The 115,343-nt window shown below is 59.0% G+C and carries 90 protein-coding genes and 14 pseudogenes (1 of these 104 running past the window's edge); 69 read left to right on the forward strand and 35 right to left on the reverse strand.

The window, feature by feature from the left end:
- The 5 genes and pseudogenes from EI171_RS09835 to panB all read left to right on the forward strand — a co-directional run.
- Positions 1–501 (forward strand): annotated as a pseudogene (locus tag EI171_RS09835) (8-amino-7-oxononanoate synthase) (it extends 596 nt beyond the left edge of the window).
- Positions 483–1,115: a dethiobiotin synthase gene (gene bioD / locus EI171_RS09840; RefSeq protein WP_161533228.1), complete on the forward strand. Its 633-nt coding sequence runs from the start codon at positions 483–485 to the stop codon at positions 1,113–1,115. Before EI171_RS09835 ends, bioD begins: the two are co-directional and overlap by 19 nt.
- A complete protein-coding gene (locus EI171_RS09845; RefSeq protein WP_161533229.1) occupies positions 1,115–2,377 on the forward strand; it encodes an adenosylmethionine--8-amino-7-oxononanoate transaminase in 1,263 nt (420 codons plus the stop codon). The genes bioD and EI171_RS09845 overlap by 1 nt, the downstream gene beginning before the upstream one ends.
- A 249-nt stretch (positions 2,378–2,626) precedes the next feature.
- Entirely contained in the window at positions 2,627–3,058 is a 432-nt protein-coding gene (locus EI171_RS09850) for an aspartate 1-decarboxylase (protein WP_161533230.1), read from the forward strand.
- Positions 3,055–3,906: a 3-methyl-2-oxobutanoate hydroxymethyltransferase gene (gene panB / locus EI171_RS09855; protein WP_161533231.1), complete on the forward strand. Its 852-nt coding sequence runs from the start codon at positions 3,055–3,057 to the stop codon at positions 3,904–3,906. Before EI171_RS09850 ends, panB begins: the two co-directional genes overlap by 4 nt.
- Positions 3,907–3,922: 16 nt before the next feature.
- Here panB and EI171_RS09860 read toward each other — a convergent pair whose 3' ends face one another.
- Positions 3,923–5,044 carry an IS630 family transposase gene (locus EI171_RS09860; RefSeq protein ID WP_161532241.1) on the reverse strand — a complete coding sequence of 374 codons (1,122 nt, stop codon included), beginning with the start codon at positions 5,042–5,044 and terminating at the stop codon, positions 3,923–3,925.
- A gap of 38 nt (positions 5,045–5,082) precedes the next feature.
- Between EI171_RS09860 and EI171_RS09865 the strand changes: the two genes are divergently transcribed.
- The 4 genes from EI171_RS09865 (at position 5,083) to EI171_RS09880 (ending at position 12,551) form a co-directional block, all read left to right on the forward strand.
- Entirely contained in the window at positions 5,083–5,364 is a 282-nt protein-coding gene (locus tag EI171_RS09865; protein ID WP_126262178.1) for a LexA family transcriptional regulator, read from the forward strand.
- A gap of 45 nt (positions 5,365–5,409) precedes the next feature.
- Positions 5,410–6,261: a pantoate--beta-alanine ligase gene (gene panC / locus EI171_RS09870; protein WP_161533232.1), complete on the forward strand. Its 852-nt coding sequence runs from the start codon at positions 5,410–5,412 to the stop codon at positions 6,259–6,261.
- Between the two features lie 710 nt (positions 6,262–6,971).
- On the forward strand, positions 6,972–10,076 hold the full coding sequence (locus EI171_RS09875; RefSeq protein ID WP_161533233.1) for an efflux RND transporter permease subunit: 3,105 nt from the start codon (positions 6,972–6,974) through the stop codon (positions 10,074–10,076).
- 1,335 nt (positions 10,077–11,411) lie between these two features.
- Entirely contained in the window at positions 11,412–12,551 is a 1,140-nt protein-coding gene (locus tag EI171_RS09880; RefSeq protein ID WP_202633186.1) for an MFS transporter, read from the forward strand.
- Positions 12,552–12,817: 266 nt separating this feature from the next.
- Here the strand turns inward: EI171_RS09880 and EI171_RS09885 are convergent, their stop codons facing one another.
- Positions 12,818–13,837 carry a GDP-L-fucose synthase gene (locus EI171_RS09885; RefSeq protein ID WP_271553295.1) on the reverse strand — a complete coding sequence of 340 codons (1,020 nt, stop codon included), beginning with the start codon at positions 13,835–13,837 and terminating at the stop codon, positions 12,818–12,820.
- Entirely contained in the window at positions 13,818–14,903 is a 1,086-nt protein-coding gene (gmd, locus tag EI171_RS09890) for a GDP-mannose 4,6-dehydratase (RefSeq protein ID WP_161533235.1), read from the reverse strand. Before gmd ends, EI171_RS09885 begins: the two co-directional genes overlap by 20 nt.
- Positions 14,904–16,414: 1,511 nt before the next feature.
- On the opposite strand from gmd, the gene glmS reads away from it, so the two are divergent.
- From glmS to EI171_RS09905, 3 genes and pseudogenes are all read left to right on the forward strand, one after another.
- The gene (gene glmS / locus EI171_RS09895) at positions 16,415–18,241 is read left to right on the forward strand and encodes a glutamine--fructose-6-phosphate transaminase (isomerizing) (RefSeq protein ID WP_161536955.1); all 1,827 of its coding nucleotides are present in this window, start codon (positions 16,415–16,417) and stop codon (positions 18,239–18,241) included.
- Between the two features lie 148 nt (positions 18,242–18,389).
- Positions 18,390–18,655: pseudogene (locus EI171_RS09900) on the forward strand (transposase); the annotation flags it as partial.
- A gap of 517 nt (positions 18,656–19,172) precedes the next feature.
- A complete protein-coding gene (locus EI171_RS09905; protein ID WP_246740618.1) occupies positions 19,173–19,733 on the forward strand; it encodes a reverse transcriptase domain-containing protein in 561 nt (186 codons plus the stop codon).
- Positions 19,734–20,300: 567 nt separating this feature from the next.
- Here EI171_RS09905 and EI171_RS45455 read toward each other — a convergent pair.
- Both EI171_RS45455 and EI171_RS09915 read right to left on the reverse strand, forming a co-directional pair.
- Positions 20,301–21,515 (reverse strand): annotated as a pseudogene (locus EI171_RS45455) (recombinase family protein); the annotation flags it as partial.
- Positions 21,508–21,762 carry a ribbon-helix-helix protein, CopG family gene (locus tag EI171_RS09915; RefSeq protein WP_223153759.1) on the reverse strand — a complete coding sequence of 85 codons (255 nt, stop codon included), beginning with the start codon at positions 21,760–21,762 and terminating at the stop codon, positions 21,508–21,510. The pseudogene EI171_RS45455 and the gene EI171_RS09915, both read right to left, overlap by 8 nt.
- On the opposite strand from EI171_RS09915, the gene EI171_RS45460 reads away from it, so the two are divergent.
- The 5 genes and pseudogenes from EI171_RS45460 to EI171_RS09935 all read left to right on the forward strand — a co-directional run.
- Complete coding sequence (locus EI171_RS45460; protein ID WP_246740481.1) at positions 21,648–22,196, forward strand: reverse transcriptase domain-containing protein; 549 nt, start codon at positions 21,648–21,650, stop codon at positions 22,194–22,196. The genes EI171_RS09915 and EI171_RS45460 overlap by 115 nt on opposite strands.
- A 100-nt stretch (positions 22,197–22,296) precedes the next feature.
- Complete coding sequence (locus tag EI171_RS45465; protein WP_246740619.1) at positions 22,297–22,599, forward strand: group II intron maturase-specific domain-containing protein; 303 nt, start codon at positions 22,297–22,299, stop codon at positions 22,597–22,599.
- 67 nt (positions 22,600–22,666) lie between these two features.
- Positions 22,667–23,541: pseudogene (locus tag EI171_RS09925) on the forward strand (IS5/IS1182 family transposase); the annotation flags it as partial.
- 1,206 nt (positions 23,542–24,747) lie between these two features.
- Complete coding sequence (locus tag EI171_RS09930) at positions 24,748–26,712, forward strand: glycoside hydrolase family 127 protein (protein ID WP_161533236.1); 1,965 nt, start codon at positions 24,748–24,750, stop codon at positions 26,710–26,712.
- Positions 26,713–27,001: 289 nt separating this feature from the next.
- Positions 27,002–27,399 (forward strand): annotated as a pseudogene (locus EI171_RS09935) (IS5/IS1182 family transposase); the annotation flags it as partial.
- Between the two features lie 114 nt (positions 27,400–27,513).
- On the opposite strand, the gene EI171_RS09940 reads toward EI171_RS09935, so the two are convergent.
- The 8 genes and pseudogenes from EI171_RS09940 to EI171_RS09975 form a co-directional block, all read right to left on the reverse strand.
- Positions 27,514–27,900, reverse strand: coding sequence for a response regulator transcription factor (locus tag EI171_RS09940; protein ID WP_161533237.1), 387 nt, complete (start codon positions 27,898–27,900; stop codon positions 27,514–27,516).
- Positions 27,901–27,998: 98 nt separating this feature from the next.
- The gene (locus EI171_RS09945; RefSeq protein ID WP_097669510.1) at positions 27,999–28,670 is read right to left on the reverse strand and encodes a response regulator transcription factor; all 672 of its coding nucleotides are present in this window, start codon (positions 28,668–28,670) and stop codon (positions 27,999–28,001) included.
- Positions 28,667–31,339: a PAS domain S-box protein gene (locus EI171_RS09950; RefSeq protein WP_161533238.1), complete on the reverse strand. Its 2,673-nt coding sequence runs from the start codon at positions 31,337–31,339 to the stop codon at positions 28,667–28,669. Before EI171_RS09950 ends, EI171_RS09945 begins: the two co-directional genes overlap by 4 nt.
- 504 nt (positions 31,340–31,843) lie before the next feature.
- Positions 31,844–32,188, reverse strand: coding sequence for a hypothetical protein (locus tag EI171_RS09955; RefSeq protein ID WP_161533216.1), 345 nt, complete (start codon positions 32,186–32,188; stop codon positions 31,844–31,846).
- Complete coding sequence (locus EI171_RS09960) at positions 32,188–33,279, reverse strand: IS5 family transposase (RefSeq protein ID WP_161533217.1); 1,092 nt, start codon at positions 33,277–33,279, stop codon at positions 32,188–32,190. The genes EI171_RS09955 and EI171_RS09960 overlap by 1 nt, the downstream gene beginning before the upstream one ends.
- Before the next feature lie 551 nt (positions 33,280–33,830).
- Positions 33,831–35,153, reverse strand: coding sequence for a C4-dicarboxylate transporter DctA (gene dctA, locus EI171_RS09965; protein ID WP_097669300.1), 1,323 nt, complete (start codon positions 35,151–35,153; stop codon positions 33,831–33,833).
- A 1,518-nt stretch (positions 35,154–36,671) separates the two neighbouring features.
- Positions 36,672–38,489, reverse strand: coding sequence for an NEL-type E3 ubiquitin ligase domain-containing protein (locus EI171_RS09970; protein ID WP_161533239.1), 1,818 nt, complete (start codon positions 38,487–38,489; stop codon positions 36,672–36,674).
- Positions 38,490–38,811: 322 nt separating this feature from the next.
- A pseudogene (locus tag EI171_RS09975) lies at positions 38,812–39,635 on the reverse strand (IS1380 family transposase); the annotation flags it as partial.
- Between the two features lie 351 nt (positions 39,636–39,986).
- Between EI171_RS09975 and ald the strand changes: the two are divergent.
- From ald to EI171_RS10055, 16 genes and pseudogenes are all read left to right on the forward strand, one after another.
- Positions 39,987–41,099 carry an alanine dehydrogenase gene (gene ald / locus EI171_RS09980; protein WP_097669298.1) on the forward strand — a complete coding sequence of 371 codons (1,113 nt, stop codon included), beginning with the start codon at positions 39,987–39,989 and terminating at the stop codon, positions 41,097–41,099.
- A 741-nt stretch (positions 41,100–41,840) separates the two neighbouring features.
- Positions 41,841–42,035, forward strand: coding sequence for a 4Fe-4S binding protein (locus EI171_RS09985; protein ID WP_035730311.1), 195 nt, complete (start codon positions 41,841–41,843; stop codon positions 42,033–42,035).
- Positions 42,036–42,218: 183 nt separating this feature from the next.
- On the forward strand, positions 42,219–43,715 hold the full coding sequence (sufB, locus tag EI171_RS09990; protein ID WP_161533240.1) for a Fe-S cluster assembly protein SufB: 1,497 nt from the start codon (positions 42,219–42,221) through the stop codon (positions 43,713–43,715).
- A gap of 67 nt (positions 43,716–43,782) precedes the next feature.
- Positions 43,783–44,535 (forward strand): Fe-S cluster assembly ATPase SufC, encoded by a 753-nt coding sequence (sufC, locus tag EI171_RS09995; protein WP_161533241.1) that lies wholly within the window; start codon positions 43,783–43,785, stop codon positions 44,533–44,535.
- A 22-nt stretch (positions 44,536–44,557) separates the two neighbouring features.
- Entirely contained in the window at positions 44,558–45,880 is a 1,323-nt protein-coding gene (gene sufD / locus EI171_RS10000) for a Fe-S cluster assembly protein SufD (RefSeq protein ID WP_097669295.1), read from the forward strand.
- Positions 45,877–47,046: pseudogene (locus tag EI171_RS10005) on the forward strand (cysteine desulfurase); the annotation flags it as partial. The gene sufD and the pseudogene EI171_RS10005, both read left to right, overlap by 4 nt.
- Positions 47,047–47,479: 433 nt before the next feature.
- Complete coding sequence (gene nifD / locus EI171_RS10010) at positions 47,480–48,982, forward strand: nitrogenase molybdenum-iron protein alpha chain (RefSeq protein WP_097669312.1); 1,503 nt, start codon at positions 47,480–47,482, stop codon at positions 48,980–48,982.
- A gap of 66 nt (positions 48,983–49,048) precedes the next feature.
- Positions 49,049–50,605 carry a nitrogenase molybdenum-iron protein subunit beta gene (gene nifK / locus EI171_RS10015; RefSeq protein WP_097669294.1) on the forward strand — a complete coding sequence of 519 codons (1,557 nt, stop codon included), beginning with the start codon at positions 49,049–49,051 and terminating at the stop codon, positions 50,603–50,605.
- Between the two features lie 93 nt (positions 50,606–50,698).
- Positions 50,699–52,345 carry a nitrogenase iron-molybdenum cofactor biosynthesis protein NifE gene (gene nifE / locus EI171_RS10020; RefSeq protein ID WP_161533242.1) on the forward strand — a complete coding sequence of 549 codons (1,647 nt, stop codon included), beginning with the start codon at positions 50,699–50,701 and terminating at the stop codon, positions 52,343–52,345.
- Positions 52,346–52,354: 9 nt separating this feature from the next.
- Positions 52,355–53,764, forward strand: a complete 1,410-nt coding sequence (gene nifN / locus EI171_RS10025) for a nitrogenase iron-molybdenum cofactor biosynthesis protein NifN (RefSeq protein WP_097669292.1) — start codon at positions 52,355–52,357, stop codon at positions 53,762–53,764.
- Entirely contained in the window at positions 53,761–54,156 is a 396-nt protein-coding gene (nifX, locus tag EI171_RS10030; RefSeq protein WP_097669291.1) for a nitrogen fixation protein NifX, read from the forward strand. Before nifN ends, nifX begins: the two co-directional genes overlap by 4 nt.
- 6 nt (positions 54,157–54,162) lie before the next feature.
- Positions 54,163–54,627, forward strand: a complete 465-nt coding sequence (locus EI171_RS10035; protein WP_097669290.1) for a NifX-associated nitrogen fixation protein — start codon at positions 54,163–54,165, stop codon at positions 54,625–54,627.
- 8 nt (positions 54,628–54,635) lie between these two features.
- The gene (locus EI171_RS10040; protein WP_097669289.1) at positions 54,636–54,836 is read left to right on the forward strand and encodes a CCE_0567 family metalloprotein; all 201 of its coding nucleotides are present in this window, start codon (positions 54,636–54,638) and stop codon (positions 54,834–54,836) included.
- Positions 54,837–54,851: 15 nt separating this feature from the next.
- Positions 54,852–55,151 (forward strand): ferredoxin III, nif-specific, encoded by a 300-nt coding sequence (gene fdxB, locus EI171_RS10045; RefSeq protein ID WP_161533243.1) that lies wholly within the window; start codon positions 54,852–54,854, stop codon positions 55,149–55,151.
- 431 nt (positions 55,152–55,582) lie between these two features.
- Positions 55,583–56,119 carry a hypothetical protein gene (locus EI171_RS10050; RefSeq protein ID WP_161533244.1) on the forward strand — a complete coding sequence of 179 codons (537 nt, stop codon included), beginning with the start codon at positions 55,583–55,585 and terminating at the stop codon, positions 56,117–56,119.
- A gap of 410 nt (positions 56,120–56,529) precedes the next feature.
- Positions 56,530–56,925, forward strand: coding sequence for a Rieske 2Fe-2S domain-containing protein (locus tag EI171_RS10055; protein ID WP_097669287.1), 396 nt, complete (start codon positions 56,530–56,532; stop codon positions 56,923–56,925).
- A 9-nt stretch (positions 56,926–56,934) separates the two neighbouring features.
- Here EI171_RS10055 and EI171_RS10060 read toward each other — a convergent pair whose 3' ends face one another.
- The gene (locus EI171_RS10060; protein WP_161533245.1) at positions 56,935–57,525 is read right to left on the reverse strand and encodes a hypothetical protein; all 591 of its coding nucleotides are present in this window, start codon (positions 57,523–57,525) and stop codon (positions 56,935–56,937) included.
- Between the two features lie 273 nt (positions 57,526–57,798).
- On the opposite strand from EI171_RS10060, the gene EI171_RS10065 reads away from it, so the two are divergent.
- From EI171_RS10065 to EI171_RS10130, 14 genes and pseudogenes are all read left to right on the forward strand, one after another.
- Positions 57,799–58,119 carry an iron-sulfur cluster assembly accessory protein gene (locus EI171_RS10065; protein WP_097669285.1) on the forward strand — a complete coding sequence of 107 codons (321 nt, stop codon included), beginning with the start codon at positions 57,799–57,801 and terminating at the stop codon, positions 58,117–58,119.
- A 40-nt stretch (positions 58,120–58,159) separates the two neighbouring features.
- The gene (locus EI171_RS10070) at positions 58,160–58,426 is read left to right on the forward strand and encodes a NifU family protein (protein ID WP_097669284.1); all 267 of its coding nucleotides are present in this window, start codon (positions 58,160–58,162) and stop codon (positions 58,424–58,426) included.
- The gene (nifS, locus tag EI171_RS10075; RefSeq protein WP_097669283.1) at positions 58,423–59,604 is read left to right on the forward strand and encodes a cysteine desulfurase NifS; all 1,182 of its coding nucleotides are present in this window, start codon (positions 58,423–58,425) and stop codon (positions 59,602–59,604) included. Before EI171_RS10070 ends, nifS begins: the two co-directional genes overlap by 4 nt.
- Positions 59,601–59,825, forward strand: coding sequence for a putative nitrogen fixation protein NifT (nifT, locus tag EI171_RS10080; RefSeq protein WP_097669282.1), 225 nt, complete (start codon positions 59,601–59,603; stop codon positions 59,823–59,825). Before nifS ends, nifT begins: the two co-directional genes overlap by 4 nt.
- Complete coding sequence (locus tag EI171_RS10085) at positions 59,822–60,685, forward strand: SIR2 family protein (RefSeq protein WP_161533246.1); 864 nt, start codon at positions 59,822–59,824, stop codon at positions 60,683–60,685. The genes nifT and EI171_RS10085 overlap by 4 nt, the downstream gene beginning before the upstream one ends.
- Positions 60,686–61,011: 326 nt before the next feature.
- The gene (gene nifB, locus EI171_RS10090) at positions 61,012–62,571 is read left to right on the forward strand and encodes a nitrogenase cofactor biosynthesis protein NifB (protein WP_161533247.1); all 1,560 of its coding nucleotides are present in this window, start codon (positions 61,012–61,014) and stop codon (positions 62,569–62,571) included.
- A gap of 10 nt (positions 62,572–62,581) precedes the next feature.
- A pseudogene (locus tag EI171_RS10095) lies at positions 62,582–62,805 on the forward strand (4Fe-4S binding protein).
- 357 nt (positions 62,806–63,162) lie between these two features.
- On the forward strand, positions 63,163–63,477 hold the full coding sequence (locus tag EI171_RS10100) for a nitrogen fixation protein NifZ (protein ID WP_097669310.1): 315 nt from the start codon (positions 63,163–63,165) through the stop codon (positions 63,475–63,477).
- On the forward strand, positions 63,474–63,713 hold the full coding sequence (locus tag EI171_RS10105) for a nitrogen fixation protein NifZ (protein ID WP_161533248.1): 240 nt from the start codon (positions 63,474–63,476) through the stop codon (positions 63,711–63,713). The genes EI171_RS10100 and EI171_RS10105 overlap by 4 nt, the downstream gene beginning before the upstream one ends.
- Positions 63,714–63,728: 15 nt before the next feature.
- On the forward strand, positions 63,729–64,088 hold the full coding sequence (locus EI171_RS10110) for a DUF3024 domain-containing protein (RefSeq protein WP_097669278.1): 360 nt from the start codon (positions 63,729–63,731) through the stop codon (positions 64,086–64,088).
- Positions 64,089–64,122: 34 nt separating this feature from the next.
- Positions 64,123–64,392, forward strand: a complete 270-nt coding sequence (locus EI171_RS10115) for a hypothetical protein (RefSeq protein ID WP_097669277.1) — start codon at positions 64,123–64,125, stop codon at positions 64,390–64,392.
- A 41-nt stretch (positions 64,393–64,433) separates the two neighbouring features.
- Positions 64,434–65,588, forward strand: coding sequence for a DegT/DnrJ/EryC1/StrS aminotransferase family protein (locus EI171_RS10120; protein ID WP_161536956.1), 1,155 nt, complete (start codon positions 64,434–64,436; stop codon positions 65,586–65,588).
- 585 nt (positions 65,589–66,173) lie between these two features.
- A complete protein-coding gene (locus EI171_RS10125) occupies positions 66,174–66,647 on the forward strand; it encodes a Rieske 2Fe-2S domain-containing protein (RefSeq protein ID WP_202633123.1) in 474 nt (157 codons plus the stop codon).
- 1,391 nt (positions 66,648–68,038) lie between these two features.
- The gene (locus EI171_RS10130) at positions 68,039–68,386 is read left to right on the forward strand and encodes a ferredoxin (RefSeq protein ID WP_161533249.1); all 348 of its coding nucleotides are present in this window, start codon (positions 68,039–68,041) and stop codon (positions 68,384–68,386) included.
- A 431-nt stretch (positions 68,387–68,817) separates the two neighbouring features.
- Here the strand turns inward: EI171_RS10130 and EI171_RS10135 are convergent, their stop codons facing one another.
- From EI171_RS10135 to EI171_RS44635, 3 genes and pseudogenes are all read right to left on the reverse strand, one after another.
- Positions 68,818–69,561 (reverse strand): OmpW family protein, encoded by a 744-nt coding sequence (locus EI171_RS10135; protein WP_161533250.1) that lies wholly within the window; start codon positions 69,559–69,561, stop codon positions 68,818–68,820.
- A gap of 467 nt (positions 69,562–70,028) precedes the next feature.
- Positions 70,029–70,389: pseudogene (locus EI171_RS10140) on the reverse strand (arsenate reductase family protein).
- A 10-nt stretch (positions 70,390–70,399) separates the two neighbouring features.
- The gene (locus EI171_RS44635; RefSeq protein ID WP_202633241.1) at positions 70,400–70,609 is read right to left on the reverse strand and encodes a hypothetical protein; all 210 of its coding nucleotides are present in this window, start codon (positions 70,607–70,609) and stop codon (positions 70,400–70,402) included.
- A gap of 398 nt (positions 70,610–71,007) precedes the next feature.
- Between EI171_RS44635 and nifH the strand changes: the two genes are divergently transcribed.
- The 7 genes and pseudogenes from nifH to EI171_RS10175 all read left to right on the forward strand — a co-directional run bounded on the left by nifH (position 71,008) and on the right by EI171_RS10175 (position 78,885).
- Complete coding sequence (gene nifH, locus EI171_RS10145) at positions 71,008–71,892, forward strand: nitrogenase iron protein (RefSeq protein WP_097669307.1); 885 nt, start codon at positions 71,008–71,010, stop codon at positions 71,890–71,892.
- Positions 71,893–72,040: 148 nt separating this feature from the next.
- Positions 72,041–72,832, forward strand: a complete 792-nt coding sequence (locus tag EI171_RS10150; protein WP_161533251.1) for a nitrogen fixation protein NifQ — start codon at positions 72,041–72,043, stop codon at positions 72,830–72,832.
- 280 nt (positions 72,833–73,112) lie between these two features.
- Positions 73,113–74,319 (forward strand): annotated as a pseudogene (gene nifV / locus EI171_RS10155) (homocitrate synthase).
- Positions 74,320–74,794: 475 nt separating this feature from the next.
- Positions 74,795–75,136: a nitrogenase stabilizing/protective protein NifW gene (gene nifW / locus EI171_RS10160; RefSeq protein ID WP_097669272.1), complete on the forward strand. Its 342-nt coding sequence runs from the start codon at positions 74,795–74,797 to the stop codon at positions 75,134–75,136.
- A 985-nt stretch (positions 75,137–76,121) separates the two neighbouring features.
- Complete coding sequence (locus EI171_RS10165) at positions 76,122–77,231, forward strand: electron transfer flavoprotein subunit alpha/FixB family protein (protein ID WP_097669271.1); 1,110 nt, start codon at positions 76,122–76,124, stop codon at positions 77,229–77,231.
- 11 nt (positions 77,232–77,242) lie between these two features.
- The gene (locus EI171_RS10170; RefSeq protein WP_161536958.1) at positions 77,243–78,550 is read left to right on the forward strand and encodes an FAD-dependent oxidoreductase; all 1,308 of its coding nucleotides are present in this window, start codon (positions 77,243–77,245) and stop codon (positions 78,548–78,550) included.
- Positions 78,551–78,588: 38 nt separating this feature from the next.
- Positions 78,589–78,885, forward strand: coding sequence for a ferredoxin family protein (locus EI171_RS10175; RefSeq protein WP_161533252.1), 297 nt, complete (start codon positions 78,589–78,591; stop codon positions 78,883–78,885).
- A gap of 220 nt (positions 78,886–79,105) precedes the next feature.
- Here EI171_RS10175 and EI171_RS10180 read toward each other — a convergent pair whose 3' ends face one another.
- Positions 79,106–79,654: a carboxymuconolactone decarboxylase family protein gene (locus EI171_RS10180; protein ID WP_161533253.1), complete on the reverse strand. Its 549-nt coding sequence runs from the start codon at positions 79,652–79,654 to the stop codon at positions 79,106–79,108.
- 6 nt (positions 79,655–79,660) lie between these two features.
- Positions 79,661–80,215 carry a peroxiredoxin gene (locus EI171_RS10185; protein ID WP_097669268.1) on the reverse strand — a complete coding sequence of 185 codons (555 nt, stop codon included), beginning with the start codon at positions 80,213–80,215 and terminating at the stop codon, positions 79,661–79,663.
- A 936-nt stretch (positions 80,216–81,151) separates the two neighbouring features.
- Between EI171_RS10185 and EI171_RS10190 the strand changes: the two genes are divergently transcribed.
- A complete protein-coding gene (locus EI171_RS10190) occupies positions 81,152–81,925 on the forward strand; it encodes an IS5 family transposase (protein ID WP_161533254.1) in 774 nt (257 codons plus the stop codon).
- Positions 81,926–82,216: 291 nt separating this feature from the next.
- On the opposite strand, the pseudogene EI171_RS10195 reads toward EI171_RS10190, so the two are convergent.
- From EI171_RS10195 to EI171_RS10210, 4 genes and pseudogenes are all read right to left on the reverse strand, one after another.
- Positions 82,217–82,981, reverse strand: a pseudogene (locus EI171_RS10195) (transposase); the annotation flags it as partial.
- Between the two features lie 69 nt (positions 82,982–83,050).
- Complete coding sequence (gene istB, locus EI171_RS10200) at positions 83,051–83,818, reverse strand: IS21-like element IS1631 family helper ATPase IstB (protein WP_038952109.1); 768 nt, start codon at positions 83,816–83,818, stop codon at positions 83,051–83,053.
- Between the two features lie 4 nt (positions 83,819–83,822).
- Positions 83,823–85,580 (reverse strand): IS21 family transposase, encoded by a 1,758-nt coding sequence (gene istA, locus EI171_RS10205; protein WP_161532270.1) that lies wholly within the window; start codon positions 85,578–85,580, stop codon positions 83,823–83,825.
- Between the two features lie 105 nt (positions 85,581–85,685).
- A pseudogene (locus tag EI171_RS10210) lies at positions 85,686–86,279 on the reverse strand (transposase); the annotation flags it as partial.
- An 11-nt stretch (positions 86,280–86,290) separates the two neighbouring features.
- Between EI171_RS10210 and EI171_RS45255 the strand changes: the two are divergent.
- Positions 86,291–86,749, forward strand: coding sequence for a hypothetical protein (locus EI171_RS45255; RefSeq protein ID WP_210253969.1), 459 nt, complete (start codon positions 86,291–86,293; stop codon positions 86,747–86,749).
- Here EI171_RS45255 and EI171_RS10215 read toward each other — a convergent pair.
- From EI171_RS10215 to EI171_RS10240, 6 genes are all read right to left on the reverse strand, one after another.
- On the reverse strand, positions 86,646–87,224 hold the full coding sequence (locus EI171_RS10215) for a DUF2478 domain-containing protein (protein WP_371740531.1): 579 nt from the start codon (positions 87,222–87,224) through the stop codon (positions 86,646–86,648). The genes EI171_RS45255 and EI171_RS10215 overlap by 104 nt on opposite strands.
- 123 nt (positions 87,225–87,347) lie before the next feature.
- Positions 87,348–88,472: a molybdenum ABC transporter ATP-binding protein gene (gene modC, locus EI171_RS10220; RefSeq protein ID WP_161533255.1), complete on the reverse strand. Its 1,125-nt coding sequence runs from the start codon at positions 88,470–88,472 to the stop codon at positions 87,348–87,350.
- A gap of 985 nt (positions 88,473–89,457) precedes the next feature.
- Entirely contained in the window at positions 89,458–90,528 is a 1,071-nt protein-coding gene (locus tag EI171_RS10225) for a cytochrome-c peroxidase (RefSeq protein ID WP_246740482.1), read from the reverse strand.
- A gap of 680 nt (positions 90,529–91,208) precedes the next feature.
- Positions 91,209–91,835 (reverse strand): hypothetical protein, encoded by a 627-nt coding sequence (locus EI171_RS10230; protein WP_161533256.1) that lies wholly within the window; start codon positions 91,833–91,835, stop codon positions 91,209–91,211.
- A 457-nt stretch (positions 91,836–92,292) separates the two neighbouring features.
- Positions 92,293–92,679: a hypothetical protein gene (locus tag EI171_RS10235; RefSeq protein WP_246740483.1), complete on the reverse strand. Its 387-nt coding sequence runs from the start codon at positions 92,677–92,679 to the stop codon at positions 92,293–92,295.
- Positions 92,680–93,434: 755 nt separating this feature from the next.
- Complete coding sequence (locus EI171_RS10240) at positions 93,435–93,611, reverse strand: hypothetical protein (RefSeq protein WP_161533257.1); 177 nt, start codon at positions 93,609–93,611, stop codon at positions 93,435–93,437.
- 213 nt (positions 93,612–93,824) lie between these two features.
- Between EI171_RS10240 and EI171_RS10245 the strand changes: the two genes are divergently transcribed.
- The gene (locus EI171_RS10245) at positions 93,825–94,115 is read left to right on the forward strand and encodes a hypothetical protein (RefSeq protein ID WP_161533258.1); all 291 of its coding nucleotides are present in this window, start codon (positions 93,825–93,827) and stop codon (positions 94,113–94,115) included.
- A 526-nt stretch (positions 94,116–94,641) separates the two neighbouring features.
- Here EI171_RS10245 and EI171_RS10250 read toward each other — a convergent pair.
- Positions 94,642–94,791, reverse strand: a pseudogene (locus EI171_RS10250) (hypothetical protein); the annotation flags it as partial.
- 114 nt (positions 94,792–94,905) lie between these two features.
- Here EI171_RS10250 and EI171_RS10255 point away from each other — a divergent pair.
- Both EI171_RS10255 and EI171_RS44640 read left to right on the forward strand, forming a co-directional pair.
- Positions 94,906–96,495 (forward strand): S10 family peptidase, encoded by a 1,590-nt coding sequence (locus EI171_RS10255; RefSeq protein WP_371740498.1) that lies wholly within the window; start codon positions 94,906–94,908, stop codon positions 96,493–96,495.
- Positions 96,496–97,284: 789 nt separating this feature from the next.
- Positions 97,285–97,446 carry a hypothetical protein gene (locus EI171_RS44640; RefSeq protein ID WP_202633242.1) on the forward strand — a complete coding sequence of 54 codons (162 nt, stop codon included), beginning with the start codon at positions 97,285–97,287 and terminating at the stop codon, positions 97,444–97,446.
- Here the strand turns inward: EI171_RS44640 and EI171_RS10260 are convergent.
- The 3 genes and pseudogenes from EI171_RS10260 to gspD form a co-directional block, all read right to left on the reverse strand.
- Positions 97,413–98,745 (reverse strand): annotated as a pseudogene (locus EI171_RS10260) (MFS transporter). The gene EI171_RS44640 and the pseudogene EI171_RS10260 overlap by 34 nt on opposite strands.
- Positions 98,746–99,462: 717 nt before the next feature.
- Positions 99,463–100,113, reverse strand: coding sequence for a tetratricopeptide repeat protein (locus tag EI171_RS10265; protein ID WP_161533259.1), 651 nt, complete (start codon positions 100,111–100,113; stop codon positions 99,463–99,465).
- Positions 100,085–102,208 (reverse strand): type II secretion system secretin GspD, encoded by a 2,124-nt coding sequence (gspD, locus tag EI171_RS10270; protein WP_371740499.1) that lies wholly within the window; start codon positions 102,206–102,208, stop codon positions 100,085–100,087. Before gspD ends, EI171_RS10265 begins: the two co-directional genes overlap by 29 nt.
- A gap of 1,499 nt (positions 102,209–103,707) precedes the next feature.
- On the opposite strand from gspD, the gene EI171_RS10275 reads away from it, so the two are divergent.
- The 10 genes from EI171_RS10275 to EI171_RS10320 are packed head-to-tail and all read left to right on the forward strand — an operon-like array spanning position 103,708 to position 111,884.
- Positions 103,708–105,360 (forward strand): GspE/PulE family protein, encoded by a 1,653-nt coding sequence (locus EI171_RS10275; protein ID WP_161533261.1) that lies wholly within the window; start codon positions 103,708–103,710, stop codon positions 105,358–105,360.
- 9 nt (positions 105,361–105,369) lie between these two features.
- Positions 105,370–106,581, forward strand: a complete 1,212-nt coding sequence (locus EI171_RS10280) for a type II secretion system F family protein (protein WP_161533262.1) — start codon at positions 105,370–105,372, stop codon at positions 106,579–106,581.
- A 21-nt stretch (positions 106,582–106,602) separates the two neighbouring features.
- Positions 106,603–107,115, forward strand: a complete 513-nt coding sequence (gene gspG, locus EI171_RS10285; RefSeq protein ID WP_161533263.1) for a type II secretion system major pseudopilin GspG — start codon at positions 106,603–106,605, stop codon at positions 107,113–107,115.
- A complete protein-coding gene (locus EI171_RS10290) occupies positions 107,108–107,569 on the forward strand; it encodes a prepilin-type N-terminal cleavage/methylation domain-containing protein (protein ID WP_161533264.1) in 462 nt (153 codons plus the stop codon). The genes gspG and EI171_RS10290 overlap by 8 nt, the downstream gene beginning before the upstream one ends.
- Positions 107,562–107,951 carry a type II secretion system protein J gene (locus EI171_RS10295; RefSeq protein WP_161533265.1) on the forward strand — a complete coding sequence of 130 codons (390 nt, stop codon included), beginning with the start codon at positions 107,562–107,564 and terminating at the stop codon, positions 107,949–107,951. Before EI171_RS10290 ends, EI171_RS10295 begins: the two co-directional genes overlap by 8 nt.
- Positions 107,951–108,679: a type II secretion system protein J gene (locus EI171_RS10300; RefSeq protein ID WP_161533266.1), complete on the forward strand. Its 729-nt coding sequence runs from the start codon at positions 107,951–107,953 to the stop codon at positions 108,677–108,679. Before EI171_RS10295 ends, EI171_RS10300 begins: the two co-directional genes overlap by 1 nt.
- The gene (locus EI171_RS10305) at positions 108,679–109,617 is read left to right on the forward strand and encodes a general secretion pathway protein GspK (RefSeq protein ID WP_161533267.1); all 939 of its coding nucleotides are present in this window, start codon (positions 108,679–108,681) and stop codon (positions 109,615–109,617) included. Before EI171_RS10300 ends, EI171_RS10305 begins: the two co-directional genes overlap by 1 nt.
- 2 nt (positions 109,618–109,619) lie before the next feature.
- Positions 109,620–110,681 (forward strand): PilN domain-containing protein, encoded by a 1,062-nt coding sequence (locus EI171_RS10310; RefSeq protein WP_246740484.1) that lies wholly within the window; start codon positions 109,620–109,622, stop codon positions 110,679–110,681.
- Entirely contained in the window at positions 110,678–111,241 is a 564-nt protein-coding gene (gene gspM / locus EI171_RS10315) for a type II secretion system protein GspM (RefSeq protein WP_161533269.1), read from the forward strand. Before EI171_RS10310 ends, gspM begins: the two co-directional genes overlap by 4 nt.
- Positions 111,242–111,254: 13 nt before the next feature.
- Positions 111,255–111,884: a general secretion pathway protein GspN gene (locus EI171_RS10320; protein ID WP_161533270.1), complete on the forward strand. Its 630-nt coding sequence runs from the start codon at positions 111,255–111,257 to the stop codon at positions 111,882–111,884.
- A 362-nt stretch (positions 111,885–112,246) separates the two neighbouring features.
- Here the strand turns inward: EI171_RS10320 and EI171_RS10325 are convergent, their stop codons facing one another.
- The gene (locus EI171_RS10325; protein ID WP_161532335.1) at positions 112,247–113,590 is read right to left on the reverse strand and encodes an IS1380-like element ISBdi2 family transposase; all 1,344 of its coding nucleotides are present in this window, start codon (positions 113,588–113,590) and stop codon (positions 112,247–112,249) included.
- A gap of 345 nt (positions 113,591–113,935) precedes the next feature.
- Positions 113,936–114,421 (reverse strand): prepilin peptidase, encoded by a 486-nt coding sequence (locus tag EI171_RS10330; RefSeq protein WP_161533271.1) that lies wholly within the window; start codon positions 114,419–114,421, stop codon positions 113,936–113,938.
- Between the last annotated feature and the right edge of the window lie 922 nt (positions 114,422–115,343).

Genomic DNA, 115,343 nt, shown 5'->3' on the forward strand with positions numbered 1-115,343 from the left:
CGAAGCTCATGCCACTGGCGTGTATAGTGAGCAGGGAAAGGGGCTGACCGCCCCCTACGAAGGGCGCGAGAACCTGGTGGTCGTTCATACGTGCGGCAAGGCGTTGGGCGCCGCCGGTGCCCTCGTCACCGCGAGCCGGGTGCTGCGCGACTTCATGGTCAACCGTTGCCGTCCATTCATTTTTGCAACCGCCGCGTCCCCTTTGCTGGCTGTTGCCGTGCAGGAGGCGCTATCAATCTTGAAGGAGGAGCCGGAACGGCAACAACGCCTGGCCAGCTTGGTCGCCTTCACGGCGACAACGCGCGCGCCATGAAACTGGCATCGATGCTGCAGGCTCGCGGATTCGACGTTCGGGGAATCCGACCACCGACTGTGCCGGCGGGCACAGATCGGCTGCGAATCTCCCTGACGCTGAATGTCCGAGAGGATGATGTGCGTGCGTTGCTCGATGCTTTGATGGAAGAAACCGGAAGCAAGGCAAGATGGCTCGGCGATTCGTAGTCACCGGCACCGACACTGAGGTCGGCAAGACGATCTTTTCCGCAGGAGTCGTCGATTTTCTTGATGCCTATTATTGGAAACCTGTCCAGGCTGGTCTTCGAGGGGAGATCGATTCCCAGGTCGTTAAACGACTGGCTGAACTTCCAGACGATCGGATTGTGCCAGAGCGGTATCGTCTTGAGACGCCAGCGTCACCACATCTCGCAGCAGAACTCGATCGCCTTCATATCGACGCCACCTCACTCGATGTACCGGACACCGGGGATCGCCCGCTCGTGATCGAGGGGGCGGGCGGGCTGATGGTACCGCTCAATCGCAACGAACTCTACATCGACGTCTTTGCACGATGGCGGCTGCCAGTCATTCTCTGCGCGCGCACTGCCCTCGGTACCATCAATCATTCGCTGCTTTCGCTCGAGGCCTTGCACAATCGCAACATTGAAATTCGCGGTATCGCGTTCATCGGCGAAGAGAACGTCGACACCGAGAGCACCATTTGCAGGATCGGACAAGTGCGGAAGCTGGGCCGGCTGCCGTGCCTTGTTCCACTCACGGCCGACGCGCTTCGCGCGGCCTGTAAGGTCTCGTTCCATGGTGGTGATTTCGATTCATAATGTGCAAAGCAAAGTCGCGGATCTGGCATCCGTTTACCCAACATGCGCTGCAAGGCGAGATGATAAAGGTTTTGCGCGGCCAGGGCGCATATCTTTACACCGCGGATGACCGTCGCATCATCGACGCGATCGCGTCTTGGTGGGTAGTAACCCATGGCCATTGCCATCCTTACATCGTGAGCGCCATTCAAAAGCAGGCGGAAAAGCTCAACCAGATCATCTTCGCGGGCCACACTCATGAACCCGCCGAAGAGGTGGCATCCCTGCTTCTGAAGCTTGCGCCCCGTGGCCTCGACTACGTTTTCTTCTCCGACAGCGGCTCGACCAGCGTGGAGGTCGCGCTGAAATTGGCGCTCGGCTATTGGCGCAACATAGGCGGGTCGCGCTCGCGTATCGTCGTGATGCAGCATTCCTATCATGGCGACACGGTGGGGACGATGTCGGTCGGCGCGCGTGGTGTGTTCAATGCGGCCTACGAACCTCTGCTTTTCGAGGTTACCTCAGTGCCGTTCCCGGCGCTGGGTCATGAACAGGCGACGCTCGACGCGCTCGAGGTCGCGTGTCGCAACGAAAACCCGGCTGCCTTCATCGTCGAGCCCCTGATCCTGGGGGCTGGCGGGATGCTTATGTATCCTGCTTGGGTCCTAAATGAAATGAAACGGATCTGTGAGGCCTCAGGCGTCCTGTTCATTGCCGACGAGGTCATGACTGGCTGGGGGCGCACTGGAACATTATTCGCTTGCGAGCAGGCTGGTGTCACGCCCGACATTGCCTGCTATTCCAAGGGCCTCACGGGTGGCTCTCTTCCGCTTGCGGTGACGCTCTGCCGCGCGGAGATTTTCGACGCACACTATTCGAAAGACCGAACCCGCACCTTCTTCCATTCCAGTTCTTACACGGCAAATCCGGTGGCGTGCGCCGCTGCCAAGGCGAACCTGGATCTCTGGTGCAACCATGAGACCTACGAGCGTGTGGCCTCAGTCGCTGCAATGCAGAAACAGAAAATCGAACCATTTCGCGCGGACGCGCGCTTCGGGAACGTCCGTCAAACTGGTACTATCACAGCACTCGAGCTGAAGGTGTGCGACGAGGGGTACCTCGCCAATATCGGGCCGAGACTGCAGGCGTTTTTTAGAGATCGAGATCTGCTGCTGCGCCCGCTTGGCAATACGATCTATGTTATGCCGCCGTATTGTGTCACGTCGGCGGACCTCGAGGAAATCTACGCTGGAGTTAACGATGCAGCCGATGAGCTGGTCTAGAAGCAGGCCGGATCGGTCGCCGATCGCCACAGCCGGTCCGCGAATCTGCCGAAGTCATTGGCCACGCCCGCATGACCCAACACACCGGCCGAGAAAGTCTTCGTCTGGTGATCGCGCAACCAAAAGGAATTTCCATCCGTTCGCGGGCCATTTTCGAGGCGTCGATTTCTTTTTATCTTCGCCGGTTGACAATTTTCTTCCAAGCTCCCTAGGAAGCACCAGGTGCGCAAAGGCTCAACGATATTTCAAATGAGAAAAGTGCTCTCTGCTAAGCTGCACGGCATCCATGTCACAGAGACCAATCTTTATTATCCCGGTTCCGTCGCCCTCGATCCAGGTCGCTGTCACGAGGCGGGCATTCTACCGACGGAGTTCGTGGAGACCTGGAACAAGAAATCCGGGGCACGAATCTCGACTTACGTCATTCTCGGCGTACGCGGCTCACGTTGCTGTGTCCTCAACGGCGCTGCGGCGCGGATCTGCCAAGTCGGCGACCAACTCATTGCTTGCAGTTCGTCCTTCTTGGACGAGCAGAAAATTGTTGAGTTAAGGCCGAAGAGTCGCCCTTTCGATCGCAGCAACCAGACTGAACACCTGACATACTCGGTCAGTTCGGAAGCAGCAGGCGACTTCGCGCCGCATAATCGAACTGAAGTCGTCGACGCGATGGGGGTCCAATGAGCCACGTTTTAGAGCAGCCGGTTGAGCGCATCACGATTCCCATGCTGCAGAAGTGGAAAGAGGAGAGCCGGCGTGTCGTCATGACCACTGCCTACGACGCGGTTCTGGCGCGTATCGCGGATCCTTCCGTCGATATAATTCTCGTCGGTGATAGTGTCGGTAACGTTTGCCTTGGATTTGAAAACACGCTACCGGTGAGCGTGGCGATGATGAACCATCATCTGGAAGCCGTTGCACGCAGCAAGCCTCGAGCTTTACTCGTCGCCGATATGCCGTTTCTTAGCTTCCACCTCAGCGTCGAGGAAACCATACGCAATGCCGGCGGATTCCTGCAGCGAGGCGCAGCCGCGGTGAAACTCGAGGGCGGCGGCAAGCGTATCGAGATGGTACGTGCCCTTGTCGATTGCGAGATTCCGGTGATGGGTCATCTGGGCCTTATGCCCCAGAGCGTCAATGTCATGGGCGGCTTCAAGGTGCAGGGCCGGAAAGCGGATGAAGCGCTGCGGTTGCTCGATGATGCTCACCGTCTGCAGGAGGCCGGCTGTTTCGCTTTGGTGTTGGAAGGCATTCCGGCCGAGCTTGCTGCTCGAGCAACCGACTCCTTGACAATACCGACGATCGGAATCGGCGCCGGCCCGGACTGTTCGGGGCAGGTGCTCGTGTTTCACGACGTGCTGGGCCTGACCGAAGGTCAACGCCCCAAATTCGTTCGCGCCTATGCGGAAGGCTTCCAGCAGTTGCATGATGCGCTTTCGCGCTGGGCCGCGGATGTCCGCAGTGGTGCATTCCCGGGACCGCAAGAGTCCTATCGACTTCCTGAAGGCGTCGGCGAGGCAATTACCAACTAGTGGTTCATCACAGTGATTATGACTCTTTGGCGGTGGCTGGATAGGCGCGGCCGAGTTTGGTGCGGGCTTTTTCTGTTGTGAACATCCATTTGATGCGGGCTCGGGTTTTATTCCGCCTCTTTTGCCATGCTGCGATCTCGTTTCGGAGCCTTTTGGGATCGTCGATGCGGCGGCCGAGACACTGACGCTGTAGCACGCTGATCTCGCACTCGACCATATTGAGCCAACTGGCGTGCTTCGGGGTGAAGTGGAATTCGAGGCGGCGCAGGATGCGCCGGGCCTCGGCGGGCGCGAAGGCCTCATACAGCGCCCCAGGCTTGTGGATCGACAAATTGTCCTGCACGACACGGATGCAGGCGGCGTCGGGATAATGGACGTCGACGAGATCACGCATGCAGTGGGCGTAGTCCACGGCGGCGCGGCGGTCGGTGACCTTGACGTTGCGCCAGCCCCGATGTGGATCGAAGGTGACGAAGAGATTGGCGGTGCCGTTGCGGCGATACTCGTAATCGTAGCGCTCGCGCTGTCCCGGTTGGGCCGGGACCGGCTGGCGCACCTCGCCGATCAGCTGGATGGGGGTCTCGTCGAAGCAGACCAGCGGCCGGGCGGGATTCTGCGTCTCGGCGTAGAGGTCGAGCACGTCCTCCATGCGGGCAACGTATTCGCCGTCGACATGGGGAATGCACCACATGTCCCTGCGCCACGGCTTGAGGTCGTTCTCGGCCAGCCGGCGACGCACGGTCTCGCCCGACAGGCTGTTGTGATCGGTGAGCTTGACCATCGTGTCGGCCAGCAGCGTCAGCGTCCAGCGTTTGCAGCCAGCGGGCGGCTTGGCGCATGCGGTCGCCACCAGCAGGGCTTCCTCCTTGCCGGTCAGCTTGCGCTCAGCGCCCGGACGCGGCTCCTCGCTCAGGGCCCGCTCCATATTGCCTTCCACGAAGCGGCGCCTGGTCCGGCCGACGGTGGAGAGGCTGACACTCACGGTCCGGGCAATCTCCTCGTCGCGGCAGCCTCCATCGGCCGCCAGCAAAATCTGCGCCCGCTTAAGCTTGCGGGCGGCGTGCTTGCCGCCGCCGAGCATCGCCGTCAGTTCGTCGCGCTCGGCTTGGCTCAATTCGACCCGATAACGTACATTCATGCTTTGCCTCCTTGTCGGAGGCCGGGACGAATCCAACGATGAGTCAAAAATCAGGCGCGCGCTTCACCGAGAAGCAGGGTTATTACCTGGCCTTCATCCATACCTACGCCCATATGTTCGGACGTCCCCCCGCCGAAGCCGACATCCAGCGCCACTTCCGCGTCAGCCCGCCTTCGGTCCATCAGATGATCGTCACCCTCGAACGAAACGGCTTCATCCGACGTCAACCCGGCGTCCCCAGAAGCATCGAAATCCTCGTGCCACCGGAAAGCTTGCCGATCCTCGAATGGCTCGGTATCAAAACGTCAAAATCACTGTGATGAACCACTAGGCGCCGTCCAACCCAAACCGATGTAAAGGTCGACATGCAAACAATCGCGACGGTCGCTGAGCTTCGCCGCACTCTCGCAAAAGCCCGCAGTGCCGATCAACGGGTCGGATTCGTGCCGACAATGGGCTATCTCCACGATGGCCACTTGGCGCTGATCGCGGCGAGCCAGGGGCAATGCGACGTCACGGTCGTCAGCATCTTCGTCAACCCCACTCAGTTCGGACCAAACGAGGATCTCAGCACCTATCCGCGCGACTTCTTGCGCGATGAGGGACTGTGCCGCGATGCCGGGGTTGCGATCCTCTTTGCGCCGGATGCACAGGAAGTCTATCCGAGCCATTTCGAGACTTTCATTGAACCGGGCGACCTAGCGAAACCTCTGTGCGGAGCATTCAGGCCTGGACATTTTCGCGGTGTCGCGACTGTCGTATGCAAGTTGTTCAACATGGTGCAGCCCGACGTCGTGTTTTTTGGCCAGAAGGAGTTTCAGCAATGTGCAGTCGTGCGTCGCATGGCGGTTGATCTCAATCTCCCCATCGAGATCGTCACCGTACCAACCGTTCGCGAACAGGATGGGCTCGCGATGAGCAGTCGCAACCGGTATCTCAGCAAGGAAGAACGTCAGCGGGCCCTTACGATCAATCGTGGGCTATCCGCCGCGCTCGATGAATTTCGCTCTGGAGAGCGCAACGTAGAAAGGCTGATTGCTATCGCCAAGGGGCATTTAGAGGCAGTTGACCGACTGCAGTATCTTGAACTTGTCGACGGTGACACGCTCAACACCGCCGATAGTCCACTGCGACGCCCCGCGGCGCTTTGTGCGGCAGCCTACGTCGGCTCGACCCGGCTGATCGACAACGTAATACTGGCGTCGCCAACTCCGTAGCGCAATGCGTAGTCAAACCGTACGCAGCATATTGAGCTGGAAGAAGTGCTCAAGGCAACTTTTTACAGACGTGTCGACCTGGTAGCAAAGGGCGAACCCCGAGCCGACGTTGTTCAGAGAGTTAGCGATGCAATAGGGGGTGCTTGCGGAATATTGTGGGACCGAGAACTTTGCATTTGGCAACATCACAAGTTTCTCGCGGCTGCGACCAGAGACCGTTTCGACAAACCTTGGTATAGTGTTTTGCAGCCCATGCTATATTACCGACTTACCTTTGTAGAGTTGAGGACCCGTCAGGTCGTTTGTACTTTCGATGTCGAACCTGGATCATTCGATCGACGAGTCGGTGCGAAGCCTAAACTGATACCTTGCTAGAAGTCGTTGCGTTCCAATCAGGTGTGAGGACGAACATCTTGAACCGGACCTTTGGCCGATTGCACGCAAAAAAGACAGGGGCTTTATCTTAAGAAGGTACCCACTATTCGAGATCGCGATCAGCGATCAGAACAGCTCAGCCAACGTTTATGCAAGCGACGAAGATGGAGAAGCGGAGGATTGGGCACGCTATGCTCAGGAACGTGTGAGCCCTTAGAGTGGCCGATAACGCTCCCCTCATACTACGGGCTTTAGCGCAGTCGCCGCATTGATGATCGCTGCCGTAGCGCAAGTTGCTGGCGTAGTTGCATCCCCCTCTTGAAATGCGAGTCGCGATGGCATTTACCGAGCTTTTCATCAAACGTCCGGTATTGTCTATCGTCGTCAGTGTCCTGATCCTTCTGATTGGCTTGCGCGCGGCCACCGTACTGCCGATCCGGCAATTTCCCAAGCTATCTAATACGGTCGTCAATATCACGACTTCCTATCCTGGCGCCTCCGCCGACATGATCCAGGGGTTCATCACCACTCCCCTGGAGCAGGCAGTCGCTTCCGCCGAGGGCGTCGACTACATCAGTTCCTCATCGGTGCTCGGTACCTCGACGATCCAAGTCTACATCAAGCTGAATTTCGATCCCAACGAGGCGCTCACCGAGGTGCTCTCCAAGGTCAACTCAGTCAAATATTTGATCCCGAAGGAATCAAACGATCCGGTCGTCACTAAGTCGACCGGTCAGATCACCGCTGTAATGTATATCGCCTTCTCCAGCGAGGAATTGACGGCCAGCGCGATCTCCGACTACCTCTCGCGCGTCGTGCAACCCGTTATGTCAACCGTCGATGGCGTCGCAGCGGCAGACATCTTGGGCGGTCAGAGTTTTGCGATGCGGCTATGGCTCGATCCTGCGAGAATGGCAGGGTACGGCGTGTCGCCGGCTGAAGTTTCGGCTGCAATCGCCGCTAACAACTTCCAGGCCGCGGCCGGCCAGACCAAGGGCAATTTCACCATTTCCGATGTCACTGCAAACACGGATCTGCGGAGTGTCGATGACTTCAAGCGCATGATCGTCAAAGCCAATGACGGGGGCTTCGTGCGCATGGAGGACATTGCGATAGTCGAGCTTGCCGCGCAGACCACAGACATGAGCGTCGCCATGAACGGCGAGCACGCGGTCTTTATCGGCGTTCAGGCAAGCCCGCAAGGCAATCCGCAAAGCATAGTGCGAGGCGTTCGGGCGCTGTTTCCAGAAATGGAGCGTAACCTGCCGCCGTCACTGAAGATGAAAGTGGCCTACGACTCCACCAAATTCATTCAATCGTCGATCGATGAAGTGGAGAAGACGCTCATTGAGGCCGTTGTGGTCGTGGTGGCGGTGATCTTCCTATTCCTGGCCTCGCTGCGGTCGGTCATCATTCCTGTAGTCGCTATTCCGTTATCGCTCGTTGGTGTCTGCAGCGTGATGCTGGTGCTGGGGTTTTCATTCAATCTCCTGACTCTCCTTGCGATGGTTCTCGCGATCGGTCTCGTGGTCGATGACGCGATCGTGGTGGTTGAGAACATTCATCGCCATTTAGAAGAGGGGGCGCCGCCCCTCCAGGCTGCTACAAGGGGCGCGCGCGAGATCGTCGGCCCCGTTGTCTCCATGACGATTACCTTGGCTGCTGTATATGCCCCAATCGGATTTCTCGGCGGTCTCACCGGTGCGTTGTTCCGCGAGTTCGCGTTTACGCTAGCGGGAGCGGTGATCGTGTCGGGCGTAATCGCTTTGACGCTGTCGCCGATGATGTGCTCGCTCTTTCTGAAGCGCGCCGAGAGGGGGCGGTTTGCAGGGTTTGTGAACCGCGGGTTCGGCGCCTTGACACGGTGGTACGGCCGCAAGCTCGACCGCTCGCTCGACTACTGTCCGATTACCGGGCTGTTTGCGCTGACCATGTTGGGCCTCGTCGGCTTTCTATATATGAATACTTCCAAGGAACTCGCGCCCGAGGAGGATCAAGGTGTCGTATTCGCACTAACCAAGGCGCCGAAATACGCCAATATCGACTACCTCGACTATTACGGCACCAAGCTCGAAAAAGCGTTCCAGAAGTTTTCCGAGACTGATTTGAGCTTCGTGCTCAATGGCTTTAGCGGCCAGCAGAGTGGCATGGCCGGCATGTTGCTCAAGCCATGGGACGAGCGCAAGCGATCATCGACCGCGCTAAAGTCCCTTGTCCAAGCCGAGCTGTCGAAAATCGAAGGCATTAACGCGTTTGCCTTTAGCTTGCCGCCGCTTCCGGGCGGCTCGGGTGGCCTACCAGTGCAGATGGTGATCAATTCGACGCTTGGCTTCCAATCCGTCTACGAGCAGATGTCGAAGCTGAAGGATGCCGCGCGCAAGAGCGGTCTGTTCATGGTGAGCGACTCCGACCTCGAGTTCAACCAGCCGGTGGTACGAATCAAGGTTGATCGATCCAAGGCCAACGAACTTGGCATCACCATGCAGACCATCGGTAACGCGCTCGCCACCTTACTTGGCGGAAACTACGTCAATCGCTTCAATTTGCAGGGTCGCTCCTACCAGGTGATCCCGCAGGTGCCGCGCGAGGAACGCCTGGCCCCGCAAGCAATTGGGAGCTATTATGTGAAGACTGCGACGGGCTCGATGCTCCCGCTGTCTACCGTAGTCTCCACCGAGACTGCGACCGATCCGAACGCGCTCACCCACTACAATCAGCTCAACTGCGCGACCTTTCAGGCCGTGCCGATGCCCGGCGTCACGATCGGTCAGGCTGTGGACTTCCTGGAAGCCGAGGCAAAGAAACTGCCCGCAGGCTTCAGCCACGACTTTCTCGCCGACGCCCGCCAATATGTGCACGAGGGTAACCAACTGGCGATTACCTTTGCATTTGCACTCATCATCATATTCTTGGTGCTTGCGGCGCAGTTCGAAAGTCTGCGCGATCCCCTTATCATCATGATCAGCGTGCCGATGGCAATCGTCGGTGCCTTGATCCCGCCATTCTTTGGCTGGGCGACTATGAACATCTACACCCAGGTCGGACTGTTGACACTGGTCGGGTTGATCTCCAAACACGGCATCTTGATGGTTCAGTTCGCCAATGAGCTGCAGCTCAAGGAGAGACTTGACCGTCGCTCGGCTATAGAGATGGCGGCGCGCGTCCGACTGCGTCCAATCTTGATGACCACGGCGGCAATGGTGACGGGCTTCATACCCTTGTTGACTGCAACGGGAGCTGGCGCCGCGAGCCGCTTCTCGATCGGGCTCGTGCTCGTCGCTGGCATGTCTGTCGGCACGCTGTTCACGCTCTTCGTGCTGCCGGCGGTCTATGTCGCGATCGCGTCCGATCACCGTGCCGATGCGAGCTCCGGCCGCGCGACGATCGCCGCCGAGCTCGACCTCACTGGCGCTGCTGATGCCCAGATGGCCAAGCAATGACGATAGAATAGATTTCGCTCAGTGTGGTGAGCGAAGGAGCGTGCGACCGCTTCAAGCTCCCTTGCGCATCGAGATCTTCAAGCCCGTGATGCAGAGCTTGGCAACCATCAGGTGCCCGGCGAAGAAACGTCATCGGTGATCCGCGCCTGCTCTGTCAAGGAATCGCACCGTACATTCACGGCGGCGGAACGCTCTAGACCTCGCCGGGGGAAGAAGGGAACTGATGCTCGCCTGATAAAAGGTGGCCTTGCCATTTATCCCAAGTGCTCTTTAAGGAGAATTGTTTGCTTCCGTCCGACCGCGTTGCGTTGCTAGCTGAAAAAGGTGACGCTGAACCGCTTAGGATTCGACACGAGTTCAATTCCGTGGGGCGACGGTCGTCAGGAGCCCCCGTATCCATGACCGACGCACTTACGGCTTCGACACGACCATTGTCGACAAACCGAAGAACAGGCTGACACGTATTGCTGAGTGATCGCAGTCGGGTATTGGGAAGGGCAGCACAGCTTCTGTTGTACGACCGAAGTCGAGAGTAGGAGCAACTCCTGAACCTGTGCTGACCACTGCCATTGCGAAGACGGCCGGAGCTGCTATGCGAATGGTAAGAATCTGCCGCAATCCAGATGACCAATGGCCGCGCTGGTCCGCCGACGCGTGACCCGACGCCCTCCGGTGTGGGAAAGTTAAGGAAATGCCTGAGTGTGATCCTGCTATGTGGTTTCTGGCCGCAACGACGTGTTTTGCGGCCTTTGTAAATGGAGCCATCGGCTACGGTTTTCGTCGCTCACGGTACCCCTTGCGCTGGTTTTCTACACCAATGGGGAACCTTCTGGCCGCCTGAGCCGGGACAATCGAATATCAAAAGTATCGGGCCGACATTGACGGCTTGCGCGTGATAGCGGTCCTCGTTGTATTGATCTCGCGGGTCAGCGCAGTTACTCGCGATGAGAGCTTCCGATTTTGCAAAAGCTGTCGGAAAACCTACGGTCGTGTTAGCGCCAACTACAGGCGTGGGGCGCCGTTGGCTTTGTAGGCTTTGCGACAGCCCATACTGAGCGTTGCGCCTCCGGCTGTCGCAAACCAGCAAAAAGCTATCATCTTCGTATGGCCAGCTCATCCGGGAAAGATTAGCCGAAACACCGCCCCCACGGGCTCGACCATCACCCCTACTTGTCGCTCGCCCTGTGACGTAGTCCAGCATTTGTGACGGCATCGCATTTGCAGTGATGAAGAACGTCAACTTGAGGCCATCATCGTCGAGTCGCGCGCCGCTTGCGACGCACGCAGGATGAGGGGCGCCGCGCTCGCGAGCCCGTTCTTTCAGGAGCGTCCGTGATACCATCTGCCAATTGGTCTGCCGGCGTGCTTGGGACGCGGCTGACATTTTTTGTGGCCGGATTCGGCCTCGCGGCCTGGGCGCCTTTAGTGCCAATCGCCAAGGAGCGGCTCGCGCTGGATGACCGCATGCTTGGTCTACTGCTGCTCTGCCTCGGAACGGGATCCGTCATCGCGATGCTTATGACCAGCGTGTCGAATGCCCGGTATGGCAGCAAGCCCATTATCCTCGCGGGTGGACTTGGACTCGCGATCATCCTGCCGTGCCTTGCAATTGCCGACACACCTGTCAAGCTCGGCGCCACGCTGTTTGCTTTCGGCGTTTCAATCGGCTCAATCGATGTAGCCATGAACATTCATGCGATTGAATCGGAGCGCGCCACCGGCCGTCCATTGATGTCCGGCTTCCACGCTCAGTATAGCATTGGCGAATTCACCGGCTCTGCTGTCGTGACCTCGTTCCTCTCGCTGCAGCTTGGCTCGCTTTTTTCGACGTTGGTCTGTTCGGCGTTAATGACGATCGTGATTGTGTCGGCCTGGCCGAGGTTACTCGCGACGGGTTCGAGACAGCAGGGACCATTGTTTGTCTTGCCCCATCGCAGTGTGTTGCTGATAGCTGTGCTCGCGGCTATCACCTTTCTTGTCGAAGGTGCAATGCTCGATTGGAGCGCTTTGCTTCTCGTTGAACGATATCTTCTCGCGGAGGCGCACGGGGGCATTGGTTGTATGCTCTTCTCAATCGCCATGACCGCAGGGCGTCTCAGCGGAGATGCCGTGGTGGCGCGAATCGGCGACCGTGCCACATTGATGCTCGGGACTCTGCCAATCGTGACAGGCTTCTTGGCTGTGGTGGCCGCGCCCGTTGCGTTGATTGCTATGGCGGGGTTCCTGCTTATTGGATTGGGTATTTCAAATGTTGTTCCCGTACTGTGTCGCCGCGCCGGCAAACAGAAGGTGATGCCAGCAGGCATAGCGATCGCGGTCATCACGACAGGCGGCTACACGGGTATACTCGTCGGGCCAGCCGGCATCGGGCTCATCGCACACATGTTTGGCTTGCCCCTGGCGTTCGGGATGTTAGGCGTGCTCATGTCCATCGTTACGCTGTCGGCGAGGATGATGATGACAGACCATCGCTAAAACATTGCTCGAGAGGAAAGGGGCACCGGCACGCTTCCGGCTAATGATCGTCCATCGGCGTTTGAGACTTAGAGTCGATGAGCCTCAATTGATGGCAGCACGTCTCGATCATGATCATTTTCCTTTTCCTGCAAGTCGGCTGGCTGCGTCGGAGCTTGGATACACCGCGTCACTCGGTTTCTTGGGGGCCAACTGAGGGGCGTTGTTGACAATGAACGTTCGTCAACTGCGAATCACGATTGATCGTTACGTGAGCGGCGGGTCCGCTAGGCCGGATGTTCACCGCCGATTGATCGTAGGATCGGCCCCTTATCTGGGAACAAGCGAATCACTCTGGTGCCTCCATCGCTGTCAGCGCGATACGCCCGGTATGCCAGCTGAATCCCGTCCTCCAGCGAGGTCGTGGCGCGCCAACCGAGCCCGGACAGCCGACCCACGTCGAGCAGCTTGCGCGGCGTGCCGTCCGGGCGCGACGTGTCGAAGCTGATTTCACCGCGAAAACCGACGGCGGCCGCGACCATGAGTGCGAACTCGGCGATGCTGATGTCCTTGCCAGTACCGATATTGACCAGTTCCGGCGAGGAATAGGTCTTCATCAGATGGATGCAGGCGTCGGCGAGATCATCGACATAGAGGAATTCGCGGCGCGGCGTGCCGGTACCCCACACCACGACTTTGCCGGCGCCCGAAATTTTGGCCTCGTGGAAGCGGCGGATTAGCCCGGCGACGACATGGCTGTATTCAGGGTGATAATTGTCGCCGGGGCCGTAGAGGTTGGTCGGCATCACGCTGATGAAATCGGCGCCGTACTGGCTGCGATAGGCCTGGGCCATCTTGATGCCGGCGATCTTGGCGATGGCATAGGGTTCGTTGGTCGGCTCCAGCGGGCCGGTCAGCATCGAATCCTCTCGCAGCGGCTGCGGCGCCAGGCGCGGATAGATGCAGGAGGAGCCGAAGAACATCAGCTTCTCGCATCCATTGGCATGCGCCGCCTGGATCACGTTGCTCGATATCGCCAGATTGTCGTGGAGAAACTCGGCGCGCAGCGTGTTGTTAGCGACGATGCCGCCGACCTTGGCGGCGGCGAGGAACACGGCTTGCGGCCGCTTCGCGGCAAACCAGGCGTTCACCGTGGCCTGGTCGCGCAGGTCGAGCTCGCTGCGCGACACCGTCAAGAGGTCGGCCTGTTCGCGTGCCAGCCGGCGCATCAGCGCCGCGCCGACCATGCCGCGATGGCCGGCAACGAAAACCGTCTTGCCCTTCAGTTCAAACGCCGTGCTTGCCATTGGCCGCCCCCTGCCTGGCTTGGACCAGATCGCTGGCGACCATTTCCCTCACCAGTTGCGAGAGCGGCGTCTTCGGAGCCCAGCCGAGCTTCGCGCGCGCCTTGCTTGCATCGCCGATCAGGAGATCAACCTCGGTCGGACGGAAATAGGTCGGATCGATCTGCACCAGTGTCTTGCCGGACGCCTTGTCCACACCGACCTCTTCGACGCCCTTGCCGCGCCATTCGATGCTGCGCCCGACCTCGGCAAACGCCAGCTCGGCGAACTCGCGGACCGACCGCGCCTCGCCGGTCGCGAGCACGAAGTCGCCGGGCTCGTCGACCTGCAGGATCCTGTGCATGCCCTCGACATAATCGCGAGCATGGCCCCAGTCGCGCTTGGCGTCGAGATTGCCGAGATAGAGCGTGTTCTCGAGGCCGACCTCGATGCGGGCGACGGCGCGGGTGATCTTGCGCGTCACGAAGGTCTCGCCGCGGGTCGGGCTCTCATGGTTGAACAGGATGCCGTTGCTGGCGAACATGCCATAGGCCTCACGGTAGTTCACTGTGATCCAGTAGCCATAAAGCTTGGCGACGCCATAGGGCGAGCGCGGATAGAATGGCGTGGTTTCCTTCTGCGGCACCTCTTGCACCAGCCCGTAAAGCTCCGAGGTCGAGGCCTGGTAGAACCGCGTCTCATTTTCCATGCCGAGGATGCGGATCGCTTCCAAAAGGCGCAGCACACCGATCGCGTCGGCATTGGCGGTATATTCCGGGCTCTCGAAACTGACGTGGACGTGGCTCTGGGCGGCCAAGTTGTAGATCTCGGTCGGCCGGATCTGCTGCACCAGCCGAATCAGATTGGTCGAATCCGTCATGTCACCATAGTGCATCAGAAACGGCAGGTTGCCGGCATGCGGATCCTGGTAGAGATGATCGATGCGCGCTGTGTTGAACGAGGACGACCGGCGCTTGATCCCGTGCACGGTGTAGCCGAGACCTAGCAGATACTCGGCGAGATATGCGCCGTCCTGCCCGGTGACGCCGGTGATCAGCGCAACGCGCCGCTTTGAGTCCTGAGCCGCCATGGTCTCTCTTAGTTGCGTCGGAAAGAAAGCCTACCTGTGAAATGCTATTGCGAAGCCGTTTGTCGATAAATCTAGATGCGCAAGCGCGCTCCACCGGCAATTAGAGGAAAGCGATCATTAGCTCCAGTCATACACATCATGTAGGAAATGCACACTATATACATTGATTTATATTAAACTGGAGAAGCCAACACATTGAGCTTCCAAACATGAAAGTCAACTAACCCTCGCAACCTGCCTGATATCGGCGATGATCCGAAGCAGGCGAGATGGATGGCAAACGCAGTTACGAGCGTCAGGGCGCGCTTCCCCCGCGGGCGATATTTCCAATGAGATCGAAGCCGACGGTCTGTGTTCCTTATCTATTCTCAAGCGCATCTACGCATTCGCGTGCTCTCGCCATGGCTTGGGAGAGTGACGAGCTGAGGCCGCGGTCGTCAATGCGTTTGTCGGCATCACGCGATGCAGGCGAGCACACGTCAAGCCTGCGCATCATTTCGTAATCTACAAAGCGCCCGTACCGTTAATCTCCGAATAGAACACCCTGGCTTGGCGGTGACTCGTCAACGGTGATCAGTGCCTTTGCCAGTATCAACTCGCGGCAGTCGACGGTCGACGCAAGACAAAATGAGAAAGAGTAGCAAACGTTGGTATAAATCCTCGAACGTTCCGATATCGAAAATTTACGTTCGTACAATAGAGCTCCGGCGCCAATCGTTTAGTCTCGACGAGCGTGACTTGCCTCGGTCCGAGTATGATGAGCCATCTTAAACCAGCGCCGGCAAAATGTTTCCAGTGACATAGGACAATTCTTGCTAGAGCGGCTGCGCGAATATATCGGCAGCAGACGATGTAGAAGCCACGGGCAGCGTGTCTTCTTTCTATCTGCAATGAACCAAGGCCCAGACGAACGTGAGCCTCTCGAAGAGTCTATCAGTGAGACGCAAGGACTCAATGACTCCCACATCAACTGCCGCCCGGTTCGCCGGTATCGCTGCTCACTTTCTTGGAAACTTGAGCTGCAAGTCGTGAAATGGCTCATCAGTGATGGTGAGCAAACCAGAAGATGTTTTACCGTAGCATAATTGACCTGTGACCTGCCTATCTGTTCGAATGTCCTCAATCCATGGAGCCAGACTATCTGCACGATGTATCCTCGCAGCGGCTTGTTGCGACGACGACAGCTGTCGTCGCAACGGAGCGAGTTTGTTTGTGTCGGAATTGTATTTCACCGGGCAAGCGCATCTGCGTATCTGGCTCTCCTCGAAGCGGTCACGCTATTCGCAGCCCGCATCACAGTTTACTCGATCGGCAGCCAAAAGCGGAATGTAGCCGGGCGAAGTGATGGTGGCCGAAGAAATCTGACTCGCGCTTGTGAATGCGGCGGCGATGCGGGCGGCCGCGAAAGATCCCGAACTTGACGCCTGTTACCACCGGGCGAGCGAATTTCATAACGGGGTTCCTGTGAGGAGGAACGTCGGGCTTCTTGAACTTGGGCAGCGTTGATCGATATGTGTGGCATTGTTGGCATCTTGGGGCGTGGTCCGGTCGGTGAGCAGTTGGTCGCGTCGCTCAAGCGATTGGAATATCGTGGCTACGACTCCGCAGGCCTCGCGACTCTCGAAGGTCTCCGTATCGAGCGGCGACGCGCTGAAGGTAAGCTGAGAAACCTTGAGGAGCGGCTGCGCTATTATCCGCCGTCGGGTCGTACCGGTATTGGTCACACCCGCTGGGCGACTCATGGAAAGCCGACCGAGAGCAATGCTCATCCGCATGCGACGGAAAATGTAGCGGTCGTTCATAACGGAATCATTGAGAATTTCAGCGAGCTGCGGACCCAGCTGGAGCGGAATGGAGCCCATTTTGACTCAGAGACGGACACCGAGGTGGTGGCACATCTCGTCGAATCTTATCTCAAGAATGGCTACTCGCCGCAGGATGCGGTACAAGCGTCGCTGCCGCGCCTGCGCGGTGCCTTCGCGCTGGCATTCCTTTTCAAGGACCACGACGATCTTTTGATCGGTGCGCGCAGAGGGTCGCCCCTTGCGATCGGACATGGTAACGGCGAAGTGTATCTAGGATCGGACGCGCTCGCGCTCGCGCCTTTGACCGACACCATTACCTATCTTGAAGACGGCGACTGGGCCGTGCTGACGCGCACGACGTGCGTGATTTATAGCGCAGACGGCTCCGTCGTCCAGCGGGAAACATCAAAGTCTGGCGTATCGTCACTCCTTGTGGACAAAGCGAATTATCGCCACTTCATGGCCAAGGAAATCCACGAGCAGCCAACAGTGGCCGGCAAGACATTGGCGCATTATCTCGACATGGCGGCCAAGCGCGTCGCCCTGCCGCTCACATTGCCGTTCGACTTTAAATCCATTCAGCGCATCTCAATTATCGCGTGCGGCACTGCAAGCTATGCCGGGCACATTGCCAAATACTGGTTTGAGCGGCTGGCGCGCTTGCCTGTCGAGATCGATGTAGCGTCCGAGTTCCGCTATCGGGAGGCGCCTCTGCGCCGGGGGGATCTCGCCATCGTCATCTCGCAGTCGGGCGAAACCGCTGACACACTAGCTGCGTTGCGATACGCCAGGGGCCAGGGCGTGCACACGATATCTGTGGTCAACGTCCCGACCTCGACGATTGCACGTGAGAGCGAATCCGTTCTGCTGACGCTGGCGGGGCCAGAAATCGGCGTCGCCTCCACAAAGGCATTCATCTGCCAGCTGTTGGTATTGGCAGCGCTTGCCGTCGCAGCAGGCAAAGAGCGCGGTAATCTCTCTGAGATCGATGAATCGAAGCTCGTGCGTGAGCTTATCGAAGTGCCGCGGTTGATTGCTGCGGCGCTGTTGATCGAGCCGCAGATCGAGAAGCTCGCGCATTATATCGCCGACTCAAGGGGCGTGCTCTATCTCGGTCGGGGTACGTCGGCCCCCCTGGCGTTGGAGGGCGCACTCAAGCTGAAGGAAATTTCCTATATCCATGCAGAAGGTTATGCCGCCGGCGAGCTCAAGCACGGACCGATCGCGCTGATCGATGAGACCGTGCCTGTGGTGGTGATCGCGCCTTACGACAAGGTCTTCGAAAAGACCGTCTCGAACATGCAAGAAGTTGCCGCTCGGGGCGGCAAGATCATCCTGATCACCGATGCGAAGGGTGCTTTGGAAGCGACCGTGGACACACTCATGACCCTTGTGCTGCCTGAGATGGTCGCAAGCTTTACGCCGATGGTCTATGCCATTCCGGTTCAGCTCTTGGCTTACCATACCGCCCTCGTAAGGGGCACGGACGTGGACCAGCCGCGTAATCTCGCAAAATCGGTGACTGTCGAATGAGACCGCAATGTTAGTATCTGAGCATTGAGGCCTCCGTGTCGAGGTGTTGGGCTTGCGTTTGGTCGCGTCGAGTTCGTGGAGCCGGAACCGGACAAGTTCTTTGCGATTCGTGATTCCCTGACGGCGGTCATCGGCATTGGGGACGGCGATGAGCAAACCGCGGGATGATCGCCAGAAAGAGGTGTGCTTCCGGCCCTCGATCAGATCATCGACATGGGCCACCCGCTGGTGCGGTTGGCGGCGCTGATCGACTGGAAGTTTCTGGATGATCGCTTTGGTTCGGTGTGCCAAACACGTCCGGGGCAGCCTGGCCTGCCGACGCGGCTTGTCGCCGGCCTGTTCATCCTGAAGCACATGCACAATCTCTCGGATGAGGTGCTGTGCGCCCGCTGGATCGAGAACCCCTATTACCGTGTGCCACGAACACCGGCGGCGACGCCGGTGATGCTGTATTGAAGATGGGAGTTTGGCCTCCCGGAGCCGGCCTGCAGGGGCAGGCTTCAAACCACCTCATGCTGCCGCGTTCAAAAGGTGCGGTGGTGAGCGATGAGGAAAAAGGCGGTGAATGAAACCGTCAGGTAAGTGACAAGAAGATGAGTGCAAGCGAACCGCCGATGACGTATCGAAATGGGTTCAAGACGCTGTCAAAACGGGCGTGGGGTAGTAGCGCTCGGAGGAGTGTGGGCGGAGCCTGGTTACGGCCCACGCGGCAGCCGGTGCATAGGCGGCATGATCTCGTCACAGGCTTCAACACGGAACGTGGGAACCTGACGCAATGCGTCAGGGGCGGAGCAACCCGTAATAGTGACGAAGCGGCTGTAATGGCCGTGGAGCAAAGGGGTTGCGTTATCCTGCCGGCGTCACTGCGCCAACCGGGAAGACCGGGAGGAGCACGGTGAACTCCGGCAAACCGTTGCCTATCACCAAGCGGATGGTGTGGGAAGCCTATAAGCTTGTGAAGAAGAAGGGAAAGGCGGCGGGCGTCGATGGCCAGAGTCTCGGAGACTTTGCCGGCGATCTTGAGAACCACCTCTACCGGCTGTGGAATCGGTTGGCGTCAGGAAGTTACTTCCCGCCACCAGTGCGGCGGGTCGAGATTCCTAAGGCCGGCGGTGGGGTTAGTCCTCTTGGCATACCGACGGTCGCGGACCGTATCGCCCAAATGGTGGTCAAACGGTGTCTGGAGCCGGTGTTGGATGGAGAATTTGATCCGGACTCCTACGGCTACAGGCCCGGAAAATCGGCCCATCAGGCCATAGAGCAGGCGCGTAAGCGGTGCTGGCAGCACGACTGGGTCGTAGATCTCGACATCAAGAGCTTTTTCGACACGATCGATCATGAACTCTTGATGCGCGCGGTCTATCGACACACGAAAGCTGACTGGATCCGGCTCTACATTGAGCGGTGGCTTAAGGCTCCGGTCGAGATGCCCGATGGATCGGTTCGGGCGAGGACGACAGGCACGCCTCAAGGGGGTGTGGTGGCTCCCTGAACGCAAAAGATAACTTTGCGGTGGGGGAGCGGTCACGGAGCTATTGGCGGCGCCGGGCGCCTTTCCACCGGGAGGGGTGGGTGGGAGGGGGATGGAGTGGCGGATGACGATCTTGTCGTCGCCAACGAGGACTTCCTTCACGAGAAGGCGCAGCACGCGTTGGCGTTCGATTATATCGAGCGCGCCGACGGACGAGCGGAGGCGCTCGAGGAAGCTAGTCACGGATTCGGCGAGACGCAGACAAACCTCCTGCTCCTGCGATTGGTCTTCGATCGCCTGCAGCGCCGACAAGCGGCTACGCAAATCGGGCATGCGACTGCGCAGCTCTTCAAGTGAGAGAAGGCTCTCTTGATAGGCCGTGAGGAGACGCTCGATGCTTTTCCGGGAGCGCGCAAGATCGCGGCGAAGCGTTTCCTCCCGGCGCTGTGTGGGATCGGCGTTGCGCGCCGCCTTGAGCCGGCGCTCAAGTTCGTCTTCGATGAGCTGTCGGTCTTCAAGTAAACACGCGATCTCTTTCCATACCACCTCGTCCAGCAAATCCTGGCGCGTCGGGCGACTGTCGCAGACCGGCCCGCCGAGCCGGCGCCAGCCATCCGAGCCCAAGCAGCGGTAGTAATGGATGGTTCGAGCGCTCGACCTGGTCGAGGTGCGATAGAGCCCATAGCCGCATTTGGCGCAGCTCAACAATCCTTGCAGGGCGCTCGGCGTGATCGTGCGTCGCGGGGCATGCTTCTTGTTGGCTTCCAAAAGCTCGTTCGCCAATGCGAAGGTCTCTTCGCTGATGATGGTCGGCACAGGGATTTCGATCCACTCTGTGCGAGGAAGCTCATGATTTGCGCTATTGCGAGGAGCGACGCCGCCGCGCAATCGCAACGGCCGCGTCACACGCATGCGCGGCGCGATCCGTGTCTTGCCAAAGCAGGCCGTTCCTTTATACGCGGGATTGCGCAGCATCGCCCAGACTGTCGAGCGCTCCCAGCGGCCTGTTTCTTTGGCTGTCGGAATCTGGCGCTCATTGAGCAGGCGCGTGATGGCGCCGATGCTGTGGCTTTTTGCGGTGTAAAGCTCGTAGACCCAGCGCACGATACCGGCCTGTCGCTCGTCGATCTCATAATAGGCGGCAGAGTGATCGGTCTTGCGCTTGTAGCGATAGCCAAACGGAGCGCCGGAAAGCACGCTCACTTGGCCTTGAAGGGCGCGATGGCGCTTCCCTCGCCGCGACCGTTCCAGGATTTGCGCGCGTTCATATTCGGTGATCATGCCCTGAAACTGCAGCAGGAGCTCGTCTTCCGGCGTCGCTGCCCGTCTCGAGCGAATGAACAAGACCTCGACGCCGGCGCGCGCGAACTCTTCGATAAGAAGGATTTGATGCGCATAGCGCCGGCTCAGCCGATCGGGAGCGTAGACGAGCACGGCTTGGATCCGCCCTTCTGCGGCGAGATCGCGCAGTCGTTCAAGTCCGGGGCGCAACAAGCTCGCGCCGCTATAGCCGTCGTCTTCGATCACCCATTCCGCCGGCACGTCGCAGTTCTGCTCGCGCGCGAAGCGATCAGCGCGCTCGTCTGACTGGCGATCGTGTTCTCCTCCTTCTGTTTGTCCGACGACACTCTGGCGTAAATCGCGGCGGTCTTCATCTTCGCCTCCCGTCACATCGGCGCCAGCGCGCGCGAAGCGCACCTGATCTGGAACGAGAATTTCGTAAACCTGTTCAAGTTTGACGGCGACGAGGCGATCGAACGCAAATTCGAGTCGAACGTCGCGTTTTCTTCGCCGCTCAGCCATCTTCGCGGACAGACGCGAGATAAGCGGCCACCGCTCGGCGCATCACCTCGCTTGCCGAAAGCCTGGAAGCCGTCGCATGCGTCTGGAGTTTTTGGGCAAGATCGGCCGGCATCTTCAGGGAGAGCGTCACTGATGGCTGCGGCGCGGGAAGGAGCCGCTCCCTGCTTTTGGCCACTTCGAGATAGCGATAGGCCTGCCGCAGCGACAAGCCGCTTTCGCGCGACAGCACCAAGGCCGCCTCCGCCATGCCGATTTTCTTCGCGAGCAAGCGTCGCGCCGCCCTCAGCCGCTCGGCTTTCTGCGCTTGCGTCGATCGAATCATATGACATAACGGTATTACCTTTTGCGTCTCAAATCAACAACGGCTCTATCACGCCAGCCGACGATGACGCGTTCAAAGCGGAAGTTATCATTTGCGTTCAGGGAGCCGTCAGTCCAATCCTGGCAAACTTGTTCCTGCACTACGTGTTCGACGTTTGGATGAAAGGGTCTTATCCCCACATTCCGTTCGAACGCTACGCCGACGACATCATCTGCCATTGCCGCACGCGGCAGGAAGCGGAGGAACTTAAATCGGCGCTGGAACGACGGTTTGCTGACTGCCATTTATTGCTGCATCCGGAGAAGACTAAAGTGGTCTACTGCGCTGACAGCAATCGACTACCCGCGTATCCATTTTGACTTCCTAGGCTTTAGCTTCCGCCCCCGTATGGCGAAGAACCGGTGGGGCAGGATCTTCACCTGCTTCCTTCCGGGCGTGAGTCCGAACTCTCTCAAGAAGATGAGGGCTCGCATTCGAGGATGGCGCTTGCCTCGGCACTCGCCGCTTCCGCTTGAAGACATCGCGCGTAGTCTCAACCCCGTCCTTCGGGGCTGGGATCAATACTACGGGCGATTCTACCCGACGGAACTGCGTAGGCTCTATGAGTACTTCGATGAGCGCCTCGGCGCGTGGCTTCGGTGCAAGTACAAGCAACTGAAGGGCCATCGGGGACGGTCGTTGCGGAAACTCAACGAGATGGCGAAGCAAAATCCAAAGCTCTTTGTCCATTGGCAAAAGCTTGGACGGGCCACGGTTGGATGACAGGAGCCGGATGATGCGAGAGTATCACGTCCGGATCTGTGAGCGGCCGAGGGTGAAACTCCCTCGGCCTACTCGACAATATTTCTGCGGCGAGTTGAGCTTCTGCCACCGGCTGCCGTTCGATCGATCGTCGATGACGCGCTGGCGCCAGCGGCTCGGCGAGGAGCAGCTCGTCGCGCTGATCCAGGAAAGTCTGTCGGTGGCGCACAAGACAGGCGCCATCGGTCCCAAGGACCTGGAGCGGGTGGTAGTCGATACCACGGTGCAGCCCAAGGCCGTTGCGCATCCGACCGACACGCGGCTGATGCATCGGGCCATCACCAAGCTCGTCGGGCTCGCCAAGCGCAACCGTGTGCCGCTGCGCCAGAGCTATCTGCGCCTGGCCAAGCGCGCCGCCATCATGGTCGGCCGCTATACCCACGCTCATCAGTTCAAGCGCGCTCGGCGTCGACTCAAGTTCCTGCGGACGCGGCTTGGCCGGATCATCCGCGACATCCGCCGCAAGATTGATGGCGATGCGGTGCTGGAAGCGCGCTTTGGCCCGCTGCTCGATCTGGCGCAGCGGGTGCGCACCCAGGATCAGCATCAGCGCGGCCCCAAGGTCTATGCGTTACATGCGCCGGAGGTCTCGGCAAGGGGAAAGCCCGCGCGCCCTACGAGTTAATGGCATGGACCACGCCCGCTCCCGGCGGCAACATAAAGTCCCCGGTAAGAGAAGGAGCGCAAGCCATGCCCCATACGATGGTCACGATCGGTATCGATCCAGGCAAGAACACCGCATGGACCGCAACTATCTCAAAGGTCGCGTCGGCGACCGCATCAATGCCGTCCTCGCCGCGGGCCGGCTACAACGTCGGCCTGCTCCTGCGATGGCTCGCAGAACTCTTGCGTGCCATCATCCGCGCCTTCGCCGAAACTGTCCCGGCTCAAAAGATCGCTTAAATCAGCGCTCGTCCGCGTTTTTCACGGAGGACATCCGAAGTTGCTCGTAGCTGCCGTATGCTGCGCGACCTCAGGCAATGCCCTCGTCAACCCGCCCGTGCTCCGCTGAGCGGCTAGACGACGATCTGAGCGTGACTATGGCGTGGGCGATCTCAGACGGAGAACGATCCCGGCATCAGCAGGTCAATCATAGACCGATTCAGCTGGATGAGCAGAATCAGTCGTGCTTGCGTCATCATCCTCAACCCTGACTATCGCCAATGGGAGTGAGCGTTACCTTCCTGCCGCTCGAGTGGAACGGTCGATAACAATCGGGAATTGCGGACAATTGGGAGATCCAAGTCGGCTCCTGGTTACCCGGCCTGCAACCGCTTTGCAGGGCCAGATTAGCCTGAAACGCGATGCAGAACTAATCCTCACACCTTGCCGAAGCCGACGAGCAAATCGGTGCAGACAGCTTCGGGTCGCTCCGCCGCGGCTAATTCATTGGCAGCGCCTGCGCGCGACAACTTACTTTTCATGACCGCCAGCATTCGCGCCACGTCGGGAAGTTGAGCACGCGCTTCGCCCCCGAAACGATTGCTTGGGATTAGCGGTCGAGTTTCTCCCTTAGATCGCGCGTAGCAGCAACTCATTCAATCCGGTTAAGCCGCACGCGCCACCGCGGCCCTCCCCACCTGCTACGCGTCATCAAAGGATCGTTAGAAACCGGACATTCCCGCGCAAGGCCGAGCGCCTGGAATCAAGTGCAGGTAATTCGCCGCGTCGGAAGGACGCGGCGCCACCGGCTATGTGCGGCAGGCAAGTATTATTGGCCATTATCTGACCCAGCGACAGCCGACCGGCTCGTATAGCAGGATCGACCAGCCTCGCGGCGACGCGGGATTTGGCACGACTGGCAAATTCGGTTGGTGGGCCAGCGATCGCATCGGGTTCCTATCGCGGAGCCGTAGATCTGGTTGACCAGAACAACCGCTCCTCATTCTCGGCATGGGAATTGCTATCCCGCTCCTCGAACGAGACTGCTGTCAGCGCATGTCTGGGAGTGCGGCGCCGTAGGGCAGCCTCTACGTCTCTATCGTTTCAACGCTCGCACCGAAATATGATTATGCACGCAAATCTTAGGGTCACAACCTCAACAACGCAACATAGTGAGCTGGCTTGCTGGGTTAGGCGTCCGTTCGCAATACTCCAAGGAGGAACGAGATGAATGATCGGAATGTGGCCGAAGTCGATCTTCACGACCTACAGGTCTTGGATCCGCTGATTGGGAAATGCCAGCAGCTGGTCAGGGAAGTGACAATTCCCTACCAATGGGAGGTGCTGAACGATCGCGATCCCGAGGCAATACCGAGCCACGCGGTAGAGAACTTCCGCCTTGCCGCCGGACGTGCGAGGGGCCAGTTCCATGGCACGGTTTTTCAGGACAGTGACGTCGCAAAATGGCTTGAGGCGGCTGCATGGTCGCTATGCCAGGCACCCAATCCAGACCTGGAGAAAGCCGCTGATGAGCTGATTGAATTGATTGCGGCGGCCCAATGCGGCGACGGCTACCTCAACACTTATTTCATACTGAACGCGCCTCAGGAGCGCTGGACCAACCTAGCGGAGTACCACGAGCTTTATTGCGCCGGCCACTTGATTGAAGCGGGTGTCGCGTTCTTTCAGGCGACTGGCAAACGGCGATTGCTGGAGGTCGTTTGCAGGCTTGCTGACCACATCGGCAGAGTTTTTGGCCCGGAGCGCGATCAGTTGCACGGCTACGATGGCCATCCGGAAATCGAACTTGCGTTGGCACGCCTCTACGAAGCGACAAAGGAGCAGCGATATCTCACGCTAGCCAACTATTTCGTGGAGCAACGCGGCACGGAGCCACACTTCTACGACATTGAGTACGAGAAACGCCAGCAATCCTGCGTCCCCAAATCGGACGGCACGCCTTGGATGATAAAAAATAAAGCGTATAGCCAAGCGCACTTGCCACTTTCGGAGCAGCGGACTGCAATCGGTCATGCGGTTCGTTTTGTATACCTCATGACCGCGGTAGCTCATCTCGCGCGTCTGCGCCAGAACGAGCAGCAGCGCCAAGCTTGCCTACGGCTATGGCAAAACATGGTCCAGCGCCAGATCTATATTACCGGAGCCATCGGCTCGCAAGTCGCTGGCGAAGCGTTCAGCAGCGATTACGATCTGCCGAATGATACGGCGTACGCGGAAAGTTGCGCATCGATTGGCCTGATGATGTTCGCACGCCGTATGCTGGAGATGGAACTGGACGGTCGCTATGCGGAGGTGATGGAGCGCGCGCTCTACAATACCGTTCTCGGCAGTATCGCGTTCGACGGGCGTCACTATTTCTATGTTAACCCGCTCGAAGTGCATCCTAAAACGCTGAGGTCTAATGGCATCTACAATCACGTCTCGCCGGTGCGACGACGCTGGTTTGGCTGCGCGTGCTGTCCACCGAACATCGCACGCCTTTTCACATCGATTGGTCATTACATCTACACGCCCCGCACCGACGTGCTCTATGTAAACCTCTACGTTGGTAATAGGGTGGCTATATCCATCGACGGACATACGCTGCAGTTGCTCGTAAGCGGCAGCTATCCCTGGAGAGACGAGGTGGAAATCGCCGTCGAATCTGCGCCGCCAATTGCCCACACGCTCGCCCTGCGCCTGCCGGAATGGTGTAGCGCGCCGCAGGCGAGCCTGAACGGCGAGCCTGTCAATTGCGAGCCGCGCAAGGGCTATTTGCACATTCGTCGAACATGGCGGCAGGGAGATCGCGTCAAACTATCGCTGCCGATGCAAGTGCGTCGCGTATACGGCCATCCACAAGTTCGCAATTTGGCCGGCAAGGTGGCCATCCAGCGTGGCCCGTTAATTTATTGTCTGGAGGAAGCCGACAATGGGACCGAGTTACACAACGTTTGGCTTCATGCAGACAGTCGGTTTTCCCTTGTCGAAGGAACTGGTCTCTTTAACGGCAAGATCTTGCTGCAGGCTGACGGGGCGCGGTTGCAACACACCCATTCTGAAGAAGCGGTTCTTTATCAGTACGACAAAGTGGCTGGACAGCTAGAACCGCAGCGGCTGACATTCATTCCGTGGTTCAGCTGGGCTAACCGCGGCGAAGGCGAAATGCGGATTTGGATAAATGAGCATTGACGCCGAACGCGCGGGGCGCGCTTCCACGAATCGAAGTTTGATAACTTTTCTAGCGATATCGTTGCTCAAAGTCTGGAAATCGGCCAAAATATGGAAGGCGGCTCGTCCGCGAACTCCACTGCAACGTCGACACCCAGAACCCGACATGAGGTGGCGCGGCGCAACTCCGGCGTCAGCAGGTCAATCATCGATCGACCTGATTTCTAATGGAGGAGCATCCTCGGGCGTGCTCGCCGCCTCTCATCAAACCTGATGAATGCCAATGGCACGAGCGTACCAAGGCGCTGCAGGCAATCCCTTTGACGGCCACACGCTCGGCCCCGTGGTCGCCGACATGGAGAAGCTCACCGGCATGGAGGCTCGTCGTATCCACGTCGAAAAGGGGTACTGCGGCCCAACTACCCGCACCGGTTCAGGGTCTGGATCTCGGGTCAGGTTCGCCGCGTCACGGCTTCCATCCGGAGCGAGATGAAGCGTCGCGCGGCTGTCGAACCCGTCATCGGTCACGTCAAGGCCGAGCACCGCATGGACCGGAACTATCTCAAAGGCCGCGTCGGTGACCGCATCAACGCCGTCCTCGCCGCGGCCAGCTACAACTTCGGCCTGCTCCCGCGATGGCTCGCAGAACTCTTGCTTGCCATCATCCGCGCCTTCGCCGAAACTGTCCCGGCTCAAAAGATCGCTTAAATCAGCGCTCGTCCGCATTCGTCACGGAGAACAACTTAATCCGTCGTCCTGGCGAGATTGTCGTCGCGTGGAGCGTTTAGATCGGACATGAACCCAAGCTGCAGGTTGATTGCATCAGATGCCCTCTCGGCCACCATACGCCTTCAGTGCGGTATCGAGGAGCTCGATTAACGCTTGTCCGCCAAAGGGTTTGGCGAGGAAGCCAATCGCTCCGGCGCCCAGGGCTGACGCGCGCACGCGGTCGTTGGGGAAAGCCGTAATGAAAATGAACGGTGCGTCGTAGCCACGCGTCCGCATCTCTGCCAACAGCTCCAGGCCGCTCATAGCCGACATCTGCACATCGGTAATGACACAGGATGTCTCGTTCAACTGCGGCGACCGCAAGAGTTCCTCGGCCGACGCAAATATTCGGACGATGTAGCCACGCGATTTCAAAAGGTTCTCTGTCGCCGCACGGACTGAGGCGTCGTCGTCAACGACGGAAATCAAAGGCGTAGACAACACGAGCCCTCCCGACGCGGGTATAGTGGCTGCCAAAGTAGTAGCCACATTCGCCGAAAGTGGGCTTGAGTGACGAAATTGTAAAATCATACGTGGGTTTATTCGGGACGATTGGCGCGGATTCCCAGCGTCTCAGTCATTCTGATCAAGTCGGCCAGCGACCGGGCACGCATCTTTTTCATGACGTGTCCACGGTAGATCTTGACCGTAATCTCGGCGAGCCCAAGCTCGGCTGCTACCTGCTTGTTCATCAGGCCGGCCGCGACCAGTTTCATCACCGCCTGCTCGCGCGGGCTTAAGGTTTCAAATAGAGACTGCAGCTTCGCGACGGTCTGCTGAGCCTGCCGTCTTTTGCGATCGCGTTCGGTCGCCGCAACCACGGCATCAAGGAGTTCCTGGTCGCGAAACGGTTTGCTGAGAAAATCGACCGCTCCTTCCTTCATGGCCCTGACGCTCATGGGAACGTCGCCATGGCCGGTAATGAAAATGATCGGAATATGTATGTTTAACCTCGCCAGCTCGGTCTGGTATTCAAGGCCGCTCAAGCCTGGCAGCCGGACATCAAGAACGAGACAGCTAACAACGTCCGGAACTGTGCTCTGCAGCATTTCGCGGGCCGATCCGAATGCAACCACGTCCAACCCTACCGATCGAAAAAGGTTCGTAAGCGAGCGACGCAGGGAGATGTCATCCTCGACGACGAAGACTATCGGCTTTGTCGACGCCTCGGCATTGCTGCCTTCACCTGGCGAGTCAAATCGTCCTGTCACGAGACGGCCTCCTTATGCAGCGGCAGGGCAAACTGGAAGGTCGCGCCCGGTCCATCTTTGTGGACGATTGACAGCCGCCCTCCGTGAGCTTCCACGATCGATCGGCAGATCGAAAGACCCATTCCAAGGCCACTCGCCTTTGTGGTGAAGAAGGGATCTAAGACGCGGTCCGCGTCGTCTTCGGCGACCCCGACGCCGCAATCGGTCACGGCAAGCTGCACGTGCCCCAGATCGTCCTTTGATGATTGAATCAGCAGTTCGCGCGTCCGGTCTGTAACGGCGTCCATGGCTTCGATTCCGTTCATCACCAGATTGATGATCACCTGTTGTAGCTGAATCCGGTCGCCGAAGATCATGGGCAGCGCGGCCGTCAACTCGGTTCGTAACGTCACTCGGTGGCTAACCAGCTCTCGTGTTACCAGCGCAATGACGTCCTTAACGACCTCATTGATATCGAGCGGCACCATCTCAATCTGGCCTTTCTTCGCGAGTGTGCGAACACGACGGATCACCTCGCTTGCCCGGATCGCGTCTTCGATGATCCACTCCACCGAAGAGCGCGCGGCGGAAAGATCAGGAGCGTCGCGACCCATCCAACCGAGGCACGCATCGGCGTTGCTGATAATAGCGGCGAGTGGCTGGTTTATTTCGTGGGCGATGGAAGTTGTCAGCTCGCCTAACGTCGTTACACGCGTCACATGCGCAAGCTCCGCCTGTGCCTTTCGTAGTGCTTGTTCGGCTTGATCGGCGCGAATGGTAGCGGTGATATCAGTGCTGACGCCGCGGTAGCCGAGAAAATTGCCCTTTCCATCGAAAAAAGGCTTGCCACTCGTGCGGACGTAGATCAGAGATCCCATCCGAGTCACGGTGCGGTAGACGAGATCCCGAAACGGGAGATGGGCCTCCAACATCGCCCGATGCTGCCGCCACTTCTCGGGTTCCTCTTCGACGTCGCACGCAATGTCCCAGCGAAGCAGGCCCATCACTTCTGTCGCCAAAATTCCCGCAGTGCTGGTGTGCTCGGATAAGTGAGTGACCTGATGATCCGGCCCGGTCTCCCAGAGCCAGTCGGAAGCTGTTTCGGCGTAGTCGCGAAAGCGCTGTTCGCTTTCGCGCAGCGCAGCAAGTGTGTTCTCCAGGCGTTCCCTAGCTGCGTGCTGTTCGGTGACATCCATATGTGTTCCGATCAGCTCGCTGACGTTACCGTCGCTGCCGACCACCACGTGCGCAACGGCGTGTATGCGCCTGATCCCGCCATCTGGTAGAAGGATACGGAAATCATATTCGAACCGCCCCTCCTTGTGTTCAATTGCCTGGCGCTGCACCTCCTGTAGCCGCGGCAAGTCGTCCGGATGGATGCGCGATCGAATGGTCTCTATCGATACCGGCTCTTGTGGGCTAAAGCCAAACAGACGATCGACCTCGGCGGAGCGATACACGAAATCTAGACCGTAGACGTCCCAGGACCAGCTGCCCGTGTGACTGAGATGCTGGGCTTCGGCCAGATAGGCCTCGCTCCGGCGCAGCTGCTGTTCTGCTCGCCTCGCCGCCGTGATATCCGTAGCTGCCCCAACAAACTCGATCTCACCAGAGGCAGTTCTCGTGACTCGTGCCCGCGCATGGATGTGCTTCACCGAGCCGTCCGGTAGCAGCAGCCGGTATTCGTGCTCGAAATCGCTCAGGTCTCGCATCCCTCGATCGATAGTTTCTCGAACCGAAGCCCTATCATCTGGATGAGTGCGCTCAACGACGAGCTGCGGCGTCGGGACCGTCTCAGGGTCTAGTTGGAAAATCCGAAATGTTTCCTTTGACCAGAGGGCCTTGCCGGTGGTGGCGTTCCAGCTGAAGCTGCCCGTATGGCTCAACTCCTGCGCCTGGGCCAAATGTGCTTCGCTCCGCTGCAGGGCAAGTTCGGTCCGCTTTCGCTCCGTGATATCTTCGCAGGCTATAAGGATGATGGGCTGGTCATCGGTCCAGAGCATGGCTTTGGCGTTTTCACGTACCCACAATATCGAGCCGTCCTTCCTGACTTTCTGGACATCCCAAGTGCGCGATTGTCCGATATCCTCAAGGCATTTCCGAACGCATTGGCGAACGAACGCGCGATCCTCCTCAAGAAAAACGCGCAGCACGGATTGACCGGTCAGTTCAGCACGAGCATAACCGAGTTGTGTCGCGCCGAACGTATTGACGTTGAGGACAGTGCCGGCTTCATCGACCATGAAGTACATGGCCGGATTGTGCTCGAAGATTGCGCGCCAGCGTTTTTCGCGATCCTCTAAATCCGCCGCACTCTGCTGAAGCTTGGCCGCGGCCACACGCGCAGCCTCTCTTTCCTGGCGGAGCTTTCCGATCAGGTGCGTTCCCACAATCGAGACAATAAAAAAAGCAACAACTACCGGAAGATCTTGCGGGTCATCGATTCGCAGACTGAACGCCGGCGGCGCAAAGTAGTAGGTGAGAGCAGCGATGGCTAGGATGCAGAGCGCTGATGACGCGACGAAGCTGCCCATCAATGAAAACAGCAAGACCACTAACAAATAGGCGAACGCCGTCGCGGCGAAATGCGACTGAAGGTACAAGCAAAGCAGTGTTACCGCGGCCAGCGTTATGCTGCCGAAAGTAAATTGAGGAGCTGAACGTTTAAAATTGCTGATGTGGCTACGCATTTTGATAACGTCCGGCCTTTCCGGCGGGAGAACTATAACATTTTAGGCAAAAATGGGGCAATCCCCGGCGCCCGGCCCCTGGTGGGCGGTTCCGAGATTGATTGCTTGCTGCGGAACTCAGCACGCGCCGAGAAAAAACGCATCATAGACATACGTATAGTTGTTCTAAACATTCTAATATTGCGCGCCGGCGCGCCTGCATTCGAAGCTGAGATGTCTGCTTTCCTCAGCTGTCGATAACCTCAGGGCAGGCGCTTGAGGCTGCGGCCGATGACAACCCCCTTACGCCAACGGCACAAGGACAGCGGCTGCAGTTTCCCCAAGACCTGGAGGCGGAACAATCAGGCGCCCCTCGCCGAACCCGGCAAGAGCAGGGACAAGCTGCCGGACCACTCATCTCGCCGGCACGATCGGTCATGCGGAAGAAAGCGCAATGGTCATGTGTCAAAAAGCGAGGGCGAAGTTACGCGACTGCTTTGGTGCCCTAGCAGGGTGTTGAAAAACTCAGCCGCGTTCGCAAACGAAGGCGGAATCGTCGCCGTTGTGGATGTAGAAGTGGCCGACGAGCCTGCCCTTGGTGCCAATCATAGCCCATCCGCGACCGCAGGATGGATCATTCTCATCGTGCCCTTCCCATGAGAACTCCGCGCAGGGCGAACCGTCGCGGGTGCCGTAGCGCACGTCCAAGAAGCCCTTAAGAGCCCCAAAGGCGATTTCGCCATCGGACTTGCCCTGGAAGGTGAGATGCGCCTCTTCGACAAGATCGAGGAAGTCGCTGTCCCAGACGTCCATCTCGACGATGCGCCAACGTCCGACAAAGGCCTTGGCGAAGCCGGGCACCTTGCCCATCAGCCGGTCTCCGCGATCAACTTGGGCAGCCGCACCAGATTGTAGGCGCTGGCAGCGAAGGTGAAGGCCCATGCGACGCGATCACGGCCACGGAAGCTGGTCTTCTCTTGACCGGCGACCGTCTTGATCCAGCCGAACGCCTCCTCGATGCGCTTGCGGATGCGCTGGCTGACGGCATAGCCGCTGTGCCGGGTCGTTCTCCCGTCGATCGAAGAGCTGCGGCCGCTGGTGTTCTGCGCAACATGCGGCGTTACGTGCATCGAGCGCAGCTCGTTGACGAAGTCCTCTGCGTCGTAGGCTTTGTCGGCGCCAAGCGTGATTGCTGTCGGCCGGTCGGCACGAGGCTCAATCATGTGCAGCGCGGCCACTCGCTCGGCATGCCCGTCGGCCCGCGTCAGGCAGGCGTCGACCAGCAGGCCGTGGCGGTTCTCCATCAGCCCATGCCCGATGAAGCACAGCTTCGTCTCCTTGCCTTTACCTTTGCGGTAGAGCCTGGCATCGGGATCAGTCGTCGAAGCATGGGTGTCGTTCGAGCGTTTCTGGCCGTGGAAGTGCGCGTCAGCATTGCGCCCGCCGCCTTGCGCCGGCGGCTCGCCCGTGCCGTCCTTGGGTTTGACGCTCTTCATTGAGGCCCAGGCATCGATCAGCGTCCCATCGACCGAGAAGTGATCGCTCGACAGAAGCCTCTTCACCTTGGGCCGCTCCAGCACCGCCGCGAGGAACTTGGCCGCGATATCGCCCTGCAGCAGCCGGTCGCGGTTCTTCGAGAACACCGAATGGTCCCAGGCTGCGTCGTCGACGCCGATTCCGACGAACCACCGGAACAGCAGATCGTATTCCAGCCGCTCCATCAGAAGCCGCTCCGAGCGGATCGAATAAAACGCCTGCAACAGCATCGCCCGCAGCAGCTTCTCCGGCGGGATCGACGGCCGCCCAATCGGCGAATAGAGCGCGGCAAACTCGCGCTCCAGCGCCGCCAGCGCCTCGTTTACGATCGTCCGGATCGCTCGCAGTGGATGATCCCGCCGCACGCGAGCCTCCAGGTCAACGTAGCTGAACAGCTCGCCCGTTCGATTGTCGCCGCCGCGCACGCACCATCTCCCGAATCCCCTCGGAGCTAGTGAATCACGGTCGCCGGCCGGCGGCGAGCATCCTTTTTCAACAGCCTGCTAGGGCCAGCACGCCAGATGTGGAGGACCTCTCCCCGAGTAGTTAGCCGCAATCGAGCGCGCAACGACGCCGGACCGGCACCAGCCGTGTGCGTGGTCGGGCGAGGCAAGTGCAGTGACCGCGCACATCGGCATTTGTTGGCTGGACCAACACCCAGCTCCGTCAGGCTGACACGTTCTGTCGCTATCATGTTATCTAGCCCGGCAAAATGTTGCACAAGCGTTCAGATAGCCGGGAGCATTGACGGCCAAAGACGCGCTTGAAATGACTGTTAAAAAGCTCCTACTCATTTTGCTCGCGTGGGGCATCTTTTCAGGGGCGGCCGCCGGGCGCGACGCGGAGGGCTGCGCACTGGAGATCGCGTGAGAAAGTCCCGGCTCGTGTCAAGTCGACTGTGCGGATTCGAAGTGCGAGAAATGTGGCTCCGCTTGCATTCGATGCGTCTTCGAATGGCGGCGGTCAAGTCCGGGACCTACCTCATTGTTCTTTTACTATCGATAGTGCTGGAAACGGTGGGCTGGTTGAGACGAGCCTGCAGCGTCTTGTGCTCGAGCTCGTTTTCCCACCAGGATACGAACACGGCGGCGATGCCATTGCCGGTGATGTTGGTAAGGGCGCGCACCTCGCTCATGAACTTGTCGATCGAAAACACGATTGCCATGCCCGGCACCAGCGCCGGATTGACCACCGACAGCGTTGCAGCGAGCGTGATAAAGCCGGCGCCGGTGACGCCGCTTGCTCCCTTCGACGTTAGCATTGCCACGAGCAGGATCGTGAGCTGCTGGCCAAAGGTGAGATCGACCCCGAGTGCCCGGGCAATAAACAATGTCGCAAGTGTCATGTAGATATTGGTGCCGTCGAGGTTGAAGGAGTAGCCAGTAGGCACCACCAGGCCGACCACGGGCTTGGAGCAGCCCAGCCGTTCGAGCTTCTCCATCAATTGCGGCAGCGCGCTTTCAGAGGACGAAGTGCCGAGCACGATCAGAAGCTCGTCCTTGATATAGATAATGAACTTGAATATTGAAAAGCCTACGAGGCGCGCGATCAGACCGAGCACCACCGCCACAAATAGCGCCGCCGTAGCGTAAAACAGCGCGATCAGACCGATCAGATTGCCGAGTGCTGCCGGCCCGAACTTGCCGATCGTGAAGGCCATGGCGCCGAAGGCGCCGATCGGGGCCGCTTTCATTATGATAGCGATTACGCCGAACACCGCGTTCGCGACGTCGTCAATGATGCCGCGCAGGCGCTCCCCACGCTCTCCCAGCGCCATCAGCGAAAAGCCGAATAGGATCGCGAATAGGAGAACCTGCAGAACATCGCCGCGAGAGAAGGCGCCGACCACGGTATCGGGAATGATGTTGAGAAAGATATCAACGGTCTTCGAGGCTTCCGCCTGCTTGACGTAATTGGCGACCGCCGCAGCATTCGGCTTAACCGCAAGGCCATGTCCGATTTGGACCAGATTGCCCATAACGAGGCCCAAAAGCAATGCAAAGCTGGAGACGATCTCGAAATAGACCAGCGCCTTGACGCCGACGCGCCCGACTTTCTTCGCATCTTGAATATGCGCGATACCAGATGTGACGGTGCAGAAAATAATCGGCGCGATCACCATCTTGATGAGCTTGATGAACCCGTCACCGAGCGCCTTGACCCAGTCGTTGGTCGCGACGGACGGCCATAGGCAGCCGACCATGGCGCCAATCAAGATCGCAATCAGCACTTGGACGTAGAGAATCTTATACCAAGTTTGCGACGCGCGCGCGGGCGCCGCAGTTGCCATGGTGGTCATGACGCTTCCTTCCCGAAAATACTCGAATGTGAGCCGTCCCGTCGTTGAGAGGAGACAGCGTCATACGAGACTCATCATTTTTTAGCCGGGTCCAATTGGAGACGGTTCCGAGAGCCGGCGCGTCGTTCCAAGGGCAGGCGTTCAGTTACGTATCCTTTCTCGTTAAGCAAGATATGCACCAGACGCGCAAACTGCGGCCGATTAAGTAGTCGCGGACAAACTGCCTGTCTCCGGGTGGCATCGGCTTGAGTGCTCAAACCGCGTTCGCAAGGTCGAACGAGAAGTTGCAGCGTGACTCGTAACTTGATCGGCTGGGCGCATTAGCGGAGTCACGGATCGGCCTGGAAGCCTAGCGTGATCGATATGCGCCGATTGCGGAGATGGATGCAACAGTAGGCTACATCGGTAAAATTGATAGTTTGGATTGTAGGCATCCATGCGATGGAAGCCTGATTTAGGAAGTCGATTGCACGGAAAAATCGCCTATGGATGCACTGCGTTGTCGCTAGCGGCGAAGCTTGTTTTCGTGCAAAGGGCATTTGTCTCCAGGCGTGTGCTAACGATTCCCATTAGGCAGGTTGGTTGAGGGGCGGCCTTCGCTCTTGGCCCCGCGCGCCTTTTGCCGCGTCGCAGAAGCGGCGTTACAATGATTTCTCCGCTAGATCGTTCGCGTTGCTGCCAACGGCAGGCTTTCTGCGATCCGTTCCATTACCGGCGCGGCGAGTGCGGCCTTTGAGCCATCGACAAACCAAACAGGCATGTCTCGGGGCGTCAAATGCTGCCGTTTCGTTGCGCGACTGTCGCTGTCTGCTCGGGAACAAAGATGCCGTAAATCTGACAGATCGTTAGATCCGCTCCACAGCGACGTCGTGCGTCTATGCGAATTTCTCTCACGTAGAGCATAGAGCGCGCCACAGTGCGCACGCGGCACAGGAATTGCTGATGGCGAACGAGCAGCTGCCGCCGTCAGATGGATGGAAAGGTGGCCCAGTCACAGGAGTTGCCGATGAGGCTTGCGAAGCTGCTCTTGCTTGCAGAAACGACGCGCGTGAATGTGGCGGCTACAAAGTGCCGCGCGACTAAAGGGCGATCCGCGCCACATCCCTGGGCGAGCCGGACGTGCAGGCGATCACTGTGCCGATACGGCGACCTGATCTCATTGTTGGGCTGACGCATGGATGTCTTTTCGGCAGAGATTGCGAATCCGTTGCGCTCACGATTGAGCTCGCCGGGAGAGAGATGACAAATCTACCGAATGCGAGCCCATGTTGTCTGAAACCCTAATTCGCAAGGCCCCCTGTTGCCGATTCCTTCAACAGGCAACCGAAAGCCCGCCGCAGCAGTACTGTCCGTGATTTAGCGAAATTGCTGTCCCTTAGTTAACGAAACCACTGTCCGGTTTTTGCGAAATACGCACTGTGAACCAACTGTCGAAGAGCGTCGGTGCGGGAACAATCCGCACGCCACGATCTGTGGGAACCGGGGGCGGGCCGCCTTCGGTGACCCGGTGAAGTCTCATTATTCGAGGCCACGGTCTGCGAGCAGTCGGTCCATGATTTCGCGATTGATCTCGCCAGCGATTTGGTTTCGGACTTGGGCTCCGAGCACCCGCTCGGCATCCAGGTCGCCTAACAAGCCCTTCTCGGCCAGTCGATGATTCAAGCGGGTTTGAAATTCCTCGCCCATGGCTTCGACGCGCCGGTCTTGCATCGCTGCATGTTCGCCCGGAGCGATGCGCCTCAGCACCGTCTCCCAGGGGTGCCAGCGGGTTGCCATGTAAGCGTCGAACTGGTTCGCTTCCTGCTCCCGAACCAGGTCCAGCGCCCGCGCAGCATCATCCGGGGTTACGTGAGAGACCGCCAGGAATTGCATGTTGGGGGCGACGTGACTGAGCTCGAGCGGCTCGCGCAGCAGATGTTGATAGGCCAGGTAGACTTCGATCTCGTCTATGCTCGGGTCGACCCTGACGAGCGAGTTGACCCTGTCGCGCGCGATCCCGTCCAGCGCCTCCAAGCGGAACGCAACACGGCCGCGCTGGATCAGTTCGCCGAGCCGATCATCATAAACTCCGTCCTCGACGTCAGCGTTAAGGCGCGCGGTCTGCATACCGTTCCAGTGCAAAGTAACGCGATCATCGCAACTCAAGTTGGCCTCGGAAGCATGCGTGAAAAGCTGCTCGCGCAATCTCGGATTGGCCGCCGCCCGCCGCAAATCATCAGTCACTGCCTGCCGAAACTCGTGATTGCCATGGTTCACGGTCCCTCGTAGCCGCTCTAGGAACCGTGCGTAGTCTTGGGCGCCTGGCTCATCCGCAAAGTGCTGCCATTCGGCCAGTGTCGTCGGGTCGTCTGCGAGCCAGTCCGCGATAACCTCGTGCAGAGGCCGCGGCTCAACTTCCATCGCTCCTTCGGGCACCGGGAAAAAGATCTGCGGACCGGCATAGTCTCCGGCATGCATTGCTATCGCCAGATTGGTCCGCACCGGCTCGGGCAGCGGATTATTCTCCAGATCAACGCTGGACTCTTGGCCTAGCTGCGTCAGCAGGGTCTCGGGCACGCTGGTCAGCTGATTGTTGCTGGCGCCGAGCCACAGGAGCTCGGCCGGTACCGGCTCTGGCAAGCTGGTCAGCTGGTTGTGGCTGGCGCTGAGCCATTCGAGCCCGGCGGGGAGGGGGTGGGGCAGATTGGTCAGCTGATTGTAGTCGACGTTCAGCCGCTGGAGTTCGGCGGGAAGCTCGGGCAGGCTGGTCAGCCTGTTGCCACTGGCGTCCAGCTCCTGAAGCGTTCCCGGAAGGGGGGGCAGACTAGTCAGCTGGTTGTTGTCGACGCTCAGGCGACGCAGCCCGGGCGGCAAGTCTGCGGGCAGGCTGGTCAACCCGTTGCTGATGGCATAGAGCCGCCGGAGCCCGATTGGAAGGTCGGGCAAGCTGGTCAGCCGATTGTTGCTGGCGTAGAGCCGCTGGAGACCGGCCGGAAGGGTATCGGGCAAGCTGTTCAGCTGATTGTCGTCGACGTTCAGGCGGCGCAGCCGGGCCAGGAGGGGGGCGGGCAAGGCGGTCAGGGACAAGGACGACAGATCCAGCGCCTCATCGACATCGCCCGCTTCTCGCCAATCCCTCATTCGACTGACCGCCTCTTGCCGATTCTCGTGTTCGCCCTGCCCCTCTTCGGCAACCCAGCCCGCCAGGACCTGGTCGCGCGACGAGGCGGCGTCGGTGCCCGCCTCCGTCAAGGCTTCGACCCACTGCGCCGGGGCGGGAGCCCCTCGTTCGGAAGCCTCGGATTCTGAAGTTTCGGAAGGAGTGCCAGCGCCAAGCCGGGCCTGTTCTGCATTCATGGATGTCGTCTCTTCGGTCGTCAGATGAAGTCTAGATGGAGACGTTCTCATGCTACGAGGCTTTGCTGTCGACAATCTGACAAGCCTCGGAACGATCCCGCATTGCCTCGTCAGAAATGCTCCTGAATACGGAGTTGTTGCCTCACGTAAATTGCTCCCCAATAGCAACGGAGCGCAGAGGCGGCGATGAGGCGATTGAGCATGGCGACGCGCACGGAACTGAAGTCTGTTTTGGCACGGCGTTACGGGATGTCGAGCCGCGTCGAGAGCCGCATTCTCGACAGTTCGTTGCGATTACCTGCTTCCATCGGAAGCATGTGATCCGGATGTTGTCGGCGACCTCGTCGACTTTTCTGGCGAGCGGCTTGGTGCCGGACAGACCGAGGATGTAGTCGATGCCGTTGGTCTCGCACCACGCCATTGCCTCCGGCCGGGCATAGTGCCCGTCGCCACGGAACGTAATTCGCGTGTCGTGCCATCGCGTGCGGATGTGCCGTACCAGGCGGCGCAGATGGGCACACACCTCGACGCCGCCCGGCGTCTTGCCGGGCCGCAGCACGACTGCCACGGGCCGGCTCTTCTCCGTGTCGTAGACGTGGATCGGCAGAAAGCAGCGCTCGTCATAATGAGCGTTGAACAGCGAGAGCTGCTGATGGCCGTGGACGACATCGCAGCTATCGTCGATGTCGAGCGTGACGGATGCCGGCTCGCGCGGGTAGCTATCCATCCATGCGTCGACCAAAGTGTAGGTCAGTCGGATCACGTCGCGCTGGCGCGGAGCATTCTCCAGGCGCGACAGCGTCGGTTGGGAACACAGATCGCGACCGCTGTCCGGCAGCCGTCCGCAGGCCAGCTTGAATGCGGGATCGGACCTCAGATGATCGAGGTCGTCGGCGTCCTCGTAGCCGCAGCAGATCGCGAACATGCGCGCGCGGAACATATCGACAAGGCTGTGCACGACCCGCGTCGGATCGCGCCGATCCGGGAACACCCGGGCCAAATTGTCGGCCAAGCCAAGACGCCGCTCGGCCATCGCCAGAAGCATCACGCCCCCATTCGAGGTTAGGCGCCCACCATCGAGGCAGCTGTGACTTTCTTGGCGTGAACGGCTGGAAACGAAAAGGGCGGAATCGTATCGTCGGTCATGGCGGGTGTGGCGTTCGCGGTTGAAGGTGATGGGTTGGCTTCGCAACCGAATCCTACGCCGTATCAGCGCTTTACACCACGCTCGCCAGCCCCTCAGGCGCACTCTTGCGAATAAGACGGGCTAGCTTTTCCACAAGCCGAGAACGCAATTCGAAACGAAGTCGTCGCCATCGCGCACTTTCGACGGTTAAGCACAGCGGGCATGCTCACACGAGCGGCTCGGCACGCCGTGGGTTTGAAATCCTGCGAAATTTGTCAAATATCGCTGAATTCCTGTGCCATTTTGGCGGCTCCATCGCGATATCGCTGCGCGCTTCCGATTAGAAAGGCGCTCTAGGCAGGAGTTTTCAAATGAAGGTCGGAGTCCCCAAGGAAATCAAGGCGCACGAATATCGCGTGGGTCTTACCCCTGGAGCTGTCCGCGAATACGTGGCAGCGGGTCACCGCGTGATGATCGAGACCGATGCTGGCGCTGGCATTGGTGCAACCGATGACGATTATCGCAATGCTGGCGCAACGATTCTAACTTCCGCAGTTGAGGTATTCGCATCGAGCGAGATGATCGTAAAGGTTAAGGAGCCTCAGCCGTCCGAATGGTGTCAGCTGCGGGAGAATCAGATCCTGTTCACTTATCTGCATCTGGCCCCCGACCCCGATCAGGCCATGGGCCTCCTGAAATCTGGATGCACCGCGATCGCCTATGAGACCGTAACTGATGCGCATGGTGGTCTTCCACTGCTGGCGCCGATGAGCGAGGTCGCGGGTCGGCTTGCGATCGAAGCGGCAGGTAGCGCCCTTAAGCGGAGTGCAGGCGGACGAGGGCTGTTGATCGGTGGTGTGCCCGGTGTTCAGCCGGCCCGAATCGTGGTGCTTGGAGGTGGCGTCGTTGGTACGCACGCGGCACGCATGGCGGTCGGTCTGGGCGCTGAGGTGACCATCATCGACCGTTCGATACCTCGGCTCCGCGAGTTGGACCAGCTATTCGAAGGACGCGTTCGCACCAGGTTTTCGACCATTGACTCCGTGGAGGAAGAGGTATTTGCGGCGGATGTGGTGATTGGTGCGGTGCTCGTTGCAGGTGCGAGCGCGCCGAAGCTGGTCCGCCGGAGCATGCTGAGCTCGATGCGCAAGGGGGGGGTGCTCGTGGACGTCGCTATCGATCAGGGCGGCTGCTTTGAGACATCGCATCCAACCACTCACGCTGATCCAACTTACGAAGTGGATGGCGTCATTCATTATTGCGTGGCCAATATGCCCGGCGCCGTGCCGCTGACCTCGAGCCAGGCACTGAATAACGCGACGCTGCCGTTTGGTTTGGCTCTGGCTCAAAAAGGTTTTTCCGCCGTGCTCGAAAGCCCGCATTTGCGCGCAGGCCTCAACGTCCATCGAGGCCGGCTAACTTACAAGGCGGTGGCCGAAAGCCTCGGGCTACCCTTCTCACCGATCGACCAGGCTGCTGCCTGATCCCAGAGGCCCGTTATGGCGTTTCCTCCCTGACTTTGGCCACCCTTCGGGGTGGCTTTTTTTGGCTCTATCGATCTGCTGACCGCCGCCGGCATTTATTTGTAACGCGGAGCGAAGTGGAGGATCACCAGACGAACGCCCGGCTTCAGTCGCCCTCGTGACGCGAAGCAATGTACTTTTGCTCCATACAGCGTATATGAATGCCGGTCTTGCCAGGTAAATCCAAGGCAATTGAGAATGCGCCCCGCGGGTCCCCAGGGGACCCGCGATCACCGGTGCGACATTATCTGACGCGATCGCCGCGACCTTTTCGGACTGGCTGTGGAGACGCGGACCAAGCCGGTGACGACTGCGCCGGTTGTTCATCGTGGTGCTGTCGCCGAAGCCGCCGCCGTCCCGGGTGGGGAACCAACAAGATGCGGCTCGCGGTCGACCTGACGTGAAGTGGCGCGGCGCATCGATCGTAGCCGCCGCACCGCGGCCTTGGGAAGGATCGCAGATCGCTCCCTCGTGCTGGCGAACGCGGTTCACCTGATCGGCTGACTGCCGGGAGATCGACCATGCGCAAACGACGGCATCGAGATCAGCAGCTGTCATGCCGATTGTAGGATTTGCGACACCGTGTCGAGGCGGCGACTTGCGTTGTCGAAAATAGCCGAGACAAATCAAGGTTAAACTGTCTGGCACAAGACTTGAAAGCAAGAAGCTGTCCCGCACCTTTTTGCTCATGGAAGCGCAGTGATGGCCTACAAGATAATCGCATCCCAGTGCACCGTCTGTGGTGCGTGTGAGTTCGAATGTCCCAATGCTGCGATCAGCCTGAAGAACGACATATATGTGATCAATCCGACCCAGTGTACCCAATGTGAAGGGCATTTTGACGCGCCGCAATGCGCCGTCGTTTGCCCGGTGCCTGATACCTGCGTGCCGGCATAGGTAGCCGATGAGAGGAGCTCCGACGCGAAACATGATGAAGACGCTATCGACAGCCGCCGCCCTTTGGATCCACCTCCTGTTTCTCTCACTGGCTGGTCCCGAGTTGGCCGTGATTCGCGCGATCCACTCGGAGAGGGCGCCGCGCAATCGTCGCCGGCGGTCCTTGCGCGAGCGGAGCGGGCAATGGTAGCTGTACAAGAGACCGTCGAGCGCGTGAAGCGCATCGACGTCGATCAGTATCGTTATGGGTTTGAGACCCTGATCGAGTCCGACAAGGCCCCCAAGGGATTGTCGGAAGAGACCGTCAAGTTCATCTCCGAAAAGAAGAACGAACCCGCCTGGATGCTCCAGTGGCGGCTCGAGGCCTATCGGCGCTGGCTGACCATGACCGAGCCGACCTGGGCGCGCGTCGACTATCCCAAGATCGATTTCCAGGACCTCTATTACTATTCGGCGCCGAAGCCGAAGAAGTCGATCACCTCGCTCGACGAGATCGATCCGGAGATCCTGAAGACCTACGAGAAGCTCGGCATTCCCCTGCGGGAAGTCGCCATGCTCGAAGGCGTCGAGCCGAAGGTGGGCGAGGAAGACCCGGCCCGGCGCAAGATCGCGGTCGACGCGGTGTTCGACTCGGTCTCGGTTGCTACCACCTTCAAGGCGGAGCTGAAGAAGGCCGGCGTGATCTTCATGCCGATCTCGGAGGCCATCCGCGAGCATCCCGAACTGGTGCAGAAGTATCTGGGCTCGGTGGTTCCGACCTCCGACAATTTCTACGCGACGCTGAACTCAGCGGTGTTCTCCGACGGCTCGTTCGTCTACGTGCCGCCGGGCGTGCGCTGCCCGATGGAGCTGTCAACCTATTTCCGCATCAACGAACGCAACACCGGCCAGTTCGAGCGCACGCTGATCATCGCCGACAAGGGCTCCTACGTCTCCTATCTCGAAGGCTGCACCGCGCCGCAGCGCGACGAGAACCAGCTGCACGCCGCCGTGGTCGAGCTCGTCGCGCATGACGACGCCGAGATCAAATATTCGACGGTGCAGAACTGGTACCCGGGCAATTCGGAAGGCAAGGGCGGCATCTACAATTTCGTCACCAAGCGTGGCGACTGCCGCGGCAACCACTCAAAGATCTCCTGGACACAGGTCGAGACCGGCTCCGCCATCACCTGGAAGTATCCGAGCTGCATCCTGCGCGGCGACAATTCGCGCGGCGAGTTCTATTCGATCGCGATCTCGAACGGCTTCCAGCAGGTCGACTCGGGCACCAAGATGATCCATCTCGGTAAGAACACGTCGAGCCGGATCATCTCCAAGGGCATTGCCGCCGGCAAGTCGCAGAACACCTATCGTGGGCTCGTGACGGCGCATCGCAAGGCGACCGGCGCGCGCAACTTCACCGCCTGCGATTCGCTGCTGATCGGCGACAAATGCGGCGCGCACACCGTGCCGTACATCGAGACGAAAAACTCGTCCGCGACGTTCGAGCACGAGGCGACGACGTCGAAGATCTCCGAGGACGTGCTGTTCTACTGTGTGCACAGAGGCTTGACCGAGCAACAGGCCACTGGCCTCGTCGTCAACGGCTTCGCGAAGGACGTTCTGCAAAAACTGCCAATGGAATTCGCAGTGGAGGCGCAGAAGCTGATCTCGATCTCGCTCGAGGGATCTGTCGGATAACCAAACCTCCGCGAGCCCTCTCGAATGCGGCTCGCCATTCGCATGGCATTTCAGGGATCAGATCAGAATGGCGCTACTCGAAATCCGAGATTTGCATGTTGGTATCGAAGACCATGAAATTATTCGCGGCCTCGATCTTAACGTCAATGCGGGTGAGGTGCACGCGATCATGGGGCGGAACGGCTCCGGCAAGTCGACGCTCTCGCACGTCATCGCCGGTAAGCCAGGCTATGAGATCACCGGCGGACAAATCCTGTTCAGGGGCGAGAACCTCTTGAGGATGGAGCCAAATGAACGCGCCGCCAAGGGCGTGTTCCTGGCATTCCAGTATTCGGTCGAGATCCCCGGCGTGACCACCGTGAACTTCCTGCGGGCGGCGCTAAACGCACAGCGCAAGGCGCGCGACCAACAGGAACTCTCCACCCCCGAATTTCTGAAAAGAGTCCGGGAGGTGGCCGGTTCGCTCAACATTCCCCATGACATGCTCAAGCGCGGCGTCAATGTCGGCTTCTCCGGCGGCGAGAAGAAGCGCAACGAAATTTTGCAGATGGCGTTGTTCGAGCCGAGTCTGTGCATCCAGGACGAGATCGATTCCGGCCTTGATATCGACACGCTGCGTATCGTCACCAGCGGCATCAACGCCTTGCGTTCGCCGGAACGAGCGATGATCGTGATTACTCACTATCGGCAGCTTCTCGACTATATCGTGCCGGACGTTGTGCACGTGATGGCGAAAGGGCGGATCAGGAAGAGCGGCGGCAAGGAACTCGCGCTGGAGCTCGAGGCTGGTGGCTACGCCCAATTCGAAGACGCGGCCTGACGGCTCTAGGGAGAATTCCCCGATGAAGCAGGTTATGGCCAAAGCTGACGCCGGACGCGCCATGGGCAATGTTTTCGCTGCGGCGCGTGGACAGCTGCCTGGCGTAGGCGCTGTCCCCCACATCCGTGCCAGGGCATTCGAGGCCTACGAGCGTGCCGGCCTCCCGCACCGGCGCATGGAGGATTGGAAATTCACCGATCTGCGCGCCCTGATCGGCGAGGTGCTGCCACTCGCTCCGCGACCGGATGCGAAGGCGCTGGTGCGCGCAAAGGCGTCGGCCAAGCAAGTGGCCGCCGATCAGGCGGTCAAGCTGGTTTTGGTGGATGGCAAATTCGCGCCAGAGCTATCCGATCTCGGCAGGCTGGAAAATAAAATCGATGTGCGGTCGCTGCGAGAGGTTCTGGAGAATTCCGCCACTGGGGCCATGGCCGGTCTGGTGCTGTCGACGACTAGCGATGCGGCGATCTCGCTCAATGCCGCAATGGCGACAGATGGCCTGGTGATTACGATCGCAGATGGCAATGCGGTGAAGCGTCCAATTCAGATCGTTCACGTCGCAACCGGAGTGTCGGTGTCCACGTTTACACGCTCCTATCTGCAGCTCGGTAAAGGAGCGCATGCGTCCATCGTGGAAAGTTTCGTCCCGGCTGAAGGCGCGAGCGGCTATCAAGCCAACGATGCGATAATCGCCCTGGTTGGTGACGAGGCGAGCCTGTCGCTTATCCGCGTGGCAGCCGATGCCTCTGACGCCGTGAACATCTCGTCGGCGATCATAGCAGTCGGCGCCAGGGCTAAGCTCGACCTCTTCAGCATGACCTGCAGCGGCTCCGTCAGTCGCTATCAGGGATTCATCACGCTGGCCGGCGAGGAGGCCGAGCTCTCGGCTAACGGGGTTAATCTCATCAGGGACAAGCTGCACGCCGACACAACGTTCGTGGTCGACCACGCCGTGCCACATTGCACCAGTCGGGAGAGGTTCCGCGCGGTCGTCGATGATTGCGGCCGCTCGGTGTTTCAGGGCCGAATCGTCGTTCGTGCCGCCGCCAGGAAGACGGACGCCACCCTGACGACGCGCGCGTTGCTCCTGTCCGACCAGGCCGAGGCCGACAATAAGCCCGAACTTGACATCTTGGCCGACGACGTGACCTGCGGCCACGGAGCGACATCGGGTGCGCTGGACGACGCTCTCGTATTCTATCTGCGCGCGCGGGGTCTATCGGAGAAGGATGCGCAGATGTTGCTGATTAAAGCGTTCCTTGGCGAGTCGATTGAGGGGATCGCCGCCAAGAATCTGCGCGATTTTGTGACAGCGCAAGCTGAACACTGGCTGCAGGGGTGGCGATGAGCGCTCATCCCGCGATGAGCGATGATAGTTACGAGGTCAAGCGTCTGGGTACGGACTTCCCCGCGCGGCTATGACGGTGTACCGCAAGCCGCTTGTCACCCGATAACGCTGCATCCGCACAAAAGCCCAACGCGGTACTTGACCGTATGATACAGGTGTACTCCAGCGAATACGCCAACGTTCGTCGCGGCTTGCACTACCTCGCTAAAACGCGGCGACCGAGGCGTATGAAGGCGCCCGTACCAAGGTGGCGCGGCTTGTGAACGCGCACTTAAACGAAGAGATCATCTTCACCTGGAGCGCCACGGAGGCAATCAATCTGGTCGATAAGACTTTGGCCGTGAACGCATTACCCCGGGTGATGAGATCGTTCTCTCGATTCTGGAACACCACTCCAACATTGTGCCATGGCATTTTCTCAGGGAACGACTCGGTGCAGGGATCAAATGGGGGCCAGTGGATGATGACGGAAACGTCTTGCGCGGTAAGTGTGAGCGACTGCTGACCCCGCGCACCAAAGATGGTTGCAACCACACAAATGTCGAGCGTGCTTGCCACAGTCTTGCCGGTGAAAGGCGTGGTGAGGATCGCGCATGCTCGTGGTATCTCGGTGCTGCGTCGAAGGCTCGCAAGGATGCGTCCATATGAGCGCCGACGTCTGCGACATTGATTGCGATTTCTACGTCATGACAGGCCACAAACTCTATGGTCCGACGGGGATCGGTGTGCTTTAGGGCAAATCTGCGCATCCGGAATCGATGTCGCCCCTCAATGGCGGGCGGAGAGATGATCCGCGAGGTCTCGCGTTCCGGCGTCATTTATGGTGATCCGCCACACCGGTTCGAAGCGGGTATGTCGCCGATCGTCGAGGCCATCGGTTTAAGCGCGGCTATCGATTACATCAATTCAATAGGCAAGGTCCAGATCCGCAGGCACGAGAGCGTACTGCTCCCTTACGCGCAGGAGAGGCTGGCGGACATCAACTGCGTGCGCATGATCGGAGCTCCGCCGAAAAGGGGCCGATCATTTCCTTTGATATGAGGGGTGCGCATGCGCGTGATATTGCCACCGTCATCGACCGCGCCGGCGTAGCGGTGCGGGCGGGGATCCAATGTGCGATGCAGCTGCGCAAGCGCTTCGGCGTTCTGACGACGTGCGGTGCGTCCCTCTACGACGTCCAGGTGGCGAGGCAGCTCGCGTTGAGGTCTGGTGGGTGATGGTCGTGCACCTCATCGCCATCGCAGCATCTGTAGGTCTCGGCAACCATAGATAGTATTGGCAGGCCTGTGTCGGCCAGCCGGCCTTGCAGCCGGTCTTCCTGTTACGGCGCCTTCTGCGATCGTGGACGCGATCGAGAATTGGGCGCGGCAAATTTCACGCATAGCCGGCCCTTGTTCTATTTCGGACAGGGCCAAACCAAGAGTTCTCCGCCCAAAGCGTGATGTCGCGTTCGCAACAACACCCCGTGCCCCGGCAAGAGACGCGCTAAGCGATTTTAATCGCTCTGCTTTTATGTGCTCAGGACGCGCTGGCATGCCGGTTGCAAAACTCTCGGCCAAGAAGCCGCCCTTGCAACAGCTAACCTTTGAAGGACATCAGATGAGTCTCGCCACGACCCAGAGCATCGCAGAAATCAGGGCTCGCAACAAAGAGCTGATCGAAGAGGTGCTGAAGGTCTATCCGGAGAAAACCGCGAAACGGCGTGCCAAGCACCTCAACGTTCACCAAGCCGGCAAGTCAGACTGCGGAGTGAAGTCCAACATCAAATCCATACCTGGCGTGATGACGATCAGAGGCTGCGCCTATGCAGGGTCAAAGGGGGTAGTCTGGGGACCGATCAAGGACATGGTCCACATCAGCCATGGCCCGGTCGGCTGCGGACAGTATTCGTGGGGCTCGCGACGCAACTATTACGTTGGCACGACGGGCATCGATAGCTTCGTGACCCTGCAGTTCACCTCCGACTTCCAAGAAAAGGATATCGTTTTCGGTGGCGACAAAAAGCTGGTCAAAATTCTTGACGAAATCCAGGAGCTGTTTCCACTCAACAACGGCATCACGATCCAATCGGAATGCCCGATCGGACTAATCGGTGACGACATCGAGGCCGTGTCAAGAGCGAAATCCAAGGAATACGGCGGCAAGACCATCGTGCCGGTCCGTTGTGAGGGCTTTCGCGGCGTGTCGCAGTCACTAGGCCATCACATTGCCAACGACGCGGTGCGCGATTGGATTTTCGACCGGCTCGAGTCCGACGGCAAACCAAAGTTTGAGCCGACGCCGTACGATGTTGCGATCATCGGAGACTACAATATCGGCGGCGACGCCTGGTCATCACGTATTCTGCTAGAGGAGATGGGCCTGCGGGTGATCGCGCAGTGGTCCGGTGACGGTTCACTGGCCGAGCTCGAGGCAACGCCGAGGGCAAAGCTCAACATTCTGCATTGCTACCGTTCCATGAACTACATCTCACGCCACATGGAAGAGAAGTTCGGTATCCCGTGGTGCGAGTACAACTTCTTCGGACCTTCAAAGATCGCAGAATCGCTTCGCAAGATTGCGGGCTATTTCGACGACAAGATTAAGGAAGGCGCCGAGCGGGTGATTGAAAAGTACCAGGCGCTGGTGAACGCCGTTATCGCAAAATATCGCCCGCGCCTGGAGGGCAAGACGGTGATGCTATACGTCGGCGGGCTCCGTCCGCGTCATGTGATTGGCGCATACGAAGACCTCGGGATGGAAGTCATCGGCACCGGATACGAGTTCGGTCATAACGACGACTATCAGCGCACAGCTCAGCACTACGTAAAGGACAGCACGCTCATCTACGATGACGTCAATGGCTATGAGTTCGAGCGCTTCGTCGAAAAGCTCCAGCCTGACCTTGTCGGCTCGGGCATCAAGGAAAAATATGTTTTCCAAAAGATGGGTGTGCCGTTCCGGCAGATGCACTCCTGGGACTATTCGGGCCCATATCACGGCTATGACGGCTTTGCGATCTTTGCGCGCGACATGGACATGGCTGTCAACTCGCCGGTCTGGAAGAAAACGAAGGCCCCCTGGAAGGAAGCTTCGAGGGCCAAGCTCCTCGCTGCAGAATAAAGCAACTCATCTCGCTCTCTGGGAAAGCCGGGGCGATACCAATCTCGATAGTGAAGGATTTCAACAATGGCGCAGAGTGCCGAACACGTGCTCGATCATCTCGAACTGTTCCGCGGTCCAGAATACCAGCAGATGCTGGCCAAGAAGAAGATATTCGAGAATTCTCGCGATCCCGCCGAGGTCGAACGTATCAAGGAATGGACGAAAACGGCCGAATATCGCGAAAAGAACTTTGCGCGGGAGGCGCTGGCGGTAAACCCGGCCAAGGCCTGCCAGCCGCTTGGCGCCGTGTTCGCCTCTGTTGGCTTTGAAGGCACGCTGCCCTTCGTCCACGGCTCGCAAGGCTGCGTGGCCTATTACCGCAGCCATCTGTCACGGCACTTCAAGGAGCCTAGCTCCTGCGTCTCTTCGTCGATGACGGAAGACGCTGCCGTATTCGGCGGCCTGAACAACATGATCGACGGGCTCGCGAACAGCTACAACATGTACAAACCCAAGATGATTGCGGTCTCTACGACCTGCATGGCCGAGGTGATCGGCGATGACCTCAACGCCTTCATCAAGACGTCAAAAGAAAAAGGTTCTGTTCCGGCGGACTTCGACGTGCCGTTCGCCCACACGCCGGCGTTCGTCGGCAGCCACGTCACCGGTTATGACAATGCGCTCAAGGGCATTCTGGAGCATTTTTGGGACGGCAAGGCCGGAACAGCGCCGAAGCTGGAGCGCAAGCCGAACGGGGCGATCAACATCATTGGTGGGTTCGATGGCTATACCGTCGGAAACCTCCGCGAGATCAAGCGCATCTTGGCGTTGATGGGCATTCACCACACAATCCTCGCCGATAATTCTGAAGTCTTCGATACTCCGACAGACGGCGAATTCCGGATGTATGACGGTGGCACGACGCTGGAAGATGCGGCCAACGCGGTTCACGCCAAGGCGACAATCTCCATGCAGCAGTGGTGCACCGAAAAAACGCTGCCATTCGTGGCTGAGCATGGCCAGGACGTTGTATCCTTCAACTACCCGGTGGGCTTATCCGCAACGGATGACGTTATCATGGCGCTGTCACGCATCAGCGGCAAGGAGATCCCCGAGCAACTCGCGCGAGAACGTGGCCGCCTGGTCGACGCCATCGCTGACTCCAGCGCGCATATCCATGGCAAGAAGTTCGCGATCTATGGCGATCCGGATCTTTGCTATGGGTTGGCTGCGTTTCTGCTCGAACTGGGCGCCGAACCGACCCATGTGCTGTCCACCAACGGCAACAAGGCGTGGCTCGAAAAAATGCAGGCGCTGCTCGCAAGCTCGCCATTTGGGCAGGGCTGCCAAGCATACCCGGGCCGAGACCTCTGGCACATGCGCTCACTCCTGTTCACCGAGCCGGTCGATTTTCTGATTGGCAACACCTATGGCAAGTACCTGGAGCGTGATACTGGAACGCCACTGATCCGCATCGGCTTTCCGGTTTTTGATCGGCATCACCATCACCGCTCCCCCCTATGGGGCTATCAGGGCGGCCTGAATGTGCTGGTGAAGATCCTGGACAAGATCTTCGACGAGATCGACAAGAAGACCAACGTTGTCGGCAAAACTGACTACAGCTTCGACATCATTCGTTGATGAGCGACTGTGCGCGCGCCATCGCCCTAGCTCCGATGGCACAAGCACACGACGGTTGACCTTGTAACTAGTGCGCGCTGAGAGGAAAAAAGGATGAGTTCACTAGCGGCCACGGTCCAGAATATTTTCGACGAGCCGGGCTGCGCCGAGAATGGCAGTAAGTCGGAGGCTGAACGCAAGAAGGGCTGCACCAAACAGCTCCAGCCGGGTAGCGCTGCCGGCGGCTGTGCTTTCGATGGCGCCAAGATTGCGCTGCAGCCGTTCACCGACGTCGCTCACTTGGTGCATGGTCCGATCGCGTGCGAAGGTAATTCCTGGGACAATCGCGGCGCCGCGTCGTCCGGCTCGAATCTGTGGCGCACGGCATTTACAACCGATTTGAGCGAAACCGATATTGTATTCGGAGGCGAGAAGCGGCTCTGCAAAGCGATCAAGGAGATCATCGACAAGTGCGACCCGCCCGCCATCTTCGTCTATCAAACCTGCATCCCGGCGATGATCGGCGACGACATCAACGCAGTCTGTAAGGCAGCATCTGAAAGGTTCGCAAAGCCGGTGATCCCGATCAACTCCCCGGGCTTCGTCGGCTCGAAGAACCTCGGTAACAAGCTTGCTGGCGAGGCCTTGCTCGACTATGTGATCGGGACGCAAGAACCGGACTACACCACGCCGTACGATATCAACCTGATCGGGGAATACAACCTTTCGGGAGAGCTCTGGCAGGTGAAGCCATTGCTAGACGAGCTTGGAGTACGGATTCTCTCCTGCATCTCCGGCGATGGCAAATATCGCGAAGTCGCTTCATCTCATCGCGCGCGGGCGGCGATGTTGGTATGCTCAAAGTCCATGATCAATGTCGCACGCAAGATGGAGCAACGCTACAGGATCCCGTTCTTCGAGGGGTCGTTCTACGGTATTCAAGACTCGAGCGAATCGCTGCGCCAGCTTGCCCGCCTATTGGTTGAACGCGGCGCGCCGACAGATCTGCTCGGGCGCACCGAAGCGGTGATCGCGCGCGAGGAAGCTTGGGCCTGGGCTGCAATCGAGCCGTACAAGCCACGATTCGAAGGCAAGAAGGCCTTGTTGATTACCGGCGGCGTCAAGTCATGGTCGGTCGTTGCGGCACTCCAGGAAGCCGGGCTTGAGGTAGTCGGAACCAGTGTGAAGAAATCAACCAGGAAAGACAAAGAGCGCATCAAGGAGCTCATGGGGCAGGATGCCCACATGATCGAGGACATGACGCCGCGCGAAATGTACAAGATGCTGAAGGACGCAAACGCGGACATCATGCTATCGGGCGGCAAGTCGCAGTTCGTCGCGCTGAAAGCGGCGATGCCCTGGCTCGATATCAACCAGGAGCGTTGCCACGCCTATATGGGCTATGTCGGAATGGTCAAGCTGGTGGAGGAGATCGATAAGTCGCTCTCCAGTCCGATGTGGGAGCAGCTACGTCGACCGGCACCATGGGAGGCATTGGCCAAGGCGATGGAGCAGATGCAATCGCCGGTGGCCGCGATCGCCCGCGATCCGGCGCTCGCCGAAACCGCGCGCCGCGCGAGGAAGATCTGCGTGTGTAACAAGGTCGATCTGGGCACGATCGAGGATGCAATCTACGCGCACGGCCTCAGGAGCGTCGCAGCGGTCAGAGAGCATACCAATGCGGTCGGTGGCTGCTGCCAAAGACGCATCGAAGGTATCTTGGTGTCCGAGCCATCTGCCATTCGACAGGCCGCAGAATAGGGAGGCGTCATGGCCATCGTCACGGCGCCGACAAAAGCCTGCGCTGTCAACCCGCTGAAGATGAGTCAGCCGATCGGCGGCGCATTCGCCTTCATGGGGCTGCGCGGGGCGATGCCGCTCCTGCACGGTTCCCAGGGGTGCACATCCTTCGGGCTCACGCTCTTTGTCCGGCATTTCAAAGAGGCAGTACCGCTGCAGACCACCGCGATGAGTGAGGTCGCGACCGTACTCGGCGGCTATGAGAATCTCGAGCAGGCGATACTGAACATCTACAACCGTGCCAAGCCAAAGATCATCGGAATCTGCTCGACCGGTGTCACTGAGACCAACGGCGACGATGTGGATGCCTACCTCAAGCTAATCCGGAGCAAGCATCCGCAACTCGCAAAGTTGCCACTGGTGTATGTCTCGACGCCTGATTTCAAGGGCGCGTTCCAGGACGGCTGGGAGAGAGCTGTGGCGCGCATTGTGGAGGTGCTGGTGGAAGGGCCCAACACCAATGGCCTGCGGGATCAATCGAAGGTGAATGTTCTGCCGGGATGTCACCTCACGCCCGGCGACCTTGATGAACTCCGTGTCATACTGGAGGATTTCGGGTTGTGCCCATCCTTCCTCCCTGACCTGGCGGGATCGCTCGATGGGCATATCCCCGATGAGTTTACGCCAACGACCATCGGCGGCATCGGCGTCGACGAAATTGCGAGCATGGGCCGCGCCGGATGGACGATTGCAATCGGCGCGCAGATGCAGCGAGCGGCAGAGGTCATGCAGGTCAAGACCGGCGTTCCTTTTCGTGTCTTCGAGCGGCTGTGTGGTCTCTGTCCGAACGACGAATTTATGATGTTCTTGAGCGAGATCAGCGGCCGCCCCATACCATTGAAATATCGGCGCCAGCGCGGTCAGCTCGCCGATGCAATGCTGGACGCGCACTTCCATATTGGCGGTCGCAAACTTGCAATCGGCGCTGAGCCAGACCTCCTGTTTGATCTGTCCGGCATGCTGCACGACATGGGCGCGCAGGTGACCGCGGCCGTGACGACCACTCAGTCGGGGGTGATCGAGCGGATCAAGACCAAGGAGGTACTCATTGGCGATCTGGAGGATCTGGAAGGGCTTGCTGAAACAAGGCATTGCGACCTGCTGATCACGCATTCGCATGGCAGGCAAGCGGCGGCTCGGCTGAAAGTCCCGTTCTATCGTACCGGTTTTCCGATGTTCGATCGACTTGGCGCGGGCCACCAACTATCCGTGGGCTATCGTGGTACCCGCAATCTGATCTTCGATATCGCCAATCTCGTGATTGCGCACCGCGAGGAGAACGATCGGCCTACGCCCGATAGATGGCGGACTGCGCCCGGATCGCCACGATGCTCGGGGTATCGCAGCTCCACCGGCGCAGCTGAGAGGTCGACTGCATGAAGGTCGCGTTTGCCACTCAAGACCTGAGACGCGTCGATGCCCATTTTGGTTGGGCAAAGAATATCGCAATCTACGATGTCACGCCTGGCGGGCACGTGTTTCTCAAAGCGATTGAGTTTGAGGGCGATCTTAAGGAAGACGGCAACGACGACAAGTTGGCGCCGAAGATCGAGGCGATCAAGGATTGCGCAATCCTTTACGTCGCCGCCATTGGCGGTGCCGGGGCTGCGCGAGTGGTGGCCAACAAGATCCATCCTATCAAGGTGAATAAGCCAGAAAGCATTCTGGTGTTGCTCGAAAAACTCGAGCGCGTACTGAAGGGCACGCCACCTCCCTGGCTGCGCAAGGCCATGGCAAAGGACCGACGGCGTACGTTCGAGTTCGACGAATGAGGTGATATGACCACAAAAATAGAGCAGCAGGGCAGTGCCGTGGACGCGCCGTTCCTCATGGAGTTGATCAAGATTTGGCGCGCTCAGGATACCAACGGAGCCTGGGAGGCGAAGAGCGATCTCGACCTGCTCGAACCCTATATTCTGGACAAGGAGAAGCGGCGCGCATTGCCGATTATCGGTGATCCTGATCCCGATACACTGTGGCGGCTTGAGCTATTCTTCGATGCGGTCGCGCTCTCGATCGAGAGGGTGACCGGCGTGATGATCCAGCCGATTCTGAAGCTGCATCGTGAAGGCTTCGGCCGCGTGGTGCTGATCGGAGGCCGGCTGATCGCCGTAAACAAGCAGCTGCGCGATGTGCATCGCTTCGGCTTCGATAATTTCGTAAAGCTCGCGCAGGAGGGCGACAAATATGTCAGCGACGGAATCGACCTGATTCGGAAATTTCCGGACGTGGCGAACTATTGAGGACACTCATGGGCGATCGTGAAACACTGAAGACAGAACTAAAGAAGCTGTCTGCCAAGGCGATACAAGCCAAGATGGATCTGCACGACCTTTCGGAAGAATTGCCAGTCAACTGGACCTCGATCATGGTGGTGGCGCAGAAGGCGCACAATGCCTATGCCGAACTTGAGCGCAAGACCCTTGATTTGAAAGCGCTGGAAGATACTTAAAAGGGGGCCCGACCCATGTCATTTGCAACGCGCGATGGACGCGACTGGACGCCAGAATATCTGATCTCGATCAATAGCAAGAAGTGCATCGGCTGTGGCCGCTGTTTCAAGGTGTGCGGTCGAGATGTCATGACCTTGAAAGGAATGAACGAGGAGGGGGAACTTGTCGACCTCGACAATGACGAGGACGATGAAATCGAAAAGAAGATCATGGTTCTGAACGATTCGGGCGCTTGCATCGGCTGCGGTGCATGTGCCCGGGTTTGTCCGGCCAACTGCCAGACCCACATTTCAGCCGCAGCGGAAGCTGCGTGAGCGAAGGCGGCGCTCTCTCTCTCTCTCTCTCTCTCTCTCTCTCTCTCGCAGCAGCAGCAGGCGAGATATAGGAAGACTCGTTGGTGATCGGGTAAACCCGCAACGGAGACTCGGGCGGCGGGCTCGAATGGCCCCGATCTTTCACTGAACAGCAAGACGGAACGATCTGCTTAGTCCCGAGGCAAGCCATACCGACTGAGTGGCGCCCCGCTCGCTAATCGCTCTCCTATCGCAGGGTCCACGTTATCGCGAAAGCGCCCTGGCCTTTACGCTGGGCGGGTGATCAAACTGCCTTCGTGGTCTTCATAGATTGCGAATTGCTGGTTTCCGAAGTAGGGACGTTCCTGCGGAGCCAATGGTGCCCATCTTATCCTGTGGCGTGCCCGGTTGCGGGATGGGCAGGAGCGTAAATCGGCCGCGGTGCGCCGGGCGTGGACATTGTCTGCCCGATCATTGCCGATCGCGTTGAAGTGCATGTGATGGCGGCACCTGTGTCCTCCGCAATTCTCCACTGGGGACCGGATGGCGCTGCCGGAATTGGATGGACGGTGCAATTGCGTATGCGAGTTTGCGGACGCCTCGAGCACGCGGCAAAAGCACCGAGCGGAAGTTCTGCTCCACAAGCGCTGGCCAAGCTAATGAATCGGGAGAAGGCGGAGATAGCCTCCGCCTTGCGGAAACAGTTGCAGGCATGGAGCCAGGTGAGTCGTCATCCGAAACAACGGCGCCATGCTCTCTGGTTTCCGTGGCAGCGGGTCGACAGGCCTACGAAGTATCTTTCGAAAGCTGAAGGCAGTGATATCGATACTGAGGGATGCTTCGAGACGGATTCCTCGGACGATAACCCTTCATTTTACTTGGAGCGCGCTCATATGGGGCTGAGCGTGGAGCACAGTGGCTGCAATAGCAGCACCGGGCCTGAAATGACGGACATTTCGCCGTTCCACGCGCGGGCGCAACGGTCTTAGCCTAAAGGAGGCACACGCTCGCCGCGTGCGCCCCTCACTGGCTGGAAGCGAGCGTTCAACCTTTCTGCGAAGGCACTTGCGATGCCGCGGTGGGATACCCCATCCGAGGGCATCGTAACCGGGCCTTCCACAGCGTGGCGATCAACGAGCAGCAACGACCAGCCACCGCGTTTAGCTGAGAAAAGTTGGAGCGCGAAAGCTGCAGCTGCGCAGCTAGCATGGAAAGGTCAACAAGGCTCAATGCTCGTGCGAATTGGTCTGAATTATGCGCCCGGGCCAATGAGGTGTGCGGCAATGGCGAAGCTTGCGTTGGATTGTCAGAAACGCGAGCCGTTCCGGCACTTGTACGGTTCTTGCAGGATTGTTTGCACAGCGACAGTGAAGAACGTCTTGCAATAAACGAGCGATGAATGCAGCCAGATGCCATCTATGCGATTTGCGGCTTTAACCACATTCCGAGCCGCCAGGCTATGGGATTTCATCTTATGGTCGTCGATGACGACGGCACTCACCGGCCGTGGTCCATCATTGTGGTGCGCTGGGGCAAAAAGGTGCTTGGCTATGTCAATAAATGCCCGCACAACAGGGTCAATTTGGACTGGGAGCGGAACGAATTCCTCGATCCATTCGGTATCCGGCTGATGTGCGGCAAGCACGGTTCGACCTTCGAACTCGGCACCGGGCGGTGCGTCGAAGGTCCATGTCAAGGTAGAGCGCTCACACCGATCGCGTTGGCAGTTCTGGATGGTGATATCTGTGTCCTCGGCGTGCGTCTTGTCGAAGACGATGCATCGCCCAACAACTGAAGACCGCGCTCAGACCGGCCGGTTCTCGTTGCGGTTTTTCACGGGCTCTATCCTCTTTAGCCCGTCGTCGTACGAGATCTCCTCATAGGACAGATCGAGATCCCTTGCGGCATCGAGGAGGCAATCAAGCTTGCCGCCCGGATCGAGCTTCTTGATGTCGTCCTTGTTGAGCCCGACCAGATCCATCATCTCCTTCCAAACGGTGGATTCATCGCACGGTAGGACGAGGAAATTGATATCACCGAGCTTGATTTGGTATTTCGCTAGCAAATCTATGTTGTTGCAGAACATGAAGTAGCTGCCGTTTGGGCTTAAGGCACCGTCAAGGACGGTCGCGACGTCAGCAAGATACGCGAAGGAGTGCAGGTAGCCGGCCAGCACCGGAATAGTCCGTTCTCCGTCCTGCGCGATTGTCAACACCTGCTCGATCGAATAGTCCGGCGGCCGTTTCTCGTCCGCGACTTGAGTCTGGAATTTTAGTGCGACGTCGCCGCGAAAGCCGAACCGGCCTGGCTTGGTCGTCCCGCCTTTGAGTACGGCATTGAGCAGGCGGCCCTCCTTCTCAAGTCTGCCGAGTGCGGTGTTCTCGATTACAGTCATTAATGTCGTCCTCGATCTAAGCTCTTCACCGACGCCTTGGCCGGTGCCGGATGCGATGCAAATTGCTTGCCGTCGCATGTGTAGCGGCCTTCGGCGTAGCTTAGAAAGAAAACGCGTCAGTGGGCTGCGATCGCCGAAAGTAACCTCGTCAGGAACCCGACACCGGTTCCAAAGCCAACAGGCGCGATCCGAAAAAGTGAGCAGCATCAAGCGTCTGCACGCTGGCACGTGACTTGCCCTTGGCAGCTAAATCCAAGCTGATGAGGATAAGCCGTGATCAATCTGACGGATAGCGCAGTGAATGCAATCAAGAGCGCGATTTCATCGTCGACCCACCCGACCGGCGGTCTGCGCGTTATGATCGAACCAGGCGGCTGCAATGGATTCAAATACAAGATGGATCTGGCCGAGGAACCGAAGCCTGACGACACCGTGATCGAACGCGACGGGCTGAAGGTGTTCGTCGATAACAAGAGCCGCGAGCATCTGGTCGGCACGACCATCGATTTCGTGATGGCACTGGAGAGCTCTGGCTTTACCTTTCATAACCCGAACGCCACCGCGAACTGCTCCTGCGGAAAATCGTTCAGCTGATGAAAAAATCGTTCAGCTGATGAGGAGGAGACATCGAAGCATGCAGGCCGAAGAACAACTGAGGCAATTATCGTGCACTGCGACAGACCGAGCGCGTCGTATTCGCGGCGCTCTCGAAGAGATCCGACCCAATCTGCCACGCGACGGTGGCGACTGTCAGAGGATCGGCATCGATGGCAGGATTATGGTCAGGCTAACCGGTGCCTGTATGTTCTCTAAGCTTTCGAGCGTGACGCTGGAAGGCATTCAGGCGCGGCTGGTCGATAAACTAATCCCCGTTGCTGCTGCAGCCGAGGCAGTGGATTGAGCGAAAATCGAGTGCCGATTTACCTCGATAACAATGCAACGACGCGGACCGATCCATCCGTCGTGCAAGCCATGTTGCCGTTCTTCACCGAGCAATTCGGCAATGCCTCGTCCACGCACGCCTTTGGCAGCGAGGTCGCAGTCGCTCTGAGGCAGGCCCGGCGTAGCTTGCGGGGCCTGCTAGGGAACGCATGCGATCATGAAATCGTTTTCACCTCGGGAGGGACCGAGGCCAATAATGCCGCGGTCCTCTCTGCGCTTGCGACGCAGGAGGACCGCGACGAGATCGTCACGACCTCGGTAGAGCACTCCGCCGTTCTTGCGCTAACCGAGCAATTGGCGACCAAAGGAGTCAAGACGCACATCGTACCCGTAGATTCCCGCGGCCGGCTCGACATCGAGGCGTTTCGCTGCGCGCTCGGGCCACGCACAGCGATTGCTTCGGTTATGTGGGCCAACAACGAGACCGGAACGATGTTTCCTGTGGAGTTTCTGGCCGGGTTGACCCGTGAGGCGGGCGCGCTGTTTCACACCGATGCGGTCCAGGCCATCGGTAAGGTGCGCGTCAACCTAAAGGACAGTGCGATCGACATGCTGTCGCTATCCGCCCACAAACTGCACGGTCCCAAGGGGATCGGCGCGCTATATTTGTGCAAAGGGACAAAATTCCGGCCGCTGATCTGCGGCGGATCACAAGAACGAGGGCGCCGCGGCGGGACTGAGAATATTCCCGGCATCGTCGGCCTGGGAAAGGCTGCCGAGCTTGCGGCGGAGCGGCTCGAACCGGAGCGCCTTCGCATTGGCGCGTTGCGCGACCGCCTCGAGCAGGGAATTTTGCACAATGGCGAGTGCGTTTCGCTCGGCGATATCAGCAATCGGTTAGCGAACACGGCCAACATTGCCTTCGACCATCTCGAAGGCGAAGCCATCGCCCACCATCTCAATCGGGCGGGCATCGCCGTGTCGCTCGGATCAGCCTGCAACTCCGGCTCAATGCAGCCATCGCATGTTCTGCGTGCCATGCAGGTGCCGGCGTGGCGGATGCGCGGCGCGGTACGCTTTTCTCTGTCGCGTGAAACCTCCCTCGCGGAGGTCGATGAGGTCGTGTGCGCAGTTTCCGACATCGTGGCTCGCCTGCGCGCCACCTCCTGCGTCACAGTCGGGGAGTTGACCTCGTGAAAATCATGATCCGCCGGTCTCCGGACGCGGGCCTGTCGATCTACGTGCCAAAAAAGGATCTCGAAGAGCCAATCGTGGAATCCGAGTACGAGACGCTATGGGGCGGCTGGATCAAAGTAGCCAATGGCTGGGTGCTCGATTTGCCCGAGATGGCGAGCGACACACGGTTACCGATCACAATCAACGCTAAAAAACGAGGCGAGAAAGGGGACGATCCGTGAAGGCGCCCCCGCAGATCGACTTTGTCCATGCGGCCGATGCAAAGGCCACTCTCGTGGACATCGCTGCCGGCCTGAGGGCCGCCAGCATTATTCCCTATCTCGGTCCTGGCCTCGCCGAACTGTGCAGATCCGATGTGCCGACCACACCAGAGGCATTGGCCGGCTTCTTCGCCAGCAAGGTTCCGCTGCCGCGGCGGGCTAGGGGCAATGCGTGGGCGTCGGCGCAGCATATCGAGATCAGCAAACATCGGTCCGCCGTGACCGCATTGATGACACAGGCTTTCGCTCGGCCAGTCGAGCCGACGCGGTTGCACCATCATCTTGCGTCCCTGTCGCTGCCCGTCATAGTAGACGCGTGGTATGATGACGCCATGCGCGCGGCGCTGGGTAAGCGCGATGGATGGGGCGAAGTGCAGGGTATCACCCGCGCAGGTATTGGCGAGAATCGCTGGTATCGCTTTTACGATCCGGTTGGCCAAGAGGTCGACAGTGCCGTGGCCGGCAGCTGGGCGACGGTGCTGTACAAGCCGCATGGCAGCGTGCAGCCGGCCAACAAATTCCTTGTCTCCGACGCTGATTATGTCGAGGCGTTGACCGAAATCGACATTCAGACGCCAATTCCGGACATCATCAAGGAAAGGCGAACCGGACAGACCTTTCTCTTCATCGGCTGTCGCTTCAACGACCAGCTGTTGCGTAGCTATGCGCGGCAGATCATCAAGCGCTCGGCCGACACCCACTATGCGATCGTTGATCCGGACGCGCTCTCTCGCAATGAGTTCCGCTTTCTACTCGAGCAAGGCCTGACGCCGCTTGCGATTGGGCTCCCTCGCGCGGTTGAGATACTGCTGACCCATTAGTGGCCTTCTGAAGCCCGCATCCCCCAGCTCGTATCGGCATAGCGAGAAAATCCGTTCAGATGGAGTCGGGTTCCGGCGAGCTTGGCGCGAGAATGAATGCGCAAGTCATGGAGCTCTGCGTGAGAATGACGACGTACCTGTCGCATCGTCAACACGCGCATCATTACTGTTCTTACATGCGCCAGCGCCGATCGTTTCCGCTAACTCGTTGGCGTATGGCTGCAATTTCATCGTCTCCGCCATGGCATGCAAGTTGCTACTCAGCTGCTTGAGGCTCGCTCACGGATGGTCCTGGGAGGCCGATGATGCCTGCAGGGAAAATGAAAATGAACGCGGTCGTCGGACGCGGAAAATATGTCAAAGCTGCAGTGGATAACGGCAAGATGATGCAGCCCGCCGCCGAGCATAAGGGCTGTTGCGCTTCGGCCACGACCGGGCAGGCGAGCTGCGGCTCGCGGGCCGGCCAAGCCGATCTGCCGACCGAAATCTGGGAAAAGGTCAAGAACCATCCCTGTTACAGCGAAGAAGCGCATCATCATTACGCCCGCATGCATGTCGCGGTCGCGCCAGCCTGCAACATCCAGTGCAATTACTGCAACCGAAAATACGACTGCGCCAATGAATCGCGTCCGGGTGTGGTGAGCGAGAAGCTTACCCCTGAGCAGGCGGCAAGAAAAGTGCTCGCGGTCGCGACCACCATTCCGCAGATGACGGTGCTTGGCATCGCTGGTCCCGGCGATCCCTTGGCCAATCCAGCAAAGACGTTCAAAACGTTCGAGCTGGTCGCCAAGGTGGCTCCCGACATCAAGCTATGTCTGTCAACCAATGGACTGGCTCTGCCGGACTATATTGATACCATCGCCAGGTCCAAAATTGAGCACGTCACCATCACCATCAACATGGTCGATCCCGAAATCGGCGCCAAGATCTATCCGTGGATCTTCTTCAACCACAAGCGCTACACCGGCATCGACGCGGCAAGGATACTCACCGATCGCCAGCTGCAAGGCCTCGAGATGCTTAGCGAACGAGGTATCCTGTGCAAGGTCAACTCGGTGATGATCCCAAACATCAACGACGACCACCTGGTCGAGGTCAACAAGGCGGTGAAGTCGCGCGGTGCCTTCCTTCATAATATCATGCCGCTGATCTCCGCGCCCGAGCACGGCACAGTATTTGGCCTCAACGGTCAGCGCGGACCGACGGCGCAGGAATTGAAGACGCTGCAAGATGCTTGTGAAGGGAAGATAAACATGATGCGGCATTGCCGCCAGTGCCGCGCCGATGCGGTCGGTCTACTCGGGGAGGATCGCAGCGCAGAGTTCACCACCGATCAGGTCATGAAAATGGACGTCCAATATGACTTAGAGATGCGCAAGGCTTATCAGGACAGGGTAGAGGATGAGCGTGCCGCCAAAGTCGCGGCCGGCCAAAGGGAGCTTGCGGAATTGGCCGGAGAGATGAGCGCGATCACTCTTCTGGTGGCCGTCGCAACCAGGGGCTCGGGGTTGATCAACGAACACTTTGGACATGCAAAGGAATTTCAGGTGTACGAACTTTCTACAACCGGCGCCAAATTCGTCGGCCACCGGCGCGTGGACGTTTACTGCCAGGGCGGTTATGGCGAGGAGGACAGGCTTTCCGCCATCATGCGTGGCATCCATGACTGCCATGCGGTCTTCGTGGCCAAGATCGGCGGCTGCCCGAAAAGCAATCTGATCAAGGCGGGGATCGAGCCGGTCGATCGATTCGCCCATGAGTTCATTGAACAGTCGGCGATCGCCTGGTTCAGATCCTATCTGGACAAGGTGAAACGCGGGGAGATCCAGCACGCGCCGCGCGGCGACGCCGCGATCCGGCAAGGAGCTCTGATCTCTGCGGCGTAAGGGGGAATATGTGCCATTCAAGATCATCGCCTCGCAGTGTACGAGCTGCTCAGCCTGCGAACCCTTATGCCCGAACGTTGCCATCTCGGAGAAGGGGGGGACTTTGTGATTGAAGCGGCGAAATGCACCGAATGTGTTGGCTATTTCGACGAGCCGCAATGTGTCGCCGCCTGCCCGCTCGACAATACCTGCGTGGTTGATACGTCCTTACCTCGCTACCAAGCGCCAGCCTAAAGCGTGAGCCCCCATGAACGGCATGCCAAGAGCTGGTGCTGAAAACGTCGCACGCTTCGTGCTGCGCGTCGGGGGCGTCGCAGGCGCCCACGTTCGGTCCCCTTCACGGACGGCGACTGCTCTGGATTGCCCTGCGATAGTGCTGTTGCTGGTCGGCAGCACGGCCCTGGGCCATTTCATTCTGCGCGGCGGTCTAAAGGCGCTTCTCGATGGCGAGAGCGGCCTCCCAGGCAGCGCTGCGATCGTCGATATGACTGACGATGCCGCGCGAGCACGAAGTGATGCAGGATCTCGCCTGCGGTGGGCCACGCGGCGTCCCTGCATCTCTACGAGGAAGCGATGCATGAGGAGCGGTACATGAACAGCATTGTTCGCGATAGCGACGTCGTCGAGCTCAGCGACCCGCCTGTCTTCAGCTTTGGCCAAAAGCTGCGAGCCAATCGCACCATCCGCAATGATGGCACCTATCGCGGCAAGGAGATTGGCGACGTCTTAGTCAAGAAGGGAGAGGTGGGTTACGTCGTCTCGATCGGCACGTTCCTGCAGCAATTCTACATCTATGGCGTCGAGTTTCTGGAAAGCGGTTACCGCGTTGGCATGAAGCGCAAGGAACTAGAGCCGGTGGACGCCTGCGAGGAGATCGATGATCTGCCATTGCCGGAGGAGTCATGACTGAGCCCGGCTTTCCGAAGTATCGGCGGGGCCAGCGGGTCAAAACCGTAGTCGACCTCGTCAACGACCGCTCATTTCCCAATACGGAGCCCGAGGGAGTCTTGCTCGCCGCCGGAGCGACTGGCGAGATCATCAACGTCGCTATCCATACCGACGCGAACGTGCCGATCTATATTGTCGATTTTGGTGAGCAGCTGCTCATCGGCTGTCTTGAAGAAGAAATCACAGTGCTTTGAAGGGAGGCTTTCGCTATGAATGCCGCGCTGATGAGGAAGGTAAACGCCGGGCTGGTGCCTCACCCCAACGAGCTCGATCGCAAACGGATCGAGCGCGGCTTGAGCTCGCGCAAGCGTTATCTCTACGTCTCGCCGAACGTGACGCAGGTGAGGGGCGGCTACCTCGTCGAGAGCCCCTGTTGCTCGCACAACATCGACAAGGATGGCGCTCTCATCGATGTCGCGCTGATTCTTTATGATCCCGTGAGCGGGATCTGGAAGCTGTTTTGCAAGAATCACGCGCGAGGAATCTGGGAATTTTACAGCCTTTACCATCGCTTGACTTCTGCAATCGACGACTTGAACGCGGATCCGGAGCGTCTGTTCTGGCAATGACGAACCACCTTCGACGAGTCATAGAGGAGCCACGATGGCGCTCACCGAGGAGGAATTGATCGAAATCGAGCGGCTGCTTGCAGCCGATGGCGCCGAGATGGGTCCGTTTGTCGAGCTGCGGCGCCGGTTTCCGCAGCTTGCTTGGGTGCGCTGTGATGCGTCGGATGTAGCGGATCAGCCGTTCCGGCAGTTTCCTCGTTTCGACCTTCATCTCCTCGATGGATCGGATCACTGCGTGCAGATTACGGCCGATCCGATGCGAGCCACCGGCATCGTACTGGCCAAAAGGAATGTTGGGCGGTGAGCACTGAACTAGCAGAGTACCGGCTTGATGGCGCGCACACTGTGGAGAGAAATGAATTTTTCGTTCCACTGTCCGATCCTGATATCACCTTCGCCGAGCTCTCTGCTGTGGAAACGCTGCTGTGTTCGCCGCAAATCTCCAACGGGCAGATCACTGAGGCGTTTGAGCACGCTTTCGCAGCCTATCTTGGCCGCAAATATGCTGTTGCGGTCTCGAGTGGTACCATCGGGCTCCTGCTTGCGCTGAAGGCGCTTGGCATCGGCCAGGGGCAGGAAGTTATCGCCTCGCCCTACTCCTTTCGTGAGACCGCGCATGCAATCAGTCTCGCAGGCGCACGAGCGGTATTTGCCGATATCGACTATTGGTCCGGAGCATTGATCCCAGCGAAGGCCGAAGAGCGCATCACGGCCAACACGCGGGCGATTGTCGCCGGCAATCCCAACGGCCATCCCGCGCCATGGTCGGAACTGCGCGCGGTCGCGCAGCGCCATCAGTTGCTGCTTTTGGAGGATTCCACCGAGGCGATCGGATCGAGCTACAAGGGTGAACTCGTCGGCCGGTTTGGCGACCTCGCGGTGTTCGACTTTGCCCAGCCGGCGGCCCTAACCTGTGGCGAAGGCGCAATGGTGGTGACCGACGATATCGACATCGCGGTCGGCTTGCGTCGCCATCGCGTCCATTGTCTGGACGAGCGCTCCTCCGTTGTTGTCGGTAGCACGGCACCTTACCAGGCCGGCATGAGCGATCTTACGGTTGCCTTGGGCCTGGCGCAGCTGAAGCGTCTCGATGAAATCCTGGAGCGGCGTCGGTTGGTCGAGCAGCTTTACAGCGTACATATGCAATCATTTGAGGGCATCAAGCCGCCTTATGTTGGCCTCCATGTGACCGAGGTGAGCTGGTTGCTTTATCTCGTTCATCTGGGGACACGCTCCACGCGATCGGGGCGCGCCGCCATTATCGATGATTTACGCGACGCACAGGTTGAATCCGCCGCCTATAGCCAACCGCTGCATTTGCAACGGCACTACTTTGCCTTCGGCTATCGGCGTGGCGATTTCCTGGTTACGGAAAAAATAGCCGATCGCGCTCTGGCGCTTCCGTTTCACACCCATCTCGCGAACAAGCAGATCGAGTTTATCGTCGAGACCATGAAAGATGCGTCGATCAACGTGGGTGCGGGTGCAGCGATCTACTGAGATGATCGTCATCCACCACACGGAAGCACGAGGATTGAATGGCGATGATCGTAGTTTTTGTCATCGGGAGAGATGGGCAAGGGGATCGAGGATACGTCGTTTGTGGCAGCGTTGTCGGGCGCAGCTCGTGATCTACACAAATGCGGGAGCGCGCCGGATGCCGCTCGAGGAATGTACTCGTCTGGGAAGGCCGCAAGAGAAATGTTCCAAGCGAACGCGAAGAAGACCTGCTCGATAGTAGCAAAGGCGCCGCGTCCAAGGCGCGGCTTGAGCCCCACGCGCCAAGGTGCCAGAAACCAGGCCCATCACAGTCGACAGTCTTGGTTTCCGCTCGGAATCGTCAAAGTTACCAAAACAGGGGATCGGTATGAACTCGCAACAAGTCATAATCCACGTCCGTTTCGGTCCGAACGGGAGGGTGATCCAAATCAGCGAGCGTCCGGCGAAGCTCACGCCGAACCAATGGTTTGATGTCCTCAACGCCCGTGCCAGCTCGGCTTATCGGCCGCTCGCTCGTGGCCGTGGGATTTTTCGGCTGAGCCGGACTGCGATCGATGCTTTCAAGCAGGAAACTGCGGGGCCGGGATGAGCGAACGGATAATCCGCAACCTGATGAGCGATCAGATCGAGGTTTTCGCCGTCTGTCCGGCCGATGCCATCGAGCGGAGTGGCGCCATGGGCTTTAGCCTGTCGCAGATCGATGATAGTGGCGAGAGCCGGCCGTTTCCAATTATTGTGGTGCGCACCTTCGGCAACGACTATTTTAATTACGTCAACCGTTGTCCGCATGAGAGCGTCTGGCTCAACATCGGCTCCGGTGCGTTTTTCTCGGCGGACCGCGCCTTTCTCAGATGCGGCCGCCACGGTGCAAGATTCGAGATCGACACTGGGATGTGCATCGATGGCCCCTGCGATGGACAATCGCTTGAGCCGGTAGCGCTCGCCGTGATCGAAGGTGACGTCTGCCTATGCGGCGTCAAGCTGCTGGAGGACGATCGGTTCGCCGACCCGTTCGGGGGCAGCGACGAAACCATGGATATCACGATCCATCCGGACTAACGAGCCTATCGCTTTGCTGTTGCTCAAGCTGCCTGGGGCGCTTTGCCGTCGGATGAGGCCGTCGTACTCGTGAGCGTTAGCGCGGATGCGTGTCACGGCTTTTGACTTGTGAGACAAAACAGGCAGCCCGCCGGATTGCGGCCTTGCACCCTGCGACCTCCGCCGCACCAAGAAGCTGCTCTTGCGCTAGCTCGCCAAAATCGAGCCTCCTGGCAGGAGATGCTTCCTGCTGCCGGCGGTATGTTCGAGCGGGAAATGCCCCCGGCGGCTGGAAGTTCGCCGAGGGCATCGTCTGGGGGGACCCAGACTGACAGGACCGTTTAGGCAGGAGGAATGACGATCCTGTGTCAGAAGTCTTTGGCGGCCGGCGCAGCTGGCGTTATTGCCTGCGTTGCAACTGCAATGCCAAACCTCAGCTCGTGCGACGTCCTTAGCGAATGGCGCCACCATCGTCAGCTAGGGACCAGTTAGGAGCAGATGCATTAATGAGCACGTGCTCGTTGTTCCGCATTTGCCGCTGCAAGCGCGTCTTGACATGTATCGTCCGAAGCGTGGGCCCAATCTGGGACCGCTGGGTTGCCGGTTTGCCGTTGCTGCCAATCGGGATTGCGGCCGGCTTGGTCTGCAGTCCCAAAAGGTGGCTCGGCGATCATCCCTGCCTCGTTGGGGCCTTCGCGACAGCCGCTGTCTATTGAGGCAAACGATAGATCGGCAGCAGCGGAACGCAGCGTCCAGCTTCAGGGCGAAAAAGATGCTGTGGGCTCGCGCCGGACGGTGCGGCTAGCCGACCACGCCATGGCAGAACGGAGCGCTCGATCCACCGCGCGATCGTCGAGGATCAAGGCTCCTCGATAGGCGGCACGAAGATCATGAAGATCGCTGCTCATTCCAAGATATGATAGCGCAAGAGCTGGGAAAAATAATCGAGAGTCTAGCTCATTCTGCGTACAAGCTGCCGAAGGTTGAAGCGGGAGGTCAAACGCTATGCGAGGTTTGTCGTGTCCGAAACAGAAGCGAACGACATTGTCGCAACCTCGGCAATAATTGTGAGTCGCGCCAGGCAGAGCAAGGGATCATTGCAGAAACGAACGTTACGCGTCTGGTGTGCAACTTGCTTTTGAGAAGTTGGATGGTGAGCAAGTGATGCGTATCGCGATGATGAAGGTTGGAATTGATCAAGGAGGCTGCTTCGGACGCGAAGATATCTATCGCTGATCTTCAGCGACCACAGTAACTATGGCGCCCGCTCATTTCGCCTGCGTTCGCAAGCGCGAGTGGGAATCAGTAGCATTAATCGGTCGATGCGGCATTCAATCATAATAGATTGTGGGGGCGATGTGATCACACCTTGTCTCCTTTCAGATGAAGCCGATTGATCACAGGGTATGCGCATGAACTCAGAAACCGAATTCGAACTTCCTCAACTTTATAGGCATCATGTCTTTGCTTGCCACACGCAGCGTCCGCCAACTCATCCGCACGGCAGTTGTGGCGCCTCCGGCGCGCAAACCCTGTGGGATCGAATGGGCAAGGCGATCGAAGCGCAAGGCCTCAACGATGTTGGCTTCACGATGGCAGGCTGCCTTGGCTTTTGTAACTGTGGTCCCTTGATGGTCGTCTATCCCGACGGAGTCTGGTATCGCGCGACCACGCCTGAGGACGTTGACGAAATCGTAAACTCCCACCTCAAGCAGGGCAAACGTGTCGACCGCCTTGTGATGGTGCTAAAGCGAAGCTAGAGGCTTCGCTTAGCGGCCATTTGCCCGGGCTAGTAAGCATGGACGGCTTGTCCATCCATGAGCTGGCCGCTCGGAGCTCGGATCGCCTGAGGTTGAGCGGGGGCGTCACGCTCCCGGTCTGCCTTGGCGCGGCGTGCCGCCTTTGTTCTCCGGCCCAATAAGCAAATGGCGCCTTTGCAATGCGCGACGAAAGAAGAATATGATCATATGCTGGGTCGATCTGTTTGTGTACCGTCACTCCATGCCGCGCGATCCGTAGCTCACAGCGAGAGCAATGCTGCGAATGGCTCCCCGCGTCTCGCGAGATGACGCGTCGTTGGCTCGTCATCTCACTCCCCGCTTGCACTGCGGTGAGGTTAGGGGACGCGCTCGATAAGCTCGCCGCGTCCGGGTTGATCAAACGGATTCCGCTTTCTGGTCCCGTTCTAGCGTCAGAATTTGTAAGTGACGCCGCCGCTGAGGAGCCATGGGTCGATATTGGCGCGCCCGGTGACGGCAATCGCATTGTTTACGGTCGCGGAGTACTCCGGCCGCAGCCACAGCTTCTTCACGTCAAAGTTGAGGCCCCAGTGACGATCAAGCATGTAATCGAAGCCGAATTGGACCGCCGCGCCGAATTGGTTGCTGATGCGCAAATCCGTTACGGCAAGACCGCCGAGCGACGTATTGGCTGCCGATTGGTTGAAGAATGCGGTGTAGTTGACGCCCGCGCCGATATAGGGCTTGAGCGGGCCGAAATCGGTGAAGTGATATTGCAGGGTCAGTGTTGGCGGCAACAGCCAGGCTTTGCCGATATCGAGCCCAGTGAGCGCGCCATTGCCGCTGATGTGATGGCTGGTCACGCCGAGAATGAGTTCGGCGGCAACGTTTTTTGTGAAGAAATAGGTGATGTCGAGCTCGGGTATGGCTTGCTCGCTGATCGAAAGCCCAGAACTTGGTGAGGACAGCAGGGGCGCCCCGGCAACGCTGACCGAGCTGCCTGCGGTATCCGGCAAAACGCCGAGCACGCGCAGGCGAATCATCCATGGATTGAAGGGTTCGATCGGAGGCGCTTTGTAGTAGACCGGCGCCGGACCCAGATCCGCGGCCAGTACCGAGATGCTGGCCAACGAGGTCGCGAGCGCGAGGAGCGATGCCGTCGTCAGAACTGTCCTTGTTCTCATCTTATTCTCCATTCCAAATTCCGCGCGAAGAGCCGCGCGAGATCTCTGTCACACAGCGGGAATGGCGAAGGATTTGATACCGATCAAAATGGGAGCGGCCATAGCGCAATTATGCCGCTAAGTTGCATAAGGATCACGGCCGGGAAGCGTGGTGGTCTGTTCTGATCGTTATTCAATTCAAGAATCCGTCTAAGCCGAATCTCTTCAAAAAACTGCCTCTCGGCTTGGTACTCTGAACCAATCCGGGCCACGGAGGTTATGCGTGATAAAGGCGGCAACTGCGGCGGCCTCTCACACACTGCATAGGCGAGAAGTGCGGCATTCGAGCGCAATATGGGCGATGCCGCCTTGCGGAGCAGCCACTCGCTCGGGTCGTCTCAGCGAAGGTCCTGTCGACTACTACCCGTGAAGGAAGCCGGAAGTGGGAAACGTCATTCTTTGCTTCGTCTGATGGTTTGGGGGGGCGCTCCGCCGTTTCCTCACCTCTGCGGACAACGCGTGCGGTTTGCTTCGTGCAAGCATTCCTCGACATCATTTTGCGTCTTGCCACCAAGCAGTGACAGCACGGGCTCATGATCGAGTCCGGCACATCGTGCCCCGTCTACGTCGATCAGCGGTCGTCGTATCAGGAGCGGATCGCCTACCATCAATGCGAGTGCGATTGCCGCGTCGATAGTATCGGGATTGACTTCGCCTGACTTGATACGGGGTGCGGCTCGGTTGAACCAGGATTCGACGGGCATATTGCCGAAGAAGAACGCGCAATTCCTCCGCATCCCATGGCTCCTTCAAGATGTCTTCGGCGATCACGTCGTGACCGGCGGACTTCAGCGCTTGAATCTGACGCGCGTTAGTGGCGCAGCCGGGCTTCTGCTAAAAGATCATTGTCGCCACGACATACCCATGTAGACGCGCTTAGCTGAACGATTCGCGCGGCGCTGCTGCTTCCGGGAGCCCATTCGAATTTATTGCCGATCATCTCCAATGTCAGCGCACCAAGCGCCGTACCGTATGTGCAACACTCGCCGCTGGTCCGCCAGGTTTCGAGCTCGACCGACATATTCACTCTCCTCAAATCGCCCGGCTTGCGAGAAGAGCGGCAAGTTCCGTTCCACACCTGAAGGCATCGGAACAGGTCCCGCCAAATCGGCATTTCGCGTTGATGGTTGTGGTCGTTGTTAGTTTTCTGACAGCCGCGCAGATCCAAAACAGCCAGGATCACTCACCGGCTGGTTGGTTTTTAGAAACGTAATCAGAAGCTTAAGGAGCGCGGTCAGCGTTGGCACGGCGGTTGCTAATAAGCGGCAGCAACACTGAGTGAGGGCTGAGTGCACGCCGACGCGTAAGGCGAGCGATGCGCTCCTTCCCTTGATCCCGTGTGCCCCCGTTTCTGAGAGAGAAACAAGCTCGCGCGCAAGAAGCGCGCAACTTTTGGCAAATCGGTTGATGGAGAGCAAAATGTCTTCACTGAGACAAATCGCGTTCTACGGGAAGGGCGGCATCGGCAAGTCGACCACTTCGCAGAACACGCTGGCGGCGCTGGCCGAGATGGGTCAGAAAATCCTGATTGTAGGGTGCGATCCGAAAGCTGACTCGACCCGCCTGATTCTGCACGCCAAGGCGCAAGACACGATTTTGAGCCTTGCAGCGAACGCCGGCAGCGTGGAGGACCTCGAGCTCGAGGACGTTATGAAGGTCGGCTACAAGGACATTCGCTGCGTGGAGTCCGGTGGTCCTGAGCCGGGTGTCGGCTGCGCCGGACGCGGCGTCATCACCTCGATCAATTTCCTGGAGGAGAACGGCGCCTACGAGAACATCGACTATGTCTCATACGACGTGCTCGGCGACGTCGTTTGCGGTGGCTTTGCGATGCCAATCCGCGAGAACAAGGCGCAGGAAATTTATATCGTGATGTCCGGTGAAATGATGGCGATGTATGCCGCAAACAACATTTCCAAGGGCATCCTGAAATACGCGAACTCTGGCGGCGTGCGGCTGGGCGGTCTGATCTGCAACGAGCGGCAGACCGACAAGGAGCTGGAACTGGCGGAAGCGTTGGCCAAGAAGCTAGGCACTCAGCTGATCTACTTCGTGCCGCGCGACAACGTGGTGCAGCATGCCGAGTTACGCCGCATGACGGTGCTCGAATATGCACCCGAGTCCAAGCAGGCCGATCACTATCGCAATCTTGCGACCAAGGTTCACAATAATGGCGGCAAAGGCATCATCCCGACCCCGATCTCCATGGACGAGCTCGAGGACATGCTGATGGAGCATGGCATTATGAAGCCCGTGGACGAATCCATCATCGGCAAGACCGCCGCCGAACTCGCGGCCTCGTAAAGGTCGCGAGTCGCGGCCTCGTGAAGGCGCGCGACGGATGCCGGTCTCCCTCACCGCCCATCCCGGGAGGCCGGCATTCTGACGATCGACCCTGACCAAAACCAGGTGCGGCGGAGCAAACCTGACCACTGTGGAAACCCGCAAAATTATGTCCGAAGCGCACTTCCTTCCGTTCATCGCTGCTTGTGCCGTTGATTCCAACGGCCAGATGCACAGGGGAATTGCAACCTACCGCCTGCTCACCGGTGTGCCTCCTGCAGATGCCGATATTGCCATTGACAGCAATCTCGATCGCCATGTCCTGGCGTCTATCCTGGCGGCTGCCACAATGGATGGTGGCTCCCTTCCCGAGAAGGCCGGCCTGTCCGGCCTTGAACTGGCGGCCTTGCTGGAGCAGTACTTTCCCTCGCTTGAGATCAAGCTCGTGGAGCAGATCTCGGCTTTCAAGTGCGAAGAGGACGACGAGATCGCAATGCTGCGTGATCTCTTGCTCAAGCAACGCTCGACGGAAGGGGATATCGGCCGCTGGCTGGCTGCGATGATCGCGCGCCGCGCCATTGGGCCAGACCATCTGTGGGAAGCTCTCGGCTTGCGCAATCGTGGCGAACTCTCTCGGCTGCTGAGCCGCCATTTCGCGCCGCTCGCCGCGCGCAATGTCAACAATATGCGCTGGAAGCGCTTCTTCTACCGCATGCTTTGCGAGAATGAAGGCCTCGTGATGTGCACAACACCCGTGTGCAAGCAATGTGACGACTTCAACCTCTGCTTCGGCGACGAAAGCGGTGAGAGCCGGATGGCCGAGCGCCGGCGCGATGTTCTGCCGCAGGCGGCTCGGCCGGTCCTTGCCGGCGTCTGGCCATCTGAACTGCCACAAGGGTCCGCGATCGCACCGTCATCCGAGAAAGCCTCGCCGGATTTGATAAGCCGCACGGGAGGTTGAGGGCGCGGCTGACGCCGTTTCGATGCGCGCGAGTGACAATGTGTCCAAGGCGGCGGCGGTCCCCAGTGCTCCGCGACAATTCTCACATCCTGGCGCGCCGCAATTACATTAACGTTCGAACTCGGCGTAGCAACAGGCAAGGCGTCCGGTTCATGAGCGTGTCGGATTTGCGACAGTCCATTTGCGGAAGGACGCCGAGGACGGAAGCGTTAGCTTCGTCGATGACTTCCTCGGACGACGGGCTGGCATGCTGGTTGCTGAAGCGTAGGTAGATCAAACTATGAGGAGCTCTCGCGTGATTGCCGCCAGCACCGCCGCCAAATCGTCTTGGTCCGACCAGGTGTGCGCCAAGCCAACCGTGCTCAACGACACGACATTACGCGACGGCGAGCAGGCACCTGGCGTTGCGTTCACCACAGAGGAAAAGCTGGCGATCGCGCAGGCTCTGGCGCGGGCCGGAATCACGGAGATCGAAGCGGGAACGCCGGCGATGGGCAACGAGGAGATCGCCGCCGTCCGCGCCATTGTCGAAGCAAATCTTCCGCTGACCACCATAGGCTGGTGCCGGATGCGGGAATCGGATGTCGACGCGGCGATCGAAGCAAAGGTGTCCATGATCAATATGTCGATCCCGACCTCCGATGTCCAGATCGTGGCCAACCTAGGTGGTCATCGTGACCTGGCGGGGGAACGGGTGGAGCGAGTGGTAAGCTGTGCCTGTGAGCGCGGACTTAAGGTCGCCGTCGGTGGTGAGGACTCATCCCGCGTCGACATCGAGTTTCTCATCAGACTGATGGCAACTGCAAAAGCCGTGTGCGCATGTCGCTTTCGTGTTGCAGATACGCTTAGCGTGCTCGATCCCGACGCAACCTACGCGCTGGTCAGGAATTTGCGTGCGACCACCGCTCTCGAACTCGAATGTCACGGTCACGATGATCTCGGACGCGCAACCGCCAACACGCTCTCCACCATCAAGGCTGGCGCGAGCCACGCCTCAGTGACCGTCATCGGGCTTGGCGAGCGGGCCGGAAATGCACCGCTCGAGGAAATCACGGTCGCACTCAAGCAGCTCTACGGGCGCGAGACCGGCATCATACTTCCGCAGCTCGAGAACGTTGCCGCGGTGGTAGCAGCCGCGGCCGCACGTGCGATTCCTATGAACAAGGCGATCGTCGGAGAGCATGTATTTACGCACGGGTCCGGCATTCATGTCGTTGGCCTTTTGAAGGATCAACGCACCGATCAATTGCTTGATCCCGTTTTGCTTGGCCGCTGCAACCGCTTTGTGATCGGCAAGCATTCCGGACTTGCGGCGATCACCGCGTTACTCGATGAACTGCAGCTCGTCGCCAGCGCCGACCAAGCCCAGACAGGTACTGTCGCAAGTCCGCAAATATGCCGTCGAGCACAGGCTGCCGGTCGAGCGCGAAACCGTGGCGGCGATCTGGCGCGACGTGTGCGGATGCATGACATCCCACCCCGCATGAAAAGCCGTGTCCAGAGCGTTTGGGTCGACCTTCGCAAACCGACGCGCCGCCAGGACGGTGTCCGATGTCGCTGATGGGCGCGAACGGCGTCGAGCTTTCGCACGTCAGGTCCCCTGGCGCGATCTCACCTCTAGATCTTACTTGCCGTTCCACCATACATGCTGTGATCTCCTACCCAATGGCGAGCCGTCCCCGGACTGCCAGTCGGCGTCTTCTCGCGCGGCTGATTTCCAGTCCGGCGACCGTCCTGACGAGTGTCAACCGCGATCGTGGTGTGGCCATTGATCCCGGATCTTCATCGGGACTGACGTCGTCACCGGCGGACCTGCCGATCCGGGCAGCGAAGTTGAGGGCACCGCTTTTTGGAGTCAGGCTTTGGCGATGCGCACCAGCTCTGCGGGGCAGGACGGCAGCAGTCAACAGGCGCCACCCCATCCCATTGACCGTCCAGAGCTAATCCGAAGGAGAATTTTCGATGACCAACTCATGCCCGGCAGCCGGTATCCTGGATCGGCTCAGCAAGGCCTCGTCGGCAGAGGATTTTTTTTCGCTGCTTGGCGTCGATTACGACCCTAAAATCGTGAATGTCGCGCGCCTTCACATCTTAAAGCGCATGGGACAATATTTTGCCAAAGAGCAATTTGCTGGTGCCGCGGAGCCGGAAATCAGGGCTCGGTGCAAGGCGATGCTGGAGCAGGCCTATGCCGATTTCGTGGCATCGTCACCGATCGACCAGCGAGTGTTCAAGGTTTTGAAGGATGCCGTCGCAGACCCTAAGAAGGCCGCGGCTTTTGTCCCGTTGAGCGAGCTGAAGTGATCTCGCGATCCACTGCAAGCAAGGTTTGCCCGACGGGGCGCCGTGGCAACCCGATGTGGGGCCTTCGTCTTTATCCGGGTCAACTCTCTGCAGCAATGACCCGAGCGGCGCCTGTCGTATTCCCGACCCATGTCTGGACTGATCGTGTCCACGGTATCAGCGGCTATTTCAAGTGTCTCCCAAACCATTACTTTCGACTGACTTTCAATGTTTTTTGCAACTGGTACGACACTTGCTGTTGTCCTGCCGATCCGTTCATCGCTGCCGACAGATGGTAGTCGTCCGAGATGAGATTGAAGGAATACCCATGATGCTGCTTTTACTGCCTGCCGAGCGCTGCGGGATCATCTCGTGGCCTACGATCGCGCCAGGTCCGTTCGAAATGGTCTTTGACGCGGTCGAAGTTCCGTATCGACGGTGAGATGCTGGTCAATGGATAAGTCGCCCGTTCGCGCTACATCTGGAGAGGGTATGCACAGCGTCGTCCGCATCAAATCCGTCCGCGATTCCGCTCAGATTTGTATCCATCTCATGGCGGATAGGAACATGCGTCAGCAAGAGGGCCAACGTCGGCCCATACGGGTTGTCGGCGCTGGAGGCTCGGCATGGATTGCGTGACAGGTGCGTTGCCGGGATCGCCCTCGTCGTCACCGTCAATGTGGAGCCGCTGGGCCGAAATTGAGGCGCAGGTATTGCGCAGCGAACGGACTCGCCAACTCAGGCATGGAAGCGACCGGTTCACCGCGGCGCCCTGGCCGCCGCGGTGGCGCTCGTCGAACCCGGCGCGGAAGGCTTCAGTGTGGAAGACCTCTCCAAATCCGGCCGGACCGGTAAGTCTATCGCGACGACCCGTTGTGCGGCCGGTCGGACCAAGCAGACGGGGCAGAGCAGCCGGCCACTGCTGACCAAAGGTGATCTTCAGTTAACGAAGCTAAAAAGCGAACCTGTGGCGCGGGCGCGCCTATCTTTGAGGGGAATTTAGAGTATGAGCAATGTCACCAGAACGGCCATGCCGGCGGCGGCCGGCCGCGCAGCAGCCAAAAAAGAACTGCCGGAGCACTTTAAGGCGTACAAGCACGTCTGGGTCTTTGTCGAGCTGGAGCGCGGCCGGGTGCATCCGGTTTCCTGGGAGCTCATGGGTGCGGGGCGCAGGCTTGCCGACAGGCTAAAGGTGAATCTTGCCGCTGTCGTTATCGGTCCGGAGGGGCCGCAGACACGTAACGCCGCGCTTGAAGCCTTTTGCTATGGCGCCGATCTGGCCTATCTCGTGAGCGACAATGTTTTGTCGGATTACCGCAACGAATCCTATACCAAAGCGCTAACCGACCTCGTCAACACCTACAAGCCCGAGATCCTGCTGTTGGGGGCGACGACGCTCGGTCGCGATCTCGCAGGTTCCGTGGCGACGACCCTGTCGACGGGGCTCACTGCCGACTGCACCGCGCTGGACGTCGACGCCGATGGTTCGCTTGCGGCGACGCGTCCGACCTTTGGCGGCACACTGCTCTGCACGATCTATACCTTGAATTATCGTCCGCAGATGGCAACCGTCCGCCCGCGGGTCATGCCGATGCCTGAGCGCGTCGTACGCGATGCCGCTCGTATCATCGTCCATCCGCTCGGCCTTGTCGAAGACGATATTGTCACAAAAGTTTTGTCGTTCCTACCCGACCGCGATGCAGAAACGTCCAATCTGGCCTATGCCGATGTCGTGGTTGCGGGCGGCCTGGGACTGGGATCGCCTGAGAACTTTCGGTTGGTGCGCGAGCTCGCAACTCTGCTTGGCGCTGAATATGGTTGCTCGCGTCCTCTGGTGCAAAAAGGGTGGGTTACGTCTGACCGGCAAATCGGCCAGACGGGCAAAACCATCCGGCCAAAGCTCTATATTGCCGCCGGCATTTCCGGCGCGATCCAGCACCGGGTTGGCGTGGAGGGCGCGGATCTGATCGTCGCCGTCAATACTGACAAGAACGCTCCGATCTTCGACTTCGCCCATCTCGCGATCGTCAGTGACGCCATGCAATTGCTACCGGCGCTGACGACCGCATTTCGCGCCCGGCTTTTGCCGAATTCGCGCGCCCGGATCGCGGTCTAGAGGAGGTGATGATGATTGAAGAGAGATTCGATGCGATCGTGGTCGGAGCCGGTATGGCCGGCAACGCGGCGGCATTGACCATGGCCAAACGCGGCATGAAGGTGCTGCAGCTCGAGCGGGGCGAATATCCCGGATCGAAGAATGTGCAGGGCGCCATCCTCTATGCCGACATGATGGAAAAGCTGATCCCCGAGTTTCGAGAGGAGGCGCCGCTTGAACGTCACTTGATCGAGCAGCGGTTCTGGATGATGGACGATCGCTCCCATGTCGGCATGCATTACCGCTCGGACGACTTCAACGAGGAACGGCCGAACCGCTACACGATTATACGCGCGCAGTTTGACAAATGGTTCTCTTCCAAGGTGCGGGAGGCTGGCGCGACCGTGCTGTGCGAGACGACAGTCACCGAGCTCGCACGGGACGACCGTGAAAGGATCGTCGGTGTTCGTACAGATCGCCGAGACGGAGAAATACATGCCGACGTCGTCGTGCTGGCCGAAGGGGTCAATGGCCTGCTCGGGACGCGCGCGGGCCTGCGCGCGCGCCCGACACCCGATAACGTTGCGCTCGCGGTGAAGGAAATGCACTTCTTGCCTCGCGAGACTATCGAGGCGCGCTTCAATCTCAAGGGCGATGAAGGCGTCGTGATCGAGGCGGCCGGTACCATTTCCCGCGGCATGACCGGAATGGGTTTCATCTACGCCAATAAAGAGTGCATTTCGCTCGGCATCGGTTGTCTCGTCGCTGACTTCCAGCGCACGGGCCAGACGCCCTACGGCCTGCTAGACCAATTCAAGAGACATCCCTCCCTGGCGCCGCTGATAGCGGGGTCCGAAGTTAAGGAATATTCGGCGCATCTCATTCCTGAAGGCGGTTACAAGTCGATCCCGCAGCTTTATGGGGAAGGCTGGGTCGTAGTGGGCGATGCGGCGCAACTCAACAATGCCATTCATCGTGAGGGCTCCAATCTCGCGATGACTTCCGGCCGCATCGCCGCCGAAGCGATAGGTCTGGTGAAATCGCGCGGCGAGCCGATGAGTGCAACAAATCTGTCGATCTACAAGAAGATGCTGGACGATTCCTTCGTCATCAAAGATCTAAAGAAGTACAAGGATTTTCCGCCCCTGATGCATACCCACTCACAAAACTTCTTTCTCACCTATCCGCAGCTCATCTCCAAGGCGATGCAAAACTTTGTGCGCGTCGATGGTACGCCTAAGGCTGAGAAGGAGAAGGCGACCCTGAAATCCTTTGTGAAGGCGCGGTCATGGACAGGTCTGTTAGGCGATGCTTGTCGTTTTGCCCGAGCCTGGCGCTGACCGCAACAGTGTGAATTCCAACAATGGAAGGCCAAAGCATGAATGTCGAACCCCCAGTGCGCGTCGAAGACAAGCTGTATTACAACCGCTATGTTGTCGACGTCGGTCACCCTCACGTCAAGGTCCGTGCGCACACGAGGCCATCTCCGCAGCTACTTGCACTTTTGAAAGCCTGCCCCGCGCGATGCTACGAGCTCAACGACGACGGCCAGGTCGAGGTAACAGTTGACGGCTGCATCGAGTGCGGTACCTGCCGCGTGATCGCCGAGCCCACCGGCGACATTCAATGGAGCCATCCGCGCGGCGGATATGGAGTGCTGTTCAAGTTTGGGTGATGGTGGAACGAAGGGCCGTGGTGCGACCGACGTTAGGCGACAGGATCTTACCGTATCTGTGGCGCATTCCGCGTCACTTGCTCGGCGCCTGGAATACTTCATGGGGACGCTGCGCAAGACATGACTTGCGGATGTCACGCTCGTTCGGGAGCCGCGAAGGACTGGTTGCGGCGCCACTGAGTGGCGCCACAACCCCGTCGATCGGATGACAGAGGAAGGATCAGTCCGTCGCCCGAGAGGGGTTGGACCCAGCGGCCTCGATTGCGATCGCCACTGACTGCATGATCGCCGCAAAGCGCACGGCGGTCTGGATCGCTTCGGAACTGACGCCCGCCGCTCGCAGCGTCTTCTCATGGGCATCGATGCAGGCACCGCAGCCGTTTATGGCGGAGACCGCAAGCGACCACAGCTCGAAATCGGACTTGTCCACGCCGGGATTGGCGATCACGTTCATACGCAGCCGTGGCGGAATCATCTTGTATTCCGGGCTGGAAACGAGGTGAGCGAAGCGGTAGTAGACGTTGTTCATTGCCATCACGCAGGCTGCGGCTTTCGCTGCGGAGATCGCCACAGATGTCATCACGGCGGACGCAGCCGATTCCATCGCGGCAATCAGGGCTGCATTGCGGGTGGCAATCGCGCTCGCCAGCAGCAGCCCGTATTTTCGTTGCGGCGAGAGCGTCTCATCGGCCACCAAGGAGGTCAGGTTAAGCCTGACATCCTTCGCGAAATCGGGAATCCTGTGGCTCAATTGTTCGATCGACGACATGCTGCCTCAAGAAAACTTCAGGGTTTCGCCGCCGATTTCGCGGTTGCAGGGACAGAGCTCGTCGGTTTGAAGCGCGTCCAGAACGCGCAGCGTGTCCTTGGGACTGCGCCCGACACTGAGATTGGTCGCATAGACGTGCTGGATCGTGTTTTCGGGGTCAACAATAAAGGTGTAACGATAGGCAACCCCTTCGGGTGAACGCACGCCAAGGCCATCGACGAGCGTTCCCTTTGTGTCGGCAAACTGCCAGATTGGTAGATTGTGCAGGTCGACATGTGAGCGCCGCCAGGCGAGCTTGCAGAACTCGTTGTCAGTCGAACCACCCAGTACAACCGCGTCGCGGTCGGCGAATTCCTTGGAAAGCCGGGCAAACTCAGCGATCTCTGTCGGGCAGACGAAGGTAAAATCCTTGGGATAGAAGAAGATGATCTTCCACTTTTCTGGAAAGCTCGTTTCGGTCAGCGTCTCGAATGCACTCTGTCCTTCTTCTTCCTGCGCTTGAAAGCCGGGCTTCACGCCTGTGATTTCGAATGGCGGCAACCGACTGCCAATTCCGAGCATGCTGTCCTCACAATTTGCTTTTTGTAGATCGCGACCTCACTGGTGAAGCAAACGATATGCCATCCGTTCTCAGGATTGGAATTGTCGCAACGAAACCAGCCCAGCGGCTTGGGTACAGGCATGCTCGCGTGCTAGGGGCCTCGATCGACACTAAGTTGAGGGTCGTCTGGAGCACATACAAAACCTTATGAGAACACTCGACCTTTGCGCGACCGCCCGAGGTGTTCGGCTGCAAGCGTCTGGTCAAAGCCCGTTCTGCGTCCCTCAGAGCAAAATGTTTCATCGAGACATCGATGTGTCAAATGAGTCACGGCTCTCGGCCTGCCGGGCTTTAACGGGAGTACTGAACCTCACGAAGCCGCGTGGTTTTGCGAAATCTGGCGCAAACGAGAGCGGATGTATCTCTGCGACGATCAGATTGAGCTGAGTAGGCCCCAAATCGTCGCCGCTGCCAAATACGGTGTTTAGTGATCATGGGGGACAGCGTCTCGCGCCTTGAGGCGCTTGAGCGGCGGTAGATCACCAAGGTGCGAGGATTTGCCGCATCCTGAAACGCGTATGAAAGCCAACCAGGCTCGCCGCTGCGGCGACGGGGGCTTGAAGTTTACGTAGCGTCAGGTTGTACAGTCTGGATCATACATGCGGCGATCGCTCTGAAGCTTCATGATCACAAGGAGATACCTCAACGTCTCAAGATCTTGGGTGCATTGGAGCACGTGGCTGTGCAGGCGCGACCCGGTTTGTAGCGGATGTGCCCGGTCGCACGAAAATATCCAGCGTACCGACGTTGGTGGACCGATGCGGTTGCCTCCTCGATTGAATGTGCGGAACGACTCGTTCAGTAGCACGCGCTACAGTGTCGATGTTTCGCGCCCTCATTTTGGCTAGAACCTATCTCAAAATTGAAGATCAGCGTCGATCGGCTATAAAGGAAAGATGATTCGGCTGACGGACGAGCAATGGGAGCGCATCCGGAAACACTTTCCGGAAGAGCACCTTGCCGACGGCCGGCCGGGCCGGAAGCCGATTGCGACGCGTCAAGTTCTCGAAGCCGCTCTTTGGATTTTGAACACGGGCGCGCAGTGGCACATGCTGCCGCAGTGCTATCCGAACTATAAGACCGTACATCGTCGCTTTCAGAACTGGTGTCGCAATGAAGTGTTGCGACGCGTTCTGACCGATATCGCCAACGAACTTCGCGAGAAAGGCTTGCTCGACGAAGAGGAGTGTTTCATCGACGCGACCTTTGCGATGGCCAAAGGCGGCGGTGCAGAGATCGGCCCAACGAGGCGCGGAAAGGGCTTAAAAATCATGGCGATTGTGGATCGCCACGGTTTGCCGCTTTCAGTGAGCACGCATGCCGCGAACCATCACGAAGTGCGCTTGGTACAGCTCTGCTTCGACTTCTACATGATCGAGGCCAAGCCAGAGAACCTGATCGGCGACCGCGCCTATGACAGCGATGCGCTCGACGATGAACTGCGGTCACAAGGCATCGAGATGATCGCGCCACATCGTTCAAACCGAGTGAGGTCGCTCACCCAGGACGGTCGCAGGCTCCGTCGTTATACTCGGCGTTGGCTGGTCGAACGCTTCTTCGCCTGGATACAGTGGCGGCGGCGCCTGCTGGTCCGCTGGGAATTCTATCCGCAAAACTTCCTCGGCTTCGTCCAGCTCGCTTGCCTGCTGATCCTGTTTCGACAATTTTGAGATAGGTTCTAGTCTGCAAATGATTACCGCTCCGACTTACGGGGCAGGCCATTCAGCAGCATGCGCTACGCAGCGCCGTCGGAAGCACAACCTACGGCCCGGACGAAAGACAACAAGCTCCGCGGTCTGTTCTCCCGGGTCAAATCAGGACTAAGCAAAGTCTTTGGAGGAAGCCACCGTGAAAAGTGGTCCGGCGGCCCGGAATCGGATGAGGTCTATTCGGAGCTTCGCATCGACTTTGCAAAGCGCAGTCGCCCTTCCGAGGCAGACCTGGAGCTGATTGGTCGATCGTTAATAAGCCGAATTGGGCTGAACTGGACAGTTGAGCGTTGGCCAGAGTGAGAGCAGGAAGAGGGACAAAAGGTCTCTGAGCCAAGCCAGGACACGGCGGAGGTTGTGGCCAACGGCCGAGAGGAGAACGTTAGCGGCATCTCCGGCGCGGCCTTTGAGATAGCAGCGGCCAAGGTGACCTTCGTTCTTCATGTGTCCGATGATGGGCTCGATGGCGGAACGGCGGCGTAGCTCGCGCTTGATGACGCCGAAGACGCCGCGCTTCTGGCCCGAGATGAAGACTCGGCGGGGATTTTGTGTGTCGTGGCCGCGATATCCCTTGTCGACATAGGCCCGTTCGATCGGGCAGCCGGTGAGGCTCTCGGTGCGCTCGATGACGTCGCGAAGGGTGTGACCGTCGTAGGGGTTGTCCGGCAGCGCGCAGGCGTGGAGCACGAACAAGCCGCCGGGAGCTCTTTGGTTGTTGGTGACGATGGATGCCTTCACGCCGAACTCATAGGGCGCGGCGGCCTTGCCCTTGCCGATGCACTCGACCTCCGGAGCATGGAAGGAATACAGCTTGAAGCCGCGCTGGCGCTGCTGCTGCGAGCGGATCTGGGTGGCTCGGCTCAGCGGCAGGGCGAATGCCTCCTCCAGTGCGGGCTGGCCCTCGGTCTTGCGGCGAATGTCGCGGATGATCCGGCCCAGCCGGCTGCGCAGAAGGCGCAGCTGTCGCTGATGCCGGTTGAATTGTTTGGCATGAGCGTAGCGGCCCGCCATCCCCGCGGGTCACTTCAAATTCCTCCGGGTGTGGTCAGTCAAATTCCTCCACCCGCGAGGCAGGACAAGGGACTGTTAGTTTGAGTTTGTTTCCCGGGCAAGAGCTTCAGCGGCTTCTTTGAGCCGATAGCTGCGTCCGTCGAACTCAAGCAGATGGCAATGATGCATAAGGCGATCGAGGATCGTCGTGCTCATAGTGTTGTCCCCAAGGTATGCCCCCCAATCCTGCACGACGCGATTGGAGGTGACGATGACGCTGCGGCGCAGTTTGTAGCGCTGATGGATCAGGGTCTGCAGCAAAGTGCCGGCGTCGTCGGGGATGGCGCGTGCGAGGAATAGATCGTCCAGCACGAGGAGATCGCAGTCGATGATGGTTCGCAGCCGGACCTCGCGTTGTGCCGGAGAGTTCAGGGCGTAGCGGTGGAAGAAGTCGTCGGTCTCAAGATACTGGACCTTGTGGCTTTGCAGGATCGCCTGATAGGCAATCGCCTTGGCGATGTGCGACTTCCCGGTGCCAGGTTTGCCGACAAGCAGAGCGTTCTCGCCAGCGGCAATGAACGCCAGGGTGTGGAGCTGGAAGCAGGTCTGACGTGGCAGTTTGGGATTGAAGGACCAGTCGAACTCGGCGAGCGTCAGCTTTTCGTCGAGCCCGGATTGCTGGTATCGCCGCTCGATAAGACGGGACTGACGACGGTCCAGTTCATCCTGCAGGATAAGGGAGAAGGTCTCGAGGAAGGGCTGGTTGGCGCCCTGCGCCTGGAGCACGCGCGTCTGCAGCGTGTCGCGGACACCCGACAGGCGCAGCTGTCGTAGGCAACGCTCAATTTCCGGCATGGTCATCATGTGGCTAGGTCTCCAGTTTAAGGTGAGAAGGTGCAGCGGGAGCGCTCGTGGCGCCGGAGCTGGCCGGGGTTGCGCAGGCGACACGAGCGCGGATTGCCGTGGCGTGATCGTCGTGAGCCTCGGCCTGCCGACCATTATCGTCGGCGTCGCGCCGCACAGCGCGGCTGAAGAGGTCGCCGTATTCCGCGGGGGTACGGATCAGCGGATGATCCTGGGTGAGCGGCGATGCCGGCTGTGGCGTCACTCCAACCTGCTCAATCGCCTGTTCGAACAACCGCTCGACGGTCGCACGCACGTGCTTGTAGCGGTAGATGCGGTTGTCGATGGCGTGCGCGCAGGCCTGCTCGACCAGCCGCGCCGGATACTTCCGGCCCAGCCCGACAATGCCCCACATCGCGCGCTGTCCGGGGCGCCCCTCGGTGTCGAACACTTGCTGGCATAGCGCCCTGGTCTGCGGCCCGATGCGCTCGGCGCTCGCCAGCAGCACGGCGGTTTGCCGCGACGGATTGAACGGCCGTTCGCTGGTCGGCAGGACAACAGAACCGGGGTGCGTCATCCGGGAATGAACACGCAGCAGCGCACGGGTGTGGCGATCACGGATCTCGATCGTGGAGGCGTAGATCCGCACCACGACCTGACTGCCGATCGGCGCGGGCCGCGCGGCGTAATAGCTGTTGTCGACGCGTACGGTGGTGTCGTCGCAGACAGTCCGGACGACTTCGGTGAAGATGCGGAAGGGAGCGACAGGCAGCGGCCGCAGGTGCGGCTTCTCTTCCTGGAACATCGCCTCGACCTGACGGCGCGTGCTGCCGTGGATGCGCTTGGAGGCCCAATTCTCCTCCCAGTGCCTCAGGAACTCGTTCTGGGCTTCCAGTGTCTCGAAGCGCCGTCCGGCCAGCGCGGTGCCCTGGGTATGTTGAATCGCACTCTCGACGCAGCCTTTCCGATTGGGATCGGCCACCCGCGCGGGATCGGCGACCACGGCGTAATGAGCCAGCATCGCGCTGTAAATCGGGTTGAGCTCGGGCTCGTACAAATCCGGCTTGAGGACGCCTTCCTTCAGATTGTCGAGCACGACATAGCTGGGGACCCCGCCAAAATACCGGAACGCCTCTTCGTGGAGCTGCGCCCAGACGTGTTGGCTGGACTTCCAGACCACCCGCCGGAAGCTGCGCCGCGAGTAGCGCAGCGTCATCACAAACAGGCGGGGACGGCGGTACCGGCCGCTCCTGGGATCAATCGTCAGAGCGCCCTCGCCATAGTCGACCTGGGCCTCCTCGCCAGGCAGGAACTCAAGTCGATCAAACTGCTCGGGATCGCTGTGTCGCAACGTGCGCACAAACCGCTTGACGCTCTGATAGCTGGACGGAAAGCCAAATCGATCGACCAGGTCCTGGTAAATCGCCTGCGCATTCCGCTTCAGGCGGACCTGTTCTTCGATCCATGCCCGATGCGGTTCGCAGGCCGAGCGGGCCAGGCTGCAGGCGGCTGTCGCTTCCGACACCCCAAAAGCCGGTGGTCGGGGTGGGGGAATTTGGTCGTCCGCGCTCACCGTGCCGGTGGTCACTTCCCCGGGGGAATTTGCCTCCGCACCAGCCCGCAGCGCCCGGTAACGCCGGATCGTCTTGCGATCGACCCCCGTCAGCCTGTGGATCTCGCGCTGGCTGGCGTTGCGATCAAGTAATGTAAATACCGTGCTTTGCAGATGTCGCTTCAAGACGTTCAACTCCCCGGCCCCTTGCTGGCTAAAGGGGTCGAACATAAACGTCCTGCCTGACCGGCTACTGCTGTTCAGCGGCGCTGACGGCGATCATCAGGTGGGGGAGTTTCAAGTGACCATACCCGGGGGATTTTGACCGACCCACGGGGCCATCATTGCCGCGCTTTTGGCCACGCGAATATAGGATTGCCGGAGCCTGACCCCGTGCTTCCTCGCCAGGCGGTTCAACCCGCGGATCGCTGCATGCAGCAGCTTGGCGTCGGTCGGAAAGCTGATGGCCTTCGGTTGGACGGTCGTGTCGACCGTGACCCGCTTGAGGTCCTGGCTGCGCAACGCACCGCTCGCGTGCGCCACCCGAAGGCTCTCGGCCAACAACCGCTCCAGCTTGTCGCCGAGCCGCTTGCGCCAGTGGCTCAGGTCTGAGCGCTCATGCGGGAAAACGTGCTGGAAAAACTCTTCGCCTGTGAAGAACTGGAAGTACGGATCGTGGACCCAGCGCTCGCACACCCCCTCATCGGACAGGCCGTAGATGTGCTTGAGCAGCAGCAATCCGATCATGAATCGGGTCGCGATACCCGGCCTGCCGTTGTCGCTGTAGAGCGGCGCGATCTCGCCGTCGATCCAGTTCCAATCGACCCTGCCGGCGAGCAGAACCAGCTCGTGTCGCATGTTGATGATCTGGTCCAGCCGGGACCGGAACAGATCGTTCGAGCCTGTCGTCCTGTGCTTCTTTGGTCGCATCGGTGCCTCCGATGCAGCACAGAATCACGGTTCGCAGCGGCAGGGAAATCCAAAATCGAAATTGCAGGGTTTTGGGCTGTGAAGCCTCAATCCCCTGCAATCTCAAATGCCGTCGCAACCGGAAAACAGACTCCCAATCAAGTGCTTGGAGGCTTGTTCACGGACAACTGATTGAAGAGCTCAAGACGGCACTGGCTGGCGCGAGCCGCAAGTCCGAGACCATTGAGGACTACGTGACGGCTCTTCGGATGTTCAGCGAGTTCCTCCGGCCGAAAGGCGTCACTCTGAAAGACCTGCCTGGCAATGTTGATTTGCTGACAGCCTATAAAGATGAATTTATGAAGATGGCAAGCGCCAATAGCAGGACTATGTGGGTGGAGCATTGGAAACACTCCACGTGCTCGACAGTCTCACTGTCGTTATTAAGCGGTCCGGTATCGTCGTCCCCAAATAACCGCAGCTGGGGCTGAAGGCCCCGCTGCGCGCCACGCGCGTTGAGATATCGCACCACCACTGCTCCAAGAATTCACAAGGCAGCAGCGTGCCAACGCCCGCGGTGAAGGTTCGCCAGTCGGCAAGGCAGTTTTTTGGAACGGCTGTCAGGACTGGTACGCCTCGGGTGATCGCGTCAACTAATTCGAGGCGCAGGCCGCGGCCAGCTGCCTCTTGTTTGGCGAATTTGCTGATCACGAGGAGATCGGTCTTGTTGCGAAGTGCCTGGGAAACGACAACTGCGGCCTCAGCAAGCCCATTTGTATCGAGGTTACAAGACATAGCTCCGCTGCCGAGTGGCTGGGAAATCGAGATCTCTTGTCCCGTCGCAACGTCGATTGCGAGCATGACGTGGGTGCCATTTGCGCGCCTCGAGTGTCGTTGCATAATGCCGCCGATGCGTACGCCTTGCTGCGCGATATCCTGAGCGAAATCGGCCAGTAGCCTATCGATATCGTCTTATGGACGGTAGAGAATTGCCCCCACACTATTCTGATCTCTCTCATCCAGATTATCGATCACGGCCGGGATCCTGTTGATGTGTTTCTCGTATCGGGGCATAGCTGTCGAACGTTCTCATGCGGATGCGGCAGGCGTTGCAAGCAACCGCTCGGCAGTCGCGAGCGGAAGGGCGCGCGCGACCTCCGCGAATACGTCCGCTCCAATGCTGAGCCGTAGCGCATCAAAGGAGCGGCGCGTGATGCGCGCCAAAAGCAGCACGCCAGAACGGCCAGTTTCAAGAGCCAGAACCAAGGTGACCTCAGCCTCGTCGAACGGCAGAGAGGCTTTGATGCGTGCCGGAAATACATTGAGGATAGAGCTTGCCCGCGCGGGCTGGCAGGCAATGCTGACGTCGCCGGCTGCGATGCGCAGCCGCACCTGCACGCCAGGTCTAAGCGGCGCTCCAGGTATCAGAAGGCGCGCAGCCTTGAGGCGGAGAATGATCAGCCCGTAGCGTCCGTCATAGCCGCCGACCACTGTATCAAGACAGACTGCCGCTTCGCCGCGCCTGGCAAGCGCCGGATTGCTCTGAACGAGATTGAGCGGCCCTGCCGCAGTCACGACGCCGTCTTTCATCATAACGAGATGATCGGCAAAACGCTCGATATCAGCGATGTCATGGCTGATGTAGATCATCGGCAATGGTAGCTTTTCCCGCATGCGCTCGAGAAATGGCAGGATCTCGCATTTAGCGGAGCGGTCGCGCACAATGAGTGGATCGTCCAGCAAAAGTAGCCGAGGCTGGCCTAACAGCGCGCTGCCAAGGGCAAGTCGCTGTCGCTCGGCCCCGGAAAGATGTGATGGCGAACGCTCGAGCAGTGGCGCCAAGGCGAGCAATTCGACCACACCATCAAAATCGATCAGTGTCGGTTTCGATTTTGACGCGTTGTATAGAAGGCTACGCCGTACAGACAGATGAGAAAAAAGAACTGGTAGCTGGAATACATATGCGACGCGACGCAAATGAGACGGTCGAAACGTGGTCTCATCCTGCCAAATCTCTCCATCGATCGCACAGAATCCGTTTGGCAGACGCTGCACGCCAGCGATGCAGCGCGCGAGTGTGGTCTTGCCGCACCCGGGCGGACCAAAAATCGCTGTGACGCCTTTGGCTGGTAGGCTGAATTGCGCATCTAGCGGAATGCTTGCGAGAGAGCCGTTGAAGGCAACCTCAATATAGCCCGGTTTTGCTTCTCGCATGAACCTGCGCCTGTGCTGTATCTTCCCATCCAAGTCACGAGCACAATCGCTGCAATGGAGATGATGGCCATGTCTCCGACAATTCAGTCCGTTCCGCTCCAGCACGGCGTCTCTGCTCGCGTGAGGGCATAGGGTGGGACGGCGAACTGCAGATCGGTGTTAAGACCGGAGGCTTGTTGAGCATCTTCGCGCCACGAGGATCGTGGCAATCAAACGCTGCCCGGTGCGCCTGCCAATGAGACGCAAAGCGCCTTTTCAGCAGCGCGAGGTTCTCAGCCTGCTTGGCCGGGCCGAGGGGTTCTGCTGAATGTTCAAATGGCGTGGCTTGAGAGGTGTTGCGGTAAAGATGTCGGCTCACACCAGAGCTGAATACTGGCTCGGGGCCGGAAATCCGCATCAAGGATCCCGCAGCTTTGGAAGCCGATTTGAAGTTTGCGCTTGTCGCCATAGTTATGGCCTCTGCATTCTCGGGTGCGAGCAGCATCAAAGCCAGATCGATCAGGATAAATCGGATAAGCCTCATTGAAGCTCCGGCTCCGCCGCGACAGCTTCCTTCGCGGCAACTGGTTGATCCTTACGCAGCAATCCGCGTGCCGTTTCAAGGAATATCTGTGCGGCTAATGGCAAGCAGAGGCTTTGTATCGGTCTCCACCAGCGCGTATTGCGCTGCGGCTAGGGGACGCGCCCGACGACTAGGCGCGTCCCAAGTTACCGGCGTCGTAAATCGCCGCATCTCATTGTAGGGATTTGGACGCTCGCGTCACCTACAGCACATGCATGAGCTGCGAGATGGAATCCGAGGATGATACCATCGCCCTTCGCCTTGGAGATTGTGCTTTGGCGAATATGCGGCCGTAAAACTCGTCAATGATGCACAAGTCCATGCCATCCAATGCTGCAGCATGGACCGCGGCATCGCCCGATTTCGTTGCGGCAGGCTATCTTTCTCGCTAGTCACGACGTGGCGTATCGCTATCGCGAAGGTCTATTTGTCTAAGGAGGGCTTTGGGGTTGCAGTGGTGCGCGTGGGCAGTATCGGGTAATCGATCTTTGGCATCTGCCCGGTGAGCGAATTCAGAAAGGCGACAATCTTGTCAATTTCTTCATCGCTGAGCTTTGCGCCAAGCTGAACTTCACTCATCATGCCAACCGCTTGCTTAAGACTCCAGACCTGACCAGTATGGAAGTAGGGGGGGCGCAATGCGACATTGCGCAATGGCGCCGAGCGGAAAACATACTCATCACTAAGATTCTTGGTGACGGCAAAACGACCCTTGTCCTCCCTCGGAAGCAGGCTTTCGGCTGGCTTTTCAACGACGCCGAACGGGAAGTAATCCTGTCCACCGACATTGATTCCGTTGTGGCAAGAGGAGCATCCCTTTTCGATGAATAGCTTTAGCCCGGCTTTCTGCTGATCACTGAGAGCATGTCCATCGCCCTCGAGGTACTGATCGAAGGGGGCGGCGGGAGTAATCAATGTCGCTTCGAAAGCCTCGATGGCCTTGGTGAAATTTTCAAACGTAACGGGCGCGGCATCATTGGGAAAGGCCTTACTGAACATAACGACATAATCGGTCATTGAATTCAATGTGCTGAGCACGTGATCGGGCGTCGCATTCATTTCGACGCTGGCCTGGACAGGGCCTGCGGCCTGCGCCTTGAGATCCGCCGCGCGTCCATCCCAGAACTGCGCTACGTTGAAGACCGCGTTATAGACCGTTGGCGCACGACGCGAACCCAGCTGCCAGCGATGACCAATCGACGTCGGGCCGGCATCTACCCCGCCCGTCCCAAGGTTATGACACGTGTTGCAGCTAATAACCTCGCTCGCCGATAGCCTTGGATCGAAAAACAAGGATTTGCCAAGTGTGACCTTTTCATGGGTAATAGGATTGTCCTTCACCGCTGGAACGACTGAGGGAATCGGCTTGAAAATCCGCTTGGCGGCGCTCATCAAATCCTCGTTGGCGCCTGCTGCTGGCGAAATTGAAATGGTTGCGGCCAAAACACTTAACGTGCCGGCCATGGAAAGCCCGCGTCCCGTTGATGTCCTCATGTGAAGTCTCGCTTTTGTCTTAGATCATTGAATCGCGAATGTAGCGCGCCCGCCGCGTGCGTCCGCAGAAAGACCTGCGGCAGTCATCGACGAATGATGTCTCCGGGTTCCGGCTAGGCTGCATCCGGGCCGACGCGCTGTCGATGTTAGCAGCAAGCGGCGTGCCAGCGGGTTCAAGGTTGAAGCCGCCGAGCGGGTTTCAAGCAATTGCCCACCGTGAATAGCAGCAGGCGGCTTGAAGCTGTGGAATCGACTGTAAGGTGACAGTTGCGACAATCGCCATCCAGTCGCGGTGTCCTGGCCTGTCGGTCCAACCTTTGTGCTTCTCGGAAACCCATCGTACCGAAAACTCTTTGACTCTGTCGCTGATCTTATCAATGCGTGCCCTTTGCGCCTTCAACCCCAACACTAGGCTAAGCGTCATCGACCAACGTCGGGGACGTTCGTACCCGGGGCAGCCGGTCAGGGTGCAGTTGTCAGAGTTCGTCCTACTGCTCCCAATGTGGGTATGTCCGTCTTAGAACGTATTCCTGACTTACCGGACGCTCAAAGCGCTTGAATCGACCGTAACGTCAGGTTGTAGGCATTGCGAAACAGAACGCGATATTGGGAGTCAGCCTAGTCAGCATCGCCACACAGGCGCTAATCGGCCGATGTCTGTTGTATCTCGGTCTTCGCAATCAACGTGTTGCGCGTGGCGCGACGATGATACGGGGGCCGTAATCTTTGCGTTCAACAGCGAGACAGTGGCTGCTGAGGCGGCCCAATCCGGTAAACAGATCACCCTCGCGGGGCAAATAGCAATAGTGAAGGATATGCGGCTTAAGAGAGGTTTGATGAATCAAGACCGACGAATGGGCTGGACTAGCAATGCGTATCGCTGTGCAGCCGCCCTCGCGGCAATCGCGATCGCAGCGACGTGGTGCACAGACCACGCCCGCGCGCGAGATCGGCGGGCCGAGGAAGTCTTGATGTCGTGCAGACCAGACATGATCCGCTTCTGTGACCGCTTTACAAGGCGTAGCGATATGGACGTGGCCATATTTTGTCTTAGGGACAATTTCAAAAACTTGCGCGGCGAATGCCGCCGCATGATGCCAACCGCGGCGGAGCGCAACGGCGGACCGAGACGACGACTCAACAGGCTTCCGGTCGTCCTTCATCGAGAGTGAGGCGTCCGAGCGGCAGTTGCAGAAATCGAGCGACAGTGAGGTGTTCAGACCGACGGGCGCCGGATTTTGGCCAGCTTGGTGGCCGAAAGGCGATCGGGCTGGAGGCATCAGCCCGCCGAGCCGTAGTTCATCCATCTGGGGGACTTAGCTCCGTGAATCGATTGGCCTCGTTCAGCGATCGATAGTGCGCCCACGCGTGTTACAAGGTCGTAATGCGCCCTGAACTTCGATTTCGTACTACAGCAGTTGCGCTTTATTCAGCGCTGCAGCCATTCGGCGACTTTGAGGCCGTCGTGAGGTTGCCATCGGTTCGCTGTAACTGGTCCGAACGACAATCTGCGTCAACTGTGGTGGTTATGGCCGGGCATCTGCAGGAATCCGTACCGCCCTCTAATCTATGGCGTTGTGGTCGGCGAGCAAGTATTTTTGGGCAGGTGGCTAAATCGGCTATGACTGGCAAAAGATTGCCGGAATGTTTGCGTTGGAGGTTTGTTCCATCACGGTCTTCCTAAGTGTTCTCAGCTTGGGATTAGCTTGGTCTCGACTGCCGGGCTCAAGATACAGTACAAATTGAGCTAGGAAACCTCTTTTGTTAGCCGCCGATCGACTTCCCGAAGGAACCGCTTGATGCCATTGCGGCGTTCTCGATGGGCGCCTCAGGGGAGTCGCTTTGCCCGATCGTGGTGCTCTTGGCCGAATACACTTTAGAGCTCAAGGTCAAAGGAAACGCCGTCGACAAGAGCCGTTCAAAGGCAGAAAGCTGTTCAAGCAGACGCTTCTCAACGGCCTTGCGCTCCGCGCCAGACAAGCCCGTTTTAAGTAATCGACGGCAGCGCCAGATTTCGGTCCGCAGCCATCTAATCTCACTTAACGTATCATCAATTGAAGTCATCACAGTGTAGTTCACTTCGTCCCTGGAGTATTCAAGCTGGCGATCGTCATCGAGCGGCCATTCCTTGGCTCCGCATTCCTGCCCCATAGTTGATCCGAGGACTTGCGACCTTCCGCCCGTTCTTCTGCGGAGGCGGCGAGCAGTTCGATGTATGCAACTCTTATCAATCAATATCACCCTACACCGCGCCTGTGACGAGAAATCGCGGCAGATCCTCGCGTTTTCACGGCGCTGCGATCGTGTGCCTTGCACAATTCCTGCGCTCCACAGGAGTGATTGGTGCGCGAACACAAAGGAAAACCGGAGAGCAGTTAAATCCATGTCCGACACGCAGACGGCTCAAGCAGGAGCTGGTAACGCACAACGCATGTCCCCACGGTCGATGGCAGCGGGATATGCAAGCGTTTGACGGCTTTGTTGCCTGTTCGGGCGCTGGGCGCGACCTGACTTAGGCCAGCCGCTCGCGACTCGGAACATGGCGATTTCGATCTCTAGCGGCCGAAGCGGTGTAAAGCGATGGCGGGTTCATTGCGATCGTCTCCTCTGTGATGGTGGTCAGTCCCGCGCTGCTACCGGGCATTCGCAATCGCATACCAGATAAATAATTTATGGGCGAGCTGGACCTCATCAACAACATGGGAAAGCCAAGGGGACGACGTTTGAGGAAGGCGAGCCAGCCTGACTGCGATCCCCCGGCACACGCGACTCAATCAAAGAAACGCACGCAACCGGGGTTGGATCTTGGTTATCCGAGACAAAATGTCGGCTTGACGCAGTGTCGCGCCAAATGAGCATTCCGCAGACAATCATTGCTATCGACATCCGCTGTGCCACAGTCGGGTTCAGAGGACCGATTTAATAGCTTGAATCTCACGCTGCGACAGGTTGTCGGCTTGCTGATGCGTGAAAGATAAAGGCCCGCTTGGCAGGCTTTGACGGCGCATCGCAAATGGAGATAGAGGCGGACGGCCTGCTGATTGCCAGTTTTCTCGCTTGCGGGCGATGGCCAGGAAAGCCATTTCAATCGTCGGCACCGGGCGCCGGGCCAGCCATTGTCAAGTACACTGACCAGTTGAAGTCGCGAGCTCGCCTGGATGATGGTATGATGCAGGCAGCAGAATATGGCTGACAATCGCGGTTTTAGCCGTCCAGCGAAAGCGCGCTGGGTGAATAGCCCGCGCTCGCAAGCAAATACTCGAACGGAATAGACGGTCCATATCCAGCCAGAGGCGATGACCGGCAGCGCTGATGGCCGCACAGAGCGCTGCGGTGAAAGCCCGGAAGGTCTTATGTTCTTTCAAACTAGCCTCACGAGGGCGCGACGCGAAATCGATCGCGCCAGCGACATCGTTGAATTCTCAACAGTGGTGGTTACGCGCGACAAGCAACTGCGCAACGTGGACCATTCGGTGTTCCAGCAAAAGGCGGTGGTTGAGTTTCAATTTGGATTTCTGCCGAGTTTCGAGGAAAGCATCCGCGAGAGCGTGGGGCTACGCCAATCGTTCTCGTTCACGAAATCTTAAAACCGAGGCGATCTGGGACGATCTCCTCCCGCAAAGCGACCGAAATATTGTTCGTTTCTCACCACCCGGATTTCGGGCAGCTTCCCCACCCAGATTCGATTGTTCGGTTGATGCTTATCTCAATTGGCGTGTGGGCGAACTCGGGAAGGTGGCGCAACCGATTGATCTCGTGGAGCATGACTGGGGGAGATGTCATGCGCGTTGCAATGAACTTTCCAGTTCTAACACGATCCTGGAGGATCAATATTTTGGGCGCGTTCGACCCCGACTACGTCTGGCACGACCTAGCGCTGGATTGGCAGGCGCCCCAGGTCGGCGAGCAAACGGTTGCCCAGATGGTAAATACGCCGACTGAGGCGCCTGGTGGTACGAGAGTTTGGGCATGACCGCGGCGATCGCATGGAAGATCGCGGCTGCTGCGAATGCAGACATGGGCACGGCAATCCTAGCGCTGTGACAAGGTGCTGACGCGATCCACTCGTTCTTGGCAAAGCCGAACTAACTAGGTTCAGACTTAATTGGTCCACTAGGTGACAATGGCGGCGAGGTACACGGATGCCAAGAAGTTTCTCGCAAATTTGTCGTAGCGAGTTGCAACGCTATGGAAATCCTTGAGCCAGCAAAAGCGGCCCTCGATAATATTGTGCCCTCCGTAGGCAGCATTTGCTGAAGCTGACGGTTTGGACTGGCGGGTTTAACGCCGTGAGTGATAGGGCACCCGGCGATAGTGACTACTACTAAATCCAGTAGGTTTGTTGTTCCCCGGCATGAGCTAGTGATTGAGGCCCTTTTGACAGACACGCCTCGCGCATCAAAGCGCGCGCCGGGACAGGAGAAACTCGATGCAGTTGGCCGCACCGTGCCGCACCTCTCTTGCGCTGATCCTGTTTGCCTGCGGGGTAATGGGAAGCGCACGGGCCGCAGATGCGCCGCCGCCTGCCAAGTCATGACGCCGGTCGGCCAGAAGGGTGGCGCCGGCCAACCGTCGAGTATGCCGCCGGCAGCCGAGCAGCATCGCTTGCCGCCGGACTCCAGCACCAAGCACACGCTTGAGCTCCCTGGGCGGACGCTTTCTTTCGTCGCGACCGCCGGCTCTATCCGCCTGTTCGACGGCAAGGGCGAGCCGCAGGCCGACATCGTCTATACCTCCTATCAGCTTGACGGCACCGATCGCGGCACGCGGCCGGTAACATTCTTCTTCAACGGTGGACCGGGCTCATCATCGGCCTGGTTGCAGCTCGGCAATGCTGGACCCTGGCGGCTGCCGATCAATGCTGACGAGGTCACGCCATCAACGCTTCCGGCGGTGAGGCCAAACGCGGAAACTTGGCTGGATTTTACCGATCTGGTGTTTCTCGACCCCGTAGGCACCGGCTATAGCCGGTTCGTGGGGACCGGCGAGGATGCGCGCAAGCTGCTCTATTCCGTTGAGGGCGACGTCAACGCGCTAGCGCTGGTGGTCCGCCGCTGGCTCGAAAAGCATGACCGGCTATTGTCGCCGAAGTACATTGCGGGTGAAAGCTATGGCGGCATTCGCGGGCCAAAGGTGGTCCACCAGTTGCAGATGCGACAGGGCATAGGCATCAACGGCCTGATCATGGTCTCGCCACTGTTCGACTACAGCCAGTTTGCCCGCACGAGCCTGCTGCAATACGTCGCAAGGCTGCCAAGCTATGTCGCGACCCTGCGTGAAGCCGCAGGTCCGGTAAACCGAGCCGGTCTCGCCGACGTGGAAGCTTATGCACGCGGCGAGTTTCTGGTCGATCTCCTTAAAGGCCAGGCGGACAAGGAAGCGACCACGCGTCTGGCCGACAAGGCCGCAGCGCTGACCGGCATCGACCAAGCGGTCAGTCGTAGGCTTGCGGGCCGCTTCAAACTCGCCGAGTTCCGCCGCGAGTTCGACCGTAAGAACGGCAAGTTAATCGGCAATTATGACGCCTCGGTGCGTGGCCTTGATCCATATCCAGAGTCCGATTTCCACCTTTCCAGCGATCCCTCGAGCGATACGCTGTTGGCGCCTTTGACCAGCGCCACCGTCGATCTCATTACGCGTAAGCTTAACTGGCGGCCGGACGGCTCCTATGAGCTGGTCAACGGCACGGTCGGTCAGGCTTGGAACTTCGGACCCAGCCCGCCGGAGTCACTTTTGGAGTTGCGCCAGATCCTGGCAGCGGACCGGAAGATGAAATTGCTAGTCGCGCACGGCTTTTTTGACCTCGTCACGCCGTATTTCGGATCACAGATCGTGCTCGATCAATTGCCGCCATTTGCCTCTAAACCGCGCGTCAAACTTGTCGTCTTTCCGGGCGGCCACATGTTCTATTCACGAGATGCCTCGCGCCAAGCTTTTCGTGCAGAAATTGAAGCGATGATGAAGTAACGCCGACGACGAGCTGATCACAAGCAAGCTGGCGTTCGCACAAGCATTTATAATTTCTCAAGGAGTGCAGATGAAATCCTAGCGCCGCTCCGATCGATCAGACGCCTTCGTCCAACTCGCTTCAATCAGGTGCCGACAGAACGTCATCGAAGCCATCGTTCAGATTGATAGACCAAATCCTGAATTTGTATGCGGCGAATAGAAGAGTCACCTTTACCAGGGGCGGCTATTAAGGAGCCGCCACAGAAGCTCTCGACCGCGCAAAAAGAGATACTTTGGGCAGTGTGATCTTTGCCAGCATCTGCGAGATTACTTTTCTCTTTAGGCTGGTCGCTGGGTTTCTTGAAAATACTTAATTGTGGCGGTTGAGTAGTCGTGCTCGATATGACCTTTCGGCATCCGCCGCGTCGTGGCTTACACCCAGATCAAAGACGATCTTCAGAGGGAAATTCGCCGGCCGGCCTTGCAAAATCCATAGCAACGTTCCCGCCGGCTTTAGCGACAATGCCCTCCATCGAACTCGCCGCACCAGATCGCTTCCATGTCGCGGTCACGGTTCTCATCGCGAACTTCGGCCGAGCTGCCGATTCCCACAGCTCCCACCTGAGGAGATTCGATCTCGATCCGCCCAGGAGCTCTACTCCATAGCCAGGATTGGCCGCGTTACGCAGGATGATGTGGCCGTTCTGGACCCAGGAGGCGCCATTCCCTTGGAGACCTCGTACCCAAGGTTAGCAGGACCTTCGAGCACCGCACGCCTGCGCTACTTGGGCGTTCTCGGAGCCATCCATGCTGTCGGTGCTCTCGACGGCCGCGCGACCGTTTGCATCGAAGGCGGCGACCTACATTCTTGCCGCACCGCGTGAGGCGGCGCGCGATATCCGCCGGAAGGGGACCCGTGATCACATTGTCCAGCCCTATGGCGGGCTTTGCTTATTTACAGCGCTCTGAATTTTGAGCGGTGCGGTCTCGGGCATCATAAGCATGGCACAGAGCCCCGCCGCGCTAGCGACAAGCATGTACCAGGCGGGCGCCAGCGCGTTCCCGGTAACTTGGGTGAGCCAGGCGACGACTGGTTGAGCGGTGCCTCCAAAGATCGCTATCGCAAAAGCGTAAATCGTCGCGAACGCGCCACCGCGAATGTTCTTGGGCAAACCCTCGGCCATACTCACATAGAAGGCGCTATAGGGAATCGTTCCGATGAGGGTGAGCGCGCCGAGGCCTCCGAGAAGTGCAAGGGCACTGCGGGTTTCTGCGATCCACAAGAAAACTGGATAGGTCATCAGAAACGCGGTGATCTGCGGCCATATCATGATGTGCCGGCGTCCGGCCCGATCCGCGAGCCATCCGCCCAGCAGTGCGGCAGCAATTCCTACCGTATTGCTGATGAGGGGTGGTCGCAAAGGCGAGTGGCGCAGAAACCTGCAGGGTGTTCAGCGCATAGGTGGTCATATATCCCGTGATGTAGGTGATAATCGTGCAGCTAGCCAAGATGATGAATCCCAAGCTCATGATGCGGCGAGCGGCAGGCGATCTCTTTGCAGGCTGGACAACGGGAGCCGGGACTTCGGGGCGGTGCAACGTTTCGGGTAGGGTGCTTCGCAGCCAAAGCCCGAACGGCAGCGTAGCGGCGCCGAGCAAGAGCGCGATCCGCCATCCGTACGCATTGAGTGCCTCGCTTGTCATGGTGAGAGAGAGTATTTCTCCAATCAACGCTCCGGCAGTTGCAGCGATCTGTTGGCTGGCAGGCTGAAACGAGACAGCAAGACCGCGCCTTTCAGGCGGGGCCGCTTCCATCAAATAGGCGGTCGTCGGGCCAACCTCACCGCCCAGCGCGAAGCCCTGCACCAAACGTGCGAAAATGACCAGCAACGGAGCGGCAACTCCTATCGTCTCGTGCGAGGGTGTAACCGCCAACACAAGAATCGCGGCGCTCATCATTGCAAAGCTGGCGGTCATCGCGGGCCGGCGGCCGACCCGATCCGAGTACGAGCCGAGCACGATGGCCCCGATCGGCCTGGTCACAAAACCCGCGCCAAACGTCGCGAGTGATAGCATGAGGCTGGCGAACGGGTCGCCCGCCGGGAAGAACGCCTGACCGATCTGGATCGCGAAAAAGCTATAGGTCCCGAAGTCGTAGAATTCGAGAATATTGCCGATGGTTGCGCCCAACACGCCGCGGCCGGTCAAGCGTTCGTCTGCCGCAAGGAGGACCGGCTCCAGCTTCTTCCCAGTAAATTGCCTGGCCATCCTCGATCCGTCTCGATCGCGATCGCTGGCCCGAACATTTCAACCAGCTAAGTCGCGCACGCATTCCACGTTCTCTACATGTCGTCTAGCTTGAGGTGGCCGGCCACGCGCCCCGGCGCTCCACATGTCGAGCTCAGGGCGTTGAGTGCAATAAAAATGCCTGTCTGCTGCAGCCCCATTCAAACCTTGAACGGATCGCGGCAATCGTCAGCAGGGATGAATAAAGGAACGCGCTGCAATTTGTCGGGTGGCTCCGTCGTTGTGCTCCCATGCAATGGCGCGTTTGCGACAACACTGGCGGGCACGGAACAGGCAGTGCCTGTTCTTCACACCGAAGGGCCGCCGCGATCCGGCAGCTCCGAACTCCAGTGGGGCTGCGCGGCTCTCGTTTAGGCGCCATCGAGGTCTTTTACTTGGCATCACGTTCGATAAAAGCCGTGACTTCCTCTCCCGCTGCGTCACCGGCTGGCGTCTCTGCTCCAGCAATGGTTCCGGAGCAGTTCCATGATTCCGACGACGCGGCTCGAGCATTTCGAGGCCGTCTCAGGGCCGGCGACCAGCGTTTGGACCGATGCGCCACGAATGACACTTTCTGAGCTATGCTTGGTAGCATTGGCTGGGACCGTGGCACGGCATCCGCACGAAACCGGCAATCACCCCCATCGCCGCAGAAGACCTTTACGGCTGGAGAGCGCGACGCCTTCGCTGTTGGGTCAGCTAAGGCGTCCCGGTTGTACCACCGCGAGCGCCTCTTGAACGAATAACCCGCCGCGCCGCTTCGCCCTTCGAGAACTGCGAGGGGGAGCTGCGCGTCCGGCCTGACCATGGATTTGGTGTCCACGCCAGCGCGCATGCCTGCCCCTGTGCGATCTGATTCATCGACATTTTGGAAGCAATCGCGTTGCGCAAGCGGAGAAAATAATTCCTTTGAGCGCTGCGGGCCTGAGCTGCCGCAATATTCATCCATTTGTAGGCGAGAACGACATCCCGCCGAACACCATGGCCTTTGTCATACATCAGGCCGAGCATCGCCTGGGCAAATGGAATTCCGGCATTTGCGGCCTGAATATATAGGCCGACTGCAGCATTGTAGGCTTTTGGTGCGCCGAAGCCGTTTTCGTACATGAAACCAAGCGTCGCCTGTGCTTGCGCGTCGCCGCGTAAAGCAAGTGGGGTGAGCTGCCGGACCGCCTTCTGATAGTCCCCATGTGCGTAGGCGCTCCTTGCCGATGCAATGGCGTCTGCGCGTGCTGGCGCCAACGCGACAAGCAGAGCCATCATTTGCGCCAGCACAAACCGGATGATGTCGCGTCGAGCCAACAGCGGGATATGAGAATGATCAGCGGACATTGCGGACACGCAGGTCATCTGTAATGCTCGCGCCGACTGCACCGCGAAGCTTCGAACGTAGCTCCTCTGCCAGCTGATGCGCATCGCTGCCGGTCTGGATGATCTGGGGTCGGATGAAGATGATCAACTCCGTCCTCTGCCCCGTTTTGCGCTGGTGTGAAAACACATCGCCAAGACCGGGAATCTCGTCAAGTAGCGGAATGCCGCTGCGATTTCCCTTGTGGTCTTCACTGATCAGTCCGGCCAGCACCACGGTTTGGCCGTTTGTCACAGAGACCGCGCTCTTCACCCTGCGCTGGGACACGGTCGGCGTAAGCTCGGATGAACCGGCCGAGGATACCTGGCTGATCTCCTGTTCGATCTCGAGACTGACGTGTCCACTTGTGGTGATACGCGGCACAACGCGAAGAATAATGCCGGTGTTGCGGTAGTCGATAGTATTAACCACGGTGCCGTTTTGCGATGGATAACTCGTTTTGCTAGTCTGGACCGGAACGACATCGCCGACCTGAAGGGTTGCGGGCTGGTTGTTGGTGACGACGAGTGAAGGATTGGACAACACATTGACGCTGGTCACCCCGTGTAGCGCATCGAGAATAATGGCCGGCTGTGACTCCGATCCGATCAGGAAGTTGAATCCCGGAACTGCGCGATTTAGCAGCGCGTTCGCTGCCTTACTCACCGCACCGCTGGTCGAGTTAAGAATAGAACCCTGGTCGGTCTTCAATCCAAGCTGCTTGCTGGTCAGATAGCTCTGGACCCCGTAACTCAACTCGTTGGTGAGCTTTACCTCCGCGATCGTCGCCTCGATGCCGACCTGCAGCACGGGTTGATCGAGCTGCTTTAAGGTGGAACTGATAATCCGATAGTTTTCGCGACTGGCATAGATCAAGACAGAGTTACTCACGATATCAGGGGTGATCCGTACGTTGGGCATGACCGGCGGTCGACCACCGGTTGGTGTGTCAAGTCCACCGCTGGCATCCGTTCCGTTCGACGAATTCAAGCCTGATGGGAAGGTGCTACTTACGCCGTTGCCGCCCGACGCGGGGGTGGACAGGCTGGGGGACGGCGCGGATGTATCCGCAGACAGCCGTTCGGCAGCCGAAGTCGTGCGAGCGACCTCCTTATCGCCGATGTCGATCGACGTCGAGGCGCTGCCGACGAACATCTGGTTCAGCACCTTGGCCAAGTAGCGGGCGTCACTATAGCGGACACGATAGACACGAACGCCGGTTTGAGCTGAGTCTGCCCGATCGAGCCGATGGATCCAAGTCGCTACGGTCTGGAGCAACGGCGGCTTGCGCGTTACGACCATGATGGCGTTCAACCTGGAGACGACTTGAAGCTTCACAAGGTCATGACTGAGCCCGTTGTCGCCGGAATCCAGGATACTCTCGAGCTCTGCGATCAGAGGCTCTGGCGCGGAATTGTGAATGGGATAAATGCCTACCGATTGGCCTTTCATCCAGTCGACATCAAAGCTCAGGGCAGTTTCGACGGCCGTTCGCCGCTCGGGTCCGGTCCCTTGGATCAGAAGCAGGTTTCGCGTGGGGTCCGCACGTACGCTTCCGGCGCGGGTTGCAAAGCTGTCCATCAACTTGAGGATGGTTTTCGCTGCAACATATTGCAGGGGTACCACTGACACACCATAGCCGGCTTCGGAACGACGAGCATCGGCATCGACGTGGCCTGCTCCAGTGGCATTGCCGAGGGGAGTGACTTTGTATCCGCCCGTATCGCGTACCAGCGCAAGGCCGGAAAGTCGCAGCGCGCTCTCGAGCACGAAAACGATGTCAGATCTGGGCACCGGTCGCGCGGACACCAGGCTGACTGTGGCCTGCTCGCGTGGATCGATGGTATAGCCGAGACCGAGAGTGTCCCCGAGCATCACCTTTAGCACGGTGGCGACAGGCGCGTTCTCGAAGTTCAGATCGTAGCCGGGACCATTTGGGGTCTGCTGCCGCCGCACCTCCGTGGCTTCGAAGACCTCTAAACCCGAGTAGGTGCTGCTTGCCACACCGTCTGAGTTAGGCGACGCTTGGAAAGACGCGATCGGCTGTTCGCTGCGCGGAAGGATGTCGAGCGATCGGACCTTGTCGAGGACGTCCAAATCAGCGGGTGCTGTCGTGGGTGCGCCGTTCGTGACGATGCTACATGAAGCGAACAGAAGCATTGCCGCGACAAGCAGTACGTTGCGCGCGACTCCACCGCACTGACTTCGACTTACTGGAAGACTCACTGGATTGCGATCCACTTAGGCTAGTGATGGATGTGGCTTGGAGCTCCGCGGCAGATTTACTGTCCCGCGCACGAAAGCCAGCAACGTGGGTGCGCCGATGCGCCGCGATTAACCACTTCCATGTCGATAGCCAATCGTTTGAAGCTGAAGCCCATTCCGCGGAGGATGGGTAATCTCGCCACCAAGGTTATCTTGTCGGAGCACGCGTTCGATCGCTTATGTCCAGCTGACTCATCCTTTTATCGGTTGCCCGCCCGCGTCTTCTTCGAAGTGAGGTGGAATGGATGACTTGTTTGCCCGTTGCAGTATTTGATGCGCTTGAAGTCGCCCCGCCCACATCGACGTTACTGAAGAGCCGGATCGCGACCCTGAAGAGGCGCAATGGCAAGAAGAGCTCAACGTTGCGGCGAGTGCCCAGTTTGCGGTGTAGTTCGTCGCAGTCATTATCTCGTACCGTTTGAGTGGCCAAGCGCCCCAGGCCCACATATCCAAGTGCCGCTATAGGAAGAGTGTCGTTGGCGCTCGCGACCGGCGGGTTGGTGAAACTCAACGTCTCTCCAAACGACGGTCCTCGTGCGGATAGCGTTTCATGTTTGAGCTGGTTTGACCACGCGCCTCACTCGCCGGCCGGGGTCACCGGGATCGTTCTAGGCTCAGCGCCAGCGCCACGGACGTCGTGCTGGTGTAATCGTGGTAACTCGTGAACGTTCATCGATCCGCCGCATCAGCGCCGGATCGTCGCCTGGTTAGCGGCGGGTGGCGGCCCATAGGCGCTTGAGCGGACAAGACGGAGCAACTGGCAGTGCCTGCGACCAGCGGCTTTCCATGATTGCTGCGCCGTACTCGCCGCTGCGGCTCTTGAATGTGCGGGCCACCGGCTCCAGAAGTTGCTGGGTTCGTTGCCCCGGATGCAGCTAATAGCGCTGCGTCAGATTGCCCTCCATCGCATGTCTCTGCAGCCCCATCAGCCGCATCAATCTTTCGTCTCGTGCTCTGGGTCATTCTCCCCTCTGTCGCTTTCGGCGGAGCGGCCTAAGTCAAATTGCCCAATCGGTCAGAGTCTCAGGCTCGCTCCAGCTTTAAGTCTTCAGCAAGGACTGTACCAATCTGCAGGGGCGACATGGCGCCTATCTGATATGTCGCGCTCGCGACGGAGCTCGCGGATTGTAGGCTTCGTTCCCCTTCTTGTTCGGAGTCGAACACTAGCGCATTCGAGCCGACGAAGCGCGCGGCTCCCCGGCGGACGATCTGCCTAAACAACACTGCGAGCCGATGTCGGCGTCTCTCACAATTTGGCATGTGACTTGCCAGAGATGTTTGACGAGTCGCCTCGGGTCCTATGCCGACCCAGGGCGCGAGCGGATCATGTTATGTGCGGCACGTCGTCAATGCAATTCATCGAGCATCTCCGGCGGATGTGTTCGGCACACCTGGAGGGCGACGCTCAAACCGGTGATCGGCCGACGAGAACTTGGGAGATGTTTGACTTATCGGCAGAGTCATTTGCCGACGAAGCCGCCCGCTTTTCTGGTCTCGAGCGTATTACGCTGCAGGAAATGATGGCGGCCGCTCCTGCAATCGATCAGTTTTCGCCAGCCTTTCTTCGCGAAGTGGTCGCGTTTCCTCACCGCCTTTCGGACGGCACACCTGTCTTTGCCATGGCGGATCCCACCGACCAGCCCTCGCGTAGAGCCGCGGAGCTGGTATTCGGGGTGCCGACCTCATTTAAGGTAGCTTCGATAGAGGACATTACTATCCTTCTCGATCAGAAGCTCGGGGCTGCTGAAGAGAGGGGGCAGTCCGCCGTTCAGCAGCTGCGCGACGACGACATCGAAAGTCTGCGCGACCTGGCAAGCGGCGCGCCCGTCGTGCGCGCGGTCAATGATCTGATCGAAAAAGCCCTCGAGATGCGCGCTAGTGACATTCATGTCGAGCCGTTCTCAATGGGCCTTACGGTTCGGCTGCGAATCGATGGGCTGCTTCGTGCCATTCAGCCGCCAGCGGGTGTGCTGCCCCAGGCAGTCATCTCTCGCATCAAGATCATTGCTGGATTGAACATCGCGGAGCGACGTCTGCCGCAAGATGGAGCTGCGCGAATTCGGGTCGGCCGCGAGATCGACGTGCGGGTCGCTATCATGCCGACGCAGTATGGCGAGTCCGCGGTTCTGCGTCTTCTGCCGAAGGACCGCTCCCAGCTTGCAGTAGACCGTCTTGGCCTTTCCGAGCGCGATGAGGCTGTTCTGCGCAGGCTGATCACGGCTCCGCACGGCATGATCGTGGTCACAGGGCCGACTGGCAGCGGCAAAACGACAACTCTCGCAACCATAATGTCCATGCTTAATGTGCCAGAACGGAAAATCCTGACGGTCGAGGACCCCGTGGAATACGACATCCCCGGAATCAATCAGTCGCAAATCAAGCCTGCCATCGGGCTTACTTTCGCGAGTGCACTCCGCTCCTTTGTTCGTCAGGATCCCGACGTGATCATGGTCGGTGAAGTCCGGGATCCGGAAACGGCGAATGTTGCCGTCCATGCCGCGCTCACGGGACATCTTGTGCTCACGACGCTGCACGCCGAAACGGCCGTGGCGGCCGTGCCGCGACTGCTTGATCTCGGTGTGGAAGGCTATCTTTTGCGATCGACTTTGCGTGGCGTTATCGCACAGCGGCTGGTGCGACAACTCTGCGAGCACTGCAAGGCGCCGGTACCGTTCGGCGAGGATGAACAGAGCCAGGACACAAGAGTGAGCCGCCTCGGACTATCTGCAGGGGAAATCATGTGGCAGCCGCGGGGCTGCGCACGCTGCAGCCACAGCGGTTATCGCGGTCGGATCGGAGTATTTGAACTCCTCGAACTCAGCAGCGGTTTGCGTGAGCTGATCGCCGATAATGCCGATGGGCTGGCAATCGATCAGGCGGCGATCGGCGGGGGGATGACGACGATGCTGGACGATGGGATTGCTAAATGCCGAGCTGCAATCACAGCGCCGGTTGAAATTCTTCGTGTTGTTGCTGCACGCTGAATCAGGATTATGCCAAGTTTCCGCTATCGAGCATTGACTCAGTTCGGAGAGATCGTTGCCGGCTCGTTGGTGGCATCGACGCAAGCAGAGGCCGAGCGCCGGATTTCATCTCTGCATCTGCTACCGATTGAAGCCGTAGAGGAGGCCCGTTCCGCGTCGGTATTTCGCCGCGGATTCTGGCCTAACCGTCCTTCATACGCCGAGGTCACGAGTTTCACGCGCGACCTTGCGCTGCTTCTGAAGGCAGGAGCGCGCCTTGATGACGCTCTTGATCTGCTGTCAGGCGATTGCGATGTTGGCCGGCTGCGGCCGGTGATTGCACGATTGAGGTTGGCCGTGCTTGGCGGCGAAAGTTTTACCGATGCAGTTTCCGCGCAACCTGATCTGTTTCCGTCAATGTATGGCGCACTCATGAAGGTCGGTGAAGCCTCTGGTACGCTCAGCCAAGTCCTTGAGATTCTGGCCGCGGAGCGTGATCGGGCTGAGGCAACTCGGCGGAAGCTCAGTGATGCCATGCATTATCCGATTTTCGTGTTGCTTGCAGCGGGCTGCGTTATGCTGTTCTTCATTCTGGCTGTGTTGCCACAGTTTTCATCAGTGCTGCGCGATTTCGGCGGCCGCGCTGACCCGGCACTTGGCTTCTTCATGGAAGCCTCTGATCTGATGCGAGCTAACCGCGCTTTGCTGCTGATCTCAGGCGCGTTCGTCCTGGCCGGGGGCTGGTGGCTCATGCGGCAGACGAAGGTGCGTGCTTCGATCGTTGCTGCGCTTGCAACGCTGCCTGGAATTGGCAGAATCTTCGTCTTCCACCGCACGAGCCTGTTCTGTCGGAACTTGGGACTGTTGTTGGGGTGTGGCGTTAATCTCACCGCAACGCAGCGCATTCTCGTCGACGTGATGTCCGTAACCTCGTCTCCTGCCCCGTGGATCGAAGCGGCTGATCGCGTTCGGTACGGCGGCAAGCTGTCGCAAGCGCTTGCAGAGTCCAACGTGCTCCCGCCCATGGCGGTTCGCATGCTACGGCTGGGCGAGGAGACCGGCGAATTGCCGGTGCTGGCCGGCCGCATCGCGGAATTCTATGAGGCGAAACTCCAGCGCAGCCTTGATCGTGTCTTGGGAATGGTCGGGCCAGCCGCAATACTGACAATCAGTATTGTCGTCGGAGGCCTGATCGTTTCGGTCATGACGGCGCTGCTTTCCGTCACGCAGCTCGTCGACTGACGAAGCGCAGAGGAGATCAGCATGACAACAGAATGCCAGCCGGTCGCGGAACGTCGTGCATACCAATCGAGACTTATATGGCGTATTCCAGTGGAGGTCTCCGAAGGCGAGCGCGGATTTACATTGGCCGAGATGCTGGTTGTGATCACCATCATCGGCCTGATCATGGGGCTGATCGGACCAAGGGTCCTCAATTATCTCGGGGAGTCCAAGGTCAAGGCAGCCAAGATCCAGTTGCAGAGCTTCGCGAGCGCACTGGACCTCTTTTATCTGGATGCGGGTCGTTATCCCACGGCATCAGAAGGGTTACGCGCCTTGGCGAGCCAGCCCGCCGGCATTACGGCCTGGAATGGCCCGTACCTGAGAGGTGGCGCGATCCCCGTCGATCCCTGGAATACGCCTTATGTTTATCGCTCCCCCGGCGAGCGCGGCCCATACGAGATCATATCCTTTGGCGCCGACGGTCAGGAGGGAGGTAGCGGTACGGCTGCCGACATTATGCTCGGTGCGCAGACGAGTGCACGCAATGAGTGATGGTCAACGCGGCTTCACATTGCTGGAGGTGGTTTGCATGCTCGCGATCACCGGAATGATCGTAGCCGTGCTATTGCCGTTCGTGCCGCGGCAGACCTCCAAGGCAAGGCTGCAGGCCTATGCTCTTGCGGCCGCCTCGATCCTGAAAGCTGACCGGGCGATGTCGGTCGGCGGTGGCGTCAGGGTGGATACTCTGGTTGATCCGCGAGGCCGGGCGATTCGTTCGGGGGCCAGCTCCGCTGCTGTCCAGGTGCCGGACGACGTCGAATTCGAGGCGATATTGCCACGCAGCTGCAACCAACGTCCGGTCTTATCGACGATCAGTTTCTTTCCCGACGGCCTGTCCTGCGGTGGTGCGATTGCACTCTGGCGGGCTGACCTGCGTCTCGAGATCAGGATCGACTGGCTGACTGGGAGGATTGAGGTTGTCTCTCGTTCCCTCATCAATGGCTGAAGAGAGTGACGCTGGCTTCACTCTGATAGAGATGCTAGTCGCGCTCGCGGTGCTCAGCCTGTCACTTGGGTTAATTGGCACGGTCGTATCAACCAATATGCGTGCCGTTCGTAAGATCGAGGAGAGGGTCGCAGTCATCCAAGAGGCGAGCGCGGCTCTTGTCACCGCGGTTCCAGGCCGTGATCGGTTGCTACCCGGTACATTGCGCGGTGCGTCCGCCTCTGGCGAGTGGACTGTTCTGGTTGCGCCGATCGGGACGGGTTGGGACGTCGCCGCCGGTCAGGCGGGCTGGATTCCTCGCATGGTCGAGCTGCGTCTCCGTTCGGCATCGGGCGCCGTCGTCGATGTGCGCACAGTGCGACTGGCGCGGACTGCAGGCTGATGTGTGCGGCATCAGAATATCGTGAGGAGCGGGCCGGTTTCACCCTGATCGAGGCCCTGGCTGCGCTTGCTGTCGCGGGGCTCGTGATGTCGGTGCTCGCGACGATGACGTCGCAATGGTTTCCGGCGTGGAATCGCGGCGTCAATCGTGTTCAACGTGCGGAGATGCTCGGTTTGGCCCTGCGCCGAATAGCCAACGATCTTTCTGCAGCGGAGTTTGTCCCGTCAAATCGCGACCAGACGCGGCCGCTGTTTGAAGGGGGAGAGCTGGGGGTGACGTTTGTTCGCAAGGCGATTGGACCGAATGTCGAGCCTGGCCTTGACATCGTCCAGATTGGCGAAAGTTCTAACGGACCCGATGTTGCGCTCGTGCGCTCGCGAACCCCTTTCACACCTTTGCCCGTCGGCGTTTCACTTTCCGAAACTCTGCATTTCGCCGATCGAGTGGTGCTGCTTACTCCTCCCTTCCGACTGTCCTTTGCCTATGCGGATGCGAGCCTCGCTTGGTGGTCGGATTGGCATGAGGCGGGTCGGCTTCCTACTGCCGTTCGCTTGACTATTCTCGATCGTAGTCGGGGCGGATTAGCCATAATGTCGAGGGTGGCCCGGATTCATGTCGATGCTCCGGTTGCGGGATGTATTGAAGGCGAGAGGGACTGCGTTAGCTCGAGGTCGGACGAGCCACAGCAGGGTCCGAAGGCCGCTTTCGGTGGCGCGCGGAGCGATTAATGTTGCAATCGAAAGGGCAATCGTCACGCAAGGCTGGCCCTCGGGATGGCTTCATCCTGGTGGCGGTGCTGTGGTTTCTAGCAGCCTTGGCCGCGCTCATCGTGGTATTCTCACAGTACCTTTCGAACTCGGCGCGAGTCTTGCGGATTGATGATGACGCCTTGCAAGCAGAAGCGTTGGTCGCTGCCGGCGTTGAGCTAGCGGCTTATCAGTTGCTCATGGCTAAAAATGAGGAGCGGCCAAGGCGCGGTGGATTCAGCATCCGGATCGGCGGGGACGTTGTGGCGGTCTCGTTCCTAACCGAGGCCGCCCGAGTCGATCTCAATGCCGCGCCGAAGGAGATGATCGCCAATCTCTTCAATATCCTTGGCGCAGACGCCGAAGCGGCGCAGGATTACGCCGATAGGGTGGTATCGTGGCGTACCAAGCCGGTGGATAAGGCGGCTGCGCGATCGGAAGAGGCGCTTTATGCAGCGGCGGGACGTAAATATGGTCCGAGGCTGGCCCCCTTCGTCCATGTCGACGAGCTACCGCTGGTGCTGGGGCCGCCGTCCTGGTTGCTTGACCGAGTGATGCCGTTTGTCACCGTCTTCAGCGGCTCGCCTGGGATAGACATCTTGGCCGCCCCGGCGGAGGTGGTCGCTTCAGTTCCGGGAATGACGCCGCTAATCCTGAAGGATTTCCTCGCGTCACGAGACTCGTTATCCGCCGACCCGGCTGCTATTGGGCAGGCGCTGGTACCCGCAAGTGCCAGGGTCATCGCGGGCAAGAGCAACGCGTGGAGGTTGCGTGTGTCATTAGAGGCAGCCGATGGTCGGCGGCGGTCGTCGGTGGTCGTAATTGAATTGGGCGAAGGGAAATTGCCTTATCGAGTTCTGTCGCACGAGGACGAGGGCGCGCAAACACACGACGCGCGCGGCGCGCGCCGTGGGGCATGAAGATGGCAAGTGACATCGAAACGGCGCTTAACGCGTGGTGTGCCGCGGTGGCTAGCGCTCTTGAAGCGATCGCGAACCGTGTCCACCGGCGCCGGCGGGTAAGCGCTTGGCACAACGGAGCGGACGGGCTGACGCTACAGCTGCTGCAGCACTCCGCACGCAAGCTGCGGCCAGAGAATGCCCAAGTTCGGCTGGCCGGCGACCATACCCTGCCAAGCAACTGGATTGGGGTACTGCGCGGGTGCGTAATGGACATTTACCTCGCCCCAAACCAAGTTCTGGTTCGGCAGCTCGACTTTCCAAAGCAGGCAGAACCATTTCTAAATGGAATGATCCGTTCACAGATCGATCGACTAACGCCCTGGAGTGCCGAACAGGCGCTCTTTGGTTTTAGTGAGCCTCAGTCGGCACCCAAGGAACGCATCGGCCTCATTTTAGCGGCGGTGTCGCGTGCCACGGTAGAGCCGCTGGTCCAGTTCGCGGATCATGTCGGAGCTGCCACAGTCGCGATCCATACTCACAGCGAGTTGTCCTTGCAACCGATTACGCTTTTCAGCGCAGGTCTTCGTTCGGCAATCTCCGGTCGCCGAGACCTCGCGAAACTCCTGAAGTTTTTTCTGCTCGGCGCTGGGACTGCGACTGCATTGGTGCTGATAATAACCATGGTGCTCAGCACCAAAGCAGACGGAGCATTGCAAGAACTGCGCAGCACGATCGCGCGTCAGCGGGCAGCAGTCAAGAGCGATCCGAGCGACGCTGCATCAACTGCCGACGCGCTGCTCGCTCGGCGTAAGCAGACTACGCCAGCGACGGTGGTGGTTCTGGATCATCTTTCGAGCATCCTGCCCGATGGTACCTATGTCACCAAACTGCGTGTCGAGGGCGATCGGCTGCAACTGGTTGGTCTGACTCAGGACGCCCCGACGCTGATCCAGCTGATCGAGCAGTCGCCGCAGTTCAGCCGAGCCGCATTTTTCGCGCCGACAACCAGATCATCAAACGAGCCCGGCGAGCGGTTTCACATCGAGGTTCATGTGAATGCCTATTTCAGGGGAAGCACATGAGGGGATCCGCTCTCTTTCAGGTGGCATTTCGGTCATCACCTGCCGCAGCCGCGTCAGGCTATGGTATCGTAGTTCTCGCTTTCCTCTGGGTAATCGCAAGCGCCATCACCGATCTACTTGCGCGATACGACCAGCTCCACGACACTGGAGAGCTATTGGCTCAGTTCGAGGGACGAGCGGTTCGGCCAGATCGCCGCGGCGAGCCTAATCTGACCGGGCCTGGCGGCTCGGCCTTTCTCGAAGGAAAGACTGTGACCCTTGCAGGCGCTGCACTGGTGCAAAGGGTGGTGGGCGCCGTCACAAAAACTGGGGGCAACGTTCTGTCGACCGAGGTCGAACTGCAGGGTAACCATTCGAAAGCAGGCTTCATTAGTGTAGTGACGAGTTGCGAGATCGAACAACCAGCCTTACAGCAACTGCTCTATGATCTGGAAGCCGGTCTTCCATTCCTCTTTGTGGAGCAACTCTTGGTCGAGACGTTCTTGACCGTCACGACCACCCCGCCAGGAAAGCTGCGCGTTTCGCTGACGGTATCGGGCCAATGGCAGGAACGCAAATGATGCGTCCTATCAAATGATCCGGTTGGCCGCCGTCGTATTAGCCATAACAAACCTGTCGGTCTGCGCGGCCATAGCGGCTGTGAAAAGCGAGGAAGTGACGGACACTGGTTCGATAGGGCAGCGGGAGGGTCGTGCAGGAGTCGACAAGCCTGAGCCCTCGCTATTGACCGTCAATTCGGTGCCGGCGCCGAAAGAGGCCGCATCCAGTGCCAATCCCTTGTGGGGGATTCCGTTGACCCGGCTATCCGCTACCCGCGATCGTCCCATCTTCTCGCCCTCACGACGGGCGCTGGTTCTTCCCGTGTCGACGCCCATTGCCGCTGTGCCCGTGCCTCCGCTGTCCTCCAAGAGACCGGAGAAGCCGGCGCTCTCGCTGGTTGGAACCGTTGTAGGAGGGCTCGAGAGCTTCGGGATCTTCATCGATCAGTCCAGCAAGTTGTCGCTTCGGATGAGGGTCGGCGAACAGCATGATGGCTGGGTCCTACGCGAGGTGCGTGCTCGCGAGGTGATGTTGGAAAACCCCTCCAAGAAGGCGATCATGTCTATGCCCCATCCTGGAAAAGGAAGTGAGGGAGAGATCCAGCTATCACCCTTGAACTCGACGGCCGCCGAACAGGAGCTGGGACCTCGACAACTGCAGTAGTGGTCCGATCCAACATCCGGTCCTCCCAAACAACGCCTGTGTTCCGTCTTATTGTCAATCTACGAAGTCGCGGATTGAATGCGTGTTGCCTTTGCACGCTTCTCCGCTGCATGGATTCAATGCCCGAGCGCCCAGCGATTTCGACTCGCCTGTGCCGTGACGACGTTCTCGATCAGATTTCCGGTAAGCGTGCTAACCCGTCCTATTCGTGAGAGTGCGGCTTTTTGGCCCGATTGATGCGGCCGCACATCTTGTCTGACGAGGCGCACAGGATTGCCTTCGGCTTTTCGCCGCCTGACGACCGGTACTTTGCAACGCGCTTGAGGGATGGGTTGGGCGAACGGGGGCGGACGCCCCGCCGGTCAAGGACCGAGCGGCAGCAGCGCGCCGGGCAAGCCGCAGATCAGGTCGGCTTCGGGACATGCCGCGGCAAACGCAAGGCGAATGCGGCTCGTGGTCTCGACGACACGGGCGGCGATTTTCAAGAGCCGAAGACGCAGCGTCGCGAACTCGGCAGCGGCCAATTCCCGGGCTTTGGGAATGGCGTCGCGCACGGTCAGCATCAGCCAATAAGCGGCCGTATGGAGCACGAGACGGACCTGGTTGGCGAGCGCCGAACGGCAGCTGGTGCGATCGGAGGCGAGCTGCGTCTTATGCAGCTTGATCAGATTCTCGGCTTGGCCGCGCGCGCAATACAGGCTGTCGTAGATCCACTCGGCCGAGCCGACATCGAGGCTGGTGACGACGAAGCGGATGTCGAGGCCGAGCATCGTCGCCTCAATACGGGCGACAGTGCGCCGTTCGCGATCCCAGGACTTTGCCTTGTGGCGCGTCTCGGTATAGCCACGCAGAACCGGCAGGTTCTCGATGGCGCGTCGGGTGCGGATGTCGTCGGCGACCTCGTCGACTTTTCTGGCGAGAGGCTTGGTGCCGGACAGACCGAAGATGTAGTCGATGCCGTTGGTCTCGCACCACGCCATTGCCTCCGGCCGGGCATAGTGCCCGTCGCCACGGAACGTAATTTGCGTGTTGTGCCATCGCGTCCGGATATGCCGTACCAGGCGGCGCAGATGGGCACGCACCTCGACGCCGCCCGGCGTCTTGCCGGGCCGCAGCACGACGGCCACGGGCCGGCTCTTCTCCGTGTCGTAGACGTGGATCGGCAGGAAGCAGCGTTCGTCATAATGAGCGTTGAACAGCGAGAGCTGCTGATGGCCGTGGACGACGTCGCAGGTATCATCGATGTCGAGCGTGACGGATGCCGGCTCGCGCGGGTAGCTATCCATCCATGCGTCGACCAAAGTGTAGGTCAGCCGGATCACGTCGCGCAGGCGCGGAGCATTCTCCAGCCGCGACAGCGTCGGCTGGGAACACAAATCCCGGCCCGTGTCCGGTAGGCGACCGCAGGCCAGTTTGAATGCCGGATCGGACCTCAGATGATCGAGGTCGTCGGCGTCCTCGTAGCCGCAGCAGATCGCGAACATGCGCGCGCGGAACATATCGACCAGGCTGTGCACGACCCGCGTCGGATCGCGCCGATCCGGGAACACCCGGGCCAGATTGTCGGCCAAACCGAGACGCCGCTCGGCCATCGCCAGAAGCATCACGCCCCCGTTCGAGGTCAGCCGACCGCCATCGAAGGCAGCTGAGACTTTCTTAGCGTGAACGGCTGGAAACGAGAAGGGCGGAATCGTATCATCGGTCATGGCGGGCGTGGCGTTCGCGGTTGAAGGTGATGGGGTGGCTTCGCAACCGAATCCTACGCCGCATCAGCGCTTTACACCACGCTCGCCAGCCTCTCAGGCGCCCTCTCGCGAATAAGACGGGCTAATTCGTCAAGGTCCAGGAGCTAGTCGTGAGCATGTTGTTGCTCGGGATCTCTAAAACACCTTCAGAATGCCGCAATCGCCGTTGACATCAATTTTCATCATTATGTGACCTCTCTTGCGCCAGAGCGGTTGTAGGCGAGGCAGCACGGCGCGTTGTTGTCGCGCCGTGAATGTCCGACGTATTCTGCCTGGCGGGAAAAAACCATCCAATAAATTGATAGTTTAGAAAGGGATACTTGCAAAACTTGTCTGCACAGCAAGCACGACGAGTAGGCCAACGACCAGAAATGGTCCGAACGGGATCGACGTTCGTGCGGTGACGCCTTGCCCGACAACATGGAGACAGAGTACGACGAACAGCGCCGCGACGCTTGCGGCAAGCAACAGAATCGGCAAGTCGAATAGTCCAGTCCAAAGCGTAGCGGCGGCCAGGAACTTGACGTCACCAAGGCCGAGCCCTTGTATGCTGCGCCAACGGAAGTAGAGTACTCTCAGCAGCAGGAGCAGGGCAGCGATTATCAGGCCTTGGCTGCCCGCGATCAGTGGACCAAGAGCCCCCTCCATTGCAAACGTCCTCGCAAGTCCCAGCGCTGCGATCAAGCCGTTGATCCAATCAGGGATGATGCCATGGCGGAGATCGGTCCAGATCAGCCAGCCACACGCGAACAGCAGCAGCGCGTAGCAAATAGTGTTAGTCAAGTCTGTCATGAAGGGGGCGGCATGACGACACGGAGCGGCGGCTCACAATGCGAGCGGGGCTGGCCACCAAGATCGACCGCGGCGATCCAGCTTCCGAGCACCGGGGTGGCCAGACGGTGCGCGTTGCCACCTGAACTCGGTTCGGCAAATGAGAATGTAATTGCGATGCACATAGGCACGCTACGAGCTTAGCCGGGCCGCAACCGGCATGCAATGACTGAGGCGGGACACTGCTTGCACCGGTCGCCTACGGTCAAAGGCTGGGTGACGGTACCCCGCGCACAGCAGCGGCGTGGGAATGCGTAGTCGTCATTCGCCCCGGAGGGGGACCGGCGGTTTCGTCACACACAAACCAGCTAACCGCAGGTCGGCATCCCTGGTTTGACCGAACAAGGGCAGTCCCGACGAGGATTCGGTATCAGCGACACATTCACTCGACCGCTCTGCAGATCCTGGGCCGCGGCGGAAAGGAATAGTTTCGTCTCGATTGAGTCCCCCTCGACAACGACGGCGATCCAGGCCATCGGCAGTGCCGCATTACAATTTTCATACTCCTCCCCGCAAGCGGCACGTCCGGAGAATGTAGCGCTGGCAGCCCCATCTGCGGGGATCATCTATTGATCGCACGCGCATTTGCAACGAGGTCTTGGCTAGGTCTCGAGTGGATCCCCCTGCCACAAGCGGAATATGCCGCAGTGAGAATATGATCCGCGTCGCTACGGCAACGCTGGCAGCCGTCCGAGTTCGACTAGGTTTTTGATTAGGCCTGCTCTCATGCGAGCGGTCCTGTTTCAATTAGTAGCAGCAATTCGGGCGGCTGAGCAGGACAAGGCCTCTCACAACTGCCCGCCCGGCCATTACAAAGCGCTCGCCGGCGTTCAGTTGCTGCTGGCGCAACCCGCCGTGAGCGCGGCTCGTTCTGAACGATCCA

Source organism: Bradyrhizobium sp. LCT2, from assembly GCF_009931255.1.
In the GTDB taxonomy this organism is placed as follows: domain Bacteria; phylum Pseudomonadota; class Alphaproteobacteria; order Rhizobiales; family Xanthobacteraceae; genus Bradyrhizobium; species Bradyrhizobium diazoefficiens.

Coding starts and splice junctions, on each gene's coding strand:
- bioD (WP_161533228.1), top strand. CDS start 483: ATGGCTCGGCGATTCGTAGTCACCGGCACCGACACTGAGGTCGGCAAG.
- EI171_RS09845 (WP_161533229.1), top strand. CDS start 1,115: ATGTGCAAAGCAAAGTCGCGGATCTGGCATCCGTTTACCCAACATGCG.
- EI171_RS09850 (WP_161533230.1), top strand. CDS start 2,627: ATGAGAAAAGTGCTCTCTGCTAAGCTGCACGGCATCCATGTCACAGAG.
- panB (WP_161533231.1), top strand. CDS start 3,055: ATGAGCCACGTTTTAGAGCAGCCGGTTGAGCGCATCACGATTCCCATG.
- EI171_RS09860 (WP_161532241.1), bottom strand. CDS start 5,044: ATGAATGTACGTTATCGGGTCGAATTGAGCCAAGCCGAGCGCGACGAA.
- EI171_RS09865 (WP_126262178.1), top strand. CDS start 5,083: ATGAGTCAAAAATCAGGCGCGCGCTTCACCGAGAAGCAGGGTTATTAC.
- panC (WP_161533232.1), top strand. CDS start 5,410: ATGCAAACAATCGCGACGGTCGCTGAGCTTCGCCGCACTCTCGCAAAA.
- EI171_RS09875 (WP_161533233.1), top strand. CDS start 6,972: ATGGCATTTACCGAGCTTTTCATCAAACGTCCGGTATTGTCTATCGTC.
- EI171_RS09885 (WP_271553295.1), bottom strand. CDS start 13,837: ATGGCAAGCACGGCGTTTGAACTGAAGGGCAAGACGGTTTTCGTTGCC.
- gmd (WP_161533235.1), bottom strand. CDS start 14,903: ATGGCGGCTCAGGACTCAAAGCGGCGCGTTGCGCTGATCACCGGCGTC.
- glmS (WP_161536955.1), top strand. CDS start 16,415: ATGTGTGGCATTGTTGGCATCTTGGGGCGTGGTCCGGTCGGTGAGCAG.
- EI171_RS09905 (WP_246740618.1), top strand. CDS start 19,173: ATGGTGTGGGAAGCCTATAAGCTTGTGAAGAAGAAGGGAAAGGCGGCG.
- EI171_RS45460 (WP_246740481.1), top strand. CDS start 21,648: ATGGCTGCGGCGCGGGAAGGAGCCGCTCCCTGCTTTTGGCCACTTCGA.
- EI171_RS09915 (WP_223153759.1), bottom strand. CDS start 21,762: ATGGCGGAGGCGGCCTTGGTGCTGTCGCGCGAAAGCGGCTTGTCGCTG.
- EI171_RS45465 (WP_246740619.1), top strand. CDS start 22,297: ATGAGGGCTCGCATTCGAGGATGGCGCTTGCCTCGGCACTCGCCGCTT.
- EI171_RS09930 (WP_161533236.1), top strand. CDS start 24,748: ATGAATGATCGGAATGTGGCCGAAGTCGATCTTCACGACCTACAGGTC.
- EI171_RS09950 (WP_161533238.1), bottom strand. CDS start 31,339: ATGCGTAGCCACATCAGCAATTTTAAACGTTCAGCTCCTCAATTTACT.
- EI171_RS09955 (WP_161533216.1), bottom strand. CDS start 32,188: ATGGGCAAGGTGCCCGGCTTCGCCAAGGCCTTTGTCGGACGTTGGCGC.
- dctA (WP_097669300.1), bottom strand. CDS start 35,153: ATGACCACCATGGCAACTGCGGCGCCCGCGCGCGCGTCGCAAACTTGG.
- EI171_RS09970 (WP_161533239.1), bottom strand. CDS start 38,489: ATGAATGCAGAACAGGCCCGGCTTGGCGCTGGCACTCCTTCCGAAACT.
- ald (WP_097669298.1), top strand. CDS start 39,987: ATGAAGGTCGGAGTCCCCAAGGAAATCAAGGCGCACGAATATCGCGTG.
- EI171_RS09985 (WP_035730311.1), top strand. CDS start 41,841: ATGGCCTACAAGATAATCGCATCCCAGTGCACCGTCTGTGGTGCGTGT.
- sufB (WP_161533240.1), top strand. CDS start 42,219: ATGGTAGCTGTACAAGAGACCGTCGAGCGCGTGAAGCGCATCGACGTC.
- sufC (WP_161533241.1), top strand. CDS start 43,783: ATGGCGCTACTCGAAATCCGAGATTTGCATGTTGGTATCGAAGACCAT.
- sufD (WP_097669295.1), top strand. CDS start 44,558: ATGAAGCAGGTTATGGCCAAAGCTGACGCCGGACGCGCCATGGGCAAT.
- nifD (WP_097669312.1), top strand. CDS start 47,480: ATGAGTCTCGCCACGACCCAGAGCATCGCAGAAATCAGGGCTCGCAAC.
- nifK (WP_097669294.1), top strand. CDS start 49,049: ATGGCGCAGAGTGCCGAACACGTGCTCGATCATCTCGAACTGTTCCGC.
- nifE (WP_161533242.1), top strand. CDS start 50,699: ATGAGTTCACTAGCGGCCACGGTCCAGAATATTTTCGACGAGCCGGGC.
- nifN (WP_097669292.1), top strand. CDS start 52,355: ATGGCCATCGTCACGGCGCCGACAAAAGCCTGCGCTGTCAACCCGCTG.
- nifX (WP_097669291.1), top strand. CDS start 53,761: ATGAAGGTCGCGTTTGCCACTCAAGACCTGAGACGCGTCGATGCCCAT.
- EI171_RS10035 (WP_097669290.1), top strand. CDS start 54,163: ATGACCACAAAAATAGAGCAGCAGGGCAGTGCCGTGGACGCGCCGTTC.
- EI171_RS10040 (WP_097669289.1), top strand. CDS start 54,636: ATGGGCGATCGTGAAACACTGAAGACAGAACTAAAGAAGCTGTCTGCC.
- fdxB (WP_161533243.1), top strand. CDS start 54,852: ATGTCATTTGCAACGCGCGATGGACGCGACTGGACGCCAGAATATCTG.
- EI171_RS10055 (WP_097669287.1), top strand. CDS start 56,530: ATGCAGCCAGATGCCATCTATGCGATTTGCGGCTTTAACCACATTCCG.
- EI171_RS10060 (WP_161533245.1), bottom strand. CDS start 57,525: ATGACTGTAATCGAGAACACCGCACTCGGCAGACTTGAGAAGGAGGGC.
- EI171_RS10070 (WP_097669284.1), top strand. CDS start 58,160: ATGCAGGCCGAAGAACAACTGAGGCAATTATCGTGCACTGCGACAGAC.
- nifB (WP_161533247.1), top strand. CDS start 61,012: ATGAACGCGGTCGTCGGACGCGGAAAATATGTCAAAGCTGCAGTGGAT.
- EI171_RS10100 (WP_097669310.1), top strand. CDS start 63,163: ATGAACAGCATTGTTCGCGATAGCGACGTCGTCGAGCTCAGCGACCCG.
- EI171_RS10105 (WP_161533248.1), top strand. CDS start 63,474: ATGACTGAGCCCGGCTTTCCGAAGTATCGGCGGGGCCAGCGGGTCAAA.
- EI171_RS10110 (WP_097669278.1), top strand. CDS start 63,729: ATGAATGCCGCGCTGATGAGGAAGGTAAACGCCGGGCTGGTGCCTCAC.
- EI171_RS10115 (WP_097669277.1), top strand. CDS start 64,123: ATGGCGCTCACCGAGGAGGAATTGATCGAAATCGAGCGGCTGCTTGCA.
- EI171_RS10125 (WP_202633123.1), top strand. CDS start 66,174: ATGAGCGAACGGATAATCCGCAACCTGATGAGCGATCAGATCGAGGTT.
- EI171_RS10130 (WP_161533249.1), top strand. CDS start 68,039: ATGAACTCAGAAACCGAATTCGAACTTCCTCAACTTTATAGGCATCAT.
- EI171_RS10135 (WP_161533250.1), bottom strand. CDS start 69,561: ATGGAGAATAAGATGAGAACAAGGACAGTTCTGACGACGGCATCGCTC.
- EI171_RS44635 (WP_202633241.1), bottom strand. CDS start 70,609: ATGTCGGTCGAGCTCGAAACCTGGCGGACCAGCGGCGAGTGTTGCACA.
- nifH (WP_097669307.1), top strand. CDS start 71,008: ATGTCTTCACTGAGACAAATCGCGTTCTACGGGAAGGGCGGCATCGGC.
- EI171_RS10150 (WP_161533251.1), top strand. CDS start 72,041: ATGTCCGAAGCGCACTTCCTTCCGTTCATCGCTGCTTGTGCCGTTGAT.
- nifW (WP_097669272.1), top strand. CDS start 74,795: ATGACCAACTCATGCCCGGCAGCCGGTATCCTGGATCGGCTCAGCAAG.
- EI171_RS10165 (WP_097669271.1), top strand. CDS start 76,122: ATGAGCAATGTCACCAGAACGGCCATGCCGGCGGCGGCCGGCCGCGCA.
- EI171_RS10170 (WP_161536958.1), top strand. CDS start 77,243: ATGATTGAAGAGAGATTCGATGCGATCGTGGTCGGAGCCGGTATGGCC.
- EI171_RS10175 (WP_161533252.1), top strand. CDS start 78,589: ATGAATGTCGAACCCCCAGTGCGCGTCGAAGACAAGCTGTATTACAAC.
- EI171_RS10180 (WP_161533253.1), bottom strand. CDS start 79,654: ATGTCGTCGATCGAACAATTGAGCCACAGGATTCCCGATTTCGCGAAG.
- EI171_RS10185 (WP_097669268.1), bottom strand. CDS start 80,215: ATGCTCGGAATTGGCAGTCGGTTGCCGCCATTCGAAATCACAGGCGTG.
- EI171_RS10190 (WP_161533254.1), top strand. CDS start 81,152: ATGATTCGGCTGACGGACGAGCAATGGGAGCGCATCCGGAAACACTTT.
- istB (WP_038952109.1), bottom strand. CDS start 83,818: ATGATGACCATGCCGGAAATTGAGCGTTGCCTACGACAGCTGCGCCTG.
- istA (WP_161532270.1), bottom strand. CDS start 85,580: ATGTTCGACCCCTTTAGCCAGCAAGGGGCCGGGGAGTTGAACGTCTTG.
- EI171_RS45255 (WP_210253969.1), top strand. CDS start 86,291: ATGCAGCACAGAATCACGGTTCGCAGCGGCAGGGAAATCCAAAATCGA.
- modC (WP_161533255.1), bottom strand. CDS start 88,472: ATGCGAGAAGCAAAACCGGGCTATATTGAGGTTGCCTTCAACGGCTCT.
- EI171_RS10225 (WP_246740482.1), bottom strand. CDS start 90,528: ATGAGGACATCAACGGGACGCGGGCTTTCCATGGCCGGCACGTTAAGT.
- EI171_RS10230 (WP_161533256.1), bottom strand. CDS start 91,835: ATGGATGAACTACGGCTCGGCGGGCTGATGCCTCCAGCCCGATCGCCT.
- EI171_RS10235 (WP_246740483.1), bottom strand. CDS start 92,679: ATGGGGCAGGAATGCGGAGCCAAGGAATGGCCGCTCGATGACGATCGC.
- EI171_RS10240 (WP_161533257.1), bottom strand. CDS start 93,611: ATGGCTTTCCTGGCCATCGCCCGCAAGCGAGAAAACTGGCAATCAGCA.
- EI171_RS10245 (WP_161533258.1), top strand. CDS start 93,825: ATGACCGGCAGCGCTGATGGCCGCACAGAGCGCTGCGGTGAAAGCCCG.
- EI171_RS44640 (WP_202633242.1), top strand. CDS start 97,285: ATGCTGTCGGTGCTCTCGACGGCCGCGCGACCGTTTGCATCGAAGGCG.
- EI171_RS10265 (WP_161533259.1), bottom strand. CDS start 100,113: ATGACCTGCGTGTCCGCAATGTCCGCTGATCATTCTCATATCCCGCTG.
- EI171_RS10275 (WP_161533261.1), top strand. CDS start 103,708: ATGTGCGGCACGTCGTCAATGCAATTCATCGAGCATCTCCGGCGGATG.
- EI171_RS10280 (WP_161533262.1), top strand. CDS start 105,370: ATGCCAAGTTTCCGCTATCGAGCATTGACTCAGTTCGGAGAGATCGTT.
- gspG (WP_161533263.1), top strand. CDS start 106,603: ATGACAACAGAATGCCAGCCGGTCGCGGAACGTCGTGCATACCAATCG.
- EI171_RS10290 (WP_161533264.1), top strand. CDS start 107,108: ATGAGTGATGGTCAACGCGGCTTCACATTGCTGGAGGTGGTTTGCATG.
- EI171_RS10295 (WP_161533265.1), top strand. CDS start 107,562: ATGGCTGAAGAGAGTGACGCTGGCTTCACTCTGATAGAGATGCTAGTC.
- EI171_RS10300 (WP_161533266.1), top strand. CDS start 107,951: ATGTGTGCGGCATCAGAATATCGTGAGGAGCGGGCCGGTTTCACCCTG.
- EI171_RS10305 (WP_161533267.1), top strand. CDS start 108,679: ATGTTGCAATCGAAAGGGCAATCGTCACGCAAGGCTGGCCCTCGGGAT.
- EI171_RS10310 (WP_246740484.1), top strand. CDS start 109,620: ATGGCAAGTGACATCGAAACGGCGCTTAACGCGTGGTGTGCCGCGGTG.
- gspM (WP_161533269.1), top strand. CDS start 110,678: ATGAGGGGATCCGCTCTCTTTCAGGTGGCATTTCGGTCATCACCTGCC.
- EI171_RS10320 (WP_161533270.1), top strand. CDS start 111,255: ATGATCCGGTTGGCCGCCGTCGTATTAGCCATAACAAACCTGTCGGTC.
- EI171_RS10325 (WP_161532335.1), bottom strand. CDS start 113,590: ATGACCGATGATACGATTCCGCCCTTCTCGTTTCCAGCCGTTCACGCT.
- EI171_RS10330 (WP_161533271.1), bottom strand. CDS start 114,421: ATGACAGACTTGACTAACACTATTTGCTACGCGCTGCTGCTGTTCGCG.